The following is a 115343-nucleotide window of genomic DNA, read 5'->3' on the forward strand; positions in this document are numbered from 1 at the left end:
CAACCTTCTTTTCTTCAAGAGCGGCTGCTAACGTGATAATTTTAAATGTTGATCCAGGTTCATACGTGCTCCAGATCGACAAATTTCGGTTATAAACTTTCGGATCGACATGCTGATATTTTGTTGGATCAAATGTCGGTCTTGATGCCATGCCTAAAATTTCTCCGTTGTTCGGATTCATAGCAATGGCAATTATTCCGTCCGGATTGTATTTCGATTCGGCAATGTCCAATTCCCTTTCGATGATCGATTGAATTTTTGCATCAATCGTCAACTTTAAATTCAAGCCGTCCACAGGAGGCATATATTCCTCCACTTCATTTGGCATTCTTTTTCCTTTAGCATCAGAATAAAATTTAACATATCCTTTTTGGCCTTTCAATTGCCGATCATAATATAATTCAAGTCCGCTTAGTCCTTGGTTGTCGATCCCTGTAAAGCCTAAAACGTGCGCTAAAAGGCTGTTAAACGGATAATATCTTTTAGAATCTTCGGCAATGTAAACGCCTTTTAAATTTAAACTGCGTATTTCTTGTGCTTTTTCGTCAGATATTTTCCGCCCTTCAGGATGAACACGGACAATCATTTCTTTTTTCGTTACGTATTGATAAGCTTTTTCCGTCGGCATATTTAAGACAGAAGCAAGCTTTTGAGCCGTTTCAGCTGGATTTTCGACCTGACGGGGAATGATAAAAACGCTCGGGGCACTGACATTTGTCGAAAGCTTCTCCCCATTTCTGTCCACGATTTCTCCCCGCTTTGGTTCAAAAGGGATATTTCTGCTCCATAAATCCTTGGCAAGAGAAGTTAATTGCCCGCCTAACACAAATTGGACATATCCTAGTCTTACTTCGATCACGGCGAAAATCAAAAAACCTGCCAATAGAACGAAAACGAGCCGTTTTCTCACTGTTACATTTGAAACGCGCATATATACGATAACTCCCCTCATGTAGGTTCGCTATCAAAATATATGCCTCGTCCATTTAATATAGAACAAGCTTCAAGCGGAAGCAGGCGCCCGCTTGCCGAACCGTTTCCAGATACATTTTTTTCAAAAGCGGGCTCCTATTGTGGTACTACTTAGGCTTTTTTAATTTAATAGTCAATTGATCTCCTTTTCTAATTTCAGTGCCTGGTTTAATATTTTGTGCGTTAACATATCCGCTTCCTTCATATTTCAGCTCAAGCTCCATGATGGAACACAGCTTCATCACATCCCGCAACGACCATCCGGAAATGTTCGGCATTTTCACAGCTCCGTCCGTTAGAAGAAACACTTTTTCTCTTTGGATCACCCGTGAAGTCGCGCTTGGATATTGGGAGGTGACGGTGGCTCCGCCGCCTAGAACAATTGGTTGAATTTGCTGTTTTTCGAGCTCTTGAACGGCTTGTTGAACCTGCTGACCTTTATATTCAAGCAGTGAAACTCCGACTTCTTTTTCACTTTCAACATTTTTTTCTTCCTTCGCAGCAGCAGTCGTCGGTTCAATTTTTAAATATTCAAGACTATTTTTCATCACTGATTTAAAAATCATGGAAACAGGAGCTGAACCGGTTTCTGTCGGCTTCAACTTCGGCTGCTGAACAGCAACGTAGACAATGAGCTCTGGATTTTCTCTTGGAGCCATCCCTAAAAAGGAAAATACATAATTTTCCCGGCCCGTTAAATAACGTCCTCCTTCTCCTGCAATTTGAGCTGTCCCAGTCTTCCCGGCGATGTGATACCCCGGGATTTGAAAAGGTTTCCCTGTTCCATGTTCAGATGTCACAACAGTTTCTAAAATATCAAGCGTTTTCGCAGCAGTTTCTTTTGTGATTGGTTCGCCTTCTACCGATGGTTCCGTCTTCTTTAGCACTTGATTTGTGTCAGGGTCTACAATTTTATCGATGACATAAGGCTTCATCATCTTCCCATCGTTGGCAATAGCTGTTGCAGCTTGTACGAGCTGGATTGGTGTGAAAGCTGACGCTTGTCCAAATGCAGTCGAAATTTTATCCCTCTCCCATTTGTAATTTAATTTGCTGTTCTCTTCGTTCGGCAAATCAATACCCGTTTTCTCTAAAAACCCAAAACGATTTAAATATTGATAAAACCGATCAAGCCCAATCTTTTTATGCGCTAATATGGCAAAACCGACATTGGATGACCGCTGAACAGCTTCATCAAACGTAATGGTGCCCCATCCGACATTGTTATGATCGTATATAGGACTTGCGCCTTTTACTTTATACATCCCGGACTTATATTTTTCGTTGCCGTTATAAACCCCTTCATTAACCGCAGCAGCTAATGTAAAAATTTTCATTGTCGAACCAGGCTCAAAACGGTAAGAAACAGCGTCATTGTAAAAATTTTGAATATCCCGCTCGTTTGGATCAAAGCTTGGCCGCTGAGACATCGCTAAAATTTTCCCCGTTTTTGGGTCTGCGACAATTCCGATTATTTTCGTCGGCTGATATTGTTTTTCCGCTTCATTTAACGCATCTTCCAAAAACGTTTGAATTTTTTGGTCAATTGTTAAATAAACGTCGGCTCCGTTATTCGGCGTAACAATTTTGTCTTTGCTGTGCGGCAGCTTGTAGCCGCTTCGGTCGCTTTCATATATCACATATCCGTCTGTTTCCTGCAAATATTTATCTAAGCTTTTTTCTATCCCCAGCTGCCCGGTTGTTTTTCCCGTCTTTTCATCTCGCTTGGCGTAGCCAATCACATATGATGCAAATTTTCCGTTTGGATAAAAACGTTTTGTATCGCGAATAAAACCGATGCCGGGCAATTTAAGCTTTTCAATTTGCTGTTTTTTCGCAAAGCTGATGTTTCTTCCTTTTTCTCCGAATTCGACCTGAAATTTGTCTTTTTTCAAAATAGCTTCGATTTCTTTCTGTTTCATTCCAAGAATGGGAGCTAATTTTTCTGCCGTTTCTTCAGGATCGACAACATGATTCGGATGGTCGGGATCCGTTGTCATTTTTTCATCCAATACAGCTACTAATGTATAGGTAACAGTATCTTCAGCGAGCACGTTTCCTTTTTGATCCAATATTTGGCCGCGGCGGGCTTCAAGCATGCGCTTTTTTTCATATTTTTCTTTTGCCTTTACAGCTAGCACTTGACCATCGACAGTTCCTGTCGCTTGAATGTAGAAAAACCTCCCAAATAAGATAAAAAAGAGCAGAACAAATATTACGGATAATATTGCTGCTCCCCGATTCATATTTTTGCTTTTCTTCATCCCAATCAGTCCTGTATGCCTTTTACTTTGCTTGGATCTAATGTGAAGCCTAAGTCTTTAGCAATTTTATAAATTCTTTCAGGTCTTTTCAATTCATCGACCTGAAGGTTTAAATCACTGTTGATTTTTTCCTGATTTTCAATTTCAGCTTCGATTTTCTGCATTTCTATATTTGCTTGATACAATTTCACACTATTTGAGATAATCCAAATGGAGCATACCAGCATCAAAAATAAAAAAACAACAAATAACAGTTTCTCGCCTAATGTAATGGAGGATCTTTTTCGTTTAACAACGAGGGTTTGTTTTGCATGCTTCTTTTCTTCTTGTCGCCTTTCTTGAATTTTAACAGCTAAATTGCTCATAGAAAACCTCCTATTTTTTAATCTTTTCTGCTATACGAAGTTTAGCGGATCTCGCCCTTCGATTTTCTTCAATTTCATTTTCCGACGGCACGATCGGTTTTTTTGTTATAATTTTGATTTCTGGCAGCATTTCGTTGGGAATTATCGGTATGTTGCGCGGAATTTCTGCTTGGCTGGCAGCTTTTCTAAACGCCAGTTTGCAAATTCGATCTTCTAAAGAATGGAACGTAATAACACATATCCGCCCTTCTGGAGCTAACAGTTCAATTGCCTGACTAACCGCGCTTTCAAAAGCGGAAAGCTCGTCATTGACGGCAATTCTAATTGCTTGAAAGATGCGTTTGGCAGGATGCCCACCTTTTCTTCTAGCGGCGGAAGGAATGGCCTCTTTTATAATTTCCGTCAGCTCGCCAGTTGTTTGAATGGTCTTTTTTTTGCGGGCAAGTTCAATTTTTCGAGCTATTTGCTTTGAAAATTTTTCTTCTCCGTATTGAAAAAAAATTTTTACAAGCTTTTCATAGGGCCAGGTGTTGACAATGGTAAAAGCGGAAAGCTCTTGGTTTTGATCCATTCTCATATCAAGAGGAGCATCATATTGATAGCTGAAGCCTCGTTCCGGTGTGTCCAGCTGAGGCGAAGATACTCCCAAATCAAACAAAATCCCGTCTACTTTATGAATACCCCTAGAGAAAAGCTCTTCTTTTAAATGTTTAAAATTGCTTTTGATGATGGTTACTTTATCTTGGAAGGGCTCGAGTTTTTCCTTCGCAAAAGCAATTGCAGCTTCATCTTGGTCAAAGGCGTATAAATGTCCAGTTGTCAGCCTTTTAGCAATTTGTTCGCTATGGCCTGCCCCTCCTAATGTGCAATCAACATAAATTCCGTCCTCTTTTATTCGTAAACCTTCAATCGCTTCATCCAGCAAAACTGTCTTATGTACAAACAATATCCAGCACCTCGTTTCCAACGGAAGAAGTTTTGATCATGGATAGGATGAACATCAAATATCAAAATCAATCATGTTTTCTGCAATTTCTTCAAATGATTCTTCTTGTTCAGCCACGTATTGCTCCCAATTTTGTTTGCTCCAAATTTCTATCCGACTGGAAACGCCGATGACGACGCATTCTTTTTCCAATTTCGCGTAAGCAAGAAGTGGAGCCGCAATGTTAATCCGTCCTTGCTTGTCCATTTCACATTCAATAGCGCCGGAAAAGAAAAATCGTGTAAAAGCTCGGGCATCTTTTTTTGTTAATGGGAGAGCTTTCAGTTTCTCTTCAATCACTTTCCATTCGCTGAGGGGATATCCAAACAAGCATTGATCAAGACCTCTCGTGAGAACAAACTTCTCGCCAAGGCCTTCCCTGAATTTTGCGGGTACGATCAATCTTCCTTTTGAATCGATCGTATGTTGGTATTCTCCCATAAACATTACGATGGCCCCACTTTCATTTCTTTTCCACCACTTCCCCCCACTTTTCACCACAAATTTATTGTACTATTAATGGACATAAAAAAAAACCCTGTATGACACAGGATTTTTCAAAAAATAGTTTTATAATTTGACAATTTTATGTTTTCCATTGAAAGTATATGTCAACTGCTGCAAATCTTTTACAAAATTCGGCCCATATTTGTTTAAATAGTAATAAATATTCCATACTCTTTCTTGCCATTGATTATTCGGTTTCAGTGAATACTCAATACGCCTGAACTTTTGCAGCTCTGCTTCATATTTTGCATGTATCTTTTTTTGAACGATCCTTTCCACAAAATCTATCTGCTGTTCGATAAATTGTGCGTTTTTTCGCAATACGGGCGCTAAGCTTTGGTCGAAATCCTCTATTTTTTCTCGCAATGACCGATGAATGTCCTCAATCTCTTCTTTTGCTTTCGACACATATGCGCTGACATCAAAAGGCTCCTTTTGTTTAAACCACCTATGTTTTAACGGTTCAACCCCCTGCTTAAGAACCTCTTCTAACGGCAGGTCTAATTCTAGCAAGTCCGACTCTATGTTTCTTTCTAAAATCGTCAAATGAATTCTCGGAATAACTGGCGGCACATTCATCGAGAATAAATGAAATACCCCTTTTAATTCTGCCCAATATGCAATTTCTCCTGGTCCGGCGATAAAAGCCAAAGTCGGAAGCAAATATTCCTGCATGACCGGTCTTGTCACTACATTATTGCTGAACTTCCATGGATTCATTCTGACTTCTTCTAAAAGATCAGACAACGAAGACGTCCAATTGATTTCAGGGATCGAAAACAGATTCTTCTCTTTTTCTATGAGTAAATAGCGCTCATCTTCTATTTGATAAAACAGATTGGCGCAGTTTTCTCTCATTGTAATTGCTTGATATGGATATCCTTCTTCTTTTAAAATTTGCTGCTGCTTGACGACTTGATGATAAATGCTGTCAGTTGCCATGAGCATTTGTTCGAAATAAGATTTTTCCAATTCCCGCAATTCTTTTGATCCAGAGTTGATGAGTACAATTCCTTCATCTCCGAACATGGAGATGAGTAATCGTTCAAAAAATTCAACGTAAGTGGCAGATTGGTCAAGCTCATGATACAAAGAAGCAAGCAAATGTTTCGTATATTTCGTTTCGCCAAATGCCGCAAAAACTTCTTCCAGCCAAGTACGACAAGCGTTTTTATCAATTGATAACTCCGATATCATTGTTTTTTTTCGTTGTGTTTGCATGATCGTTTTCTTTTTCAAACGCCCTCTGTCTGCCACATAGAGATGATTAATTTCGTCAAAGTCATGATCCTCCCCCGCGATCCAAAAAACGGGAACAACAGGTATGTTCAGCTTTTTCTCTTGCTCTTTCGCCAATGCCAATATGGAAATGATTTTATGTATTGTATATAAAGGCCCTGTTAAGAGTCCAGCTTGCTGACCGCCCACAACGACGACACTATTCGGATTTTTTAATTTTAAAATATTCTCCATCATCTGTTCTGTTGCGTTCAGCCGCTTATGATATTGGATTAAAACATCCGCCAGCTCATCCCTCTTATAAGTCCTTGATAAAATATCGTCATATCTTTTTTGAAATACATCTTCTTGAAATGGATCATAATCAAAATATTTTTCAACCTCTAATCGCCGATTTATATAATTGTTCACAAAAGGATTGGATTGAGGAAGGAAGAGTTCAAACGCCTCCATATCTATTAACTTCCTTTCTTCGTTCATTATCATTACCCCGACAAGAGTATAGCATGTAATATTTTTAAACAAAAAAATTTTGCTTTTATTTATTCACATTTGATTCATTATGTACATAAACACCCCGATGATCGCCATGCTCTCAGACAGTAGAAAAAATATTAAAAAAGAACTTCTCCACATCATTTTCAATGCTTTCATCCATTTGATCTCGTCAGTTAATACGAATTGAAGTCCAGCTGTCGCCAAAAAAAGCAGCAAATATAAACAAAGCAGCCATAAAAACGATTGATGATGCCAAATAACAGAAAGCTTGATCCAAAATGAAACGGCAAAAAATACAGCAGCCACATCCACGCTCAAAAGGAAAGATTTTTTCTTACTTTTTAATAGAATACGAAAAAGAACCAAAAACAGCAGCCACGCGGCCAATGGAAACGTCACAAAAAAGGCGATAATTCCTATAACAATTCCCATCAACGTTCCTCCTGGTTTTCCAACCCTTTAATCGCATTGTACAAAAATTCCATTGTACAAGTATGAGCACCCTTTTCTTTCCCTTTTTGAATGAGATCCCCTAATATTGAATCAATTTCTGTTTTTTTATGATGTTCAATATCCGACAGCATTGATGAACGATTGTTTTTTGTCTTTATTGCAATACTTTCAATATATTCCCATAAATCATCCTTTTCATTTATTTCAAGAACATCACATACTTCGTGAAATAGCTTTTTGGCAAGCTTTGCAACATAAGGATTGCTGACGATGTGGCCATTCGGCATTCGAAATAAGGCAGTTAATGGATTAATAACTGCATTGGCGGCCAGTTTTTTCAATACAACCGGCACCCAATCCTCTTCATATTGTATCAAAAATAATGGATCAGACGTATTTAACTGATCAATAAATTCCCGCGCCCCACCGCCGTCATACGGGCTGATGCGAATTTTCCCAATACCAGTATGGTGAACGGTATTGGGGGATTTTTTTAAGGCGCCGTGCTCTACAACACCTATATACAATTCATGTTGGGCAAGCTCTTTCATTCTGCCGATATGAGTTATGCCGTTTTGAACAAATACAATCTTTTTCGGCGGCAATTGCTTTAGATTTCCAAATAATGACGGCAGACTATATTGCTTGACAGCAATAATTAATATTTCTTCTTTATATAATACATCTGCACGTGATTTTACATATGCAGTCCAAGGGTTCGGGCCTATGACATGTATCCCTTCTGTCCTTACCGAAATTGCCTGCTCTTCCGTCTTTGTATAAAGGGTAATGTCATGTTTTCGGCTAAGGTATGCCGATATTAACAAGCCTACAGCTCCTCCGCCAATTACACCGATCTTCAAGTTCTCCACCTCTCTCATATGTATCATAACAAACAAAAACTAAAAATTCTTCTTTTTCCTGAATATAATTAAAAATTTGATTATATTTGCTTTTTTATTATTTTTTCAATGTTATTTTCTCTTTATGTTTAGTATAATGTGAGTGAAAAGGCGTCTATCATTATAGCGGCAATTGGGGGAGATTCGCCATGGTAAAAGTGGAAAAATTATTAGTCAATTATAAAACTTTAGAGGAATTTAAAAAATTTAAAGAATACGGTTTACAAGAATTATCCATGCTGGAGGATTTAGAAGCAAATATTATCGAAAATAACAGCGATTCGCCCTTTTACGGGATTTACTACGGAGACAAATTAATTGCCCGGATGAGTTTATATCGGGTGGATAAAAAATATGATCAATATTTTGAGCCAAAACAGGACTATCTTGAGTTATGGAAATTGGAAGTGCTTCCTGAATACCAAAGAAAAGGGTATGGAAAAGCGCTAGTTGATTTTGCCAAATCGTTCGGCTTGCCTATAAAAACAAATCCGCGTATGAAATCGGCTGGCTTTTGGGAAAAGATGGGCTTTGTCCCTGTAAAGTATGATATGAAACGAGATCGTGGAGAAAATCCTCTCGTTTGGTATCCTAACGGTGTCACTGTCAAAGAAAAGGGCGCTCATTAAAAGGGGCTGTCCAGAAAGTCAAATCCCCATTGAAAACAAAAAATCATAAACACCGATATATCAACGTTTCTAAAACATTCATGGGGGCGTCAATAAGCCATAAAAACGACTTATTAGACACCCCCTTCAAAGTCAGAAGTCGATAGTTGATGAAACCGGCACGCTTTGTCGGTTTCATCTATTTTTAGAATCTCCCTTTTTTCATTCCTGACCGAACTGAAACGGTCTTTTTTTATGTTTCATTTTTTCTTTCTCCGCCTCTTCTTTCAATCCTGCTCGTTCCCTCACTTTTTCCATCATTTTAATAAAAGCGTAAAATTCATTTTCAATCTTCTTCAATTGTTCATGTAATTGTTCATTTTCGTTTTTAAATTCTTCTACTTTTTGTTCTAGAAAAGAGATTTTTTCACGCAAGCTTTTATTTTCTTCTTCCAACCGATTGTTCACCGGTTGGTGCTGTGTAGACTTTAAAAAAGCAATCACATCTTCGATAGTGATTTCCGATCTTCCACCTGCTTTCTCATAATGAAGCAGCTTTTTTTCGGAATTTTTCTTTTCTTTTTGCTGTCTAAATTTTTTACGTTCCTGTTTCGCAAGTTCAATGTCTGTTTCATATTTTTTTCGCAAATATGAATTCCAGCGAAAACCGCATGCAGCAGCCGTTCTTGAAAGTTTCTCCGCAACGATCTCAAAAGCCTTTAGTTGTGTTCCGCCTTCGCGAATATGCTGCAAAACAATTTCTTTCAAGAGCAGATCTTCATCCTCTGTCCATGCATCTTGCCGTGTCACCGCCATTTGTTCATCCCTCCGTTTTGATTTGACTTTTTCTTAAAAATGATTTTTTAAAAATAGAATGAGATGTAACAAATCAATTGTTGCTTCCATTCTCTTTTCTAAATTTTGTGATGCGAGCTTTTTGCCTCATCTCAACTATTTCATGCAATTTTTAATAATATATATGCCTGTAATAGAAACGATAGAAGCACAGTTTTAGTTGAAAGGAAAAAGAATGTGCTTTTTCATTGACATTTCTTCTGCTTCCTAAAAAGTTTTTTTTGAAAATCGAGGGAGAATTGAGAGATGCATTAGTAAATTTGGAAGAAGCGGTTGTTCTAATTCGGCATTCGACATTTTCTTCACATCTTTTCCCATTCCGCCAGCAGGCAGGCTGTCAAAAGAGAGGATATTTTTTAGAGTCTAGCTTGGAGGAGATTTATGCTAAAAGGACAAATCTTCTACTCATATTCGTGAAGTCGTTCGCTTAACACTAGAGGAAGGATCGTTTTCTCGGCAGCTTCATGGAACCTTAGGAATAAAGAGGATGCACAGATTTCAGAATGGATTAAGAAATTTTCAAAGATTCAAGGAAGCCTTTGTGCCAGGAGAAAAATATGTATGTATTGAAAGCTTTTTCTCGCGCTTTAATACAGAAAGCTCCAAAAACGATCAAGCCGTTCAAGCAGATCTTAAGCCGCATTTGCTTTCACAAAATGTAACGGCCTTTCCCCGACTGAATATCGAGAAAAGGCCGCAGCTAAATTGTCTACTTGACACGGTATGGTCACTTTTCATTATTTGTTTACTACTTCTCTGCCTTTGTATGTTCCGCAAGATTTGCATACGCGGTGCGCCAGCTTCATTTCTCCGCAGTTTGGACATTCTACCATACCTGGAACTTGTAATTTAAAATGTGTACGGCGCAATCTTTTTTTCGTTTTGGATGTTCTTCTAAAAGGTACTGCCATTTTTCCCACCTCCTTACAGAGCAATGCTTTAAGAATCATTTTCTTTCTTATCCAATAACTTAGCTAAGCTAGCTAATCTTGGGTCAATTTTGTTTTTTTGTTCTTCATCTTTTATTAGCTTCCAAAACTTTCCTTCTTGAGGTGCTGCTTCCTGCTTGTTTTCCTCTTCATCACTAAACACTTGAAGCGGAATTTCTAAAAGGACAAGCTCATGAATGATTGGCATTAAATCAATGACTTCTCCTTGAACAACATGTGTTTGCTCACTCGTTTCATACTCGTCGGAGCTAAACAAAAACGTTTCCGATGTGCGGATTTCAAATGGATATTTAACATCAACAAGTGTTCTTGCGCAAGGAAGCGTCATTTCGCCAGTAATTGTTAAATGAAAGATGACTTTCATAGAGCTTATATCTGCATGTCCTTGAACATGAACAGGAGTTATCTCCCGCAAATCAGGATGATTTTGGACAAGATCATATAGATCGACATCTTCATTGATTTGTAAGCCTTTTTTCTGCAGTTTATATAATTGATGAACAGACCATTTCAACATATATCACCTCAAGACAACAAAGGTTATTATAGCTTTCAAATAAGTATTTGTCAATATTTTTCCTTTACACTATAATATAGGCATTATTGCACAAATATATTGATGAATTGAAAAAGAAGGTGATGGAGTTGAAGGCGGTCGGAATTGTTGTAGAATATAACCCATTTCATAACGGTCATTTACACCATCTTGCCGAATCAAAGAAGAAAGCAAATGCTGATATTGTCATTGCAGTGATGAGCGGTCATTTCTTGCAAAGGGGAGAGCCGGCACTCGTCTCAAAATGGGCGAGAACAGAAATGGCTCTAGCAGGCGGCGCAGATCTAGTTTTTGAACTTCCGTTTGCCTTTTCATCGCAAAGCGCAGAAATTTTCGCCAGCGGCGCCGTGTCGATTTTAGATGCGCTTGGCTGTGATTCACTATGTTTCGGAAGCGAGGTCGGAAAAATTGACGCTTTTCTTGAAACATATGAACTGCTGGAGAAAAGAAGCGATGATTTCGTTCATCTTTTGAAAACAGCGCTTTCGAAAGGCAACAGTTATCCAAAGGCCGTTTCCATTGCTTTTCAAAAAATTGCTTCCGGGGAAAAAACGCTATTAGATTTAAGCAAACCCAACAATATATTAGGATTTCAATATGTCAAAGCCATTGTTCAACAAAAAAGCTCGATGAAGCCTCTTACAATCGAGAGAATTGGCGCCGGCTACCATGATGAATCATACCATCACCCGAGCATTGCCAGCGCAACAAGCATCCGAAAAAACATTGTTCATGAACAAAACTTGTCTTCCATGAAACATTATGTTCCGGAAAGTTCGTTTCGCATTTTACTGAATTATAAACAAACTTATTCAGCCTTTCACGATTGGGAGCTTTACTTTCCATTTTTAAAATATTCTATATTGTCCAAAACTTTAACAGAATTAAAAGAAATATATGAAATGGACGAAGGCTTGGAACACCGCGTTGTTCACCATATTAAAAGGGCTGCATCATTCCACCAGTTTCTATCTCTCTTGAAAACGAAAAGATACACATGGACAAGATTGCAAAGATTATGCACCTATCTTTTGACCAATACGAAAAAAGAAGAAATGGCGAGCATATTAAAAACGAAAAAAGCCCCGTATATTCGTTTGCTCGGAATGTCAGGGCGGGGGCAAAGCTATTTGCAAGCTGTTAAAAAACAGTTGGAGCTGCCGCTTATTTCTAAAGTTTCGTCCTATTCTTCAGATGTATTGGAAATGGATCTCAGAGCGACAAATGTTTATGCGCTCATCCTCAACGAACCTGCCGCAACCGAGTTTATGAAGCTCGAGTATACAATGCCTCCTATACGTTACGGGCTTCCTTAACCGGAAGTCCTCATTGTTTCTAAATAATGGACGGCATCATCAAATGTATCCACCGGTATGATTTTCATATCAGAATGAATGGAGTCTCGTGTCTTCAGCGCTTCTTCATAATCGGAGCCTCTCTTGCCGTTTTCGTTAGGGGCAAAAAATATATCAATCCCAGCACGGTCTGCTGCTATCACTTTTTGTGAAATGCCGCCGATCGGACCTATCTCCCCTTTTTCATTAATCGTTCCTGTTCCAGCAATTTCTAATCCTTTTGTTAAATCCGTTTCCGTCAGCTGATCGTAAATTTCAAGAGCCATCATCAGACCTGCTGAAGGACCGCCGATATCTTTTGTATTGATAGTAATACCTGGTGAAGTCGTCAATTTTTTATCCGTCACGACGCCAACACCGAGACCCGTTTTATTAGGATAACCAGGAATTTGGACAAGTTCTACTGATGTTTCAATTATTTTTCCATCTCTGTTTATTTTTAGTGATATATGATCGCCTTTTTTCTTCCCTTTTAAATAATCAGTGAATTGCTCTGAAGTTTTTATTTTCATTCCATCGGCTTCGACGATTCGGTCGCCAACTTTTAATTTTTCCCTTGCCGGTACTTCTTTCATAACCTCCAATACTGTAACGCCATTATTTTGAATAGTAATTTTTTTGCCGGCTTCTTTATAGGCGATGGTAATCGCAGCTTTTTGTGAAGCTTCCATTATATGTATTTGACGTTTTATATATTCCTCATCAGATTCATCTTCTTGGCGGACATGTTGAATCGGCATAATCTCATAATCATTCTGCATTTTCGCCCATAAATACGTAAATAATGTTGCTCTCCCGAAACGGACTGTTGTTAACGAAAAGCTGCCCTCTTCCTTATATCCGTTTTCAACATGAATCATATTGGATAAATCATTGACCAATCCCGGTTTTGTAATATAATAAGGGAGCTTGATGAAGGAACCGGAGAGTGCGACAATGATGCTGATGATAAGAGAAATAATAATGCGTTTACTTTTCATGATTGGTCTCCTTCCATTGGTTGATCTTATTCTTGATCTCATCAATATGTTTCGTTGCTTCCTCTTCACCAAGTTTAATAATTTCATCAATTTTCGTAAACGCTCCGCTGTGAAAATGTTCAACACGCGGGCAGATCACTACATCTGATGTTATTCGATGCTGCGCTAACTCATTTTGCATAATGTCTAAACTCCGCATAATGACATCAAAAATGGACTGAATGCGAGCTTCTTTTTTGACATGTGATACATCGACCGCTATTACGATATCAGCCCCCATTTCTTTCACCGCTGAAACGGGAACCCGTTCAATCACTCCTCCGTCAACTAATAACGAGCCGTTATAAGAAAAAGGAACAAAAATTCCCGGAATCGAAATGCTTGCCCGAACGGCATCCGCAACAGGACCTTTTCGAAAAACAACTTTTTTCCCTTCATTTAAATCGGTTGCAACGACCGCTAAAGGAATCGGCAAATCTTCTATATTTTGATTTCGGGTAAAAATTCGAATTAACTGTTTAATGCGGTCTCCTTGAATAAACCCCATTTTTGGAACGGTCACATCGATAAAATATTTTCGTTTAAATGCTGCCGCCAATTTATACATTTGTTCAACAGTTAAACCTGAGGCATAAAAGCTTCCTACAAGGGCCCCCATGCTCGAACCGGAAATCATATCAATCGGTATTTCATGCTGCTTCAACACTTTCAAAACACCCAGATGAGCAAACCCTCTAGCTCCCCCGGAACCTAACGCCACACCAATTGTTGGATGTTTCGGCATAAACGGAGCCCCCTTTCATGAATTTGTTATTCATCATATGGTCTAAAATGCCACCCTATTCACGTATATTGAATTATAGGTTGTACGAAAACCTCTTATTCATTCTATCATGTCAGCTTATACGTGTGCAGTTTTCAATAGGGGGCATAACAATTGAAAGAGGCAAAAATTAAAACTGCTTTATACGCAACCGTTATTTTCTTTATCACCTGCACGATTATTTTTTTTCCTGACGCCTCACTTGAGGCATCAAAGCGGGGATTACATATGTGGTGGAACATTGTTTTTCCTTCCTTGCTGCCTTTTTTTATTGTCTCGGAAATTCTTATATCAATCGGTGTGATCCGTTTTATCGGCGTGTTTTTAGAACCGCTTATGCGGCCCGTTTTTAAAGTTCCAGGAGCAGGGGGATTCGTTTGGGCAATGGGGATGGCTTCCGGATTTCCCGCCGGGGCAAAATTGACTGCAAGATTAAGACAAGAAAACCAGATCTCAAGACATGAAGCGGAAAGGCTTGTGTCTTTTTCCAACTCTTCAAATCCTCTATTTATTTTCGGAGCTGTGTCAATAGGTTTTTTTCAAGATAAAAATCTCGGATTGCTGCTGGCCGTTTCGCATTATTTAGGAAATGTTTTCGTCGGGCTAACGATGAGATTTTGGGGAAAAGATGAAAAAAAGCTGCAAAAGGAAACAGTACATTCGAAGCCATCATTTAAAAAAGCGTTTCAGCTTATGCACGAAATGAGAATGCAAAATGAAAAACCTCTTGGAAAAATGCTCGGGGATGCCGTTCTCAATTCTGTCCAAACGCTGCTCGTCATCGGGGGCTTTATCATTTTGTTTTCGGTATTAAATCAAATTTTAAGCATCGTTCATGTGGCGGACATAGCAGCAACTTTCATATCGTCTTTGTTTATTCTTGTTCATATACCGACTGAGCTTTCCGTTCCGTTTTTTTCCGGACTGTTTGAAATAACATTAGGCAGCCAGCTTACAAGCCAGGCACAAGCCGCCATGCTGGATAAGGTGATCATCACAAGCTTTATATTGGCATTCAGCGGCTTCTCCGTTCAAGCACAAGTGGCAAGCATTTTAGCAGAAACAGACATCCGCTTTAAGCCTTTTTTCTTTGCCCGCATTATGCAAGGTATTTTTTCAAGCCTCTCTGCTTTGATCTTATTCAAGCCTTTATATATCGATCTATTATCAAAGAATGAAGGTTATGCACCAGCATTTATATTTGAAAAAACTCCAAGCTTTCTCACGGAGTATTGGCTGCTCCTTTCCAAAGTCGGCCCCGTTATCACGATTTGCACGCTCATTGTGTATATTTTGATTTACTACTTTCGTTTAAGAAATAAAAGTGGCACATAAGAAAAGGTTCGGAAACCAAAATTTTCCGAACCTCAAAAAATTATTTTTTATACATATGCTCATATTTTTTCTTTAATGCTTCTTCCACTTCATACGGTACAAGCTCAGAAACTTTTCCGCCGTATTTAGCGACTTCTTTAACAATACTTGAACTTAAAAACGAATACTGATTGTTTGTCATCATAAAAAAAGTTTCTATATTTTCATCCAGCACTCTGTTCACTGAAGTGATTTGCATTTCATATTCAAAATCAGAAACAGCCCGAAGGCCTCTCAATATAGCATTCGCATTTTTGCTTCTCGCATAATCAACGAGCAGCCCTTGAAAGGATTCAATGTATACGTTCGGTAAGTTGCCCGTTACCTTTCTCAGCAGCTCACATCTTTCTTCTACAGTAAATAGCGGCTTTTTTGAAGAATTGTTTAAAACGCAAACATACACTTTTTCAAATACATTTGCCCCCCGCTTTATGATGTCTAAATGTCCATATGTAACGGGATCAAAGCTTCCCGGACAGACTGCAATGCTTGCCAAAATAAATACCCCCATCCGACTTCAAACATTTTGATACAAAGATACACTTGTTATACCATATCGCTCAGACTTCGTTTTTGCAAGTGATAAAACTTGGTCTGGCAATGTTACTTCATAGCTATGCTCGCACACAACGACACCATCCGTTGACAACAAAGACTGCTCATGAATTACCTTTAGAATAGATTCTAATTTTTGTTTTTTATAAGGCGGATCCAGAAATATGATCCGAAACTTCAGCCCGCGTTTGCTGACAGCTTTTAACGCTTGATCAGCGCTGGTGCGATATACTTCAGAACAGTCGTTTAACTTTAAATTTTCTAAATTCTCTCGAATCGTTTGAATCGCTTTCATATCTTTATCAATAAAAATAGAGCATTCTATCCCTCTTGATAAAGCTTCTATTCCAAGACTGCCGCTGCCGGCAAACAAATCTAAAGCAAGTCCCCCTTCAAAATATGGTCCGATCATGTTAAATATTGCTTCTTTTACTTTATCTGTCGTCGGTCTTGTCGTCTTTCCAGGAACCGATTTTAATGCTCGTCCTTTTAATGCACCGGAAACCACTCTCATACCATTCACCACAACTTGACAAAATTCCTTTTGGCTCGGAATAATATTAACATAGAAAATGTAAGATCATCAATTAAATTTGACAGCTGTTTTTTTGCAGAAGCGAGTATAATTTTTTGCCAATTGACCATAATGAAAGTGACAACATCAGTTGTGATGGTGTTGTTGCCAACCGCGGAGAAGACTTACGTTTCCCCATAAGTTCTTCCTCCGGTTTCTCCTCTCCCTTTCCCTTCTGCTTTGAAGATTTGGCTTCAAAGCTAGGAAGGATCCTGCAGATCCAATCTGCAGGCTTTTTTTTATTCTTTCAATTCTTCCATTTTCATGATACATTTATTTACGGACAAAAGCGCAATACATTTAGCTTATGAATTTAGCAACCAAATACCCATTGGAGGAAGGATAAAAATGATCCAGCGATTTATTGAACTAGGAGAAGGATATTCAGATATATACGAATTATTGGAAATCGCAAAAAGAAATCAAGACCGGATTTCGCACTTTCTAGTCCTTTATACAGTAAAAAATGGAAAAGAGGTTTGTTCGTTCGTCATTGTGTTAAAACCGACGGAGATAGGTGATTTCCAGCCTCTTTATATTTGCCGGGAAGGGATCCCAAATCCGCAGAAAAAAACGAACAAACGATTTGAACTTTTTCAACAGGCTGCCGAAACATATGGTCATGAGCTGATCGAGCTTGTTGTAAAGCCTTCAGACCAATTTTCTGATGTTGAATTGTATTACCAGCATTTAATCGGCATATTGCGGATGAACCGATACATACCTTCTTTACAATAGTAGGACAGCCTAAATTCTCGGCTGTCCTATTTATAATCCAATTTTATAATCATATTCTTTTGCTTTATCCACTTTTGATTCAAATTCAATTTTTAAAAGCGGCCTGTAAGAAGGTTCGACCCTTTTTACGAAAGAAAATGATGCAATGGTGTCCATTATTTCGTCTATTTGTTCTCTATCACAATAAAGAACAACATATTTCATTTTTTTTGAAACATAATGAATGTTTCCAAATTTCCGCAAACTTTTTACATATTTTAAAGAATGCAGCCAAACAATAATTCCTTGTCTTTTTTCAAACATCCCGATTCTCCTTTTCCTTTGCTTCTAAACCCGTTTAAGCTGAACAGCCGCATGCTCCGCCTGATGCGCATCCACAGCTAGGCATCATTTCAAAATAAGGGTTTCCAGTAGGAACTTTAATGGCTGTTGAAACAGCTCGTCCGATATACATGCTGATTTCATCGAGAAGTTTTTGAATTTCTTTTTCCGCTTTTTTAAATGCAGCGACTTTATCATTTAAATCAAGTTCTCTTTTAATTTCCCTCATTTCGCTTTTAATTCGATTATAATCAGGATGATATTTGCCAAATCTCATGACATCTTCGTATTGCTCTTTTATTTTGACAAATTTTTGAATGATTGTTTGAGCTTCTTGATCATTTTGCAAATTATATAATGAACGCCGATATTCGATCGCAAGTTCTGATTCTGTTATCATTTTTGCTAAAGCTTCCGCTTCATCTAAAAGCAGAACGCTTTCCATTGACGTAACCATTAAGATCACACCTCCAATATTGATTGTAGCACGAACATCATCTTATTTACAACGCCTGCGTTTCTCATATATTTACAATCCATTCTTTTTTCAATTGATAGCTGGTTGAATCATTATATACTAATTCCAGGTTGATTGTGTGCCGCCCTTTAGACAATCCTTTTATTATAAATGCAGCAGAATAAATATCACTTTTTTTCTTTCCATCAATATATAATACGATATGACCTTCTCCTTCTTTTTTCGTGTTCCGTTCACCGTTAAATGTAAAATCAGGCACATAGCATTCTACATAAACGTTGTTTCCTTCTACATGATGACGAACTTGAAATTTTCTTATTTGGCTGTTCATCGTTTCAACGGCATTTCTGTCGGATTCATGAATTTCTGTCGGAACGATGCTGTCTTTTTTATTTCCTTCCGGTACCGGTTTTTCTGGGGAACAAGCCGCCATAACCGTGAGAAGCGTCAGCATTGCGAGCCATTTCATTTGCATAATCATTGATGCCTCCTTTTTCATATATTTTCAACACTTTATGTAAAAACATGTGCTTAAAATAAAAAAGACGCTGACGCGTCATTCACAAATTCGGAAGCTGCTGAATGCGGAATACAAACAAAAACCCGTTTTTTTCATTCCATTAGGAAAAATGATTACTTTCGTACAAACACATTTGAACCGTTAATTTTCGCGAAATGCTTGCAGCATCGCCAGCATCATCGACATCATTTGAATAGAATTCGAAAATTTTTCTATTTTATGCGGCAGAGTTAGATAATAGTCATTTGCCATGCTAATTTCCATTTTCTCAAGAAATTCAGGATGTCTAGTCAAGGTGCGGTACCAATATGGCTTTTCGCGAATGTATTGCTTTAAAAGGGGATTTTGTTGAATATATAAATACAAGTCCTTTCTCATTGTTATTAATCCTTTCTAAACGATAAGGGATGCGAATGATTCGGATCTGATTTGCGGCTGCTCTCGATCTCTTTTAAAAGATTTTGAATGGTTGAAATCGCATCATTCATTTTATATAAATGTTCGTTTACCGTCTCCACATCTAAATGCTGAAAAGTTTGTAAAATATTTTTCAGAAAATCACCTTGTTGATGTTTACGGCTTTTCATACTGTTTGATCGGTATTTATTCCACAAAGGATCTTCCTCACCTAAAAGCTGCCAATCTTCATAAATCTCCTTCCATGTTTTCTTTTCTTTGCGGACTTCTTCTATTAATTTTGGATGTTTTTTAATAAATTGTTTAAACAATTCGAGTTTTGATAACGATTTTGTTTTCATGCGATCACCTCATAAACGTTTTTCTTATATTTAATATATCGATAACGGAAAAATTGGTGATAAAATGAAAAAGCGAGCCTCTTCATTTGGCCCGCTTTGCAATAAAATTTTGCGTATAAAATTTTTCATACACTCCTACCCCTATATGTGTGAACCGTTCATCAAGAAGCGTTTTTCGGTGTCCTTCACTATTCAGCCAGCCTTCGACCGCGTCAATTCCATCCATATATCCATGCGCAATATTTTCACCAGCCATTTCAAAATGAACCCCAGCAGATGTCAAACGATCGGAAAGAGAGCCTCTATTAGGCGAAACGTGAGAAAAATATCCTTTTTCACTCATTTCCTTGCTGTGAGAATAGGCGACTTTCGCTGTGCTTTCTTCCTGCTTAAGAGGACTTAAACCATTTATTGTTCGTATTACATTCGTTATGTCAACAATTTGTTGTTCTTCCCCGTACTCAATTTTCCGCTGCTCTTCCTCTGTTATAGGCTCTGCCGCTAAAAGCTCGCCTCTATATACAACTTCATATGGACGCTGTTTTACTAATGTTTGAACATCAAAAGCTCTAATGCTCGATAACGTTCCAGTGAATTTATCCATATACAACTGAACATAAAGATCATCATTCAAACGGACTGTCGGCCTGACATTCAGGTCATCTTCCGACAGCTCGAACCGATATGAGTTTAAACCAATATCTGCTGTGACAAATGAATTGGGAGCGACAATATGAAATACTTGGGTAGACGGCTGGCCAATTTGAAACGGATCTACATTTACTTCTTTTCCAATAGCAAAAACTGTAACGACCTTTCCGTTTAAAACACCGAATTGCTTGTATTGCTGCAAATCATCTCGGTATATCCACCATTCATAATCGTATCTTGATGGATCAATCCGATCAGGTTTGCCAAAGGTTTTTAGTACTTCTTTGGAAGATCTTCCGACAAATGAGATAACTCCTTCCCCCACTTTTATTTCTTTGTCCGTTTTCTCTTGAAAATTTTGCTGTTCCGGAGGCAGTACTGGTTCCTTTTGAAAGGTGACATATACGATATATGTTAATGTAATAATTACAAATATCAATATAATTCTTGTAACTCTTTTCAGTTCAATTCCCCTCTTCTTTCTTTGTTTCTTATATATTCTGTTTTAAGTCATTTTAATCAAAAATGGGGAAATTTTGCAAACATTTCATGAAAAATTCACTTCTCTCATTTTTAATGGTGTAGTTTTTGTCTTTTCATCATGTAAAACAACGTTCTGTTATAATGCCAACAACCTTTCCATCCTCAACAACCGGCAAATGATGAATATGATGAGCTGCAAGCATCTCAGCTGCGTCTTCTGCTGATGCATCAGGAGTGATCGTTACAACATCGCCGTTCATTACATCCGTAATTTTCGTAGAACCAGGACGTTTTTCTGCAATTCCTTTTGTCACAAGATCACGATCGGTTATGATTCCTGCTAATTGATCATTTTCAACGATTAAAACGGCATCAGCATTTGACTCTTTCATTTTCACAGCCGCTTCAAACACATTATCTAACGGTGTGCAAAAAATACAATTTGTTAACATAATTTCCTTTACCTTTTTCAATGAGGACACCTCTTATGCTTTTTGATCTATTATGGGAAATTTCGATTTTCTTTATTCGCTCTCCATTTGAATACCGAATTTTATTTGAACATTGTGTAAATGCTATATATATAACATTGCATGTTTTAATTATTCATACTATTATTAAACAGTAGAGAGAAATCAATTTTTTGTTCGAAGCGCTTAGGAGGGAAATACATATGAAATTTGAACAAATCGGCCTGGAAGGGCTGACGGTGGAATTGTCTCACCTTAAGGATGCGTTGACAGAATTAGGTTTTATCCTTGCCGGCCAATGGGATTATGACCGTGTGACGTTTGACAAAAAATTTGAGCATAAGGGCGATGTTTTCTATTTAAGAGTACAAGGATATTGTATTGAAGGCGATGTGGGAGGCCGCTACGCACTTATTAAATTGCTAACTCCAATATTAGGGAAACATTATTATCCTCATGGTGTCGAATATGGAGAGGATGAACATTTTCCAGCCGTCATCGTTGAGTCGAGCGAAAAACTGTTAAAGCGGGCAAAAGAAGCGATTGAAAGCTTAACTGTTTGAAAAACTGCAGGCAAATAACCTGCAGTTTTTTTATTTATTTGGTTCAGGAGACAAATTTTGCACATCGATGTCGTCTTTTTCTCTTTCTTTTTTCGCCCATTCAAAAAATACATGAGCTAAAAATGTTCCGTACACAAGCTCTTGGATCACTTTCATAATAATGCCGCCAAGCTGCTGATCCTCAAGCAGCGGCATTCCGCTAAACATTTGCGGGCCTGACAAAGACAACCCAGCCAACGTATCAGAAGGAACACATAAGCTTAAAGTCTTTACCCACGCCTCCGGATTCGAATATGTTTCAAACAGCGGCGCACCTGCAAAAATGATTAAACCGCAGGCTGGTGTGATTAAAACGCTGTTTCCTAAAATGTAGGCAATTTTTTTCAGACCCCCAATTGGATGACAATTTGGACTTTTTCCAATCAATGGCCAATACATAAAAAAGGCAAAAACGAAAATAAAGGTAGTCGCAGCCTCATGATAAATATAATTTGATTTTAATGTATCGAATATAAACGGCACATGATACAAGGAAAAAAATAAATTAAACAGAATCATTGCCAATATCGGTTTAGTGAAAAATTTTACAACAGGTTTTATGACCGGCTTTTCCATAACAGCCTTCCATAACCATTCAGGGACGCCGATAATCAAAAGCGGTGCTACGATTAAAAACAAAATCGCCATTGAAGCCATATGCCCTGTAAATGTAATGTGCCCCAGCAAATCAAGCGGGCTTCCTTTGCTGACATAAAGGAGAACGATTGCCAATATAAACACTAATTTTTGCTTTAAGCTGACCGGTTCAGAATTTTTAAAATAGTGACGAAGCGAATCGGTTAATAATAAGTAAAGCACAATTAAAATAACACAAAATATAAAAAACAGCGGACTCCACATAGCGCGAAAGCCAAATATATCTAAACTCAACTGAATCAATCCTTTCAATCATCGATCTAGTCGATTCCATTTCATTATACATGCTTTCCTTTTCTTTTTCCAATGAACGTTCTATGAATTTGCATTTCTTACAGCAAGCAGATTTATATTGCCTTTAATCGAGTAGGAGGGAGCGATTAACTCCCGTCCTCTCACACCACCGTACGTACGGTTCCGTATACGGCGGTTCAATTAAGATAATTGACGCAAGTTTTCATAACTTCCGTGAATAGCTGTTCTCTTTATGCCAGTGGTCACTCCACCCTCCAAGAGGTCTCCCACGGGATTCACCGCTTCCTCCCTCAAGTGAGGTACTACGTTTTCTGTGTTCATCATGACTCACTGAATGCCAAGGGCTATTCTCTCTTAATTGTTCGGTCCTTCTTAGTTGTTCTAGACCAACTAATACTATGACCTCTGCTGACTTCTGACGGTTCAGCTACTTATCACTAAGTAGGTTATGAAGCGTACTTCACATATCCACCAGACCTCCCCGGGTAAGTACATGCACTTTCACACCATCTATCCGCCTCATTTACTCGATATGACCTTCGACAGAAAGAGCTTTGTTTTGTTTTGCAAACTCACTCAATCATACCTAGCCTTATATGAGGTTCGTGTTCCTCGGACCGGTGTTTTGCCTCCAGCTTCCTTCAGATTCCGCGTCACCACGGACACCCTTGCTCTTGGCTAACCTCTACTTCTGTCTTCGGGGTTCGGGACTTACACCCTATAGTTCATATACATGCCGGGCGCACAAAAAAGAAGCAACCAGTTAAAACTGATTGCTTCCATAAAGAGTATTTTACCACCAGACAATTGTCATAAAGGCAAGAACCGTCAGAAATGTGACAAAAATACCTGACCATATGAAAAACTGTGGTCCTTCATGTCCTTTATGATTCATATGCATGAAATAATATAGCTGGAAAATGACTTGAATGCATGCAAGCAGTACAATAAATGGAACTTTCAACCATTCACCAATTCCATCATATCCTACTGTAATAAAAGCTACAATCGTTAAAAAGATCATTAACGCAAATGAAACGACTTGGTGCTTCATTTCTTCCGCATTTTTTTTACGGCGAAACGCTAAATCAACTTTTGGGTTACGAGAATTTTCACTCACCATCGTTATCCCACCATTCCCATTAAGTATACAACTGTGAATATAAATACCCAAACAACGTCGATAAAGTGCCAATAAAGGCTTGCGACGTAATATTTAGGAGCGTTGTATAAGTTTAATCCGCGTTTTGCATTTCGAATCATCAGCGTTGTGATCCAGAGAAGCCCGAAGGCAACGTGTGCACCGTGCGTTCCTACCAATGTGTAAAAGGCTGAACCAAGCGCACTGCTTGTCAACTTAAATTCATATTCATGCATATAATGGTTAAATTCATAAATTTCTAAAACTAAGAACGCAAGACCTAATAAAACGGTGACTCCAAACCAGAACTGCATTTTACCAAATTGAAAGTTTTTCATATGATAAATTGCATAGACACTTGTCAAACTGCTTGTTAATAAGAGCATTGTCGCTACAAATACTAATTTGATATCAAAGAGCTCCTGCGTTGAGGCTCCACCAGCGGTGGAATTTCTCAACGCAAGAAACGTAGCAAACAACGTGGCAAACAACACAGTTTCGCCGCCTAAGAAAACCCAAAAACCTATAAACTTATTTTTCCCTTCGAGGGTGGCCTTTTCTGGCTGCTCAGGAAACGTTTCAGCCGTTAATTTTTCTTCTACTTGCATTATGCCCGAACCCCCCCATTATCATCTTTTAAAAGATCCTCTTTATGAATATGGTATCCGTGGTCATCAATAACCGAGCGTAAAAACATCGTACCGAACGTAATAATAAAGCCGATAATCGCAACCGGCACACCCCACGAATAGTCATTGTGGTACATGAGGCCGAAAGCGGCAATGAATAAGCCTAATGAAATAAAAAACGGCAAGATTGAAGAGTTCGGCATATGAATATCACTTAGCGGTTCAGCAGGTGTTAAGCCTTTTTTACCCTCCATTTTTTCAATCCATAAAGGATCTAATCCGCGAACAAGCGGTGTTTGTTTAAAGTTGTATTCAGGAGGCGGAGATGCAACTGCCCACTCTAGTGAACGTCCATCTTCCCAAGGATCTGCACCTACTTTTTCTCCCTTCACAGAAGTAACCACAACATTGATCAAGAGAACGACTACGGCTACTCCCATCAGAACCGCACCTATTGTACTGATCAAGTTTCCAGTGTCAAAGCCTTGGCCTGATAAGAATGTGAACACGCGGCGCGGCATTCCCATTAAACCAAGGAAATGCTGGATAAAGAACGTTAAATGGAAACCGATGAAAAATAATACAAATGTTATTTTACCAAGCGTCTCATTTAACATTTTTCCAAACATTTTTGGCCACCAATAATGGGCAGCAGCCAAAATAGCAAATACGATACCACCAACGATTACGTAGTGGAAGTGTGCAACAACAAAGTAAGTATCATGGTATTGATAATCGGCTGGAGCAGCAGCGAGCATGACTCCAGTCACACCACCCATAACAAACGAAGGAATAAAGCCGACTGCATAAAGCATCGGTGTCGTAAAGCGGATGCTTCCGCCCCACATCGTAAAGAGCCAGTTAAACACTTTAATTCCTGTCGGCACACCAATTGTCATAGTTGCAACCGCAAAAATCGCATTGGCAATCGGACCAAGACCTGTTGTAAACATGTGGTGCGCCCACACCATGAATCCTAAAAATCCGATCAATACTGTTGCAAACACCATTGATGTGTACCCAAACAATCTTTTCCGAGCAAAAGTTGGAATAATTTCCGAAAAAATTCCGAATGCCGGCAAAACTAAAATGTAAACTTCAGGGTGCCCAAAAATCCAGAAAATATGTTCATAAATGATCGTATTCCCGCCTAAAGCCGGATTGAAAAAGTTCCCGCCAAATAAACGGTCAAACATTAAAAGCGCAATTCCAACAGTTAGCGGAGGGAACGCAAACAAAATGAGCGATGATGACACAAATGTAGTCCATGTAAACAATGGCATCCGCATGTATGTCATTCCGGGAGCACGCATATTAATAATCGTAACAATAAAGTTGATCCCGGCGATCAATGTTCCTATACCGGAAATTTGCAGCCCTAGTATATAAAAGTCTACTCCATGTCCAGGAGAATTCAAGGCCACTGATGCGTATGCCGTCCAGCCAGCATCAGGTGCCCCGCCTAAAAACCAGCTTAAATTTAAGAAAACACCGCCAAAGAAAAACAACCAAAAGCCTAAAGAATTCAAAAACGGAAACGCAACGTCACGAGCTCCAATTTGGAGTGGAACAACTGCGTTCATATATGCAAACAATAACGGCGTAGCTGCTAAAAATATCATCGTTGTACCGTGCATTGTCATCAATTCGTTAAACGTACCTGCACTGACAAAGTCATTTTCTGGGATGGCCAATTGAATACGCATTAAAAGCGCTTCAATTCCACCAATTACAAAAAAGAGTCCTCCAGCGATTAAATAAAGGATGGCAATCTTTTTATGGTCAACAGTTGTCAAATAGTCCCAAACCGTTGGCCAGAACCCTTTTTTCCGAGCTAACGTACTCACGATGTAACCTCCCTTTTATAATTAGTGAGCATTACTTTTCAACTGATAGGCTTTGTAAATAATCTGTTAATGCTTGAAGTTCTTCTTCAGTCAACTTACCGTATGTGCCTGTCATTGTGTTGCCAGGTTTATATTTTTCAGGATCTTTCAACCAGTTTTTAATATTTTCTTCATTGTGCTCCAAGATGCCGGCTACTCGTTCACGATCAGCAAAGTTCGCTAAGTTAGGTGCCGTGCGTGCTTGTTCAGGTCGGTTATCAGCTGGTGATACTGCATGGCAGCCGATACAGCCTTTATCTTTGAACACTTGTTCTCCCTGTTTTGCAGACGCTGTTTGAGCAACAGTTTCAGCTTTGAAATTTTTCATTTTATTAATCCAAGAATTAAATTCATCTCGGGAAACCGCCTTCACTTTAAAGTCCATCAATGCGTGAGATGGTCCGCATAATTCAGCACATTTCCCGTAAAAAATGTTTTCAGCTTCCTTCGCACGTTTTGAATCAATTTTTAACCAGAACTGGTTCTCATTATCTGTGTTTGTATCGATTTTACCACCAACTGGAGGAATCCAGAATGAGTGCTTCACATCTGATGCTTTTAAGTTAAAATAAACTTTTTCATCTGTCGGCAAGACTAAATCTTGGCTTGTAATGACTCCATAGCCAGGATATTCAAATTCCCACCAATACAAACTTGCTCTTACATTGACAACAAGAGGATCTTTTCCTCCATTTTTATCGTCTGCCAACGCTTTTTTCATTGGGTCGGTATCCGCCAAATTAAAGGTGGAAGCAACTACCGGAACTGCCAATACAATCAGCAATAATATAGGAATAACAGTCCAAATGATTTCAAGCTTATGGCTTCCTTCCACTTGTACCGGAATTTTATCGCTTCCTTTCCGGCGGAATTTCATTAAGACATAAATAAAAATAATCGTTACGACTGCAACAACAATCACCATGATTGCCGTACTCAACATCATGAGCGAAAATTGTTCATCGGCAACTTCTCCAGCTGGAATCAGCGTGGAAATAAACGGTTCGCCGCAGCCTGACAATACGAGCGTCATGACTGAAAGTAGTAACAAAAGACGCCATTTCAGCTTTTTCATCGCTAAATCAAACCCCTCTTTCTTTGTTAAATCCTGTTCATAAAGAAAAAATGAAGAATTCCTTCTATGAATAAATTCTTATCTAGAAAGAATTACTACCGAACGTTAAATTATTGAAAAGGCAACCATAGCCACAAACAAAATGGTTAAATAGTTAATTGAATAGATAAACATCCACTTAGACCATTTTAAATCATTTTTCATTTTCAGTCCAATTAATGACAAAATCAACCAAATAATGTTCAATACAGTAGCCAAAACGATGAAGCCAATGCCTAGGCTAAACAAATAAAAAGGAAGGGGCAGCAAGCAGGCAACCCAAACAATGATTTGTCTTTTCGTCACCTCAAAGCCATGAACAACTGGAAGCATCGGAATTCCAGCTTTACGGTATTCTTCCGAACGCTTCATCGCAAGTGCCAAGAAATGAGGCGGCTGCCAAATAAACATGATTAGAAATAAAATCCATGCAATGATATTTAAATCATCAACTGCAGCCCATCCAATCAGCGGCGGAACAGCTCCAGCGATGCTGCCGACTACCGTATTGATCGTATATTGGCGTTTTGTCCACATCGTGTATAGCACTATGTAGGAAAACACGCCTAACAAACCAATGACGGCTGCGGAAACAGAAACCATTAGAAGCAAAATCGTTCCAATGGAAATGAAGCCGGTCCCCAGCAGCAATACTTGAAACGAGCTTATACGGCCCGTTACGGTTGGGCGTAATCTTGTTCTTTCCATTACATGGTCAATATCTCTGTCATAAAAATTGTTGATTGCGCAAGATCCAGCAATAATAGCTGCTGTTCCAAGCAATGTAAACACAACAATATCTATATTTTCAAGAAAACTTTTACCGCTGAAATATAATGCCAACCATATTCCGGTAAAAGTGGTGATTAAATTGGAGTTGACGATTCCGATTTTAATTAATGATAAAAAATCTTTCCAAGCGGAAGTTGCCACTTCTATTTCTTGCCGATCGTTTAAAACAACTTCGCCCCTTGTATTACCCAATTGAATGACCTCCTCTGGGACGGCCTCCTATCTGAGACCATTTAGCGTTTGCCTCTATCATATAAAAAAAACACGAGACAAAAAAGCATTCATATAGTATTAAACCATAATTCGTCAATTTTTTGTGTACATTTCGCGAATAAAGTTTGTCGAAATTGTGAAGCGGTTAAAAATAAAATATTTTCCGATTATAATAATAGTTGGTCGAACGTTTCGGCAAAATGCCTTCCCCATAATATTTCTAGCAAACTCCTTTTGAATATTCAAGCTTTTTCTGATTCTACAAGAAACTATTTGTTTCGAAGTTTGATGTTTCTATACCCATTATGGAGTTTCTTTCGGCTTTTTAAACTTATTAAAGATGTTAGAAGGTGAATGAGACATGCACTATTTATTAAAATGGCTTGGCGTCGTGACAACAATCGTCATGCTATTCGTTTTAATTGGCGGAGCACTCGTAACAAAAACAGGATCATCTCAAGGATGCGGCCGGTCTTGGCCGCTTTGCCACGGAAAAGTTCTTCCAGACCCTTTGACATTAGAAACAATCATTGAACTTTCACACCGACTTGTGAGCGGAATTGCAGGAATCCTTGTTTTATGTCTTGTTATTTGGGCTTGGAAAGCGATCGGGCATAAAAAAGAAACAAAGCTGCTTTGTTTTCTGGCCATCTTTTTTATTGTTTTGCAGGCGCTAATCGGTGCTGCAGCTGTCGTATGGGGGCAATCCGATGCCGTTCTTGCACTTCATTTTGGAATTTCCCTCATTTCATTTGCAGCTGTTTTGCTGCTTACTCTGCTGATTTTTGAAGTTGATAAAAAATTTGACGCAGATAATGCTGTCATTGGGAAAAAAATGCGATTTCATATTTATGGCATTATTACTTACAGTTATATTGTCATTTACACAGGTGCATATGTTCGGCATAAAGGCGCAAGTCTAGCTTGTCCAAGCATTCCTTTTTGCAGCGAAAATCGCTTGTTCCCGCAAACCGTCCATGAATGGGTGCAAATGGGCCACCGCTTTGCAGCAGGCTTGCTGTTTATTTGGATTGCGGTTGCCACTATTCATGCGATAAAACATTATAAAGATCAAAAAGTGATGTATTGGGGTTGGATTATAGCTTTCATTCTCATTCTTCTCCAAGCGTTATCCGGCATATCCGTGATCTTGTCTGATTTAAATCTTTATCTTGCCTTGGCACATGCTTTATTTATTTCCTGCTTGTTCGGGCTGTTGTGCTATTTTGTTCTTCTTGCAGGCCGGGCAAAAGCTTCGAATGATTAAAAGGCTCTGTCTAAAGCCTTTAGAATTGATGATGGCGGAAATCGGCGAAAGAGCTGATATCCGCCATCTTTTATTTTTTTAAGAATGTGGGATGTCATTTTAAAAATCGAAACAATTTTTCCCTGATTGCTGATGGAAAGTTTTCCAAACGAATCTTTTAATCAAGACTGTAAATGTCTTTATATTTCTTTTCTAAATACTGAATAAAATATGCCGGATTCAACGATTCGCCAGTCGCATCCTTTAATATTTCCAGCGGTTTTTTCATTTTGCCATATAGATGAACATGTTTTGTCAGCCAGCTTTGAATTTGCTGAAATTCTCCGTTTTCAATAAGTTCTTCAACATTCGAAAGATCCTGCTCCATTTTTTGCATCAATTGCGTTGCATACATATATCCTAAAGCATATGAAGGGAAATAGCCAAAGCTTCCTCCCGCCCAATGAACATCTTGAAGCACCCCGTTTCCATCATGATCTGGAGCAATACCTAAATATTCGCTATATTTATCATTCCAAACTTTTGGAAGATCAGACACGTCCAACTTTCCTTCAAACAGCAATTTTTCTATTTCATAGCGTACAATGATATGAAGACAATATGTCAATTCATCTGCTTCAATACGGATCAGCGATGGTTTAACTTCATTGATCGCTCTGTAAAAATCATTTAAAGAAACCCCAGTAAATTGGTTTGGAGCATACGTTTTAAGTTGGTTGTAATATCGCTTCCAGAAATGATAGTTTCGCCCAATTAAATTTTCATAAAATAATGATTGAGATTCATGAATCCCCATTGAAGCGCCGTCAGCAAGAGGAGTTCCTTCCAGTTCTTCATTTATGTTTTGCTCATAAATCGCATGTCCGGCTTCATGAATGGTTCCGAAAACGGCCGTTCGAAAATCTGTTTCATCATACTTTGTTGTAATTCGAACATCGCCCCGGTTCATTCGAATTTCAAAAGGATGGACGGTTTCATCAAGGCGGCCGGCATCAAAATTGTAGCCTATTTCCTTTAAAATATATTCGGAAAACTTTCGCTGTTTTTCTTTCGGAAACGGTTTGTGCAAAAACGAAACGTCGATTTTTTTTGATGATTGTACAATTTGTTGTACTAATGGGACGATATGTTTTTTTAGCTCTGCAAAAACCTTGTCAAGCGTCTCCACAGTTATTCCTGGTTCATACAAATGAAGGAGCGTATTATATTTATGTCCCTTATAGCCCCAATAGGAAATAAACTTTTTATTGAATTCTATTAATTTTTCTAAATACGGAGCAAACTGATTGAAATCTGCATTTGCTTTCGCTTCTTCCCAAACTGATTCGCTTTTTGATTGGAGAATGACATATTCTTTATATTCCTCTTTCGGAATCTTAATGTTTTTTTCATACTCCTCTCTGCATTCCTGAAGAGCTTTCTTTGTCACCGAAGAGAGATTGTCATAAACATGTTTTTCTGTTAATTCATCAAGAAACTCTTTCATAGTATCTGAAACGGACATCTGGAACCACTCTTCAGAAAGAATGCCGATTGTTTCAGCTCGCCGCTCCAATCCATTTTTCGGCGCACCCGTCCGTAAATCCCAATACATTAAATTTAATGCTTCTTCATAGCTTTCCATTTTCTTTAAGTAATCGAAAAATTTTTGTTCTTTTTCTTTTAAGCCCATTTTGATCATCCCCTTCTTCCAATTGAAAATATATTTCAGCTCGGTTTGACAGGCAACGCTTTTACGACCTCCGAAACAATATTTTCTCCCTCATCTTTGCTGATAAAAATCGTTACAGTACCATGGTCATCTTTCGTGCGAAGGAGGCGTCCAATTCCTTGCTTCAGCCGCAGTATCATATACGGAAGATCCACTTCATAAAAAGGATCTGTTGCGGATTTTCGTTTCGCATCAAATACAGGATCATCCGGCGGGAATGGAAGCGACCAAATGATCACATGTTCAAGCGACGGTCCTGGAACGTCAAGCCCCTCCCATAAATGCACAGCGCACAAAACGGTTTCCGGATCTCTTTCAAAAGATGCCACTAATTCGCTGATTTCATAATCTCCTTCAAATAAACATGAATGCCAAAAGCTTGGTAAATGTTTTTTTAAGAAAAGCAGCTCCTCTTTCGTTCTGCATAAAATTAACGTGCGCCCTTTGTTTGATTTTATGACAGATTCCGTCCAGTTCAATTTTTCCTCGCTCGTACCTTTTTTTACAAACACTTTCATATTTTTTTCATAGTCAAAAGGAGAGGAAACGGAGAATGATAGATAATCTTTTATACCAAGGCTATTCGCTAAATAAGCAAACGATCCGTTTTGATCCGATAAAGTGGCTGATGAAAAGATATAAGGTATTTTATGAGAAAACACTTTTTCTTTTAAAATATCTTCTATCCTTTGCGGCATGATCACAAAAGAAGATGACGCGCCGTTTTGTTCAAGCCAGGTAATTGTGTTGTCAAATTGTAAAAACAAGCGAAAAGAAAATTCCATTTGATCAAGGTATTCTTCCACAATCTTTAAGCTATATTCATCAATGGTATATAGTTCACTTTCAAAAACTAAAGCTTCAGACAGCTGATTCAATCGTTCATACAAATTTCCGGCCGCTTCTAACAAATCGTCTGTTCTCGTGATTGTCAACCGATTGGAGCCTTCCTTTTGATGTGCACTTTTAAACAGCATATGAAAAAAATGATCGTTCGCTAAAAGCGCTTCTTCGACCATTTCTGCAAGTTGTTCACGAATGTTGTTCTTTAAAATTTTTTCTAAATATGCTGCTAGCGTTTCTTTTTTCACTTGATACGTAAGTGCCTTTTGAGCCGCAAATTCTAATAAATGGCCTTCATCAAACACGACGCAGCTGTGCTCTGGGAGAAGCGGGAGCTGTCCTTCACGTTTCCGGGATTCTTTCGTCCAAATATGCTCCATATAAAAATCATGGGAGCAAACGATTAAATCCTTCGCCTTCCGATAATAATCGCGGGAAAGAATTAAGCCGCACCGATGTCTTTTGCTGCATGACAAACAGTTTTTAAAAGGATCCCAGCTGATTTTTTCCCATTTTTCATCGGAAAAAAACGGGTATTGCTTCCGGTCTCCATAATGATAGTAAGATTGCAATCCGCTCTGATCATGCACGAATTCAGGGAGAGATTCATAAAGATCAAAAAAGTCCTCATCATCGTCCATTCCAAGCAAATCCTCAAGCTTGTCCAAACATAAATATTGGTTCATCGATTTTGCCAATCGCACATCCACTTTTAGACCTAGAGCTTCTTCAAGCTTTTTTATATCCCCTTGTTTTTTGACAAGCTGTTCAATTAGAGCTTCGTCCGCACAGGCAATGACGGCAGGTCTTCCGGTATATCGCGCATATGCAATCGCATAAAGCAAATAAACAATCGTTTTTCCTGTCCCTACTCCCGCTTCCGCAAACATAACTTTCTTTTCTTTAAAAGCTCTGTCAAGCTGGAAAGCCATAAAAATTTGTTCGTCGCGCAATTCAAAGCCTTTTTCAGGCAAAATATCATACAGAACATCACCGATCCATTTGTTTAACGCTTCATAAAAACTTTCATTTTTTGTCAGCGGGAAAGGTAAACCTTGAAACATCATGACTCCAACCTCCGTGATTATTCATAGAGTAAAATTATTTCACTTATTACGCTTAACGTCAATATCTTTTCTGGCAGCGCGCGATTCAATTAGAATCATGTCAACCTCGCTTATGCAGGAAGCGAGCGGTAAGGTTTGAAGCATAAGCGATTGACTCGGTTGAAACGAAATCATTTAAAAACAGAAAAAACTTCCCATTTTCAGGGAAGCCGTTTCTCTCGAACGGAAAGAGATCCGTGAAAAATAGCCTTTTTCAATTGCCCTTCCGCTTCAAAGATTTGACTGAGCGCTTTTTCTGTTGAACCTCTTTCTACCAACGCAGTATACGTATTCTTTAATGCGCGAGAAATAATCGCATATTCTTCCTTTGTCATAAATCAACCAACCCCGTATAAATTTTATCCATTTTAATTTATGCAGGGCTGGTATTATTTATGCTCTTTTGGGCGGTTTAGGTCCCCAATACTGATAATAGTGCGTTTCGATAAACCCGTTAAAAAGTTTCCGTTTTTTTGTCGCCTTTTTTCCGTAAAACTGTTCAAAGTTTTTATTGCTAGTCAAAATGTAAATCGACCAAGTATCTAACAGCGAGAATGTTTTCCCCATTTCCTGATATAATTGCTCCACTTCTTCTCGTTCTCCGAGTCGCTCACCATACGGTGGATTCCCGACTATTACCCCAAATTCCTTCACTGTACGTAAATCTTTAACTTGCATTTGTTTAAAAGTAATGACATCCGAAAGCCCGGCCTCCATGGCATTTTCTTTTGAAATCTCAATCATTCTATGATCAATGTCCGTCCCGATGCAGTCGAGGCGAACATCATATTTAGCTAAATCCTCTGCTTCTTCTCTTGCCCTTCTCCATACATCCTTGCCGATCCAGTCCCATTGCTCTGAAATAAAATCTCTATTGAAGCCGGGCGCGATATTTTGCCCAATTAACGCCGCTTCAATCGGAATCGTACCTGAACCACAAAATGGATCAAAGAAAGATCTGTCAGGAGTCCAATTCGTTAGCAAAATAAGTGCAGCGGCGAGCGTTTCTTTTAAAGGGGCATTTCCTTTTCGAGCGCGGTATCCTCGTTTATGGAGGCCGTCTCCGCTCGTATCAATGGTCAGTGTAGCAATGTCTTTATGTAAAGAGATCTCAATCTTGTAAACCGCCCCTGTCTCTTCTAACCAATCGCTCGTTTTTCGGTACTGCTGCTTCAATTTTTCAACTATTGCTTTTTTCACAATTTTCTGGCAGTCAGAAACACTTGCCAGTTTTGATTTCACCGATTTTCCGATGACAGGAAATTGAGCGTTTTCAGGCAAAAATTCCGCCCAATCAATGGCTTTCGTTTTTTCAAACAGTTCTTCAAATGTCGTCGCCGGAAATTCAGCCACTTTTAATTTCACTCGATCAGCCGTTCTAAGCCATAAATTCGCTCGGCAAATCGCCAGTTCATCGCCTTCAAACGTTACTTTTCCGTTTTCCACTTTGCATGTATATCCTAGATTGCGCACTTCTGATGCAACAATCGCTTCAATTCCCATTGCAGCTGTTGCAATCAATGTAAACCGTTTGCTCATTTTTTCACCTGTCTTTTTAAGAAAATAAAAGCTCTCCAAATGGAGAGCACGAAAAATTGCGGTTTATTCCATAACGTTCTGTAAGCCATGTTTTGTCCCCATGCAGCTTGTACATGGGTGGTAATCATCTATCTACAGAAGGGTTTTAGCCCTTCTGTCCTTCTCCTCGTTCATTTCCTCAGAGAAGGTGCCCCTACCATCATTTGGGTTTCTCGCTCGTGGGGTTTACCGCGTTCCACTCTTGCGATTTCTCGCAAGACTACGTCACTGTGGCACTTTCAGGGTAATAGTGCCATACTAATCAATAGCTTAGGCACGTTCCCCGCCGTCAGCCGAAAAGGCTGCCCTAGCTTATGGTTTCGCTAGGCACGAACACTACGGGCATCTCAGCACCGTGCGAGCATGGACTTTCCTCTACAACGGATGATCCGTTGCAGCGATTACCCGAACGTTATGCTAAACCGCATTATGTAGTATAGTGAAAATGAATAAAAAATTCAAGTGGCATCCATGAACATTACTCATATAATTTGCTTCCAAATACATGTTTTTCTAAATTCGATAAACGCTTCAAAATGTCAAAGTTCGTTGTATTCGCCTGCATCGTCGGTTGTTTTTTCGATGCTTCTTCGAGCTGCTTTTTCAGCCGCATATTTTCCTGCCGCAACTGTTCAATCTCCTGGTAAAACGTTTCGTAATCTTTAATGATAATATCTAAAAATTTATCAACTTCTTCTTGTTTATAACCGCGCATCGAAGTTTTAAACTCTTTTTCCAAAATTTCTTTCGCCGTTAATCTAATTTTATCTGAAATCAACTCGGTTCACCTCAATCGTCAGAAGTCCTCCTAGGCTATATTTTTTCAAACTTCCTGATTAATGTCAATTTATTCTTTATGGTAATAACATGTCTCCATCCTATTATAGGAAAAAATGAAGCCTTCAGAGGTTTAAAAATAATGATTATAAACGGAAGGAGCTGGTTACTCAGCCCCTTCTCAAAGATTATCTCGGAAACGGACCAGGTCCCATGCACTGAAAATGTTGATGTGACACGTTATTTACCGCAGATTGAGTATGCGGGAAATAATGCAAATGTTGATACATTTGATGATTAACATTTGTTGTATGAATTGGATGGATATGAGGAACGATTGTTGTTGAATGTGTATGATTGACGCAGCATTTCGTCGGATGAACAATCGGCTGAAGAACGTTCGGTCTGCATTTCATATTATATAACTCCTTCCTATTTATTATTTTTACAATACTAGCCTATGAATATAAAAGTGTACATGTACTAATTCAAATACCTATTTTCAAAAAAAAAAGCAGGCGCGATATTTATCATGTATAGGCATTTCCTTCATAACCGATTGATTAAGGCACTATAATAAAATTTTGAAAGAGAAAGACCTTCTTGTTCGATGGAAGGTCTTGCTAATCAATCTTTCTCTTTTTTTATATTTGACAGAAAAAGCATCTAATAGGCGATGCCGTTTTTACTCGTATATAATACCAAAATATGTTGCTGCCGGCATCTATTCCTTTTAACAAATCCTTATATTAGACGGTTGTGATCGAGTAATTGTTTCATCTTTCTTCCAAATCTTCCAACTTATTTTTTTTCGTTTCCAGCCTCCATTTTCTTTTCAGCAGCTCTTCTTTTTGTGTTGAATGTTTGGATACTCCCATTCTTTCCAGCTGTTTCAAAATTTGAATCGCTTCGTTTGTGTCTATATATGCAGCATCAATATTTTTTTCATAATGTTCATAAAATTTGGCCAGTTCGACTAAAGCTTTTATTTTCAAAAAGCCTTGTCCATGTTTTTTAATTTCGCTCCATAGTTTCACTGCCTCATCCAAACGTCCGTTTCGTTTTGCCAGCATTGCCATTTCAAATTTTGCCTTGAGGTGAAGGCTGCTTGACTGCTCGTTTATTTTCGCATATGAAAAATAAGCAAGCTTTTCATTTCCTTGAGCTTGAAACCATCTTGCCATTTCAAACAGTTCTTTATCATCATGGTTGTCATCGGGAAATAAAAGCTTTTTTGACAAATGAATATAAAGTGAAATTAAGGAGAGAATATCCATCTCATTATGCTGAAAAATTCCGATCACACTATCAGGATTTGGATCTTTCAAAAAATGATGGTAAAGGATCGGCGCTAAATAGCCGGGAGTATCTTCCTTTCGGTTCACTTGCAAAATATCTTTTTCAACATTTGATAATTTTACCGACTCCAATCTATTTTTCCAGAGACGTCTAGCTGCATGATATAAATCAAAATGGCCGTACTCAGGCAATTGCGGCACCATATTGCGAATGAGAGTATGCCTCGTTTTCACTTGAGGCCAATCAAATGCTTTTCCATTGTATGTGACTAATGTTTTTATATTTACTTCACTTAAAAACCGTTGATATAAAGCAACCTCATGGCCAGGAGCAGGCAAAAAAAGCTGTTTGATCACCACTTTATCGAATAATATCCGCGCAAATCCAAGTAAAAAGATCATATTGCCTGCTCCGCCCTTTAAACCAGTCGTTTCCGTATCGAAAAAGAAAAGTTCATAAGGTTTATGCCCTTTTGCTGACAGCGGATGCTCCATTTCATAGTCATTCCAGTAATCTACAACATCAATTACTTCGCTCAATTCATACAATCCATGGCGATAATTGAGCGGATATTCTACTTCACGGATGAGAATATATTGGCCATCAAAGAAAAACGGCTTGACTCCAACGCTTTCCCAGCGTTTTAAATATGGAATCTCTATATCCTGTTCCTTTTTCAATACATCTTCATGAACGATATGATTTTTTAATCTGTTTAATTTTTGTTTTATGGACATAGAATCTGTCCTTTCTTTATATATTGAAGCAGCCGAAGCACCGCTTCCTTTCTTCCGCTCGATTCTCCATCAAGACCGATGCAGGAAGGGCAGCCATCATCGCATTTGCAGTTTGTTACCATTTCTTCCGTTCTTTCAAGCAAGCATTCAAACTCATCAAATACTTTCTTCGCCAGCCCGACTCCACCTGGATATCGGTCATACAAATAGATGGTCGGTTTTCCGTTGTGAATGGATTTCACTTGAAATACAACGTCAAGATCGTTTGGATCGCACATTGCTGCAAGAGCACTCACATATTTTAAAGCATGGCTGATGCCGACTAAAGCTTTTTCCATTTGTTGTTCCGATAAAACAGAAAAAACGTCATTTTGAAAGCTAATCCAAGCACCTGTTGTATGAAGCTCTTCCTCCGGCAGATGAATAGGACCAGAACCAATGTTCTCATGTGTGCCAAATTTGATTTTTTTAAATATCGTCGGTTGGGCAAGCACCATGACATCTCCAAATCCAATCTCCATGCTTTTGCTTTCCTTTTCCTGATCCACCTCAAGCACCTTCAACTGAACAGCTAGGTTCGCATCCGTAAAATAGTCAACATTGACTTCAGAAACATATGCTTTTTTTTCTTCCCAATCGAGCTTTTCAACCTGAAATTGCCTTCCTTCATGCAAATAGATCGCTTCTTCATGAAGCATCGTCATGGCGCTGAATCGGTCCATTTCCCCGATGACATTTGCGCCATTTGTAGTGTCAATAATTACGACATTTTCTTGAGAAGCAGAACGCAAGCTGATCCCATGTGCAGGAAACGAATCGCTCATCCAATACCATCTGCCTCCGTTTTCGTAAAGAACGCCTTCCTCTTTCAAAAAATCAAGTATATCGTCAACCTCCACCCCGTCTAACGTTTCACCTGACTGAAATGGAAGCTCAAACGCCGCACATTTTATATGATCTACGAGAATAATTAAGTTATCTGGATGAATGATCGCACTTTCCGGATTTTTTTCAAACAAATATTCTGGATGCTTTAAAATATATTGATCTAATGGACTCGATCCTCCGACGAGAATAATTGCTGCCTCCTCTTCCCTTCTGCCCGCCCGGCCTGATTGCTGCCACGCGCTGGCAATCGATCCGGGGTATCCTGTCATAATGCAAACCTGCAGCTGACCGATATCAACCCCTAGCTCCAAAGCATTGGTGCTGACGACACCTTTAATTTTTCCCTCTCTAAGGCCTTTTTCAATTTCCCTTCGCTGCTTCGGCAAATAACCTCCGCGATATCCGCGTATCGTTTTCGATCCCAATTCCTTTTTCGTCATCTCTTGAAGATACGTTAAAATAATTTCAACCCTTGTCCGGCTTCTAGCAAACACAATCGTTTGAATGTCGTTTTTTAAAAATTCTTCCGCAATCTCTTTTACATCAATCATGGCGCTTCTGCGGATATTGAGAGGCTTGTTAACAACAGGCGGATTGTAAAAGATGAAATGTTTTTTGCTTCTTGGGGCTCCGTTTCGATCAATAAGAACCGCTTTCTCTCCAATCAATGTTTCAGCAAATTCCAACGGATTTGCAATCGTTGCCGACGTACATATAAATTGAACGTCGCTTCCGTAAAATCGGCAAATTCTCTTCAGCCTTCTGATTACATTCGCAACATGGCTTCCAAATACTCCGCGATATGTATGCAATTCATCGATGACGACATATTTTAAGTTTTCAAAAAGCGACACCCATTTCGTATGATGCGGTAAAATGCCTGAATGCAGCATATCAGGATTTGTCATAACAATATGACCAGCTTTTCGAATCTTTTGACGGATCGTTGGAGAAGTATCTCCATCGTATGTATAGCAATTTATCTCCGTTTTTATTCCTTCAATCCATTCATTCAGTTCGCTTTTTTGATCCTGAGCTAGCGCCTTTGTCGGAAAAAGATATAATGCTCTCGTGTTATTGTTTTTTAATATTGCGTTTAAAACAGGCAAATTGTAGCACAACGTTTTTCCCGACGCTGTCGGGGTTACAGCGACAATGTTGTGATGATTTAACGCTAATTCAAACGCTTCTTTTTGATGACTGTATAATTGTTCAATTCCTTTTTTCTTCAACATTTCCTTCAATCGGTTATCCATATCTTCTGGAAAAGGAACTGTGATTGCTTCTTTTTCAGGTATTGTGTGCCAATATACAATCTGATCCCGAAAACGCTCGTCATGTCTAAAATCATGGATGACTTTTTCAAAAGGTTTCCGCCCAAGCATAACCCATTCCTCCTCAAATTCACTACATCTATTCTAACGAATAAACGTTCGTAAATAAAGCATGTTTTCATTGGAAGCTTTCGTATAAACTTTTCGAAACTCTTTTGCATATAAATGTGAAAAAAAGAAAGGGAGTGAGAGAGCAAGATGAAAAAAGACAAAAAGGAACATGATGAATTTTTGCCCGTGTTTTCCCAACTAGATCCGCTTCCAGGCAGGTTTTCACAATTTTTCGATCCTGCCTACATTCAATCGCTATTAAAACCGTTTCATGATTTGTTTGATGCCGCAATGTCCCTTCCCTTTTTTCATTTTGACACTCATGAAACCGATCAAGAATGGGTGTTAGAGGGAAAGCTTCCAGGAGTGAAAAAAGAGCAAATACGCATCGAATCGTATGATCATGTATTAACGATTTCCATTCAGCAAGATCAACATATTGAACAAACAAATGATGAAAAACAGATGACGCAAATGTTCAAGTCTCATGGCAAATTTGCGAAATCCTTTTATTTGCCAGCCTACTTAGATGTACAACGTATTAAAGCATCGTTTCAAAATGAAAAGCTGAAAATTGTGATCCCTTCCAAAAAAACAAAAATAAATATTGACTAATATGCTTCTAATCAAAGAGGTTGTCCAAAAAGTCAGGGTAACGGACTTTTGGAGTCCCTCATTTTTCCACTTTTAAAAAAGCAAAAAAAATCGTCCTTTCTAAATAAAATGTAGTTGGGACCCAACATTACAGAAAGGACGATTTTTTATGAACCAATCAAATGATTACTACGGAAACAGCACTTTCACTAGATGTAAAAGAAGAAAATACTCCTGACAAAAGAAATTAACATTCCCTCCTACTTTCAAACTATATGACAACCGTCAAGTTCAAGTAATTTTCGATATTGAATTGCTCATACCAGAACATCACGTGGCACGTGTCATAGACAAAATGGTGGAGACGATGCAAGATGAGGTATTGTTTTCTCATTAGCTCACACTTCCTGAAATAGCCGGCATCCGCCAGCTACTTTCAGATAAAAATCGAAAAATATAAAAGCAAGTGGAGAGAAACGCGTTGTTTCTCTCTGCTTGCTTCCTTTTAGGGACTTATCTTGCAGCCCCATTTTTCCTATTGCATCCTGAAATTGTCTGTTTTGTGATCGGAACTCATCATTCCCCGGGCAATCATGTCATCAGCCTGTTGTTCCCGATTGGAAATATTCTTTTTCCAAAAATAGGTTTTTGGTATAAAAAGGATTTTTTCGTATATCCAACAAAGCATAAACAGCCTTGACTTGCGGCGAACGGCATCCCTAGCGCCTTACATCGTTTCAAAGCTCATTATTCAGCATCAAGCTTTAAAAATTTGCGTGACTCCTTTTAAAAGGGAGCTCATTTGATTCATCGTTTGAACAACTTGTCCTGCTGTATCGATCATTTTGTTAAAATCCATCTGTCCGTCCGCTTTTTTAAATGAAGAAAGCAATGAAGGATTTGACCCTTTTGGCATCATCATAGGCAGCGTGCTTGGATAAGGCTGAGGATACGGATTCATAAAAGGCTGATAATATGGAGATTGGAAATAAGGAACAACATGTTGATTCATCATGAAATATTGATCGTAAGAAACAGGTCTTAACCAATCATAAACATGATCATGATACATTTTGATCCCTCCAATAAAAACTTAACTAATCATAAAATATGTTTTTGCCTTTTAAAGGGTGAGATGTCAAATAGTGTCGGAAGTTTTTATTTTTTTTAAAATTGATAATTACAAAAGAGATGGTAACATATTAATATAAGTGTTAGGGGGGGATGTTTTATGACGGTTCAAACATTGAGGGAAAGATTTAAAATGGAGAAGCAATACGAAGCAGAATGTGCAAATGAATTGCTGGACTTTGCTCGCAGATTGTATCTTTATGAAAACATCAGCATCAAAGACTTTCGAAATATTGTCAAAACGCTAGAACAGCAAGGAGCCGTTACACCTGAATACATCCTTTAAATCAAGCAGAGGCGGGAGAATTTTCTCCGGCCTCTTTTTGCCGCTTACGAATAGTCCCGTTTACGGCAGTTCAATAGCATAGATTGACAAAAAAGAACGGATATTTTTTAGATAGAATCTTTTAACCCCAAGATTTCTTCAAACGAAGTAAGGTTTTGCGTAAATCGAAAGCCCAATAGATTGTGTCTATATATTTCACACATAATAAAGCGGAGAAACTGCTCGCTTCTCCGCTTCCCCTTTTTCATTCATTTTTTTCCATTTCACGGATCATGCTTCTTAATGTGTATTCAGCAGATTCTTTTATATTTTTAAATCTCACCTTGCTTGTATCTTGAAAAAAAGATTGGATCACAATGTTTTCAATATGCTCTTTTGCCGTATCAATTTGTTGCGAATGCAGGTATCTAGGATGGTACTTATTGATCCATTTTTTCGCAACAATTTCCCATTCATCCAATATTGGCAAAATCTTGTCAACACTCGGTTTAATTTCGGCAAAAAAATCGTATTCCAGTCCTTCCTTCTTGGTTCTCTCGAAGCGTTGAGCACTTTTTTGGATCACTTGAAGCAATTGCTCCGTGATTTTCCGGACTTGTTCTTCATCCAAGGTTCTCACCTCAGATTCATCATAGCAAATTTTTTTTGTTTTACCAAATTTTATACTACCTTTTTTCTCAAGCTCCGCACGAATTTCCTTTCTGCACACATTTTCTCAAATTTATTCATCTTTTCTTCTCCATTTTCTATAAAGTTTGAAACGGCTTGTTTTGTCCGATGAATTTCTTTATCTATATTTTGCGTCAATTGCTGCTCTAAAAGATCAATTTGTTTTTCAATTTCCTGCAATTTTTTTAATGCCTCTTGCTTTTCTATAAACGAACTCATCAGCATCCCTCTTTTCTTATTTTTGCTAAAAAATTCTTCTTCCTAAATATGAGTCCTGCCTGTTTGACAAAACTAGTTGTGATTCGGCAAAAAAAGTGTAAATTCCCTGCAGCATTCAAAAATCCGCTTCATTGTGCGCATGTATTTTTTCAGGTTAGAAAAAATAAACATGGGAGGTGTTATGATGAAAAACGATAAAAAAACCATTCAAAATGATAGTCAAAAAGAAAAAAAGCGAGGAGTTGGAGACAAAAAGCTTGAAGGTCCAAACAGACCCTCTACTTAAAAATGGTCAGGCTCATTGCCTGACCATTATTGTAAGTATTGCTTCATCATGCATAATAAATGTAGCTGGGACTGTTTTTTCTCATACCAGTTAGTTAATTCAATTCGTTTCGGAATCTCTGGATCTTTATAATACTTTCCGAGCCGCTGTCCATGAAACCATTCTCTTTCTTTTTCGTCTATTTCGTGTGAGATTATCGGAAAAGCCGTCCTTAAATATGGGGATTTTCTTTTTGTTGTTTTTTTCATATATTTTTCATAATCATACCGTGATCCTGTATGTATTACACGATTTGAAAATTTTAGAAACTGTCCATGGTAAAGAGGATGAAATAAAAGCCATGCCAGCCTTTTTCCCAATTCAATCCGTTTTTTGACATGGCTGAATTGATGGGTGGAAAATCCGTACAATTTTCCTGTTAACGTCGGAAACAGTATAACGCGAAAATGAAATAGATCTTGAAAAATAAACGGCAAGCTGTGAAAGACAAATTTTTTAAATAATGGATGATCAATAACCGGTTTTTGAATAACATGCTGCTCATTAATAATAAGGGAGGTTAAAAGCCTTTTCTCATCTTTTGTGCGGAAAAAGCGTTCCCACTCCTCCATCATAAAGGCGGATACATGAAAAGCTTCGAGCAAATAAAACATCGGTTTGTTGTAACGCTTGGAATATTCATATAGTAAAAGCTGTGGATAAGCATCAGCAAAAATGAGCCAGTTTGCGGTTTCAACTGATAAAAAGAGCCATTGCCGTTTTTCATAAGGCAAAGCCTGTTTGAGGGGAATACCTTCTAAATCTGTCATAAACCAGCCGGCGTTTCTGGAGACCATGCTTGCCAGCAACGCCCATTTTACTTCCGGATGTTTTTTATAAAACTTTGCATATCGTTCCGTCCGTGAAATATTATCAACATTTCCGTCATCTGTTTTTAATTTTGTTTGTAATATTATATCATGTAGTGACATAGTATTCCCTCTTTCAACTTAAATCATGTATAATGAAGTCATTTCATCGAAAAAAGGTTAACATTTTTTGTTAAGATATAAATAGCCGGAAAAAGGAGGAGATCGCTTGGCTATTCGTTATCCTAACGGAAAGTTGTGGAAAGCTAAACAAAATGTAGCGAATCCAGTCCCAGTTGAAATACAATATTCAAATAGAGGGATGACCCTCGAGGACGACTTAAATGAGACAAATCTTTATTACAGGGAAAATGGAATAGCTGTCATCCATAAAAAACCGACTCCGATCCAAATCGTTTCGGTTGATTATCCGAAACGGAGCGCAGCAGTCATTAAAGAAGCTTATTTTAAACAGGCTTCAACAACCGACTACAACGGAGTTTATAAAGGCAAATATATTGACTTTGAAGCAAAAGAGACAAAAAACAGCTCTTTTCCACTAAAAAATATTCATGATCATCAATTCGAGCATATGAAAGCTGTGCTCGAACAAAACGGAATATGTTTTCTAATTATACGATTCACTAAACTAAATCAAATATACTTCTTAGAGGCTGAAAAATTGATGCATTTTTGGAAAAGACAGAAAAACGGGGGAAGAAAATCGATTTCGCATCAAGAAATTGTAGAATGCGGTCACCATATCCCCCTTGGCTATTGCCCAAGAGTTGATTATATTAGTATAATAGACAAGTTATATTTTTAGCTACTGCCCTTTTCATTCTAAATGAAAGGTTGGATTTATAATGAGTCAACAATATAAATCGAGGGAAGAAAGACGAAAAGCTTTAGCAAGTAAGAAAAAAAAGCCGAAGAAAAAAGGAATCGCAAGAAAAATTGTGTTTTTCATTCTTTTGTTAGGGCTTGTAGGCATCATTGGAGGAACATCGACATTTGCTTATTTTGCAGCAACGGCACCTCCTCTAAATGATGATCTTTTAAAAGGAAATATGTCATCAAAAGTATATGACAAGGACGGAAATGAAATAGGTGAGGTCGGTTCGGAAAAACGGACATATGTGAAGATCGATGAAATTCCGCAAGTTGTAAAAGATGCGTTTATTGCTACGGAAGATGTTCGATTTTATAAACATAACGGAATCGATCCAATTCGTATTGGAGGCGCTGCAATTGCCAACTTTAAAGAAGGATTCGGTTCTGAAGGTGCAAGTACAATTACGCAGCAGCTTGTCAAGCTTTCCTTTTTATCTCTTGACAAAACATTAAAAAGAAAAGCTCAAGAAGCATGGCTTGCCTTGCAAGTGGAGCAAAAATATTCAAAAGATGAAATACTTGAAATGTATTTAAACAGAATTTATTATCCCGGCAACTATTACGGCGTCGCAAGAGCTACGGAAGCTTTCTTCGGGAAGGATCTTAAAGACATCACGCTGTCTGAAGCGGCAATGCTGGCTGGGATGATTAAAAATCCTGATCTATACAACCCTAGAAAAAATCCCGATCTGGCGGAAAAGCGCCGCAATGTTGTCTTAAATTTAATGGTTAAAAACGGATTTATCAGTGAAGAGGAAGCGGCAAAAGCTAAACAAACATCCATCACAGAATCATTAGTTGAACCAAAAAAGCAGCAAAACAAATATCATGCCTTTATTGAACATGCGATTGAAGAAGTAAGAAAAAAGCTTGGCGTTGATCCAAGCTCAGCAGGATTAAAAATCTATACAACAATCGATACAGATGCTCAAGAATATGTTGAACAATTATTGAACGGCGATGAAATCAGTTATCCGAGCAAATATTTTCAGGCTGGAATTGCTCTAATCGACACGACAACAGGTGAAATACGCGCTATCGGCGGCGGGAGAAACCAACCGATTGGCGGATTTAACTATGCTGTTGATTTAAAACGGCAGCCTGGTTCAACCATTAAGCCTATTTTAGATTACGGCCCTGCCATTGAGCATTTAAAATGGTCAACGTATCACCAAATCGTTGATGAGCCGTACACGTATTCAAACGGAAAACCAATAAACAACTATGACCGCAGCTATAAAGGGCAGATGTCAATCAGAGAAGCATTGGCTGATTCAAGAAACATCCCAGCATTAAAGGCGTTTCAAGAGGTTGGTGAATCGAGGGCAAAAGCATTTGCCGAGAAATTGGGAATTAAAATCGATAAAATTACAGAAGCATATGCAATCGGCGGATTTGAACACGGCATATCCCCTCTTCAATTGGCGGGGGCTTACAGCGCCTTTGGCAACAACGGTATATACAATGAACCATATTCCGTAACAAAGGTTGTTTTTGTTGATGGAACAAAAGCTGATTTAACACCAGATCCGGTCGAAGCAATGAGCGATTACACAGCATTTATGATCACCGATATGTTAAAAACCGTTGTAGAACGAGGAACCGGTACAAGAGCTCGGGTGCCTGGCTTGAATATTGCCGGCAAAACGGGTTCAACGAACTTTACAGAGCAAGAAAAAGCAAAATATCATCCGGAGCGCGGTGCAGCAAAAGACAATTGGTTTGTCGGCTATACACCAAAATACACAGCTGCTGTTTGGACTGGATATGAGAAAAATGAAGAGAAAATGTATATAACAAAAAGGGAACAGCAAATTGCCAGAGACATCTTTAGAAAGCTAATGCGGCATGTATCTGACGGGGATTCATCCGATTTCAAACAGCCGAAAAGCGTGGTGAAAAAGGCAATCGAAAAAGGATCTAATCCGGCGAAGCTTGCAAGCAAATATACGCCAAAAAATATGATTACGTACGAATATTTTGTAAGAGGCGAAGAGCCGACAAAAGTTTCAACGAAATATGAAAAGCTGGACAAACCGTCAGGCCTATCCATCAATTATGATCAAAAAACGAATGCAGTGAAGCTTAGCTGGAATCACAGTGAATCGGACGTTTCATTTGAAGTGAGCGCCTCGATCGATAACGCTGCTTCCAAAGTATTAACGACTACAAAAGACAAATCGTATGTCTTGTCAAATGTGAAACCTGGTTCTGTATATAAATTCAGCGTTACAGCTGTAAGGGACAGCATGCGAAGCGATCCTGCAAGCGCAATGATCGAAATACCTTCTGTGGAGGAAGAGGAGCAAGAAGAATTACCAGATGAATTAACGCCGCCGCCTGAACAGGAACAAAATGAAGGACAAGATGAAGAGGATCAATTGGAGAACGAAAATGACAATGAACAAAATAACGGGCAAAATGAAGAGGAAAATCAAAACGAGAATCCTGAACAGCCGCAGACGCCAAATGACAGTACACAAAACGGCAATCAAGGCGGCGGACCTACTCCTCCTCAAGATCCAGGCAATAACTTCAATCGTTCACAAACGGGTGGAAACGGAAATTCACAAACCGAAACGCCTGCTGTTCAGCAATGAAAATAAGGGACTGTCCGATAAGTTCCTAAATGGAGCCAGTGAAGAAAAACAGCTCGTTTTTCTCCACTGGCTTTTGTTATAAAAAAAATGAGAGGGCTTCGAAAAATTCAGTTACCCTGAATTTTTCGAAGCCCCCTTTTGTTTTGCTTTTTTGATCGCCTGATGTTTATAAAACAATTTTTCCGTTTCTGTAAATAGTTCATTTAATTGAATATATGCATGATATTGAGTAGGCTTTTTTAAAATAAACGTTAGACGATCTTCAATATTGACGGGAGCTATATCCAGCTTCTTTATTTCGTCTAATTGCAGTGAATGAACCGGCTTTTCATTGAGCCAATAAAGAAGTTGGATATAGAGGCAGATCCCTGTCATCATTTTTTGTCGATCCATTTTAAACGGTTTTGTTATCGTGCGTTGAATCTCGGTTTGAATTTCCTTCCACTGCTTAAAAAGCTTGGGCAAAAATTGCTCGCTCGCCTCCCATGGTCTCGTATCATCCATTCCAGCCAAATATTGAAGATCATAATAAAAAAAATCAGTTGGATGCAAATATACAGATTCCTCGTCAAAAAATGCAGTATTTTGAAATTGCTCAGGGAGATGAAACATCTTCCTATCGTGCATTTTTTATGCCTTTCCTTTCATTCTTTTTTCCCCTTCTCTGCACAAATAAAGAAGAGGACATTCATGACACTTTGGTGATTGGGCTTTGCAATGATACCTTCCAAAAAAAATAAGCCGATGGTGGGTGATTCCCCATTCGTCCTCAGGAACTTTTTCCATCAATGTTTTTTCCACTTCCAATACAGAATCCTTCCAACGGCAAATTCCGAGCCGCTTCGACACCCGTTCAACGTGTGTATCGACGGCGATGGCAGGTTTTCCAAACGCAACAGATAAAACAACGTTTGCCGTTTTCCTTCCTACTCCAGGAAGGCTCATTAATTCCTCTCTAGTTTCCGGCACTTTTCGGTCAAATTCTTCAATTAACATTTTGCATAATTTTTGAATATTTTTCGCTTTGTTACGGTAAAGACCGATGGAGCGAATATCTTGTTCTAATTCCTCCAACGGGACAGACAAATAATCATCAGGTGTTTTATATTTTTGAAACAAATTTTTTGTTACTTTATTGACTAACGCATCCGTGCATTGAGCAGACAAAACGACAGCAATGACCAGTTCAAAAGGATTGCTGTGTACAAGCTCGCAATGAGCATCAGGAAACATTTTCCCGATAACCTCTAAGCATTCTTTTACTTTCTTTTTTGATAGCATGTACCATCACCTTTCAATCAGCTTGAACGAGGAAAAAAATTTTAGTTTTCCAGCCAGTTGTAGAAAGGCACCTTCCTTTTATATTCTTGCTCCCCTTGAGTAGACTGCTTTTGTTTTTGATTGAATTCATGAAATTTTTGTGAATGCTTTTTAGCTTGTTCAATTGTTTTGATTCCATTCTTCTTCCATTCAAATAAAATCCGATCAATATATCGAAAATTTAATTTTCCGGAGATCACCGCTTCCCTTAATGCAGAAATGATAATATCGGGATCATGATGATCTTGGTCGATCCAAAAAGCTAACGTTTCGCACTCAATCGGGGAAAGAGGTCGTCCAAATTCTTGTTCAAAGATGGTGTATAATTGATTTTCCTTTTCTACTTTTTCTTGATCTTGGTCCATGACGACTACATCATACAACTTTTCCCATAGCTGTTTTAAAGAATATTTCTCATAAATCATCCCGTTTTGCTCAAATTCCTCTATCGTTAAAAAACCTCTCTGAACTAAACTCCGAAGCAATTTGACACATTCCGCCGTTGTGATTGTCATATGGTCGGAAAGTTCTGTAGGAGTTGGAAAAGCATTTCCTTTTTGAATGTGGGAATGTACGTGCAAAAGGAGAACAAATTCTTTTTCTGACAAACCTAAATCGGCATAATTCCGCAGCAGTATATTGGGAACGGTCAGTGATCCATCTTCCACTAATTCGGTGAACTGTTTTTTCTTCATATTTCGACACCTCAAAATAAGTATACCATGATTGCGGCCATTCATGGCTTCAGAATGCATGGCTGAAAAACGAAACCTCCTGAAGATAGGAGGCTTCATGCAGTTTACGGATATAAACGATTTAATAAACGCGGAAATGGAATCGTTTCACGAACATGTTCGACACCGCATATCCAAGCAACAGTTCGTTCAAGTCCAAGGCCGAAGCCGGAATGAGGTACGGATCCGTATTGCCGCAGCTCAAGATACCATTTATAAGCTGCTTCGTCCAGATGATGCTCTTCAAGACGTTTTTTTAATAAGTGATAATCATGGATGCGTTCAGATCCGCCGATGATTTCTCCGTACCCTTCAGGAGCGATTAAATCCGCGCACAGAACAACCTCTGGTCGATTTGGATCAGGCTGCATATAAAAAGGTTTTAAGCTTGTCGGATAATGTGTAATGAAAACTGGTTTATCAAAGCTTTCCGCGATCGCTGTTTCATGCGGCGAACCAAAATCGTCCCCCCATGCGATGTCGTTGAATCCTTTCTTATGCAGCAGCGCGATAGCGTCGTCGTATGTTATTTTCGGGAACGGAGGAACAACCTGCTCCAGCTTGGAAATGTCACGTTCTAATGTTTTCAATTCAAGTGAACAATTTTTTAATACCGATTGCACAATATGGGAAACGTACTGCTCCTGCAGCTGCAAGTTGTCTTCAAATTGATAAAACGCCATTTCCGGTTCAATCATCCAAAATTCAATTAAATGACGGCGCGTTTTCGATTTTTCAGCCCGGAATGTCGGCCCGAATGAAAATACTTTGCCTAAGGCCATAGCAGCTGCTTCCATATACAGCTGACCACTCTGCGAAAGGTAAGCATCTTCATCAAAATATTTCGTATGAAACAATTCCGTCGTTCCTTCAGGCGCACTTCCGGTCAAAATAGGGGGATCCACTTTGACAAACCCTTGATCATTAAAAAATTCATAAGTGGCACGGATGAGTTCGTTGCGCACTTTCATAATGGCGTGCTGGCGCTTTGATCGAAGCCAAAGGTGGCGATTGTCCATTAAAAATTCAGTACCGTGTTCTTTCGGCGTAATCGGATAATCGCTTGCTTCATGAATAATTTCTATATTTTCAACGCCAAGCTCATATCCAAAAGGTGAACGTTCATCCACTCTCACAACTCCTGTGACATACAAAGAGCTTTCTTGTGTGAGTTGTTTTGCTTTTTTAAATATTTCTTCATCCACCTTCGATTTTTCAACAACCCCTTGAATAAAGCCTGTTCCATCCCGAAGCTGCAAAAAAGCAATTTTTCCGCTTGATCGCTTATTCGCCAACCAGCAGCCGATTGTTACTTGTTCTCCGACATGGTTTTTAACATTTGAAATTGTTGTTTTCACAGCTTTACCCTCCATATGAAACCGCCTTTTTATTCGATGCTTTCTATTATACATATGTTATTCCTTTTTTTTCAATAAAGGAAACCAGCGAAAAAGCCGGCTGAACCACCGGCTATTGACAATCTTTACTGTTTATGATTGTTGACAAAGCGATCAATACGTTCAATCGCTTTATTTAAAAGTTCTAGCGATGTCGCATACGATAATCTTACATTATCTGGAGCACCGAAGCCGCTTCCTGGTACTAGCGCTACCTTTTCCTCTTCCAAGAGCGCCTCGACAAATTCGTCAACATTACGAAAACCTGTTATCTCTGCTGCTTCTTTTGCATTTGGAAATAAATAAAATGCTCCTTGTGGTTTAATGCACGAGAAACCAGGTATTTGCACAAGTTTTTCGTAAATGATATTTAAACGGTCTTCAAAAGCTCTTCTCATTATTTCGACCGGTTCTTGAGGTCCCTCATACGCCGCGATCGCAGCATATTGAGCAATTGAAGTCGGATTTGAAGTGCTGTGGCTCGCTAGGTTCGTCATAGCTTGAATAATGCGCTCATTGCCCGCCGCATAACCAATTCTCCATCCTGTCATTGAATGGGATTTCGATACACCATTAATAATAATTGTTTTTTCTTTTACTTCAGGAGAAATTTCAGCGATGGACACATGTTCATTTTCTCCGTATACTAATTTTTCATAAATTTCATCGGAAACGATAATAAGATCATGGCTAAGGCAAACCTCCGCCAATTCTTTCAACTCATCCCGCGTATAGATCATGCCGGTCGGGTTGCTCGGAGAATTGATAATAACCGCTTTTGTTTTGTTTGTGATCGCTTGCTGCAGCTGATCAGGCGTAATTTTAAATTGATTTTCTTCCCTTCCCTCTACAAATACTGGAGCTCCGCCTGCAAGCTTCACTTGTTCCGGATAGCTTACCCAGTATGGAGAAGGAATGATCACTTCATCACCATCGTCAAGAATAGCTTGAAACAATGTATATAAAGCGTGTTTAGCGCCTGTTGAAACAATAATTTCAGACGGTTTATATTCTAAATGCTGGTCTTTTTTAAATTTTTCTATAATTGCCTCTTTCAATGATATAAGTCCTCCAGAAGGCGTATACTTCGTATGCCCTTCTTTCATCGCTTTTTCTGCAGCGTCTAAAATATGATCAGGAGTGTTAAAATCCGGCTCACCTGCCCCAAGGCCAATCACATCATGCCCGGCTGCTTTCAATTCTTTTGCTTTTGCAGTGATCGCCAGTGTAGATGAAGGTGTTAAAGTTGATACGCGTTTAGATAAATTCACTTTTACAATGCTCCCTTCTTATTGCTTAATGCTGTACATTTTATAAACTCTGTCATCCGTAAAGCTAACAATAAAATATGTATAACGGTTTTGTTGGTCAATATATTGGACCTCCCAAACCGGTATATCCCATTTTTTCGAATCTGTATCATCATACCCAAGCATGATTTTCTTTATTTTCTTCGGCTTGCTGTTGTCAATGTTTTGAATCAATTGAAGTACGTCGTCTTTGCTCAAGCCTTCCTTCGCTTTTTTAATTAAAATTTTATCCGTGTTCCCCTTTTTCATCCAGCCGATAATTTTTTCGCCTTTTTTATTTTTCCCTTGAATGATATAGTAAACATTTCGATTATAAAATGTGTTGACTTCATCGATCGATGCAAAGCCATGCTCCTTCGCAGCTTGTATAGCTGTTTCGTGTCCTTTTGTTTTATCTTCTTTTGCACTATTATAAAGAAAAGCAAACGTCACCACTAAAAAGATAAGAGCGCATATAAAAGAAATAAAAATTTTTCCTTTCATTATGATCACCGATTATGTTCTATAAATAGTAAAAACCGCTTTATTTGGATCTTTGCTGTCAAGGGCTAATCCGAATAATAAATGTTCTCTTTTTAATGTCCGATTTAGCAAATCAACTATTTTATACAAATCGTCGGAATGCTCAACCGTAACGGAAGATATAATTTCGATTTTGCTTTCCATGTCAGCTTCCTCCTTTACAAAAACAAAATTTGTAATTCATACTTACAAAGCATCCAGGAAACAATACAGATACAACAGCAATATGTTGTTATCTGTACCCATTATAACAGCTTTACGGCTCACACTAAATAAAATTTCTCCTAGTCCACACCTAATTTTTTGAGGAGCCATCGCCGCTCCTCTTTTTTCTATATGTACAGAAAAGTTATGGCCAATTACGTCCGCAATAGAAAATAGGTCAAGCCCTATCGAAAGCTTAAGAGCCTGACCCTTGTTTATCACATAATCGTGTTCGCCGGTTCCTCTTTAATTAACTCGATGATTTCATTGTTTTCATTCATGATGGCTATCGTTGGACGGTGGTTTTTTAATTGATCTTCATGCACAAGCTTATAGGAAATGATAATGACCACATCACCGACCTGAACAAGCCGGGCAGCCGCACCGTTTAAACAAATGACACCGCTTCCTCTTTTTCCAGGAATCACATACGTTTCAAAGCGTTCGCCATTATTATTATTCACGATTTGCACTTTTTCATTCGGGACAATCCCAACGGCATCTAAAATATCCTGGTCGATCGTAACGGAACCGACATAGTTCAAATTTGCTTCCGTCACCCTTGCACGATGAATTTTTCCGTTCATTATCATACGAAACATGTATGAACCCCCCTTTAGGTCAAATCGATAATAATATTATCGATCAGCCTAGCATGCTTAAATTTTACAGCAATCGCAACGATAATTTTTCCCGTAAGTGCGTTTGGTTTTTTCAAGTCAGGATAAGTCAAAATATCTATATAATCAATTTCTCCGCTCGTCTTTTCCGTTATATACGCTCTCATTTTTTCGATGATGGCTTCTTGATCATGCACTTTGTTCTCAACCATTTCTTTTGCCATTAATAACGATTGATATAAATGAACGGCTTCTTTTCGTTCCTGTTCGTCTAATCGTACGTTTCGAGAGCTTTTGGCCAATCCGTCCTCTTCACGAACCGTTTCCACCGGAACAATTTCAATTGGGAAATTAAGATCTTTTATAAGTGCTGCAACAACGGCAACTTGCTGGGCATCCTTCAATCCGAAATAGGCTCTGTCTGGAGTTATGATGTGAAACAGCTTTGTTAAAACCGTTGCCACTCCGTCAAAATGTCCCGGTCTTGATTTTCCGCACAAAACGTCAACGCGCTTCGTCACTTTTACTGTGACAGCAGGTTCTTCCGGATACATTTCTTCTTTTGTCGGCGCGAAAAAAAGGTCAACCCCTTTTTGTCTTGCCAGCTCTTCGTCGCGTTTGATATCGCGAGGGTATGTTTGATAGTCTTCATTCGGTCCAAATTGAAGCGGATTCACAAAAACGCTCATCACCGTTACGTCGTTTTCCTGTTTGGCCCGTTCAACCAATGATAAATGACCTTCATGCAAATATCCCATCGTTGGCACGAACCCTATCGTTTTTCCTTCTTTTTTCTTGAGATCGATTTCTTTTTTTATTTCCTCTATTGTAGTGACGATTTTCATTTTCCTTTTCCTCCATATAAGCTTGCAAGTTCCTCTTCATTCATGCGGAACGAATGATCCAACGATGGAAAGTCCCGATTTTTCACTTCATCTTTATAAGCTTCAATCGCTTTTACAATGCTTTCATTTACATTTGCATATTGTTTAACAAACTTCGGCACTCTTTCCACTCCAAATCCAATCAAATCATGAAACACTAACACTTGTCCATCTGTATATTTTCCTGCGCCGATGCCGATGGTTGGAATGGACAGCTCTTTTGTTATTTTTTCCGCCAGCTGAAACGGGATGCATTCCAATACAATGGCAATCGCGCCAGCCTGTTCGCATTTTTTCGCATCTAGCAGCAGCTTTTCTGCACTTTTCGCTTCTTTTCCTTGTACTTTATATCCGCCTAATACACCTACTGACTGAGGAGTCAGTCCGAGGTGGGCAACAACAGGAATGCCGGCATTTGTTAACAGAGATATGACGTCAAAAACAGGCCCTTCCACCTTTAAGGCATCTGCCCCGCTTTGCTGCACCATTTTCTTTGCATTTTGCAGCGTGTCTTCTGTCGAAATATGATACGACATAAAGGGCATATCCGTCACAACAAATGTATTTTTTGCTCCGCGTTTTACAGCCTTCGTGTGGTGAATCATATCTTCCACCGTTACAGGTACGGTTGAATCATACCCTAAAACGACCATTCCAAGCGAATCGCCGACAAGGATCATATCAACATTTGCCTGTTCAGCAAGCTTAGCGGACGGATAATCGTACGCCGTCATCATCACGATTGGCTCTTGCTTTTGTTTCATTTGAATAAAATCCAGCTTTGTTTTCATAAAAACTCCCCCTCTTTTGTAGTTGCAGAGGGTAAGAACGAACCGATCAAAAAAACCTTCTTTCACTGAGAAAGAAGGATTTTTACCATTTCCTTATTATCGGCTTCTTCATCCCTCTGTCCCAGTCCTTTTGGATCAAGGCAGAATCAATCTTTTAATAATGACAACATGAAACTTTTTTGGTGCAGTTCCAAACAGGATACTGCCCTTTCGTTAAGTATAACAAAATTTCATTGTAAAATATATTTATTTGATATCAATATCTGCTGAATACACTTTTTCTATTTTTCCTTCAGAAGTTTCAATGAGAAGCGCCCCTTCTTCATTAATGCCAAGAGCCTTGCCGACAACTGTTCCGGATAATGTCCGGGCATGGATCGTTTTGTTTAAACTAATGGAATAGCTTTCCCATAAAAGTTTAATCGGTTTAAATCCATGCTCTAAATATGTAGTATACCATTTTTCAAAACGTTCGAGAAACTTTTGAATGATAAGGGCGCGATGAATTTTCTCTCCCTTTTCAATCGCTATGGAGGTGGCGGTATTGCGAATCGCTTCAGGAAATTCATCAATTTGCTGATTTACATTTATACCGATGCCGATGATCACCGAATGCACTTGATCAGCTTCCGCCTCAAGCTCTGTTAAAATTCCGACTGCTTTTTTTCCATTAATCAAAATGTCATTGGGCCATTTAATGGTCGGAGAAAGCCCTGTTGCCTCTTCAATCCCTTCTACGAGAGCAACGGCTGTCAATAAAGTAAGCTGAGGGGTTTTCTGTAAAGGTATGTTCGGCCGCAAAATGATGCTCATCCAAATCCCTGTACCTTTTGGCGAATACCATACTCTAGCCATTCTCCCTCTTCCGCCTGTCTGTTCATCCGCAACTACGAGCGTTCCCTCCTCAGCACCTTTCTGCGACAATTCATGGGCAATTTTTTGAGTAGAATCAACCGTATCGGAATATACAATGTTTTGTCCTATAAAATCCGTTTGCAGACCTAATTGTATTTCGTTGGCTGTAATTTTTTCCGGCGTCTTGACTATTCTGTACCCCTTTCTTCGCACCGCCTCGAGGACAAATCCTTCCTTCCTCAATTCCTCAATATGCTTCCATACTGCCGTTCTTGAACAACCGAGCAATTCGCTGATTTTTTGGCCTGAAACATAACCTCCATCAGCTTCAGAAAAAGCTGCTAACAGCTTTCGCCTAATTTCTGATTGCAATTTTTTAACCACTCCTTTATTTCGCCGCTATTATTTTCAATCAATCCATTGACAACCTGTTGTTCAACCAGCGTTAAATATTCCTCCACCCATTTGCCCGGCTTTTTCGGCACGATGTTTAAAATGTCATTCCCCGTTACGGCCAATTCTTTTCTAGAATGGATTGGAAGCTGTTCGTAAGACTTTTGCAGTTTCTGAATGGCTTCTTCGTTTTTTTCTTTTTGCAGCACCTGCCTTATTCTTTCCAGCTGAAGAGCATCCTCAAGCCCTGTCTTATATAAAAGAAAGGCTGTCCAGTCTTTCTCGAAGAGACAATTGAGCAACTCAAGATGTCTGCATACTTTTTTGATCACCCTTCTAGGAAGCTTCCAATTCCGCATAAATGATTCACCATCATCCGTTTCTAAAACGAATAACAAAACAGTCCAGTATTCTTCCCGCTTACACAAATTATGCATTGGATATCTGAGCAGCTTGTTCAACTGTTCTTTCTTTTGTTTTAATCCAGGCATATGTTGATAAACATTCGTAAGAGTTAATAGTTGTATCGCATCATTTGCGGAAGCTCCAGCCAGAAGCTTTTCAAATTCAGCAGTTATTCGCTCGATCGATATGTTCTGAAGAAGCTTATGCCAAACGGTTATGGCTTGCAAAGTTTTTTCTTCAAGCCGAAAGGACAATTGGCTGACAAATCTTAAAGCGCGCAGCATTCTTAACGCATCTTCGGAAAAGCGTTCATACGGATCTCCCACTGTACGAATCATGCGGTTTTCTAAATCTTCCATGCCATTGACATAATCTAAAATGCGCCCGTTTTTGTCCATCGCCAAAGCATTAATTGTAAAATCGCGCCGCTTTAAATCTTCTTGCAGCGAGCTGACAAAACGGACATATTTAGGTCTTCGATACTCTTCGTATTCCCCTTCCGTCCGAAAAGTCGTCACTTCATACGGCTTTCCATTATGAAGAACGATGACTGTACCATGCTGCACCCCAACATCAATTGTTTTCGGAAAAATTTTTTGAATCTCATCAGGCTTTGCTGATGTGGCAATGTCGATATCCCCGATCTTCCGATTCAGCAATAAATCACGAACAGAACCGCCGACAAAATACGCTTCATGGCCATGCTCATTTAATTGTTCTATAATCGGTATTGCCTCCACAAATTCTGCTTTCATGTTGGAACTCCTTCAGATAGTAATTCAAAATAAATTTGCTCATATGTTGACACAATTTTTTCAGAATGAAATTTTTCTCTGACAAGCAGCATCCCATTTTCTGACATTTTTTGATGAAGTGTTTGATCTTCTAATAAGCGAATCGATTTTTCGGCGGCATCCTCAATATCGCCAAGCTCAACAATATAGCCTGTTTTATGATCTTCAATTACTTCCGGTATGCCGCCGATCCTCGTTCCAATACAGGGAACTCCGCAAGCCATCGCTTCCAATAAAACTAATCCAAAGCTTTCTTTTTCTGACAGCAGCAATTTTAAATCACTGATGGAATACAATTGATCTAAGTTTTCTTGCTTCCCCAAAAACAGCACATGATCTTCCAATTGCAGCTGTTTCACTAATTTCATGACAATCGACACTTCCGGTCCGTCGCCGACCAGCAACAGCTTCGATGGGACTTCCTGTCGGATGAGGGCAAATGCTTTGACGACATCAGGAACTCGCTTCACTTGCCGAAAATTTGATACGTGTATAAGCACTTTTTCATCATCTTGAATCCCGTACTCTCTTTTTAATGAAGGCAAATGTTTTTTATGATAAATTCGTTCATCAATAAAATTGTAAACCGTTTCAATTTCTTTTTTAGGCTCCAATAAATCATATGTTTGTTCAACGAGCGCCTTTGATACGGCTGTAACGCGGTCCGAAGCTTCAATCCCAAATTTGATCGCTATGGAGAGCGTCGGATCATATCCTAGCACAGTAATATCAGTACCATGAAGAGTTGTGACGATTTTTATTTTTCCCCCAACCATTTGTTTAGCCAAAAAAGCGCAAATCGCATGAGGCACAGCATAATGAACGTGCAAAATATCTAAATTTTCCCTCTCAATGACTTCGGCAATTTTGCTGGATAAAGCGAGATCATATGGAGGATATTTAAAAACAGAGTATTGATTTACTTCCACTTCATGAAAATAAATGTTGTGATAAACCTTATTCAGCCTGAATGGCATGCTGGAGGAAATAAAGTGAATTTCATGCCCTCTTTCTGCAAGCAATTTTCCAAGCTCTGTCGCCACCACGCCTGATCCTCCAACAGACGGGTAGCAAGTAATGCCAATTTTCAATTTTTTCATTCATTATCACCAGGAAAGGATATTTTCAAAACTATGATTTCTGCTCAATTTTTCTCGTGGATGATGTTTCTCCATGTAAAATCTCCCCGTTCAAGCCCCTTTACTAATATTTCCGCAGTGCCCATATTGGTTGCCAGGGGGATTGCATACACATCGCATAGGCGGATAAGGGCAGAAACGTCCGGTTCATGAGGCTGGGCAGTCAGCGGGTCGCGAAAAAAGAAGACGGCATCCATTTCGTTTTTCGCGACTAATGCACCAATTTCTTGGTCGCCTCCAAGCGGACCGGATTGGAAGCGGTGAATTTTCAGTCCAGTTGCTTCCTGTATTCTTAAGCCTGTTGTGCCTGTTGCAAATAAATCATGCTTTTCTAATATATGTTTATAAGCAATAGTAAATTGAACCATATCGTCCTTTTTCTTATCGTGAGCAATGAGTGCAATCTTCATATATTTCCCCCTCATTCAATAATGTTTTCCAACCCGTAAACGAGCGTATCGATCTTCATCACGGTTTCAACGGAAAGCTTTACTCCTGACATAAAAGACGCACGATTATAGGAATCATGGCGAATTTTCAGCGTTTGACCGTCACCGCCAAACAAAACCTCTTGATGAGCCACTAACCCTGGAAGACGAACGCTGTGGATATGAATGCCATTCCATTCGCCGCCTCTTGCTCCTTTGATCGTTTCCTTTTCCTCCGGATGTCCTTGCTTTTTATTTCCGCGAACTTCATAAATCATTTCAGCCGTTTTGATTCCAGTTCCAGAAGGTGCATCAAGCTTTTTATCATGATGCATTTCGATGATTTCAACATCAGGGAAGTATCTGGCCGCCATTTTTGCAAATTTCATCATCAGTACAGCTCCAATCGCAAAATTTGGCGCGATAATTGCCCCGATTCCTTTTTCTTCCGCTAATTTTCTCAATTCCTGCAAGTCTTCTTCCTGAAAGCCGGTAGTTCCTACTACAGGGCGGACACCGTGCTCCAGCGCAAGCTTTGTATGTATTTTTCCAACCTCTGGTGTTGTCAAATCAATCAACACGTCTGGCGATGTTTCTGCAAAGCATTGCTCAGGGTTTGTATAGGTGCGGACTTGATCTTGAAACCATTCGCCATCATTTATTTTGTCTAGTACAGCTGAAAGTGTAAAATGCTCTGTTTCATTTACCAGTTTTACTGCCTCTTGCCCCATGCGTCCTCTTGGGCCGGCAATGACGATCTTAATTTGTTCCATTATTCCATCACCTTTCTATTTTTTTGTCCATCTGTTTCGATCTCTAGTTTGAAATTTATGCATGACGCGATCGTGCGCCTTCTCAAGATCAATGTTTAAAGAATTGGCCAAGCAAATGATGACAAACAATAAATCGCCAATTTCCTCTTCAATTTCTTTCTCTTTCTCCGTTTCTTTTTTTGGCTTTTCCCCATAGTAATGATTAATTTCTCTTGCAAGCTCACCAAGCTCTTCTGTTAATCGCGCAAGCATCGCCAGCGGGCTGAAATAGCCTTCCTTAAATTGGGATATGTAATCATCTACTTCTTTTTGCAGGTCTTTAATTGTTTTACGTTCCATTAGGCAACCACCTCATTTGTCTTCTCTTTCATGTTAGCTAATTCCTTACCATTTGACAATGAAAAGAAATGTCGATTGAATTGTAACATACAATCTGATCCATTATAATTAAAAACATCGAAAAAAATAGGAGGTGGGAGTTTGTTGCCTTTTAAATTGAAAAACCTCTTTTTTATATTGCTCGGATCCGCTATTTTCTCGTTTGGACTCGTTCATTTTAATATGCAAAACAATTTAGCTGAAGGCGGTTTTACTGGTATTACGCTCCTTTTATTTTTTTTGTTTCAAATCAACCCCTCTATTTCCAATCTTGTATTGAATGTACCCATTTTTTTTATTGGATGGAAGCTTTTAGGGAAGACGACTTTTTTGTATACATTAATTGGAACGATTTCAGTTTCGTTCTTTTTATGGATTTTTCAGCTGCATCCATTTCATATTCCTCTACATGAAGATTTAACATTGGCGGCTCTGTTTGCAGGAGTTTTCATCGGCGTTGGACTAGGGATTATTTTTCGCTATGGCGGAACAACAGGTGGAGTTGATATCATTGCTCGTCTTGTTTATAAATTTTTCGGCATCAGCATGGGAAAAACAATGTTTTTATTTGACGCGTGCGTGATCACTTTATCGTCCATTTTTTATTTATCCTATCGCGAAGCCATGTACACATTAGTGGCTGTTTTTATCGGAACAAGAGTCATTGATTTTATTCAGGAAGGTGCCTATAGAGCAAAAGCAGCGACCATCATATCGGAGAAACATGAGGAAATTGCCGAAAAAATCATGAAGGATATGGATCGCGGAGTGACCATTTTAAAAGGACAAGGTTCGTTTACAAAACAGAATCGGAATATTTTATATTGCGTCGTTGCCAAAAATGAATTTGTCAAGCTGAAACAAGTTATTACAGCTGTCGACCCTCATGCGTTTGTTGTCGTCAGCGACGTTCATGATGTACTCGGTGAGGGCTTTACCCTTGATGAAAATAAAAATCCGATTGAGCACTAACGCGTTTCTTGTCGTCAACGATGTTTGCTCAAGAAGGATTTACCCTTCATGAAAACAAAAACCTGTTTAAGCACTGACAGGGGCTGTCCAGAAAGTCAAATCCCTTTTGAAAACAAAAAATCATAAACATCGATATATCAACGTTTCTAAAAAACATAAAAGGGGGCTGTCAATAAGCCAAAAAACGACTTATTAGACAGCCCCGCACTCTAGTTCTCTTTTCTTTTATCTGTTTTTTCTCCTTTGTATTTTTTCCATCCTGTATAAGCTAGTGCAATAAAAATGACGCTGCCCGTTGAAAACATCACCCATAACAGCGATGGATCTGCTTCGTCGTTTTTGACGCGATCAAAAATGTTTTTTAAGTCTTTTTCGATTTCCATCATATGCTTCTGTCTTGTCTTTTTCGAAATTTCAAAAAACATTTTGTCGTTTACTGCTGAAATATGTGTTTCAATCTTATCAATGTTTTTGCTGTCAACATCAACGGTAAGGCTTGGATAAATAACGGAGTACAGTGACAAAAAACGATTCCACTCATGCTGAAAAGCCGCCCAATCCTCTTTTTCCATTTCCGTTTTTAATTCTGCAAATGTCGTCATGATCGGTTCTTCCATTGTGCTCCAGAGCGGCTGGTGTTCAGACAGAATTGCATCAACAACAAGCCGGAATTGAGTGACTTTGTCGATCCGATCTTCATAGCTCATTCCATCGTTCTCAACGGCATCCAACGCTTTTTCGTAAGAAGCAGAAATGACCCGAAGCTCATTTATTGATAAGCGGTTTTCAACATTATTTTCTTTAAATTCGTTTTCAAGAAATAATAACAGCTGCTTCGCTTCATCAAACTTTTTTTGCTTTGAAAGCTGCCACGCATAATTCGTCATGACATCCAATGTTTCCCAATTGTTTTTTTCTTTTGCATTGATCGGTATTTGAAGCAGGAAAAAAAGCAAGAGAACAATCAACGTACTGATCCATTTTTTCATTCTTGTCCCCCCTATAACTACTAGTAATAGTTATTCAAGAGTGGACAAGAGTAGACCATGTTTCTTACAATTCTTTCAATTCAAATTTGTATGTTTGATTTTTTATAACAAAAAAATAAGCGATCGCAATGGAAATAATACTCAGCCAAAACGTAAAGTAACCGATTAGCGCAGAATATTGATTTAAAACGCTATATTGAGGCATCATATCAAAAACGTAATCAATAATTTCATTGTGAAGCGTCCATATGGAGGCCAGCATCAAGTGCTTCATTTCAAACCGATAATACGGTGCATACAACAGCCCTTCTATTGCCATTCCTAAATGGGACAAAATGAGCATCATTCCGTAAATGGATAAAACACCCGTTTCCAAATATACAAACAGGTTCATGGCAACCGCCCAAATTCCATATTTAAATAGCGTAATCATCGCTAGTGCTTCAAACAATTTAAAATGCTTTCCAACAAGAAACCCAATCAAAACGAAAACAAAGAACAAACTAGCGGTTGGACTGTCAGGAACAAACGCAATAAACTGTGGCGGTGTTTCGGAAAGCTGCTGTTTATACCAAATATAACCATAAATTGTTCCTGCTGTATTGATTAAAAGCATCAAATATAAAAATGATCGCTGCCTTAATACAAAAAATAACCAACCCATCCAAGTTCACTCCTTGGTTTTATTGAATTCGAGGGCATGGATCATGAGACACCCTGTACTATGTATGCCAAGAAAACACTCTTTTTTCATTGCAGAAATGTTCCTTATATTTTGAAGAACTAAATGTAGGAAGGCATTTTAAAAATAAGTTTATCGCCTTCCACAGCAACAATATTCATCCTGATTATCAAGAGTAACATTCTCTGTAAATAAGGAAAGCGCTCCTCATCTTTGGTAGAATTTTGTTTGATAAGAACATGACCTACCAAAAAAGGAGCACCTTTAAGGTGAAGTCTACCACACCTATCCACAAAATCAAGACCGAATGTACATCGCAAAATGCAAACAACTTCGGCAAATTCAAATATTCCTCAAGCACCTCGAAAAATCAAGCCTGAGAAAGCTCTACAGGACTTGCCAGCATCAACGAAACGTCTCGCTGCGGAAGATGCCGCCTGTCGTTACTGGTAATGGTACGTCGATGATGAAGAAGGCATGACGGTCACCTACCAAGCGATCTTCTGGAAGAACCCTCATCGTGTTGAGATCATAATGACAAACACAGGTGGTGGATGACGGCCAGATGCTCTAAATCTAATCTTTGATACGGATTTCGATACACACCAATCGTCACCAACCTCGAGTAGGAAGCGCTCAATTTGTGGCGTTTTTACAACAAACGATGTTCCATGGGAAATTACATAAAAATAAGCTAAGCAGGTTTGCCATGGACTGGATTGCGACTTTCGATTTTGAGGCGAATGAACTTGACTTTCTCATCAAACTGTTTTCCAACAACCGCTATGAGCGGTTTAAACAAGATTACTGTGAACCCGTTCATCGAGCATACAGCACTGCTCGGTTTCACTTAGAATTCTTCCGTTGTGCAGCGATGTACGGTACAGCTGTCGAGGAATTCTCAGGTTGATAAAAGATTTTGCCAATCAACAGACCTGGAGGTGAATCGAAACAAAGATCGTCCGGCTAGAATGAGTTTACCACAATTTCGCATAGGAATACCGAAGCTCTTAACAGTCGGGAGAGGGAAGACTAAAGAGTCATGTGATATGATTCAGCGATGCTAACAAATGTACTGTTTGCATACTCTGATATTTCGTCATCTATCATTGTCTACGATGCTGAAAAACACTGAATGATTATTACTATCTAATCCCAATGTTATATTAAGATCATTTCCTTTGATAAACTGATCATAACACAAGTGAAAAGAAAGGGCGATTCATCACACAGCCTATAAAGGTGAGCGACTTCTCGCCAATTTACGTTAAAAAAGGGGCTTATTGTTGGTACGCAATCTTTAGGATCTTTCTTCATTTTCATGTTTATACCCGTCTGCCCAAAATTCGGCATTTTTTACACCCTGTTTTGTAGAATCATAAGTCGGATCAACACCTTGTTTTTTCTGATTTTCATAGTCTTTTAACGCCCTGATGGCCGGTTTATATAATAATACGAGACCGATTAAGTTCACCCATACCATCAATCCTAGTCCGACATCTCCCAAAGTCCATGCGATATCAGATGTCCGAACCGTTCCGTAAAAGACGGCAGCCAAAAAAATTAACTTTAAGACAAGAATCGGTATATTCTTACTTTTTTTCTTAAACAAATATATAATATTTACCTCGGCAATATAATAGTATGCCATTATTGTGGTAAATGCAAAGAAGAATAATGCCACTGCTACAAAGGGGGATCCAAATCCAGGTAGTTGGGAATCAACTGCAATTTGAGTATAAGCAGTACCCACTTCGACAGTTTCTCCAATATTGTTTACAAGCAATGATTTTTGATCAGGCTCATACACATTGTAGGAATTTGTAAACAAAATCATAAAAGCTGTTGCTGAACAGACAAGCAATGTATCAATGTAAATAGAAAATGACTGTACGAGCCCCTGTTTGGCCGGGTGGGAAACTTCGGCAGCACTAGCAGCATGCGGCCCCGTTCCTTGACCAGCTTCATTTGAATAAATCCCACGCTTTACACCCCAAGAAATCGCACTTCCTAAAATCCCTCCGAATAATTGATTAGCACCAAACGCACTAGAGAAAATTAGTTTAAATACACCAGGAACTGCTTCAATATTCATGATAATAATGATAAGTGAAATAAGTATATATCCGATTGCCATAAAAGGCACTACTAATTGAGCGACGTTGGCGATTCTTTTTACTCCGCCAAGAATAATCACTCCCAATAGTACAACTAAGATGATTCCTGTTACGGTCGGATCAACGGAGAATGCTTTTTTAAATCCAGAAGAAATGGCATTTGATTGAACACCCGGCATTAAAACACTCATTGCTACAATCGCAGCCACAGCAAAAACCATTCCGGCCCAACGTCGATTTAACCCTTTTTCAATATAATAAGCCGGTCCTCCGCAGTATAGCCCATCCACTTTTTCTTTATAAATTTGGCCAAGTGTCGATTCCACATATGCCGTAGCAGCACCAAAAAAAGCAATTAGCCACATCCAAAATACTGAACCGGGACCACCGTATGCGATCGCAGTAGCAACACCAGCAATATTCCCGGTTCCGACCCGTCCCGATAATGCGATCGACAATGCTTGAAAAGAAGAAATTCCCGACTTGGAACTTTTTCCTTTAAACATTTGCTGAACCATATCTTTGATCAATCGTATTTGAGCAAATTTTGTCATAAATGAAAAAAACACTCCGATTCCAATACAAAATACGATCATCGGCGTACTCCAAAGCCACCCACTCAATGTTTCAATAAAACCATCCAAAAAAAATTCCCCCTTATTTTAATGTTATGAGTAATTATAGCTCAGCATTTATATTTATAATAGATTCTTCATTAATTTTTGTGAAATAACACAAAAAAGAAAATATTTTTGAATTATTTGAAATGAATGTTAGTGCTATGCAACCAATTGTCAGGAGGTTGAACATATTTTCTGTGTGACTAGAATTTCCAGAATTTTAAGTCGTTACTTAACATATGTTTGAAACACATTATAATGTTTAAATAGAGAAAAGGTTTTAGCAAGAACGCTGTCCTTTTACGGCTTTTTTCACCACAAATGTTCAGAAAATCTGTGAATTACCCTTATGAAATAAACCGTTGTTTTGAATTGTTTATGTGAAACGATATCGTTGTGTCGATGATCGTGAAATATATAATTGGAGCAGTTCAAAATTCAATTATCAAATACCCCAATCATGGAATACTTTCAGACACTCCATACCTACACATGAGCAGAGGGCACAAATCATAAAATCAAAACAGTAAACGCCTTAGCATACTGGCTATAGAAACCAATACCGATTTAGAACACGTGGCTTGTTTAGAGTGTACAGGAGAAACGTATAATAAGCAGGTGTCCTAGCCCTCCTTCTTTATCATTTTGTCAAAAAATAGTAAATGGATAGAAAGCCGTCAACAAAGGCGATTGACCTCCTCTATTTTTTCATTTACCAGTCTACAAAAAGAAAATACAATCGCATCAATCTTGCTGACTTAATTGTTAGAGTTGTTTCACAGTCAATGGAGATAAGACAATAAAAAAGCTTGTAGAGAAAAAATCTTCCTTTCTCTACAAGCTATACAGACAAACGCGATGTCAGCTCTTTTTATTTCGATGTAACACTAGAAACAAACTCTGCTAATACTTTCAACTCTTCATCCGTACCTTTAAAGATTCCAGGAGGCATGCTTCCTACGCCTTCTTTAGCAATTTTCGCAACTTCTTCCGGAGACAATCCGTTATCAACTAAAGAAGGTCCAGCCGCTCCGCCTTGCAGGTTATCACCGTGGCAGGAGACGCAGCCTTGTTCCTGAAATATTTTGTATCCTTCCGAATTTGTATCAATTTTAGCTTCCGCTTTAATTTTCCCTTGTTCCTCTTTTAATTCCCAGTCCGTATGCTCAACCGACTCCCATGTTAAATAAACGATGGAAGCTACAGCTAGCAGCATCATTCCTACAGCAACCGGACGCTTATGCGGACGGCGTTCTGGCCCGCGATCCAAAAATGGAGCAAGAAGTAGCGCAGAAAATGCCAGTCCAGGTATTACGATTGCACCGATAACGGTATAAGGACCTGATGCATAAGAATATTTTAAAAGCTGGTATAAAAATAAGAAGTACCAGTCAGGAAGCGGTATGTAACCAGTATCCGTAGGATCTGCAACCCGCTCAAGCGGTGACGGATGGGCAACGGTTAAACATAAAAAGCCAATTAAAAAGACCGCGCCAACTAACCATTCTTTTAAAAGAAAGTTGGGCCAAAAAGCTTCAGTTTTCCCTGGGTATTCGGAGTAATCTTTCGGTATGTTCGGCTTTCTTTCAGCCGACACACGAGAATCTCCAACGAACTTCATACCTTTTCCGCGATGCATTGTTTCCCCTCCTTTGTTAAGCGGTTCGCCACGAACAACTTACTAAAAAAGAATAAGCCGGATTTTATAGCGGACCTGAAATCCCTTGTTTGCGAATCATTAAGAAGTGCGCTGCCATTAATCCGAATAATGCAGCAGGCAAGAAAAATACATGAATCGCAAAGAAGCGAGTCAATGTTTGCGCACCGACAATTTCGGAATGCCCTGCAAGCAAAATTTTGACGTACTCACCAATAAGCGGTGTCGATTCAGCAATCTGCAAGGTAACTTTTGTCGCAAATAACGCTTTCATGTCCCAAGGCAATAAATAGCCTGTCAAACCTAAACCTAGCATAACGAAGAAAATGAGTACACCGACAATCCAGTTAAGCTCGCGTGGCTTTTTGTATGCTCCTTGGAAAAATACACGTAAAGTATGTAAAAACATCATGACGATGACTAAGCTTGCTCCCCAATGGTGCATACCGCGAACAATTTGCCCGAACGCCACTTCATTTTGCAAATAATAGACAGACTCCCATGCATTTTTAATATCCGGCACGTAATACATCGTTAAAAACATGCCAGACAGCACTTGAATCACTGTAACAAAAAACGTCAAACCCCCAAAGCAGTATACAAATGCTGAGAAGTGATGGGCTGGGTTAACATGTTCGGGAACTTCATGGTCTGCGATATCGCGCCATAAAGGGGTGATATCTAACCGTTCATCAACCCAATCATACAATTTGTTGAGCACTTATTACGCCCCCCCTCTTGGTTTAGCTTTTCCTAAATATAAAAATCCATCTTGAATTTTGTACTCATATTCATCCAGCGGAGCAGAAGGCGGTGTTCCAGGGACATTGTCGCCGTTTTTCTCATACAATCCTCCGTGGCAAGGACAGAAGAACATGTTAGGGTTTGATTTATCCCCGTTCCAGTTTACTGTGCAGCCAAGGTGTTTACAAATTGGAGAAAGGGCAACAATTTCTCCTTTTTCATTTTTATAAACCCACGCGGATTTTGGCTCTTCAGCTTCATGCCACGCGTCCTTCTGTTTAATGGTAAAGTCAACGCGTGTCGGTTCTTCTTTAATGTCTGATTCCTTTACATTTGTATTAACAAATTCTCCAGCTGCTTTCGGCTGCAATACAGGATCTACAGCGAAACGAACCATCGGCATGAGCATGCCCGCAGCCATAAAGCCGCCTACACCCGTTAGCGTATAGTTTAAAAATTGACGTCTTGAAACACGGTGTTTATTCTCGCTCATCTTTTTCCCCCCTCTATCTCAAGCTAGTCCATAATGGACATATACAGAAACATATAAAACTAGGACATACTCATGATATATCAATCTTTGTAGAAGGTCAATATAATCATATCGTTAGAAACAAGGGATTGAAAGGGTTTTTAGGTTCGATTCCAATATTGTAATAAAATGTTCATAATTTGTTCGATTTGGTCCTGAACAACCTTTCGCTTTACATCCTGATCCATATGTTCTATTGGGATTGACGGAATCCATATAAATTCATCACCTTCTTTGCGCCATCTTTCTTCACATGTTAAAAAAATGACATGCTGAAAATGTTGTTTAATCGTATCTTTCCACTTTTTTAACAGTTTATCCAAATCAATGTCGTCATTTTTTAAAGAAACAAACGGAGGCAACAGCATGATCCGCCCCTTTAACTGCCGTTCAAGCTCTTGTGAAACAATCTTAATAAAATCTGCTTTTGACGCATTTCTTTTCAGTTCCTCATCAAATGATACCGATAGGAGAGGAACAACTGCAGTATCAACGTACTCCCTTGATTGAAGAAAAGAATCGATATCAACCATTTGCCATTTCACTGATTTCAGCCCCTATTTTTTATTTTTCCTTACTCATTATAAAACTGATAAGCAAAATAAAAAAGCAATGCTGTGCACATTGCCTAACATCCTAAATTGTTCAATTGTTTTACAAGCTTTCGAAACGCCTCTTCATCGTGAGCATCCAACGCTTCATCAATTAAGCGGAGGAGTTTTTCTTTTTGAAATTTTTTAATTGACTCCTCCAAAATTTTTTCCGCAAGCAATCGGTCTTTCTCATTTCTTTGCATATCTTTAGGCAAATATGGATTTTCAACTAAAACGGCAGCATATTCCGGGGAACGGTATTGAGCGCGAAAGTTTAACTGGATATACAAGTCTTCATCTTTATTCAAGCGAATATCGTGAAAAGACTTTTCTGCATCTGTTGTCATCACATTTTCTTTATAAAATCTAAACGGAACATCATCCACACAGTGGGTGGACATGACCATTCCCCTCGGACAAAATTTGGCATGCTCTACAAAGTGGACGTTTTCCATTAATGAATCATGGCTCATTAAATAATTTAATATCCATACGCATTCCCGTCTTTTCAACTGATAATGATTTAAAAACCAGCGAATAAATTCTTTCTTCTCGTTAACAGAAACAGGGGCTTTCATCTTTAACCCTCCTCTGCTTTCCATCTAATTCAAAAATTCAACATAGTTGCGTTGAATTCCTTCCAATTCCGCCTAAAAATTGTCCTCCAATTCGAGCAGCATATTTTCATATTCAATGTTGCCTGGATCAAGCTCCAGCGCTTTTTCAAAAAGCTTCCTAGCCTTTGCCCGCTCCCCTTCTTCAAGCAGAAAATAAGCGTAATTCTCCAAAAATTCCGGGTCTGTTTTAAAATTATTATATGCACTTTCATAATGCTTTAATGCCTTTTCGTACTGTTCGGTGCGATGATAAGCGATCGCTAAATTGAAGTCAAAATGAGGATCATATTCTTCATGTCTTTCTACGATTTCCGTCAACATCTCGATCGTTTCCATATATTTGCCTTGGTTTAACAACACTCCTGAAAGTGTTATGATTGCTTCTATATAACCCGGATCAAGCTCCAGCGCTTTTTTTAACAATTTTACTGCATTGTCTACATCTTTGAGCTTTAAGGCAATTTTCCCGCCGAATAAATAAAGCTCTTTATTAAATGGATCCTCCTGCAAACCTTCTTGAACAATTTGAAAACTTTTTTCCACCATCCCTTCCTGTTCATAGCTTTTGGCCAAATATAAATATAGTGAGTGGTAGGTAGGGTCCAATTCCTTTATTCGTTCAAATTGTGCAATCGCTGTTTTTGTCTGGCCTGCATTTAAAGCTGTCATCCCATAAGCGAAATATGTGTCCAAATCCTCTTCTTCCACCGCTTTCTCAAAATAAGCAAGGGCTTCTTCAAAATCACCGCAAGCAGATAAAGACTCGCCTATTCGTTTATGAATATTTACATTCATTATATTTTCAAATTCCTCTAGGACTACTCTATAAAAGTCGATTGCTTGACGATATTTTCCGAGATGAAAATAATGCTCGGCTAATGCGAAATCAATTACTTTCTCTTCAGGCAATCTTCTCTTGGCTTCCTTCAACTTTTGTTCACTGACTTCATATAAGCCTTGCAATTGATACAAATCAGCCATAAGAAGAAGGGCTTGCGGATATGATTCATCTTCTTGATCAATTTCATTCAGCAGATCAATCGCTTTTTCTTCATCGTCAAGCTCAATGTATATTTCCGCCAAAAAAAGAGTGATAGCAGATTCATCAGGGTATAGCTGCGACAGCTCCTCAGCTATTTTTAACGCTTCATCTGTCCTGCCCCATTGAAAATATTTTTCCGCAAGCTCAAACTTTTCTTCATCATTTAACTCTTTTTCAATGGATGAAAGTTTTTTCAATCCTTTTTCCACTTGGCCGCTTTCAACTAATTGAACGGCTTCGCTCATTTTTTTATTCAACCTAAAACTCCCCTTCTAAATTCAGTACTTGTTTATTGGCTGCGAATACATATTGAAGCGTCCTGGTGCATTCAGCTGCACTTCTTTTCCGAACCCTGGTTTATAAAATATTTGTTCTCCTGCTTTCAAAACGCTTCCGTTGTGAACGATCACTTCTGGGTTATGATTATAATAATCTAGATAATTATTTTCTTCAACTAAATCGATCATCCGAAATAAATTATAATCAACATTGCTTCCGCTTAAAATTTCGCCGCGAATCGGATAAAGACCGATTTTCATTAATGCTTCTTTCGTAAGTGGGACACCGTTTTCAGGACATTCTTCCAATGATGGCAATTTATATTTTTTTACAATTTGCCGCCATTTGCTTTTCAACTGATGGAAGATGGATTGATCTTCTGAAGAAAAATGGGGAAAAATTGGAGTTTGCTTTGGATATAAAGTCTCACGAATCCATTCCCATGGAACATCATCAAGCTCAGCAATCTGCTTAATTTCCACGATAATCACAGTAATTTTTTCTCTTTTTAGCATTCTGATGATTGAAGGGGTCAGCCGTTCGATTGGGATTTTTGCAGCGATCGCATAATCGATCGGCGAATTCATCATCACTTTGCGAATATGTTTTTTCTTTTCATCCCATTGTCTTTCAAACGGCAAATCAACAGCAGCAATTAAAAAAGTGCAGCCTTTTTGGATCAAATTCTTCACATATAATTTGAATGAATGGCTTTGGTCTAGATATTGAATGTTTTGGTCAAGCATGACAAAGCCCGGTGTCATGAAATAGGGCGATCCATCCATTTTCATAAATCGAAACTGATCTAATTGCTTTTCTTTAAAACGAAACTCATTTCCGTCAACAAGTATTGAGCGCGTCACAATTTGATTGTCTTCCATTAAACGAATTTGATCAATAATATATGCCATTTTCCCACCTCAATAGCTTTTTTAGACAAGCTATGAAAAGGTTGATAAAAATATGACAAAAACCATCTGACAAACTCAGATGGTTTTGGAAAGCAAATTCAAATGGTCAAAAAAAGCAGGATAGGATACACTGACTGCCTCGTGCTGCATTAATGCCACAGGTTCTTCACAAATAGTGCTGGCAATCGCGAGCATCATGCCGATGCGGTGATCTCCATGGCTGGAAACATTCGTTCCTCCTTTCAGCTTTGTTTTTCCGCGAATGATCATTCCATCGTTTGTAGCTTCAATATCCGCTCCAAGCTTTTTCAGCTCGCCGACAACTGTATCAATTCTATTTGTTTCTTTTACCTTTAATTCTTCGGCGTCTTTAATAACTGTCGTTCCTTCAGCCTGTGTCGCAAGAAGGGCAATGATCGGAATTTCATCAATCAGTCTCGGAATCAGCTCTCCTGAAATTTCGGTTCCTTTTAACTCAGATGTCCTGATCGATATATCAGCCATCGGTTCGGCAGAATCTAATGTAGGTATAATCTCGATCTCTGCACCCATATTTTCTAAAACATCTAAAATCCCTGTTCTTGTTGGGTTAATGCCGACATTTTTCAGCTTGATTGAACTGTCCGGAACAATGGCTCCCGCAACAAGGAAAAAAGCAGCGGAAGAAATGTCACCAGGCACATAAATATTGGCGCCTTTTAATGTTTGTCCTCCCTCTACCGAAACGGTCAAATTTTGTTTTTTCACATGGACGCCAAAGGCTGACAAAAGACGTTCCGTATGATCTCTTGATTGATACGGCTCCTCAACTGTTGTGGTTCCATCTGCTTGAAGACCTGCAAGCAAAATCGATGACTTCACTTGAGCACTCGCTACTGGGGATTTGTAATAAATGCTTTTTAAATTCCCGCCGCGCAAAGACAGCGGGGTAAAAGATCCGTTATTCCGTCCATCAATATGAGCTCCCATTTGTCTTAAAGGAGCTGTTACACGATCCATCGGTCTTTTCGCAATTGACTCATCCCCAATAATGCATGCATGAAAAGGACGTCCCGCTAAAATGCCCAGCATTAATCTTGTCGTGGTGCCTGAGTTCCCAACATTTAAAATGTTGACAGGTTCTTTCAGTCCGGAAAATCCTTTCCCTTCAATTGTTACATTCGTTCCTTCCTGTTTGATCGAAACCCCCATCTCTTTAAAGCATGAAATGGTGCTTAAACAATCCTCTCCAGTTAAAAAGTTTTGAATAGTTGTTTTTCCTTCCGCAATTGCCCCAAACATAACCGCCCTATGGGAGATCGATTTGTCGCCGGGAACTTCAATAGTTCCATTCAGCGAATGTTTTTTTGTCAAAACAAGCCCTTGATTCATATCTGTATCACCCCAACTACAGTATATATGTTTCATAATTCGTGTAGCGATCAATGCATTGTTTCGCCTTCATCCGTTCTTCATCCGACTGAAAGCTGATGCGCAAAACACCAAAAATTTCTTCACGCGTTTCTAAAATTCGAATATTTGTTATGCTAATTTCCTCTTTTGCTAAATAACCGGTAATTTCAGAAATAACCCCCGGATAATCCGGAACATCGACATAAAGGTCATAAAAGGACGGAATAGCTCCTTTTTGCCTTTCAGGCAATCCGTCTCGATATGTCTTCGCTTTTTCAAAATATGTATAAAGCTGTTCTTTATCGAGCTTCTCAATGAATTGTTTAATTTGCTTCATTTCTTGAATCCATTCATCAAACAACTCGATTAATACATCATGGTTGTGAACAATAATATCGCGCCACATAACCGGGTTGCTTGACGCAATTCGGGTAATGTCGCGAAATCCTCCGGCCGCAAGCCGCTTAATAATTGGAAACATTTCTTCTTTCTTTTCTGCCTGATGGACGAGGCTTGCCGCGATTAAATGCGGAAAATGGCTAATGACCCCGGTAATGGAATCGTGTTCTTCAGGTGTCATGACAATAAATTGCGCTTTTGTTCCCTTTAAAAGCTTTTTTAATTGTTCTATTTTTTCCGGACGTTCGTTGCTGCCAGGCGTTAAAATATAAAACGCATTTTCAAATAGATGAGTTTTCGCTGCCGCAACGCCTGATTTATGTGAGCCCGCCATTGGGTGACCGCCAATAAATGTTACTGTTTTCGGCAAAGAAACGCTCGCATGATCGACAATTTTTTTCTTTGTGCTGCCGACATCTGTGATAATGACTCCTTCTTTCAAGCTTAGTTCTCCCAAAAACGTTAAAACGTTCAATGTTTGTTCAACGGGAGTTGAAATAATAATAACGTCCGCTGATTCAGCGCCTTCCTTAATAGATTCTGCTGATTGATCAATGATTCCCAATTTTTTTGCCATTTGCACTTGATCGTTATTTATATCATATCCGACCAATTGAACCGATGGATGCTCTTTCTTAATTGCACGTGAAATCGATCCGCCGATTAAACCAAGACCAATGATAAAAACTTTTTCCACAAAAAACCACCTGTTTCTGCTTTTTGGTAAAAAAAGAGGTGAGCATTCACCTCTTTTAGGAAAGTAGTTCCTTTAAAGTTTGAATCAGTGCTTCATTTTCCTCTTCTGTTCCGACAGTAATTCTCAGCGATGTCGGAAATCCGAGAGCTTTTCCTGAACGGACGATGAATCCTTTTTCAAGGAGCTGTTGAAAAAGCTCATCCGCATCCTTTTGAAAATCTATTAAAATAAAGTTCGTTTGCGAAGGGAAGTACTCAAGACCAAATTGTTCACAAAAATCATAGTATTGTTTGAGCCCTTCCCGGTTCAATTTTTTGCAGGTTTCGATAAAAGTTTGATCGTTTAGCGCTGCAATAGCAGCCTTTTGTCCAAGACGATTTGTATTAAAAGGTTCCCTTGCCGGCTCAATTAAGCGGATGAGTTCTTCATTTCCAATTCCATATCCTACTCGGAGTGCAGCTAGGCCGTATGCTTTTGAGAACGTCCGTAAAATTAATAGATTTGGAAATTGATCCAATAAGGCGACTGAATTTGGATAATCTTCCGCCGTCACATATTCGTAATACGCTTCATCAGATACGACAAGGACATCCTTCGGCACTTTGTTTAAAAAATTAATAAGCTCTTCTTCTCTTATGTAAACTCCTGTAGGGTTATTCGGATTGCATAACCATACAATTTTTGTTTTGGAATCAATAGAGTCTGCCATTTTATCCAAATTGTGCCGCCCATCTACAAGTTCAATTTCACGAATTTCGGCATTTTCGATCACCGCATTATGCCGGTATTGGGAAAATGACGGTGACGCCATTACGGTATTGAAGCCTTCGCTCAAAAGTGAACGTGACAGAATTTGTATAATATTATCTGATCCGTTTCCGAAAATGAGCTGATTTTCTTTTACGCCTACATGCTTTGCCACCTGTTTTCGCAGCTCTGCACTACAGCCGTCAGGATAGATCGCAAGAGATTCAAGCTCCTCTTGTATCGCTTGTTTCACTTTATCAGAACAACCGTACGGGTTTTCGTTTGATGCAAGCTTGATCACCTTTGTTAGACCAAACTGTTCTTTTACTTGTTCAATTGGTTTTCCAGGTTCGTATGGTTTCAGCGACTTTAACTGTTCTTTTACCTCCAACCTTAACACCTCTTTCATCCCCTAATGGAGCAAACCGTGAATAAACCTTTCAAATTCCTGTAACCCGCTCTGTTTTGTATTCGCATTTGTGAGAAGCGGAATAAGCTTTTCAATTTGTTTAACAATCGCACTGCCCACAACGACGCCGTCACTTATTTTGAAAAATTTTTTTACATGCTCATTCGACGAAATGCCAAACCCGACAGCCACCGGAACTTCCGCATACTTCTTTACATGAGAGATAAAATCAGAAACGCGCTCATCAAATGATTGGCGCTCACCCGTCACCCCGAGAGATGAAACACAATATAAAAATCCTGCGGCGTTTTCAGCAATTTTTTTTATTCGATTGTAGGAAGTGGGAGCAACCATAGAGATAAAATAAATCCCATGCTCGTCACATTTTTTTCGCATCCATCCGCTTTCTTCGAACGGGAGATCAGGAATGAGAAGTCCTTCTAATCGATTTTTCTCCATTAAAGTAAAAAAGTATTTTTCTCCTAATTGTAGCACAGGATTGAAATAAGTAAAGAGAATGATCGGAATTTTTAAACCTCTTTCTTTCATTTTATATGCTAATTCCATCGCCTTTTCAATATTCATTCCATTTCTTCTTGCCCGGATGGATGCCTGTTGAATAACGGGGCCGTCAGCAAGCGGGTCCGAATAGGGAACGCCAAGCTCAATGGCTGACGCCCCGCATTTTTCTAAAATAAGGGCGAGATCAATGGTCAACTCTTCATTCGGATCTCCAGCTGTAATAAAAGGAATAAAAAGCTTGTCAAACTGTTGAAACATGCTTTTGTTAGAAACCATTTTCAACTCCCCCTTTCGTTTTCATCAAAGTGTGAACATCTTTATCGCCCCGTCCGGACAAACAAATTAAAATTGACTGTTCATTTGATAAAGTTTTTGCTATTTCAATTCCTTTTGCAACGGCATGAGCAGATTCAATTGCGGCTAATATTCCTTCTGTTTTCGCCAATGTTTCGAGTGCTAGAATCGCCTCTTCATCTGTAACAGATTCATAAACGACACGCCCTATTTTTGCTAAATAAGCATGCTCCGGACCGACACCCGGATAATCGAGGCCGGCAGAAATCGAATAAGGCTCAATAATTTCACCGTATTGATTTTGCAATAAGTACGTCATCGAACCGTGAATAACGCCTTTCGTCCCCTTGGTAATTGTTGCCGCATGTTCACCCGTTTCCACTCCTTTTCCTCCTGCTTCCACTCCAATAAGCTTTACATCTTCTTCTAAAAACGGTGTAAACATCCCGATCGCATTGCTTCCTCCGCCCACACAAGCTATGACAACATCCGGCAGCTTGCCAAACTCGTTGAAAAACTGCTCTTTCGCTTCATCTCCAATGATCCGCTGGAATTCTCTTACCATCATCGGATATGGATGCGGACCGACAGCTGAGCCCATTAAATAAAAATGGTCTTCACAATGCTGAACCCAATATCGGATCGCCTCATTCACAGCGTCTTTTAATGTTTTATTTCCGCTTGTAACAGGCACTACTTCAGCACCTAGCAGCTGCATCCGAAAAACGTTGAGGCGCTGTCTATCGATGTCTTCTTCTCCCATAAATACTTTGCAGTCCATGCCAAATTTCGCAGCGACAGTTGCTGATGCTACACCGTGCTGTCCGGCACCTGTTTCAGCAATAAGCTTCTTTTTTCCCATTCTTTTCGCCAGAAGCGCTTGACCAATGGCATTATTGATCTTATGGGCACCAGTATGGTTGAGATCCTCCCGTTTTAAAAAAATGTTTGCTCCCCCGACATGTTTTGTTAATTGGTCTGCAAATGTTAAAGCGGTCGGTCTGCCGGAATATTTTTGCAGCATTTGATGATATTGCTGTTGAAAAGAAGAATCACTTAATGCATCCTTTAATGCTTCTTCTAATTCATACAACGGCTTCATTAACGTTTCTGGTACATATTTTCCTCCAAATTCTCCAAACCTGCCATATTCATCAGGATATTTCATCAGCCTTTCACCTTCTCTATTAATTTTGCTATTTTTTCGACATCTTTTTTTTCATTTGTTTCAACACCGCTTGCAACATCAATGTTTTCAGCGCCTTTTTCAAGCAGCTCTGTTATGTTTTCAGGTGTAATGCCGCCCGCAATAAAACAAAGCTTCCGGTGATTTTTCGCCCATATTGTATAATCGGACACATTTGACCAGTCAAAAGCAACGCCTGTTCCGCCCCACATTCCTTTCACACGGCTGTCAATCACATATCCATCCACCCAACGCGAAAATTTTTCCATTTCCTCTATCACATGTTCATGATGAGGAAGAGCTTTCCAAACAGAAAGACCGAACTTTTCCTTTACCTGTTTTACAAATTCTTCATCTTCATCGCCATGCAGCTGTATGCAGTCTAATTCGACCGCTGCTAGCACATCCTTTAAAAATTGAATCGTCGGATGAACAAATACGCCTACTAGTTTTGGACGCATTTCTTTTGGAAAAGCTTCCATCCACCTGCCGACATCATTTGCCTTCACCTGCCGTCTGCTTTCAGAGGAAAAGATAAAGCCGATATAATCGGCTCCTTGATTGATGGAAACGGCTGTATCTTCAAATGTGCGGTTGCCGCAAATTTTGACGAGTCTCACTTTACACTCTCCTTAAACAGCTCATAAATTCCTTGTTCCGGATCTTTTTTCCGCATGAGCGCCTCCCCGACAAGCACGCCTTTTGCTCCATATTCATACACCGTTTGCAAATCTGCCATCGTGCTTATGCCGCTTTCACTGATCAATAAAATATCTTTCGGCACATATTTTTGAATCGTTTCCAGATGATGAATATCCGTATGAAAGGTTGTTAAATCCCTGTTGTTCACCCCTAATATATTCGGCACAAATATGTCTAGTATTCTTTCAAGAGTCTCGACAGAATGGACCTCCACCAGCACATCCAGCTCTAAGCTGACCGCTTCATCCCAAAGCTCCTTTAATTTTTTTGGCGGAAGAGCCTCCCCGATTAACAAAATGGCATCCGCTCCGATCCATTTCGATTCATACACTTGCTTTTTATCGATAATAAAATCTTTGCGCAAAACAGGAAGTTTCACCTTTTCTTTAATTTCAGACAAAAATGCGGTTGACCCTTGAAAAAACTTTTGATCGGTTAAAACAGATAAGCAGTCTGCCTTCCCTCTCTCATATTTTTTTGCAATATCGACAGGATCGAAATCTTCACGAATGACACCTTTGGACGGCGATGCCTTCTTCACTTCCGCAATGAGCCCAAGAAAACGGTTCGGGTTTTGAAGAGCATCGAAAAATGATCTTTTTTCGAATGCTTTTTTGTCTAATTGCGTCAAATCAAGTTCTTTCACTTCTTGTTCTTTAACTCTTATGATCGTATCAAGCATAGCTCTCTTCCTTTCGGATGGCCAATCTCCTCAATTGCTGATAGGCGGTCCCGTCTTTTATGGCTGTTAAAGCCATCTGTACCCCATCAGAAATGTTTTTTGCTTTTCCTGCTACGTAAAGAGCTGCAGCCGAATTTAATGCTACAATGTTCTTCACGCTTTCATTTCCTTTATTTTTCAGTACTTCCTCTATCATTTTAGCACTTTCTTTCGCATCTGAGACTTGTATTTCTTCAAGCTTCCCTCGATTCATTCCAAATTGTTCCGGAGAAATCGTATATTTTGTTATGTTCCCATCTTTTAGTTCTACGACATCCGTTTCATCACTGATCGAAATTTCATCTAATCCGTCCCTTCCTGATACTAACAGCACATGCTCTGAACGGAAATGTTTTAATGTTTCAGCCATTTTCTCCGCATGCTCCAATGATGAAACGCCAAGCACTTGTCGTTTTGTATTGGCCGGATTAGCCAGCGGCCCGAGCAAATTAAAAATCGTTCGGAATCCCACTTCTTTTCTTGCTTTGGCAACATGCTTCATCGATGAATGATAGAGAGGAGCAAACAAGAAGCTCATATTCGTTTCTTCCAGGCTTCTTCTTGCTTCTTCAGGCGTTGTTTGGATTGGGATGTTTAAACATTCGAGCACATCAGCGCTGCCGCTTCTTGAAGAAACAGCGCGGTTTCCGTGTTTTGCGACTTTCACTCCCAACGATGAAGCAACAATGGCAGATGCGGTTGAAATGTTAAAAGTTGATGCTCCATCTCCGCCCGTTCCGCAAGTATCAACTGCATTTTCAAATCCTTCAAGCTGAGTCATATTTTCCTTCATCGCTTTCACAAATCCCGTCATCTCTTCGACCGTTTCGCCGCGAAATCGTAAAATAGTGATGAGACTGGCAATTTGACTGTCCGGAACCTTTCCTTCCATGATTTTTTTCATAATATCTTCTGCTTCAGATGCTGAAAGAGTCTCACCATTAATGCACTTCTCCAATATATGCTTCATGCCCTCTTCCTCCCTTTTTCTAAAAACAATTGTTCTGCTAATTCGATCGTTTGAATGAGCGCACTCGCTTTGTTTCTTGTTTCTTCCCATTCTTTTAAAGGAACAGAATCGGCAACGATCCCAGCCCCCGCCTGGACATATGCCTTCTGATTGCTCAGCGTGATCGTCCGAATTGTGATGCATGAATCAATGCTTCCATCGAAGCTGATGTATGCAACAGTCCCCGCATAGCTCCCCCTGGCAGTCGGCTCCAGCTCATGAATAATTTCCATCGCGCGTATTTTTGGGGCGCCTGAAACGGTTCCGGCAGGAAAAGCCGAAATTAACGCATCAATCGGATGAATGCTTTTTCTCAATTTTCCTCTCACTTTTGAAATGAGATGGATAACATGTGAAAAATAAGCTGCATCCAGAAGTACAGGTGTTTTGACCGTCCCGTATTCAGCAACTCGGCCGATATCATTTCTTGCTAAATCAACAAGCATATAATGCTCCGCTAGTTCTTTTTCATCCTGCAGCAATTGGCGAACGAGTCTTCTATCTTCTTCCTTTGTTTTGCCCCGCTTTCTCGTGCCGGCAATAGGATGAATTTCAACATAATCGTCGCGAACATGAATCAATCTTTCCGGTGAACTGCCGATAAGCTCTTGGTTTGATAGTTTTATATAAAATAAATAAGGGGAAGGATTGATAATTCTTAAAATTCGATATAATTGCAGACCGGTTACCGATACTTGTTTTTCAAAGCGCTGCGAAAGAACTCCTTGAAATATATCGCCAGAACGAATATATTCCTTCATTTTTTCAACATGATGCAAAAATTGTTCTTTTGTATAATTCGATTCAAATCCGGCGAAAGAAACCGGTTCTTTGTTTGACGGGATGAAAATATTTCCTTCCGGCTTGACGTTTTTTAATTCATTGCGATATTGAAAAATGCGTTCCTTTCCCGCCTCAAATATTTGCTTCAGCTCTTGCTCGCTTTCGTTTCCTTCTAGCTCTCTATAATGAATAAATGTCAGCAGTTTTTCCTTGTGGCTATATGCAATGACCGTTTGGCAAATGACCAGTTCACATACAGAATGGGTTCTGTCAGCATGACGATGAGCTGGAATCTTTTCAAATAGGCTGACCGCATCATAATCGATTTTTCCGACAGCTCCGCCTGAAAACGGCACATCGATCGCCACTTTTTTTACATTGAAGCTTACCGTCATTCTATGAAACAATGCTGATAACGAAACATCTTTGTCCATGACCATCTGTTTTCGATTTTGCAGCTGGAACGTTCCATTTTCTTCCTTGATCAAATACATCGGATCAAGACCGATAAACGAGTAGTTGGACCAGTTCGACTCGCTGTCATTGCTTTCTAAAATATAACAAGCATCGGTTTGCAGCGTTTGAAATATTTGGATAGGTGTCAGCATATCGACATGATATTGCTCGATAATGGGAACCGTCTTATATTTGCGGCAATCCTGCAAAAAATCTTGAAAGGTTGTTGCCATTGAAGTACTCACTCCTCCAAAGTATTTGGAGAATGAGTCATAGAGGATCGTTTTTGAGGGATGAAATTGATAATAAAAATGCCCAAAAACATTACGTTTTTGGGCAGTCGATCAATCTATCTTCCTAAACCACTCATCTATTACTTCCTCGACTCATTCTCAACTACCCTTAACTAAACTCAGCTCATTTCAGGTCATATAAAAACTTTCTTATTCGCCATATTATCGGATACAGCATTATTTGTCAACAAGATCCGGTCGTAAAATTTTTGCCTTCTCTAAATAAACATGGCAAATATCGTTTTGGGCGGCTTCTGTATTAATATGCATCATCACCCTTACGCATTTCTCAAGGGCGCCTTCAACGGCTATTTCCTGCATGCATGTCACAGGAACATATTTCCAGCCTTCAATATTTCTTAATGCTTTTGCAGGGAAGCAGGCATTTAAATCATTTGTCGCCGAAATAAACACGGAAGCTACTTGTTCAGGGTCAATGTTGTTTAATCGAATCATCTCCCTTAAGAGCCTCTCCGTGCTTTCTACAATCTGTTCTTCATTATTTTCCGAAACGGTGATGGCCCCTCTAACACCTCTTATCAAACGCATCCCTCCGTTCTCCACTCATTAAGAAATGAATATAATGTATGCGTGTCAAACGTCTTAAGTACCGGATTGCCGATATCCTCGAGAAGCACAAAACGAATCTGGCTATGTACCGTTTTTTTGTCTTTTTTCATTCGTTCGAGAAGCGATTCGGTTTGAATGGTTTCATCGATTTTGACAGGAAAGCCGATTTCGTTAAACCAATTTTTGATCGATTTATATTGAAAATCTTTGCGGAATATCTTTTCACTCAGCCATAGAGCAAACAGCATGCCGCATGCAACGGCATCTCCGTGGGAAATCTTCCCGTAACCTAACTCCGCTTCGAGCGCATGGCCGAGAGTATGACCGAAGTTTAAAAACGCCCTTTTTCCTGTTTCTCTTTCATCTTCAGCGACAATTTCTGCTTTCACTTCAATTCCCTTTCGTATAAACCATTGCAGCTGTTCGCTTGTTACATGATTCAACGAATGGATCGTTTTCATTAAATTTTCAACAAATGAACGATCATTGATGAAGCCGTGCTTCACCACTTCCGCAAATCCTGAGCGGATTTCTAGAAGAGGCAGTGTTTTTAAAAACTGTGTATCATAAATAATGGCATGAGGCTGATGAAAAGCCCCGATCATATTTTTTCCGAGCGGATGGTTAATGGCCACCTTTCCCCCGACAGCACTGTCATGAGCCAAAAGGGTCGTCGGCACTTGAATGAACGGAATTCCTCTCATAAATGTTGCAGCTACAAAGCCTGCTAAATCACCCACTACTCCGCCGCCAAAAGCAATGATTACGGATTCTCTGTCCAGATTGTTTTCTAAAGCAAAGGTCAAGCATTTATAGTACGTTTCAAATGATTTAGACTGTTCGCCGCTCGGAACAACACATGTCAATACGTCCAAATCAAATGCTTTTAATACCGACTCTAATTTTCCGCCATACAGATCCTTGACTGTTTGATCAGTAATGATCAAAATTTTCGAAGGATTATTGCAAACAGACAGAAGCCATTCTCCGACATTATCGATAATTCCGTCTCCTAAAAAAACTGGATACGGGCGACTTTTCGTTTGAATCATCATCTGTTCCATTAAAATTCCCTCGCATATTGTTTCATACGTTCGATATTTTCCCGAATTAGGTCAATGCGATCAAGACCAAACTGTTCAACGATCGCTTTGGCTACTTCCCATGCAACAACTGCCTCCGCCACAACACTTGCAGCCGGGACTGCGCAGCTGTCCGATCGTTCAATGCTCGCCAAAAAAGGCTCTTTCGTATCAATGTCAACGCTTTGCAAAGGTTTGTACAGTGTTGGAATTGGCTTCATGACTCCTCTGACGACGATGGGCATGCCGGTCGTCATGCCGCCCTCAAAGCCTCCCAGATTGTTTGTTTTGCGATAGTATCCTTTCTCTTCGCTCCAAAGGATTTCATCATGAACTTCGCTGCCAAAACTCCGTCCCGCTTCAAATCCCAAGCCGAACTCAACCCCTTTAAACGCGTTGATGCTTACGATCGCTTGCGCTATTTTGGCATCCAGCTTTTTGTCCCAATGAACATAGCTGCCGACACCAGGCGGCATTCCTTCAACAATCACCTCAACGATGCCGCCGATGGAATCACCCTTTTCTTTTGCTTCGTCGATCGCCTTCATCATTTGCTGAGCCGCATTTTCATCTAAACAACGCACAGGTGAGTTCTCTGTCTTTTCCTTCAACTCAGCAAGCGTCGAATAGTCCAATTTTTGCGCACGGACACCGCCAATTTCAATGACATGTCCTGCCACTTGAATGCCGAGTTCAGACAAAATTTTCTTCGCAACAGCTCCTGCTGCCACCCTGACAGTTGTTTCCCGGGCAGAAGAGCGTTCAAGCACGTTGCGCATATCACGATGTCCGTATTTGATCGCCCCGACTAAGTCGGCATGGCCTGGGCGAGGTCTCGTAATTTTTCGTTTCATTTCCGCTTTCTCCGATTCGGAAATCGGCTCTGCCCCCATAATTTTCGTCCAATGGGCAAAGTCTTTATTTTCTACAACTAGCGCTATTGGTGATCCTAGCGTTTCGCCATGGCGCACTCCGCCTAGTATTTGCACCTGGTCTTTTTCGATTTGCATTCTTCGACCGCGGCCATAGCCTTTCTGTCTTCTTGCAAGCTCAATATTGATGTCTTCTTTCGTTAGAGGAAGCCCTGCCGGAACTCCTTCTATAATCGTCGTTAATTGCGGGCCGTGAGATTCCCCTGCTGTCAAATATCTCATACTAGCAAACTCCTTCCCATAACACTTTAACGCTTTTATGCTTTTATGCTTTTACGTAACTATACCATAAGATTTTTTGTTTGAATAGAAAGATCTTTGCTATTGCTACAATCGTGTATAAAAAAACGTTTCGATCGTTTTTAATCCATATTTTTCCGGAGTGAAAATTTGCTCTGTGCTGCCAACAAATAAAATCCCGTTTCGTCTAAGCGAGTTGCTGAATTTTTCATAAAGCTCTTTTTTCGCAGACTCAGTAAAATAAATGAGGACGTTTCGGCATACGATCAAATCAAAATCTGTTTCAAAGCGGTCTGACAGCAAATTATGCTTTCTAAAAGTAACCGAGCGTTTAATGTCTTCTTTTACATGATAGAAAGAGCCTTCTTGCTGAAAATAATTAGTTTTATATTCAAGAGGTACTTCTTTTAGCGATCTTTCCGGATAAATTCCAATTTGTGCTGTTTTAATCGCTTGTTCATCTATATCTGTGGCTAATATATATGAGTCTTTCAATAGCGAATTTTGTGCTAAAATCATCGCAATTGTGTAAGGTTCTTCTCCCGTTGAGCAGGCAGCGCTCCAAACCTTTATATGTTTTTTACCATTCAGCAAACGCGGAAGCAATTTTTTTTCAAGGATGTTCCAGCGCTGATAGTTGCGAAAAAATTCAGAAACATTAATCGTCATCCGATCTAAAAACAGATTGTATAAACATTTATCCTTTTCCATCGCTAAAAAAAACTCGTGAAAGGATTGAAAGCCTTTTTTTTCATACAATGATTTTAATCTTCTTTTCATTTGAGTCTCTTTATATAACGACAGGTCAATCCCACTTTTTCTTTTTATCTTTTCGATAAATGCAACATAGTCCTTATCTGTCACTTTCCGATCTTCCCCCGAATGTAATGTAGAAAACCCTAATCAAACCATTGTTTGATTAGGGTCAGATGTTAATAGATCCATGCATCAATTTCACGGTCATATTCTACAAGCTCTTCAGCTTTAAAAAACAATTGAATTTCCCGCTCAGCGCTTTCAGGTGAATCAGAACCGTGAATTACATTCTTCCCTACTGTTAAACCAAAATCGCCGCGAATTGTTCCAGAAAGGGCATCCTTTGGATTGGTTTTTCCCATCATTTGACGGGCAATTTCGATTGCATTTTCGCCTTCCCAAACCATTGCAAAAACCGGTCCTGAAGTGATGAATTGAACGAGTTCATTGAAAAAAGGCTTTTCTTTATGTTCTCCATAATGCTGCTGGGCCAATTCTTCAGAGATTTTCATTAATTTTGCACCGATAAGCTTCAGCCCTTTTTGCTCAAATCTTGAAACGATTTGTCCAATCAGCTGCCGTTGTACACCATCAGGCTTTACCATTAAAAACGTCTTTTCCATCAACACATCCACCTCGAAAATTTCTTTATGTATAAGTACAAAATCCACAAGAAAATAGTATCATTATTAAAGCGGTTACGCAAACTAAAATTTCCTTTTTCCAATATATTTGGCAATATTGTATAGCGAAGTTCGCGCTTTCCCGTGCTTGAGGCCTTCCAATTGATGAAAGCTCTTCTGCAAATAGCGGTTACTAATATTCATCGACTGTTCGATTGCTCTTGATTTTTTAATTTCATAAATAATCGGCTTGATTTCTTCAGCAGTTGTTTGATTATTGATTTTGACAATTTTTTTTCTTAATTCTTCATTTTGCATGGCAAACAAAACAGGAAGGGTAATGTTTCCTTGAAGTAAATCGCTCCCAACTGGTTTTCCAAGCTCTTCTTCCGTAGAGGTAAAATCTAAAAGATCGTCAATAATTTGATACGAAATTCCAACATAATAACCGTACAAATACAGCTTTTTACAAACGGATTCTGGAGCGCCGGAGGCAAGAGCGCCCAATTGGCAGCTGACAGCAATTAATAAAGCTGTTTTTCTTTTAATTCGTTTGACATACGTCCGATAAGACTGATCAAAATTGTATTTATCGTTGATTTGTTCGATTTCTCCTAAACAGAGTTCAACAAGAGCTTTCGAAAGAACTCGGTGAATAAGCGGCTCGTCCAGCTCTGTTATGATTTCAAGAGCCCGTGCGAATAAGTAATCTCCAACATACATGGCAATGCGATTGTCCCATTTTGCATTAACTGTTGGTTTTCCTCTTCGCAGCTCAGCATTGTCGATGACGTCATCGTGTACCAATGAGGCGCTGTGAATCAGCTCTAAAGCGACGGCAACCGGTTTCATACGGTCAATGTTATAATCTCCGAACATTCCTGACAACAATACAAAAACAGGGCGAATCCGTTTTCCCCCTGCTTGAAGAAGATGAATCCCGGCTTCACGTATTAACGGATCTTTTGTTTGTACGGAAGACAGCAATTCATTTTCAATCACTTCAAGGTCTTTTGTTAAAAAGGAATAGAATGATTTTAACTTCATTTATTTCACCTTTGTTTCCAATTTCGGTTTATAACCTAAGTGCATTGCTGCAACACCGCCTGTAAATGGCTTCACTTCTACATTTATAAAACCAGTTTGCTCGAACATTTTTTTCAGCTCTTTCATGCCAGGAAATTGACGCGCGGACTCCTGCAGCCAAGAATATTCTTCATAGCTTTTAGCAAATATCTTGCCGAATAAAGGCATGATAAAGCGAAAATAAAAATAGTAAAGCTGTTTGAAGCCAATCAAGGTCGGCTGTGATGTCTCCAAACAAACTACCATTCCTCCGGGTTTCAATACGCGGTACATTTCCGATAGAACCTGCATATAATCAGGAACATTTCTGAGGCCAAACCCGATGGTCACATAATCAAACTCGTTTTCAGGAAACGGCAAATCCATCGCATTGCCGTGAATAAATGAAATATTGGAAAATTGTCTTTCCTTTGCCTTTTCCTCACCGATGCTTAACATATTTTGGCTAAAATCAAGTCCTATGACCTTTCCGTTTTGCCCGACTGCTTCCCCGAGCGCAAGCGTCCAGTCCCCCGTTCCGCAGCAAACATCGAGTGCGTAGGAACCTTTTTTCACATTCATTCTCCGCATCGTTTCTTTTCGCCATGCAATATGACGATTAAAGCTGATCACAGAATTCATCCGGTCATAATTTTTATAAATTTTTTCAAATACGCGGTGCACACGTTCTTCTTTCGATTGCTGCATTTTTTAACCTTCCTCCACTATCATATGCGAAAACCGTAATACATGAATTCGGTTCATAATAAATTGTTTTACGGCAGGCGAATATTTCAGACTTTTTTCCAACAGTTTATTAATTTCCCAGAAATAATGATTGCAGCATTCTATGAAAGTTCCAACTAAATCAATCGGGCTTTTAGATTTCTTTTGAAATTGTGTTAAAACGGACTGGCTATTTTTATCGTATTTATGTTTTTCTTCACATAAACGTTTATATGTTAAATATGTTTTGGAAATTTCCGGCCACGTCTCAATTTGAAAATGCTCTCCGATCCGTTGAAATAACGCGGTTTCCACAATGACGATGCTTTCGACTATTGCTTCAATCGACTGGCAGCTTCGGTCGTAAAGACGAATTTTATGCTCATTAATTTCTTTAATCGCGGTTGCAAGCGCACGAACCATTTTCAAGTCTTGAATTTCAGAAAGAATAAAATAATATAGTCCGCTGAAATAATCACCTGCAATGACATTTAATTGTCTTTCAACAAAAAGCTTCTTATTTTCACATTCCGTTGTCGTTACTAAATCATGGGTATCAAGGGCTGATTGAACAAGCATGGCGGTCACAACATATTTTTCCTTCTTTTCATCTGCTATTTCCGCTTCTTCAAAAAGCGCGTAAAACAATAGCAGCTTGTCTTCATCAATTACAGGCTTTTGAATATATTGTTTAAACACAGGATGTGAAAAATATTGGTCTAGCGAACGTTTTATTTGCTCCAGCTTTTGATAGATTTCCATCATTATCACCCTTGTCCCCCATATATCTCTATACTAACATTTACAAATTTTATTATATCATAACCACATTTTTTCATTAGGCTTTGTCGAAAAAGTAAAAGCAGAAATCCTGCTTATTTTCTCTCGCCGCTCTCAATCTCTCCATAGCTTGTTTGAATAAGCGCCTTGCCGCGAATTTTAATGGCAGAAGTGTGTTCCGTAAATTGAGCAATCATTACTTCTCCTTTATCAAGCTTTTCGGAATGGTGGAACCTAGTATCGGAACCTCTTGTCAAACCAATCACATTGACGCCATCTTCAATTGCTTTAATAACCACATAATCATTTTGATTCGGATTCATCTATCAACACCTACCGTTTATTTTTTTATTAATGACAGCACTTCGCTTCTTGCCGCAGCATCATTCAAAAAACATCCTCTGACTGCTGACGTTACAGTGATTGATCCAGGCTTTTTCACTCCGCGCATTGTCATGCACATATGCTCCGCTTCAACAACAACCATCACACCGTGAGGATCCAATGATTCGACTATGCTGTCGGCAATCGTTGATGTAATCCGTTCTTGCAGCTGTGGTTTTTTTACAACCGCTTCAACAGCGCGGGCTAGTTTGCTTAGTCCAGTCACTTTGCCGCCTTTTGGTATGTATGCAATATGTACTTTACCGAAAAAAGGAACTAGATGGTGTTCGCACATTGAAAAAAATTGAATATCCTTTACTAAAACAAGCTCTTCATGATCCTCTTCAAATACGGTTTGAAAATATTCTTTAGGATCCTGATTTATACCTGAAAAAATTTCCTCATACATATTGGCAACCCGCTTAGGTGTATCAGCCAATCCTTCCCTATTAGGATCCTCCCCTATAGCTTCTATAATTAAACGTACTGCCTGTTCTATTTGCTCTTTATTAATTTTTGGCATACTCGGCTCCTCCTATTGTCATTCATTCATACCGATTCTAGCACAATTAATGAAAAAAAAGCAAAATGAAGCTTCCTTTCCCGCAAATAGAACAGAAATCTTTTCAATAAAACCTTTGAACAATCTCGCCTAAATAGGAAAAGCCCCAAAAAGGGGCTTATTCTGTGAAGAAATGCAGCGAGCATATGTAGTCGCTACTCATTTCTTAATTGTGTGCGTTCATTTCATTACTTGCCAGCAACTGCATCTTTAAGAGCTTTGCCTGGTTTAAACGCAGGCACTTTGCTTGCCGGAATTTCAATTTCTTCACCAGTTTGAGGATTGCGACCTTTGCGCGCTGAACGCTCACGCACTTCAAAGTTTCCAAAACCGATGAGTTGAACTTTGTCACCTTTTTTCAAAGATTCTAAAATTGTATCGAAAACAGCATCTACAGCTTTCGTTGCATCTTTTTTGGATAATTCGCTAGCTTCTGCTACAGCGTTGATTAATTCTGTTTTGTTCATTTAATGTTTCACCTCCTCCCAAAAAAGTTTCATGAAAATCCAGCTATTATACATTTCTTCACAGCTTTTAAGAATTCTATACATGCAACAACAAGAAGTTGGTGACTAGCTTATCATAAATGAAACAATATTTCATTTCAACAGTTTTTCATTTTCAAATTGGTTGCAAAGGATGATTCATCCTTATGAGAGAAGAATTTCTGTAAAAAGATTATCATAACAATAATGGCAGAATCAAGCACATTTCTATTAATTTCAGTCATTTTTCAGTTGCTTTGGCAAAAAGTTCGCCAAAACAATAGAGGGAGACTGCATAAGCAGTCAACCCTTCCATCATTTAAAAACGCAGCTCCCACATATTTCCGTTTTCAAAGCGCCGAATTTTTTTTCTTTTCGTATGTTTAAAATCCCGGCTGCCGCATGTTTTTTTACGATCGCTGCGATGGCTTCTTCTCCGGCTGCTGCATGTTTTTTTATGGCCCCTGCGATGGCTTCTTCTCCGGCTGCCGCATGTTTTTTTATGGCCCCTGCGATGGCTTCTTTTCCGGCTGCCGCATGTTTTTTTATAGCCGCTGTGATGGCTTCTTCTCCGGCTGCCGCATGTTTTTTTATGGCCCCTGCGATGGCTTCTTCTCCGGCTGTCGCATGTTTTTTTATGGTCGCTGCGATGGCTTCTTCTCCGGCTGTCGCATGTTTTTTTATGGTCGCTGCGATGGCTTCTTTTCCGGCTGCCGCATGTTTTTTTATGGTCGCTGCGATGGCTTCTTCTCCGGCTGCCGCATGTTTTTTTATGGTCGCTGCGATGGCTTCTTCTCCGGCTGCCGCATGTTTTATCCGATCTTCTTCTTCCTTCAGGTTCTTGGAAATAAAAATGTTTCAACCCTTTTTCTTCCCCACTATGAAATGCTTCTTTAATGACTTTTTCGGAAATCACTATTCTGCCTCCCTTTTTATTTTGTATAGCATATGAATCTTCACACTAACTCGTTTGGACTTTTAAATCGTTTAAAAAAATGTGCGTTTGCCATCAGTGGCAAGTTTTATCCACATTCATACTATTTAAATGAAAAACAGTGAAAAGAGGGATCAAATGGAAAAACACTTGGAGAAAATTTCCTTATACATTCATCCGAAAGATTTGCTTTTTTTACAAAAAAATAAATGGGATGAAGACGGAGTTCCCGGCATGGTTTATTTAGGGAAGAAAAAAATCGATGCGGATATAATGTATCGTGGCTCTCATACTAGGAAAGCGAAAAAAAAATCTTTTTTTATAAAATATTACCGTCCTTCAAAATACAATAACGAAAAGGAATTTCATTTAAATGCGGAATATTTTGATCCTTCATTGATTCGCAATAAGCTTTCTTTTTATTTTTTTGACCGCATAGGAGTATTCGTTCCCGAAACAAAATTCGTCCTTTTATCGATCAATGGAATCCATCAAGGTATTTATTTACGCCTTGAATCCGTCAATGAAGATTTTTTAGCAAAAAGAAAACTGCCTAAAGGTCCAATTTTTTATGCAATAGATGGTGATGCGAATTTTTCATTATACAGCGATTTAGACCAAAAGGTAAAAAAAAGCTTATCACAAGGATATGAGTTAAAATACGGGGAAAATGATGATTTTAGTAAGCTCGAACAATTTATTTATTTTGTTAATACAAGCACTTCGTCCCAATTTTCTGAAGAAATCGAACAATATTTAAACGTGGAGCAATATTTAAAATGGCTGACAGGTGTCATTTGCACACAAAATTACGATGGTTTTGTTCACAATTACGCACTTTACTTACATGGAGAAACAAGCCGTTTTCATATTATTCCCTGGGATTACGACGCGACATGGGGAATTGATGTCAACGGAGAAAAAATGCGACATGACTATGTTCGGGTAGAAGGATTTAACACTTTAACGGCAAGGCTGCTAGACGTCCAAAAGTATAAAAAACTTTACCAACAACTTTTATATGACACTATACAACATCAATTTACGGTAAAAAATTTGAAAGATGCTGTATACGGTTATTATGAACAAGTGAAAAAGTTTATTAGCAAAGATCCTTTTTTCCAATATACCCTTGACGAATTTGATCAACAGCCTTCACAAATTCTCGATTTTATCTCAAAAAGAAATCAATTTATCGCTTCACATTTAATGTTTTAGCAAGTTGAAGAACGCAAATAGGCGATCGCTTATTTTTCATGAATTGGGTAAATGTTCTGTTGCTTTCTCCCATTTTGAACGTATAAATACATTATAAATGACCTGTATGGTTGAATGCCAAGGGAGGTTAATGAAAATGACTGCAACTGGAGAAAAATTTTATCAATATGTAAAGTCGCTTGTTGGAAAAATGATTAAGGTGAATAGAGGCGGTCCTGAAAGCAAAAGCGGTTTACTGCTTGAAGTAAAAACTGATTATTTGGCCCTCTATTTATTCGAATCAAACAATGTTGTTTACTACCAATTGAAACACATTAAAAGCATTACGGAAAATTCTAAGACAAATTCCAAACCTTTTCGACTGGAAAATGTTGAACAAAACGCTTCGAAAAGCGATAGCTTCCGCCGCCTAATGAAATTATTTCAATACGAATACCTTCAAATTAACCAAGGCGGCCCTGAAGCAATGAGCGGGAAGTTATTAGATGTAACAAATCATTATGCCGTTCTCTACAAAGATGATCGGGTGATCTATGTCAATTTTGAGCATATTAAAAGCTTCTCATTAAACAAAAGCGAAAACGCTGAAGAAAAGGAAACCGTCCGCTATTTGAAAGTAAAAACATTTGATGAAATACTCAATTATTTTATTCATAAATGGGTTTCCATCAATTGGGGAGGACCGGAAGCGCTCGAAGGTGTTCTGTCATACAACGGAAATGGGACATTCATTTTAATTAACAAAGAAGAAGTCATTCGAATTCAGCCGTTCCACGTTCGAAGCATTTTTGAAGGTTCCCGCGATCAGAAAAAAAATGAGAACAAACAAACTGAAAAAAAAGATCGATCCGATCGTGATAAAAGAACTTCTATGGAAAGAGATTCTAAAAGCGGGCAAAGCACGTCCGAGATTGAGCACAAAAACACTTACTCACACTCAGAACGTCATGAAAGAACAGATGATCTTGATAGAAGGACTGAAAAAAAATACCGGTCAACGCCAAATGAAAGCAGAAGAGCTTCGAATGCCTATATAGAAAGAGCAGAGATACAGTTGCGATCAATGCCGCATCTTGAAAAAGTAGTCAAAACTGTCCACTATCGTTGGAAAGGCTAGCTAGCGTCTCTGCCATCAAATTCCCCCTCTGTTTTTGTTTCTGTTGTTTCAAAGAAAGGAGGCATTGAAGTTTTGAGATTTTCCGAACTTATTGACGAACAAGTAAAAGCAGAAATAAGCGGCAAAAACGAAGTTATCGGAATTTTAGTTGACGAAGGATTAGATGTGATCGTACTTTATATTGGTTATAAATATATATATATTCCTCTTCTACATTTACACAGTTTGGAAAAATATGATGACGAAAATCCGATTAAATACGATCAAAAAACGATTAAACCAATGATTATTGAGGATGATTCCATTTCATACCGAAAAATATTAATAAATGCTAAAGGAATGTTTGTTGAAACATATGTAACTGGAAATAAAGCTTTACACGGTTATATTACATCTGTCTTAACTGACTATTTTGTTTTTTATTCCCCCGTGTTTAAATATGTTTTAGTGTCTTTTCACCATTTAAAATGGCTCATTCCATATCCAAACACAACAACGCCTTACTCGTTAAACGAACATGAATTGCCAGTGGTGCCCGCCATGATCACCGTTAACCGCACCTTTGAAGAACAATTAAAAAAATTCATCAACAAACTAGTAGTATTTGATCTTGGGGAAAAACAAGAAAAAATCGGAGTGTTAAAGTCTGTTCAGCAAAACTTCGTCGAATTGGTAACAGCTGAAGGCCACACGGTGTTTTTAAAAATTTCCCATATTAAAACAGTGCACGTTCCGTAAACGTTTCCGCCTGCTTAATTACGTTTCGCCTAAACCATTGCTTCAATTTATAAAAAAAATGGGGTGAATCGCACCCCATTTTTTAACATTATACAAACAAAAGCTTGATCCAATAGTATAAACAGAACATCGTAAATATTAATGTTGGCGGAATGACAACAAATGTTACTTTCACATATTTTGCCCAGCCGATTTTCATTCCGTTCTCTTTTAAAATGTGCATCCATAAGAGCGTCGCCAACGTACCGATCGGAAGCAGCAATGAGCCGATATCACTGCCGATGATGCTTGCTAAATAAGCTGTTTTTAACGTGATTTCGTCCAATCCGAAATTTGTAAGCACCATTGAACCGATCATTAATGCCGGGTGATTATTAAAGATATTGGATAAAACAGTGATCAGCCCGCCCATCCAAAAAATTCCGCTTGCTACATCTGTCATCAACGGCTTTAACAGCTGAAGGAAAAAAGTAACTAACCCGATATTTTTCAAGCCATAAACGATGATGTACATGGAAAAAGCAAACAGAAATACTGACCATGGTGCTTTCATTAAAACATCGATTGGACTTAAACGAAGCTTATACCACCGTACCGTTAATAAAACGATTGAACCAAACAGAGCCACAAGCCCTATCGAGATTTCGAAAAAGGAAGCGACAAACAGACTGATTCGAACAACGATCACAAACATCAACATTTTCATCATCATACTTGTCTTCTCTTTAAAAACTTTTGGCAACAATTTAGGCTTCAAAGGATGATACGATTGGATGAAAAAGTTCTCATCTTTTGGCACGTTTATCACCCTTTTTGGAATGTCTTTATAAAAAACGAAAAAGAGCAAACTGACCATTAACAACAACCCGGTTACAGTAGGTGCGAAAATCATTGCCGTATGCATGTATAAATCCATTCCTACAATCTTTAATGCGATCAGATTTACAATGTTGCTGACACCAATTGGCGCGCTTGAAGCGGTGGCAACCAGCGCTCCACTTAGAAGGTACGGAATTTTTTCGTGATGTTTTAAACGAAGGTGATGAAGAAGTAGCAGTAAAATAGGAGTCGTAATTAAAATGCTTCCGTCATTATTAAATATGACAGTCATGAAAAAACATAGAAGATTCGTATACCAAAACAATCGGATTCCAGATCCGTTAGCTTTAAATGCCAAATGATGAGCACACCATTCGAAAAAACGAAAGCTTTCCAAAACGATTGCCATGACAATCGTTGCGATAATCGTAACAGAAGCTTCTGTTACATTTAAAGCAATTTCCGACAATTCTTGAAAGCTAATTCCCCCAACGAATAATATGATAAGTGCCCCAATTGTTGCTGGAAATGCTTCATTTACTCCGCGGGGGCGCCAAAAAATCAAGATCATCGTTATGAAAAACACGAATAAAATCACTAAATCGCGGTCAACTAGCAAACTATTTCCCTTCTTCCTTACCGTCAGATTCTTTTTAAATATCCACCATGGTTTCTATCACTCCTCATCACCTGTACTATATAAATATGTGTCTAACAATATCTCTGCTATCTATCAACAACCCATTTTCTATTAAATCCGCAAAAAACTATCAACTATTATCTCGGCAAGATTGTTGTCATATCATGATTTTAGTCGAAAAAAAGACGGAATCATTTACGCTAATGCAATATGTTTTCTATACAATTTAACTGCACAGAAGACAAATCAATTCACTTGTCGGTTTTTTTGCTAAGTTGTTTAACCTTTTTAAAAAAATGATGTGTCTTTTCAAAGGCCGGAAAACGCAGGGCAGAACTTCTTGTCAAAAAAAAAAAAAAAAAAAAAAAAAAACAGGGCTCACTCGTTTGCCCCTTGTGAAAAAAACAACGGCCAAAAAACCGTTGTTTTTGACCTTTTGATCTTTTATAATATGATTGCTATGAGCCCGCCTGACCCCTCGTTGATGATTCTTTCCAATGTTTCTTTTAATTTGTAGCGCGCATTTTCAGGCATCAACGACAATTTTGCCTGTATTCCTTCTCTGACGATCGAGCTTAAGCTTCTTCCGAATATATCGGAATTCCATATGGACAAAGGATTTTCTTCAAAATCTTGCATTAAATAACGCACAAGCTCTTCACTTTGTTTTTCTGTGCCAATGATCGGTGCAAATTCAGATTCAACATCTACTTTAATCATATGAATGGAAGGTGCGACTGCTTTGAGCCGGACGCCGAATCTCGATCCTTGGCGGATAATTTCCGGTTCATCCAGACTCATATCTGATAAAGCCGGTGCTGCTATGCCGTAACCTGTCTGTTTTACCATTTTTAAAGCATCGGCTACTTGATCGTATTCCGCCTTAGCGTGTGCAAAATTTTGCATGAGCTCAAGCAGATGATCCTTCCCGCGTATTTCAACACCGACAACTTCTTTTAAAATTTGATCGTACAGCTCATCCGGCGCAAACAAATCGATCTCCGCAATCCCTTGGCCCATTTGAATACCAGCTAGTCCAGCCCGCTCAATAAAATCATACTCACTGAACTGCTGGACAACTTGATTGACATCACGCAGACGTTTGATATCTTTTACTGTTTCCTTCACCGTTTCTTGATAGCTCGTGCGAAGCCAATGATCTTCTCTCAGCACCATCACCCAGCTGGGCAAATTCACATTGACTTCCAAGACAGGAAATTCGAAAAGCGCTTCTCTCAATACATTCGTTACATCAATTTCCCTCATGCTTTCCACGCTCATAGCAAGAACTGGAATATCATATTTTTCATTTAATTCTTTTCTTAAAGCCTCCGTATCCGGATGATGAGGATGCACAGAATTAATAATCATAATAAATGGTTTTCCGACTTCTTTTAACTCTTCAATTACTCGTTCTTCCGCTTCTACGTAATCTTTTCTAGGAATTTCGCCGATTGAACCGTCTGTTGTGACGACTACACCGATTGTTGAGTGGTCTTGAATAACCTTGCGGGTGCCAATTTCCGCTGCTTCATGAAACGGGATCGGCTCCTCATACCATGGAGTGTTGATCATTCTCGGCCCATTTTCATCTTCGTATCCCTTTGCACCAGGCACTGTATATCCTACGCAATCTACTAATCTTATATTGACATCAAGGCCTTCATCAACATGGACGGTGACCGCTTGATTCGGGACAAACTTTGGCTCCGTTGTCATAATGGTTTTGCCTGCTGCGCTCTGAGGGAGCTCATCTTGAGCACGTGCTTTATCCGCTTCATTTTCAATATTGGGAAGAACAACTAATTCCATAAACTTTTTTATGAATGTTGATTTACCGGTTCTAACTGCACCAACGACCCCTAGATAAATATCGCCGCCAGTTCGCTCTGCAATGTCTTTGAAAATATCTACCTTTTCCAAGTGATTCCCTCCCGACTTTCAAGTCTTATAACATCCATACATTTACAATTCTTTAGTCATTACATATTTATGATGTTGTCCTATCTAGTTATGACTGTAAAAAAAGAATTTCTTCCAAAAAGAAAAGAACCTTTCTCTTAAATTGTATTCTTAAGAAAAAGGTTCATGACTTATTTTATTAAAAATACCGGTTCATTTTTTTCATTCACAGTATATGGAAGGGAAAATGCAGGGACGAACGGGGAGTTTTCTACTAGCAAATGACGGATATCTTCCCCCTCTTTGAATGATCTTTTTGATTCCTTTATGGCACGGTATAAATCTAAGCTGTAATCAACATAAACTTCTCGATTGTTGTCGATCACAAGCGGAAGATTTTCCCCTGAGTACGGACTCTTCACATGAGGAGGCTCTTTTAATCCTAGCTTTTTATAGTTCAGTGTAAATACATTTTTCGCTATTTGCTTTTCATAAGGAGGATATTCATGAGCATTGATCCTCATCTTTAGTTCACGGATCGCCTCTGCTATTCGTAAATCGATCAGCTTTACGGTTGGATTTTTTTCCACATCGACTAAAACATATAAGTAAATGCCTCCATTTTCAAACGCGGCGCCAGGGGGCTCAGGCAAATATTCAGGAATCAACAGATTGAAATCAATAGGGTATTTTTCATAAATAGGCGTTGATTTGTCTCTCGTTTTAATCGGCAAAAGCCCTTCCGTATCAGCCTTATATTGTTCTACTGCTTTTTGCACGGATTGTATTTGCGCTTCATAAGGTATTTCATTTTTATGTAATCGTTCTTCTGGGTATAAACATCCAGATAAAAGCAAAACAAACATGATAGAGATGAAAGATTTCATTATGCTTTTCTTGTTCATCCTCGTCTTCCTCACTTTGCCTACTCGCTTGTCGGTCCGGAAAAGACTACGAAAAAAATGATAATTCCTGCTAAAATCATAAAAAAATAAGCAATCACTGCTGTGATAGATTTCAAAAATCCTTTTAGTTTAAAACGGCTCAAGTATATGGAAAAGACCGCGATAAACATAAAGGCCATCGCTGTGAGGGCAATCCACATTTTCATTAGACCTTCTGACATTGTGATCCACTCCTTCTATTCCTACCAATCATTTTAACATATGCTCTTTTTCACGCAATTGTTTTCCATATAAGAATCGAATTCAAAAAAAAACTGAAGCAGCTGGGAAATGTGCTACAGTTCTTCATTTCGATTTTCTAATATGTTCACAAGATCTTCCATTTCATGCGTTTTAACTCTCGCCATAAGCGCTTCGACTGCTTCTTTCGGATCTTTTTCGTGAAACAGCACTTCATAAAGGACATTGGCAATCGGCATTTTTACTGAATATTTTTCAGAAAGCTGTTTAGCTGCTTTTGTTGTTCTTACTCCTTCGACAACCATTCCCATGCTTTCTAAAACTTCATCTAGTTTTTTGCCCTTTCCTAGCAAATGGCCGGCACGCCAATTGCGGGAATGCACACTTGTGCAAGTGACAATTAAGTCGCCGATTCCGGCAAGACCAGAAAACGTTAATGGATTGGCACCCATTTTACAGCCTAATCTTGAAATTTCCGCCAATCCTCTAGTTATTAAAGCAGCCTTCGCATTGTCCCCGTATCCAAGGCCGTCGCTGATTCCGGCAGCTAAAGCAATAATGTTTTTCAGCGCTCCTCCAATTTCAACCCCGATTATATCCGGATTCGTATACACACGAAAATAGCGGTTAATAAATAAATCTTGAACAAATTTTGCTGCTTGAATATTTTTGCTCGCAGAAGTCACTGTTGTCGGCTGTCTCAAAGACACTTCTTCCGCATGGCTTGGACCTGATAATACAACTACGTCCTTCAAAAGGTGAGGAGGCATTTCTTCTTCAATAATTTCGGAAATTCTTTTTAATGAACCCGGCTCAATCCCTTTTGAAACATGGACAATTAAAACCGGCCGATCAATGGCTTCTCTTAATTGACTCAGCACTTCTCTTATCGCTTTTGTCGGGACTGCCAAGACAATCGTTTCCACATTTTCAACCGCATCCTTTAAGGAATAAAATCCGGTTAAATTGTCCGGCAATGGGACATTTGGCAAATATTTCTCATTTTTTTTTGTACGATTGATCGCTTCTATATGTTCTTTCCGATGTCCCCAAAGATGCACTTCATGACCATTGTCGCAAAGAACAATTGCAAGCGCTGTTCCCCAGCTTCCAGCTCCCAATATTGCCACCTTCGCCAAATTACTCACTTCCTTTTATTTATCTTCTTTTTCTCGCAATGATTTTAATAGGGGTTCCTTCAAACCCGAATGCATCGCGAATACGATTTTCCAAAAAACGTTCATATGAAAAATGAAGAAGCTCCGGATCATTTACAAATATGACAAATGTAGGCGGTTTAACAGAAACTTGTGTTGCATAATAGATTTTTAATCTCGTACCGTGGTCCGTTGGAGTCGGATTCATAGCAACGGCATCCATGATCACATCATTCAATACGTTTGTTTGGACACGCATCGCATGATTCTCGCTGGCAAGAATAATTTGAGGCATTAATGTGTGCAATCTTTTCTTCGTTTTTGCAGACAAAAAGACGATTGGCGCATAGTCTAAAAATAAAAATTGATCGCGAATATCTTTTTCAAACTCTCTCATCGTTCTTTCATCTTTTTCCACTGCATCCCATTTGTTTACTACAATGACAACGGCTTTCCCGGCTTCATGGGCGTAGCCAGCAATTCGCTTGTCTTGTTCAATAATTCCTTCCTCTGCATTTAAAACAACTAACACTACGTCAGAGCGTTCAATCGCTTTAAGCGCCCGCAAAACACTGTATTTTTCTGTTGTCTCATAAATTTTTCCTTTTTTTCTCATGCCAGCTGTATCAATGATGACAAACTCCTGCTTGTTATACGTAAACTTAGTGTCAATAGCGTCTCGTGTTGTTCCAGCAATTTCGCTGACAATCACTCTTTCTTCTCCTAAAATAGCATTTACTAAGGAAGATTTGCCGACATTTGGTCGGCCAATCAAAGAAAATTTAATGATGCCTTCATCATCATTTTCTGATTGGAGTTTTGGAAAATGTTTGCATACTGCATCCAAAAGATCTCCCAGTCCGAGCCCATGCGCTCCTGATATCGGGTACGGTTCTCCAAAGCCAAGAGAATAAAATTCATATATATTTTCCCTCATATCCGGGTTGTCCATTTTATTGACGGCAAGGACAACGGGTTTGTTTGAGCGGTACAATATTTTTGCAACTTCTTCATCAGCGGGAGTTACGCCTTCTCGACCGTTAGTAATGAAAATAATTACATCCGCTTCTTCAATCGCAATCTCCGCCTGATGGCGAATTTGTGCTAGAAACGGTTCATCCCCAATTTCAATTCCACCTGTATCGATCAAGTTAAATTGGAAATTCAGCCATTCACAAGGTGCATAAATACGGTCACGGGTAACACCAGGTATATCTTCTACAATTGAAATACGTTCACCGACAATTCGATTAAAAATCGTCGATTTGCCGACATTTGGTCGACCGACAATAGCCACAACAGGTTTCGGCATACTAAAACTTCCTTCCTAATTTAAAACTCATCACATTTTTCACTATGTATAATGTTAAAGGGGCTACGCCTTCAAGAAATCGCAGCATGTTTTCGCGCCTAACTCCTTTTTCGGCATGCCCCGGAAGTTTTTTACCAAGCTTTTTTCCAACTACCCTATTATATAGCAGTTTATGAAATTGAACAACTGCCTTAAAAATGTTTCACAATGATATATATTTCCTCGCTTATGGCATGAGCAATTCCATCTAGAATCGCTTCTAAATTTTTTGCAATCGAATCCATTTCGTTTTGGTTATCACAAATAAAAACAGGTGCACCGCCTTTTATTTTTTTCTCATTTGTCGTAACGACCGCTAAAACCGCTTTCTCTAAAACCATCGTTTTTTCTCACCTTTCCTATTTGCCTTCGACTCCGTCGGCATGCGAATGGCATTTTCAAGCGTTGGCACGTTGCTGATCACTCGAATGGCGATATCCAAATCATGTTTTTGAGGAAGCACAAACACGCCGACTCTTCCATCCTCAAGATCTCGTTTTGCCAATGGGACTAAAGATGGTTCACCCGCATCGCGGTTTACGCCCAGCGCAGTTGAGACATCATGGAGAATCGCCTGACGTTGTCCGATGTTGGCAATCGTTGTTCTCGCATCAAATGATTTTGGTGTCAAAATAAACCCCATGCCATATTTTAAAACTAGTTCACGTTTTTCCGGGATGCCGATATTCATAATATAAATGTCATCGACATACAAGCCTGCACCGTCAAAATGCGGCTTTACATATTGAATGTCAACAATATCTTTCAATGTGCCTCCAGACATTAACACTTTAGAAATGATAAAGCAAACGACCGTCATCACAAGAGCCATCCAAAAGCCAAAGATTAAATAAGCAAGCGTAACAAATAAAGATGTGAAAATCACTAAATAATTTCTGCTTTCAAAGGCGATTGCAATTCCTTCAATATATGTACTTCCCCGAGGAACAAGCTCATATTGATCGAGCTCTGACAGTGTATTTCTTTCCATGTTGCGGACTTCGCGAAACTGCGATGCAGCCAACGTTAAAAAAGTAATGGCAGTAAACTCCTTTTCCATTATGGCCGGAACAGCAATCGTGCCGAGTCCCGCCGCTATAAATCCAAGTGCGATATGAATAATTTTTCCGTGCAAATATGTTGGATATTGGCGATAATCGGTTTTTAGCATAAAAAGACGGGCTAACACACCTACGAAGACACCATAAAAAATAGGAAGCGTGTATTCATTCATGACCCTTGCCTCTCCCTTGCATGTTTTTTGAATATATGTTCTAAAGAAGCAGCGAATGTTTTGAATGACGCCCATATGAGCAATGAAAAGATTCCGATTGACAGCATATCAAGAAAAGGAAAGTCGCCTATTACAATCGGCCGATAATAAGAATAAACTGCAGACGAAAAAAGAGCTTCTCCGTAACAAGATCCCAATATAAAAAATGCCATTCCTTCAAAAAAATCTTTGCTCAGCATATTGGATAAAATGACTCCTAATATAGATAAATACATCTGAACGTCAAGTAAAAACCAGACAGGATCAAATAAATAAAACAGCTTGACTCCTGCATAGGCAACCGTAATGATCAAAACGGAAAATAATGAATAAAATAAACGCTTAGTTCTATACAAGATGAAAAAACTAAGCAAAGCAAATAAGATATACGAAAAACCAACATGTATTTGTGTAAAGTGTATAAACGTTGCACTTCCTAAAATATTTAACAATATAAAAAAGGAGAGCCAAAAACGAGCATCCGTTTTTGGAAGCCAAAATGTTACAATTACCCAAATTATCCACATGAACCAATAATAATATATTCCTTCCATCTCCAACCTCCTACTATTTCCATTATGTGAAAAATTTATGGATGCTAACCGTACAAATTTTAAAATCAAAGCTAAAAGCGTATAAAAAGCAGTTAAAAGGCTGTGGGAGAATTGATTGCTGATGGATTGCTGTGAGAGGAAAATGTAAACATTTCACTGCCCGTCAAGAAAGGAATTTTCGCTATTTTTTTAGAACTCATAAGCCGATCTGTTTAATGGCAGAATGTCCGTATAATTTCTTTTCATAAAAAAAGGCTTCTAAATCATTATTTGTTTTTTAGGAGGGAGTTTTTCTGCAAAAAAATTGTGGGCTAATGAATTCAGGCTGGATGTATCACTTGTTTATCTGCACAAGTTTTGATTTTTAATGGAGATACGAACGCAAAACGGACGTATCGCTTGCTTATTAAAAGCAGCGAAGAATTTTGTTCGCACATATAATCACGATATAGAGCAGCTTAGCAAAAATAGAACCGATACTGCAGAACTCAAAATACAGCTTATTGAAGTGATATGGAAGCTATATACTAGGCGAGGCTTCGAACAATAACAGCTTATTACAGCGAGGATGGATCGTATCATTCTCAAGGATTTATGAAAAGAACAGCAGTGGAGAAGATGATAAAACAGCTCGTTATATGCTGGGCGGTGCTTATGGAGTCTTTATGGAGAACGCTCAAATGCGAAACGTAGATTTCGTTTGAGGACTGGCAATCGATACAAATTACCCTCATAAAACGACTAAACGGCCTCAGCCCTATGGAATATAGAGATAAAGCCGCTTAGATCATTTTTTATTCCGCTGTCACCTTGACAAGGGGCAGCTCGTGATAATCGCCTTTGTCTTTATTTTAATTTATTTAATTGCTCTCCGATCATTTCGCTTAGTTGAAATCCTGTCGATTCCTCTTTCGGACGATATTTGCGAAAATCTTCTTCACTACCGGGCCCATCATCTTCCAATTCCTTTATGCTTAAGGAAATCCGTTTCTCTTCTTCGTTTACATCAAGCACTTTTACTTTTACCTTTTGGCCTTCTTCTAATACTTCTTGAGGAGTGCCTATATGTTTTTTAGAAATTTGCGATATATGGACAAGACCTTCTACTCCAGGTAAAACTTCTACAAAAGCTCCGAATGAGACGAGGCGTTGTACAGTTCCTTCGACAACATCACCGGATTTGATTTTTTCAGAAATGTTTTCCCATGGACCAGGCAATGTTTCTTTAATCGATAGTGAAACCCGTCCATTATCCCGATCGACAGACAAAACTTTCACTTTTACCTTTTCGCCTTCTTGAAGCACATCTGACGGTTTATCTACATGAGCATGAGAGATCTGAGAAATATGTACAAGACCGTCAATCCCGCCGATGTCAACAAAGGCTCCGAAATCGGCTAAACGTTGGACTGTTCCTTCCAATACATCACCAGGCTGAATCGACTGAAGCACTTGCTGTTTTTTCTCTTCCTGCTCCTTTTCCACTACAGCACGATGAGACAAAATCACTCGATTTTTTTCACGGTTTAGCTCCACAACCATCAATGTCAATGTTTTTCCTTTATAATCTGAAAAATCCTCAACATAGTGAGGTTCAACCAATGAAGCAGGAATAAATCCGCGGACGCCCAGGTCTACCACTAAACCGCCTTTTACGACATCCTTCACTTCTGCCTCAAATACTTCTTTATTTTCAAATTTTCTCTCTAATTCCACCCAAGCTTTATCCGCAGCCACTTTGCTTTTCGATAAAATGACGGCTTCTTCCTCAACTTTAATGACCGCTAGTTCAAGCTTGTCATTTTCCTTTACAACATCTGAAGCTTTTTCAATATGCAAACTAGACAGTTCACTAATCGGAATGATGCCCATTTGTTTGCAATTTTTAATATCAACAATCACCTGCTTATCTTCCACTTTTGTTACAGTTCCCTCTACAACGTCTCCCACTTCAGGCACAAAAACTTCACCTTGATTGATGTCCTCTACCATACCATTTACCTCCTTGGTCAAGCCATAGCAACTCAACAAAATATGTACCATTCTATTTAGTATGTCACAAGCTACTCTAAATAGAATGAAAAATACCTCTTTTCTATAAGTTCTAACAAAAAATTCCGTTTGTCAAGTTAAATCCATTGATTACCTATATTTTTCGAGCAAATTTCTAATTTCTGTCATGATTTTATCGGTCGCTTCTTCAGCTGAAATTTTTTTGTTTCGATAAGATGTAAAATCAATGGCTGGGCCGAAAATGACTTTCGTTTTCCGAAACGGTTTGTAAGAACTGACGACGGCGCATGGCAAGACGACACAATCTGATCTTAAGGCAAAAAAACCTGCACCAGCCAAACCTTTTCCGAGTTCACCTGTTTTGCTTCTCGTTCCTTCCGGAAAAATGGCTAAAACTTCTCTTTCTTTTAATATTTTCAAGCCTGTTCTTAACGCCTCTCGATCGGAAAAGCCCCTTTTGACCGGAAACGCCCCCAATGCCCGGACGATCAGGCTGAAAACCGGAATTTTAAACAGCTCCTCTTTTGCCATAAAACGGAGCTGCCTTGGTGAAACGATACCAATCGTCGGAGGGTCCAAATTATTAATATGATTGGAACAAAGCAGCACGGCACCATCCATTGGAAAATGTTCCTTTCCGATCACTTCGACCCGAAAGAGCGGTTTAATAAAGCAGTAAACAATTGCCTTTGCAAATTGATAAAATTTACCCATTTCTTACAGCCTTTCTTTTACCAATTCTTTAATTAATTCCGCCACCTCTTCAATCGTCAATGAAGTTGTATCGATTTCGACGGCATCCGGCGCTTTTTTTAATGGGGCAGTTGCCCTCGTGGAATCAAGCTTATCTCTTTCTTCAATTTCTTTCTTTAATTGTGTTAAATCGGATGTAAAACCTTTTCTTAAATTTTCCTCATACCTTCTTTTTGCTCTTTCCTCTACAGAAGCTTTTAAAAATATTTTCAACTCCGCATTCGGCAGCACATGAGTGCCGATATCCCTGCCATCCATGACAACGCCGCCGTTTCCTGCAAGCTGTTTTTGCCTTTTCACCATTTCCTCCCGCACATTAGGATGTTTGGAAACAGTGGAAACATGCTTTGTTACTTCATTGGAACGGATAATCGCCGTTACGTCTTCACCGTTTACTAGCACTTGCTGACCTTCTTTTATCGGCTTCAGTTCAATCGTCATTTCATTCAAAAGCTTGGTTAGCGCTTTTTCATCCTCCAAAGAAATGCCATTCTGTAAAGCTTTCAAAGTGAGAGCTCTGTACATCGCACCCGTATCAATGTATGTATAGCCTAAATCTTTTGCGATTTTTTTGGCAACTGTGCTTTTCCCGGCAGCTGCCGGACCGTCGATTGCAATGGAAATTTTTTTACTCATAATACCTCCTAGCTAGTTTCAAAAAATATGTATCTATTTTTTTGGAATACAGAAAGAAAAGCAGGGGTTTCCTGCTCTTTTAGCGGCTGATAGTTTCCACCCATTCGGAGATGGACATGTTTCCAACACCTTCATATTGCACGGCTTTTGATAAATATGGCTTCAATTCAGAATGGCGCAAAAAAAGCTGAGCGGCAATTAACATAATGAATTGTATAATGATCAATTTGATCAATATTTGTTCAAAGCGCTTCACAAAAAACATCCTTTTGCCATTTTTTATAAATAGTATGGACAGCCTTGCCGGTATTATTCATTCAAAATTCCTTTCTTTTTCATTTGCAGCTGCTGTTCAAAGCAAAAGCGAATCAATTTTTGCTGTGTCTTTTCATCAATATTGATAAATGCTATGGAAGCGAGCTTATGATGTTCCGCTTCCACAACTCTGAGCGCCTTCCCTGTTACCTTATAATATTCAATCGTTCCGTCCATAAACGTGAGCACCATATAAATATGTATATTTTCATTTAGCGGTACGTCCACACCGTTTGGAATAATGATTGAAATGCCGCCAGCACTTATGTCGTTTGTAACTGTTGTAAATGGGGCGAATTCCTGATTAATGGCGTGTATGGCTACATCAACGGCTGTCTCGATTCTGACAAATTGCCGCCTTTGGATCTCCTCCATATACTCAGGTGCCTGAAGCATGATCATCGGGAGGTTATCTTTTTTCTTGCCAAGAACTTTAGTACGAAATTTATACGGTTTTTTTTCGCTGTTCACAAATGTTGCAACGAGCTCGGTGCCGTCTGGTAAGAAAACAGTTTTTCCTGTCTTGCTATTTATAGGAAAATCAATATAAAGAATGTTTTCTTCTTGGTCCACAAGTTTGCATTTTAGTATTTGATCTTGGCCAGAAAGTTCCAATGTGATCATCGTACCAATTTTTATCAACGTTACCACTCTTTCAATGTAATAAGCGCTCTACATTTATTAAAGCATGAAATGAAAAAAAGGGAAAGCCTAAAAATCGACTCCCCTTTTTGTGATTAAATTTCTCTGAATAACGGTTCAGCACTTTGCAATTTTTCCACTTTTTCTTCCGTTCCGTCCATTGCGTTGATGAAAATGCGGTACGTGTCTTGGTCAATCGTTCCTAAAAATTCATAGCACAGCACTTCTTCGCCTGCATCATTTGTCACAACAGCTAATCGATCCTCCTGAATTTCAACGTTAGAATGGACTGATTTTTTCGCTTCTTCTTTTGTAATAGCAGGTTTCGGCAAATTTCTTTTTTTGTGCGCTGCTAAATAATCACGTCCAGAATAACCTATAATTTCTCCGTTGTCCAACGCTACCTTTAAACGAACTGCATCAGGATATAGACGTACACCTTTGTAATTAGAAACAAATGTGAAAACACCAATGTTGTCATATTGTGCACTCTCATAAAGCTCTAAATCCTTAAATTTTAGCTTTTTCAAAAATTCCGTTGCTCGGTTGGATGCTTCATTTAAGCTGATTTTTTGTTGTTTAATATCTCTGTTGTGCAATAAATAAATTAAATGACCGCCTTTTTTCGTGATATCCATATAAACATCATGTTTATTTCCTTTATCATGCATAGTAATGCTGTAAAACTGAATATTTGATCCTTTACCATTTGTTGTTACATCTACTCGTTCTACATTTTTAGGGGCAAATCGTTTTGCGATTTGTTTTGCTTCTTGCTCTGATATTTCCTTTCCAGTTAATTGTTCAAATCCTTTTTTAGGCTTTTGCAGCGCTGTTGCCGTTGGACCGAAATTAGTTTCGGAATAGCCTTCAACATTTTTTTCTACCGTTTTAAATCCATCAATGATCGTATTGTCCATTTGTTTTTGCCCTGATGCTAGTGCGAGTTCAACATCCATCCAGCGCAGATTGTTTTTTAAGATTAAATGCTGGACGTTTCTCAATTCGTCTTGTATGTCTTTTGCATTTTTATACAATTTTTTTAACGTTTCATATTCTTGATCCGTTAACGGATCTTTGTTTAAATCTCTCACTGCTGTTTGATAACTAAATTTACCAATATTCGACAAAAATTCCTCTGTTTTATTGAAAGGTAAAAGAGTTAACGGAAGCTGGCCGACATCATTGTGCGCTTCCGATGTAATTCTCCAAACTTCCGCCAGCGCCGGTGACAATGATTTTCTTGAATTCATGGCGAGTGTCTCGCCAATTTTGTCATGAAGCTGATCCACTTGATAGGTTAGATCGTGAAAAGCCCGCTGGTAATTGTTTTCTGCATGAATTAATACGGCGTTTTTTTCCTGATGCTCTTTATATCCCCAGTAGCCTGTTCCGATTAAGGCCACTGTAAGCAGCCCGATTAATAATCCTCGAAGCATATTGAATCACCTCACTATTCACAGAATATGTGTTTTCCGATTTTCTTGATTTGCGGCCGCGTCCATATCCATGGGCTTGTTGCTGTATCAGGATTGAAATAATAGAGAGCTTCTTCTGTCGGATCCCACCCGTTAATGGCGTCCATCACCGCTTTTCTCGCTGTTTCATTTGGTGTCAAATATATTTGTCCATCGCTGACAGCTGTAAAAGCACCCGGTTCAAAAATAACACCAGCAACCGTATTTGGAAATGTCGGGCTGTTCAGTCGGTTTAAAATAACTGCCGCAATTGCTACTTGACCAATATAAGGCTCGCCGCGGGCTTCTCCGTAAACGGCATTGGCTAAAAGATTTAAGTCATTTTGTGAAAAGCCTCCAGGCATATTCACCGCCATCGGCTGTACCGATTTCCCTGTTTGTTGTTTATTTTGGGCTGCTTGCTGTTTAGGAGCAGCCTGCTTTTGCCCTTGTCCAGCCTGACCAGCTTGTTGTTTTTTTGGCGGTACATTTTTTGCGAGATTTTTTTCGGTTTGCTTCCGCCATTTTGCGCGCAGCTCCTCAGAAGGCGCTGTTTGGATTTTTAGCGGCACTCCGCCATAATGGGTAAAGTCTCTGCCTTTTCGAATTTGTTCGTGGACAAAAGACTTATAATATTTTGTCGTATTGATAAGCTTTTGTTTTGTTTCAGGACCAACTAAACCATCTACTTCTTTAAGTCCGAAATTATTTTGAAATTTTCTAACTGCCCAATAAGTATTCCATCCATATACCCCATCAATTTTCCCATGATAATATCCGTTATATTGAAGTCTTGCCTGCAGTTCAATGACATCATCACCTGTCGCACCTCTCTGAATCACTTGTTCGCTAAAAGCATGAACATGCAGCTGATTGTTAGAAAGAATAAGAAAAACGATTAAAACAAAAGCGTTTGCGAGCAGATATTTCATGTTTTTTCCCATCATCATGCCTCCTCACTTTATATCGTTACATGTATTTTCTGTAGTAGATGTCATTTTATACAACAAAAAAACCGGCTCATGCCGGTTCAAAAATTTTTTTATCCTGATATTGTTTCGATATTTTGCTTGTATACCATGCGCGCTTTTTTTGCTTTATGAAGCCCAAACCACCATAAAAACACCATAAACGGAGTGACCCAAAACTTCCAGTCTTCATTGGAAAGCAAGATATAATTGTACGTTCCGTGCAAAAGAAACGGAATAACTAGAGAATAAAAGAGCCATCTTTTTTTAAGCCTATCATTCGAAAATTTGCTTTTTCCTAAATAATACCCCATGATGACACCGAACAATGCATGGCTTGGGACTGGAAAAATTGCGCGCCCGAATGCAAACTCCACACCGTTCGCAATTAAATATAAAATATTTTCCAATGTCGCAAAGCCGAGAGAGATGGACACACCATAAACGATTCCATCGTAATGTTCATCAAAATGAAAATGGGAGTAAATTGTAAAATAAAAAATAAACCATTTAAAAAACTCTTCCAATAAACTCGAAGCAAAGAAAGCTTGTAAAAAAGAAGAGGGAAATACATTTTCTGTTTCCAGAACGTATTCAATAAACATAATTGGAAAAACAAGCAGCGCACCGAAAATAAACGTCCGAACAACCATGTAAAGGGGTTCCATTTCATATTGATCCTTCAAATAAAAATATGAAAGTATTGCCAGCCCTGGTGCAATGCCTGCTGTAATAATCGCAATCATAATGACAGCCTCTTTTCTTCTAGTATCTCCTTATTTATGTATAGATTTATTAGAATGTTCCTTTTAAAATAAAACAAAATAAAAGAATGAGAAATGATGATTCATGTAGAGCAGCAGTAAGTTGTTAAAAACATCCTTTTGATAAAATGGTAACATGTATATGACAAAATGAAAATCAAAAATAAGCATGAAAAAATGAAACTTTAATGAAAGGGATAAAAAGATGAAGAAAGTATTGATTTTACATACAGGCGGTACAATTTCAATGCTGGAAGATGAGCAAAGCGGTGCAGTGAGACCAGAAGGGTCCAATCCTCTAACAAATTTTTCATTGAATGCAAACAATGTACAAACAATCGTAAAAGAGCTTTTTAACTTGCCTTCCCCGCATATAACTCCTAAGGAAATGCTGGAAATTAAAAAAGAAATCGAACATCATGCCAAAAATGGAAGCATCGACGGTGTCGTCGTCACTCATGGAACGGATACTTTAGAAGAAACAGCTTATTTTTTAGATTTGACTCTTGACCTTCCCATCCCGGTTGTTGTAACAGGTGCGATGAGGTCAAATAATGAACTCGGATCAGACGGATTATATAATTTATTGATGTCCATAAAAGTTGCTGCTTCCGACGAAGCGAAAAACCTTGGTGTGTTAGTTGTCATGAATGACGAGATTCATACAGCAAAAAACGTCACAAAAACGCATACAAGCAATATCGCTACATTCCAAAGTCCGCAATACGGACCGATCGGTATTGTGAACAAAAAAATTCTGGCATTTCATCACTATCCGTTAAGAAAAGAAACATATAGTATAACGAAAATCACTAAACATGTGCTCCTTTTAAAGGCGTATGCAGGCATGGATGAAAAAATAATGGAAGCAGTTGAAGGACTGAATCCGGATGGAATCGTCATTGAAGCTTTAGGGCAAGGAAATTTGCCGCCGGCTTTAGTACCCGGCATGAAACGGCTTATTGAGAAGAAAGTGCCGATCGTCATTGTCTCACGATGTTTTAACGGCATTGTGCAGGATGTCTATGATTATCAGGGCGGAGGAAAACATTTAAAACAGCTTGGCGTTATATTTTCGAACGGATTAAACGGGCAAAAAGCTAGAATAAAGCTTTGTGTGGCTTTAGAAAAAACGAGCGATTTAACTGAAATAGAAGAAATGTTTTCGAAATAATAAGCTGTTGTGATGATCAACACAAATTTTACTAAAAAATGTTACAAGAAGGGGGTGTCTAATAAGTCGTTTTTACAGCTTATTGACGCCCCCATTAATGTGTTAGAAACGTTGATATATCGGTGTTTATGATTTTTTGTTTTCAATGGCGATTTGATTTCTGGACGGCCCCACAACTTATGAAAGCAACAAAATCAAGTAGAGAAAAACGGATTGTTTTTCTCTACTTGATTATTTTCGGGACATCCCCTATACTCTTTTGATAATTTCTTCTGCGATCAATTCCCCGTGAAATCTGCCGTTTTCGATAAAAATTTCATTCGCATCATTTCCAGCTGCGATGACACCGGCTATAAAAATCCCGTTTACATTCGTTTCCATTGTATCGGGATTGTAGTAAGGTCTGCCTGTCTGCTCATCAATAAGTACACCCATTTTTTTCAAAAAGTTATGATCTGGATGATAGCCAGTCATGGCAAAGACAAAATCACAAGGAATAGTTTTTTCTTCTGTTCCGTTCACAATATAACTAATAGAGTCATTTTTAATTTCTTTTACATCTGCCCGAAATTCCATTTTTATATAGCCTTTTTTGATAAGAGAATCAAATTCCGGCAATATCCAAGGCTTAATGCTTGAAGAATACCCGCTTCCTCGGTACAATACAGTTACTCTAGCCCCGGCTTTATAAAGCTCAAGCGCGGCATCAACACTTGAGTTTTTCCCGCCGATCACAACGACATCTTTATCAAAATATGGGTGAGCTTCTTTAAAATAATGGAAAACGTGGGGCAGATTTTCGCCTGGAACATTCATGTAATTTGGATTATCATAATAACCTGTAGCAATCACAACAAATGACGCACGATATTTTCCTTTTTCCGTCGTTACCATGAACGTTCCGTCCTGCTGCTTTTCTACCTTCTCTACTTTTTCATATGTATGAATGCGCAAATTTTTTCGCTTCACAACTTCCCGGTAGTAAGCAAGCGCTTGATTGCGGACAGGCTTTCGGTTTTCTGTGATAAATGGGACTCCGCCAATTTCAAGCCTGTCTGCTGTGCTGAAAAAGGTTTGATGTGTTGGAAAGCGATAAATGGAATCAACAATATTTCCTTTTTCAATAACTAAAGGATTTATTCCTTTTTCCTTCAATTCGATCGCAGCCGATAGTCCACATGGACCTCCGCCGACAATGATCACTTTTTCTTCTTGCATCATGATCACTCCTATAGCATTAAGCGGCTGGTGACAAAAGAAAAACTTCCCCTACATTATCATAGGGGAAACTGCAAAACGATGCAAATATTATACCCATCCGCGATATCTGCATGCTTCTGCCATTTTTCTTACGCCTACCATATATGCAGCAAGCCGCATATCTACTCTTCTGTTTTGCGCCGTTTCATATACAGTGTTAAATGCTTTCACCATCATTTTTTCCAATTTTTCTTCCACTTCTTCTTCAGACCAATAGTAGCCCTGATTATTTTGAACCCATTCGAAATAAGAAACCGTTACTCCTCCCGCGCTTGCCAATACGTCAGGCACGAGTAAAATTCCCCGGTCCGTTAAAATTTGAGTGGCTTCAACAGTTGTCGGACCGTTGGCTGCTTCTACGACAATTTGAGCCCGAATATTATGGGCATTTTCTTCTGTAATTTGGTTTTCAATCGCCGCAGGAACTAAAATTTCGCAATCAAGTTCTAACAATTCTTTATTAGTGATCGTATCATTAAACAATTTCGTAACAGTTCCGAAGCTGTCGCGCCGGTCTAATAAATAATCGATGTCTAGTCCGTCTGGATCGTACAGACCGCCGTATGCATCGGAAATACCTACAACTTTTGCTCCGGCATCATGCATAAATTTTGCTAAATAACCGCCTGCATTTCCAAATCCTTGGACAACGACCCTAGCCCCTTGTAAAGAAATTCCACGCTTCTTCGCTGCTTCGCGAATGCAAATGGTCACGCCTTTTGCCGTTGCCGATTCACGGCCATGTGAACCGCCGAGAACGAGAGGCTTGCCGGTAATAAATCCTGGCGAATTAAATTCATCAATCCGGCTGTATTCATCCATCATCCAAGCCATGATTTGCGAGTTCGTAAATACATCAGGTGCAGGTATATCTTTTGTAGGGCCAACAATTTGACTAATTGCCCGAACATATCCTCTGCTTAATCTTTCTAATTCCCTGAACGACATATCTCTTGGATCACAAACAATTCCACCTTTTCCACCACCGTAAGGCAAATCAATAATTCCGCATTTTAGACTCATCCAAATTGAAAGCGCTTTTACCTCGTTTTCAGTTACATTTGGATGGAAGCGAACGCCTCCTTTTGTAGGTCCTACAGAATCATTATGCTGCGCCCGGTAGCCAGTAAATATTTTAACAGAACCGTCATCCATGCGAACAGGTATTTTCACTGTCAGCATGCGAATCGGCTCTTTTAATAATTCATACACCTCTTCTGGATAACCTAGTTTTCCTAACGCTTTATGTATTACCTTTTGCGTAGCTTTTAGCACATCATGCTTGTCATTGCCTTCGGCTACCATAATAAGTAAACCTCCTATATGTTCTTTAATAATGAAAAGGAAAAGTCCACCTTTCATGACTTAGTATACACCTTCTATAAATTAATTCAATCATTAATTCATAGAAAATAAAGGGATACTGAATTTCTTGTTAAAAAAAGAAAGCGGCAAACCGCTTTGTTTTTTATCAAATAAAATACTAAATCTACGCAAAAAAAGCTGATAAAACATCGCTGAAAGGCGATGTTTTGTCAGCCTCAGGAAAAATAGTCATTCAAAAGACGAACAGCGTGATCCTTTATCAATAATTTTCCATATTCATGCAGTCTATGAGTTGTCATATGTGTCGGCGTTCCATATTCCGCTAAAATTGCAACAAGATGCTCCGTTTCAATCTTAGAGATGTCATCAAACAGCAGGTAGTATCGTCCCTGATATGAATATAGCGCGCCTTCTGTTATTTCGAAACGTTGAAGAACTTTTGCAAGATCGAGGACATCTTCGAAATTCAAAAACTCATACAATATATCTTGATGTTCATCCACTTTTACTTGCATTTCAATATAATCATCTAAAAATTCATCTTCAAGTTCTTCATCATTATTTTTGGAAACAATGATCACCATTCCCTGTGCTTTTAGTGAATAAACCTCGACCGCAATCGAACCGTTTGCATGAAAATCGAGTTCTTCACTTGCCTCATTGATCATTTCCCGGAAAAGCTGATGAACTTTTAAAGAGTTGTTCCATAGATCTTCTTTTGTTAAGCCGCGATCCGACAAATCATCTAGAGTCAGGAAAATTTTAATTTTATTATGATTAAGACGCTCGAGCCGCATCTTCTTCCCTCCTGCCGTCAATACATCATACGATATTGTATGTTGATTCTAAAAGATGGTTCTTTAGTTAGTAAACAGTTTACAATTACGAGGGGGTGAAGACAAGCATTTTTACTCACAAATCACATTTTTATTTCGTTTTATAATAGAGATTAATATCAAATTCTTTTTTCATAACAGAAAAAACCTTGTCGCGATTCATCCACTCTTCTTCGCTTTTCCAAAAATCAGT

124 protein-coding genes, 1 other RNA gene and 1 pseudogene (2 of these 126 only partly in view) are annotated in these 115343 nt (G+C 38.9%); 17 read left to right on the top strand and 109 right to left on the bottom strand.

Annotated features, from left to right (window positions below; translation table 11 throughout):
* The 8 genes from NSQ41_RS11520 to NSQ41_RS11555 all read right to left on the bottom strand — a co-directional run.
* On the bottom strand, positions 1–931 hold the 5' portion of the coding sequence (locus NSQ41_RS11520; protein WP_339209978.1) for a stage V sporulation protein D. The gene continues 1007 nt to the left of window position 1, outside the view; 931 of the gene's 1938 nt are visible here — the first part of the coding sequence; its start codon is at positions 929–931; its stop codon lies beyond the left edge, outside the window.
* Positions 932–1079: 148 nt separating this feature from the next.
* Positions 1080–3236 (bottom strand): penicillin-binding protein, encoded by a 2157-nt coding sequence (locus NSQ41_RS11525; protein ID WP_339209981.1) that lies wholly within the window; start codon positions 3234–3236, stop codon positions 1080–1082.
* Between the two features lie 5 nt (positions 3237–3241).
* Positions 3242–3601, bottom strand: a complete 360-nt coding sequence (gene ftsL / locus NSQ41_RS11530; RefSeq protein WP_063388501.1) for a cell division protein FtsL — start codon at positions 3599–3601, stop codon at positions 3242–3244.
* A gap of 10 nt (positions 3602–3611) precedes the next feature.
* Positions 3612–4547: a 16S rRNA (cytosine(1402)-N(4))-methyltransferase RsmH gene (gene rsmH, locus NSQ41_RS11535; protein WP_063388502.1), complete on the bottom strand. Its 936-nt coding sequence runs from the start codon at positions 4545–4547 to the stop codon at positions 3612–3614.
* Between the two features lie 54 nt (positions 4548–4601).
* Entirely contained in the window at positions 4602–5033 is a 432-nt protein-coding gene (mraZ, locus tag NSQ41_RS11540) for a division/cell wall cluster transcriptional repressor MraZ (RefSeq protein WP_063388503.1), read from the bottom strand.
* 123 nt (positions 5034–5156) lie between these two features.
* Positions 5157–6812, bottom strand: coding sequence for a bacillithiol biosynthesis cysteine-adding enzyme BshC (bshC, locus tag NSQ41_RS11545; protein WP_339209982.1), 1656 nt, complete (start codon positions 6810–6812; stop codon positions 5157–5159).
* Positions 6813–6878: 66 nt separating this feature from the next.
* Positions 6879–7262 (bottom strand): DUF3397 family protein, encoded by a 384-nt coding sequence (locus tag NSQ41_RS11550; RefSeq protein WP_339209983.1) that lies wholly within the window; start codon positions 7260–7262, stop codon positions 6879–6881.
* The gene (locus NSQ41_RS11555) at positions 7262–8146 is read right to left on the bottom strand and encodes a 2-dehydropantoate 2-reductase (protein ID WP_339196661.1); all 885 of its coding nucleotides are present in this window, start codon (positions 8144–8146) and stop codon (positions 7262–7264) included. Before NSQ41_RS11555 ends, NSQ41_RS11550 begins: the two co-directional genes overlap by 1 nt.
* Before the next feature lie 188 nt (positions 8147–8334).
* Between NSQ41_RS11555 and NSQ41_RS11560 the strand changes: the two genes are divergently transcribed.
* Positions 8335–8814 (top strand): N-acetyltransferase, encoded by a 480-nt coding sequence (locus tag NSQ41_RS11560; RefSeq protein WP_063388507.1) that lies wholly within the window; start codon positions 8335–8337, stop codon positions 8812–8814.
* A gap of 201 nt (positions 8815–9015) precedes the next feature.
* On the opposite strand, the gene NSQ41_RS11565 is transcribed toward NSQ41_RS11560, so the two are convergent.
* From NSQ41_RS11565 to NSQ41_RS11575, 3 genes are all read right to left on the bottom strand, one after another.
* On the bottom strand, positions 9016–9609 hold the full coding sequence (locus tag NSQ41_RS11565; protein WP_339196664.1) for an RsfA family transcriptional regulator: 594 nt from the start codon (positions 9607–9609) through the stop codon (positions 9016–9018).
* A gap of 776 nt (positions 9610–10385) precedes the next feature.
* Positions 10386–10559, bottom strand: a complete 174-nt coding sequence (rpmF, locus tag NSQ41_RS11570) for a 50S ribosomal protein L32 (protein WP_063388509.1) — start codon at positions 10557–10559, stop codon at positions 10386–10388.
* Between the two features lie 28 nt (positions 10560–10587).
* Positions 10588–11112 (bottom strand): YceD family protein, encoded by a 525-nt coding sequence (locus NSQ41_RS11575; RefSeq protein WP_339209984.1) that lies wholly within the window; start codon positions 11110–11112, stop codon positions 10588–10590.
* Between the two features lie 131 nt (positions 11113–11243).
* Here NSQ41_RS11575 and NSQ41_RS11580 point away from each other — a divergent pair, with 131 nt between their 5' ends.
* Entirely contained in the window at positions 11244–12470 is a 1227-nt protein-coding gene (locus NSQ41_RS11580) for a nucleotidyltransferase (protein ID WP_339209985.1), read from the top strand.
* Here the strand turns inward: NSQ41_RS11580 and NSQ41_RS11585 are convergent.
* Together NSQ41_RS11585 and NSQ41_RS11590 are read right to left on the bottom strand one after the other, a co-directional pair.
* Entirely contained in the window at positions 12467–13489 is a 1023-nt protein-coding gene (locus tag NSQ41_RS11585; RefSeq protein ID WP_339209987.1) for a SepM family pheromone-processing serine protease, read from the bottom strand. The genes NSQ41_RS11580 and NSQ41_RS11585 overlap by 4 nt on opposite strands.
* On the bottom strand, positions 13479–14273 hold the full coding sequence (locus NSQ41_RS11590) for a patatin-like phospholipase family protein (protein ID WP_063388513.1): 795 nt from the start codon (positions 14271–14273) through the stop codon (positions 13479–13481). Before NSQ41_RS11590 ends, NSQ41_RS11585 begins: the two co-directional genes overlap by 11 nt.
* A 153-nt stretch (positions 14274–14426) precedes the next feature.
* Here NSQ41_RS11590 and ylbJ point away from each other — a divergent pair, with 153 nt between their 5' ends.
* Complete coding sequence (gene ylbJ, locus NSQ41_RS11595; RefSeq protein WP_339209989.1) at positions 14427–15647, top strand: sporulation integral membrane protein YlbJ; 1221 nt, start codon at positions 14427–14429, stop codon at positions 15645–15647.
* A gap of 40 nt (positions 15648–15687) precedes the next feature.
* On the opposite strand, the gene coaD is transcribed toward ylbJ, so the two are convergent.
* Together coaD and rsmD are read right to left on the bottom strand one after the other, a co-directional pair.
* Positions 15688–16182 carry a pantetheine-phosphate adenylyltransferase gene (gene coaD, locus NSQ41_RS11600; protein ID WP_063388514.1) on the bottom strand — a complete coding sequence of 165 codons (495 nt, stop codon included), beginning with the start codon at positions 16180–16182 and terminating at the stop codon, positions 15688–15690.
* 21 nt (positions 16183–16203) lie between these two features.
* On the bottom strand, positions 16204–16755 hold the full coding sequence (gene rsmD / locus NSQ41_RS11605; RefSeq protein ID WP_066251986.1) for a 16S rRNA (guanine(966)-N(2))-methyltransferase RsmD: 552 nt from the start codon (positions 16753–16755) through the stop codon (positions 16204–16206).
* A gap of 408 nt (positions 16756–17163) precedes the next feature.
* On the opposite strand from rsmD, the gene NSQ41_RS11610 reads away from it, so the two are divergent.
* Entirely contained in the window at positions 17164–17553 is a 390-nt protein-coding gene (locus NSQ41_RS11610; RefSeq protein WP_130156241.1) for a methylthioribose kinase, read from the top strand.
* 30 nt (positions 17554–17583) lie between these two features.
* Here NSQ41_RS11610 and NSQ41_RS11615 read toward each other — a convergent pair whose 3' ends face one another.
* The 7 genes from NSQ41_RS11615 to NSQ41_RS11645 all read right to left on the bottom strand — a co-directional run bounded on the left by NSQ41_RS11615 (position 17584) and on the right by NSQ41_RS11645 (position 21237).
* Complete coding sequence (locus NSQ41_RS11615) at positions 17584–17856, bottom strand: YlbG family protein (RefSeq protein ID WP_063388517.1); 273 nt, start codon at positions 17854–17856, stop codon at positions 17584–17586.
* A gap of 34 nt (positions 17857–17890) precedes the next feature.
* Positions 17891–18331 (bottom strand): YlbF family regulator, encoded by a 441-nt coding sequence (locus NSQ41_RS11620; protein WP_063388518.1) that lies wholly within the window; start codon positions 18329–18331, stop codon positions 17891–17893.
* A 64-nt stretch (positions 18332–18395) separates the two neighbouring features.
* A complete protein-coding gene (locus NSQ41_RS11625) occupies positions 18396–18833 on the bottom strand; it encodes a hypothetical protein (protein ID WP_339196671.1) in 438 nt (145 codons plus the stop codon).
* 180 nt (positions 18834–19013) lie between these two features.
* Positions 19014–19250 carry a YlbE-like family protein gene (locus NSQ41_RS11630; protein WP_063388520.1) on the bottom strand — a complete coding sequence of 79 codons (237 nt, stop codon included), beginning with the start codon at positions 19248–19250 and terminating at the stop codon, positions 19014–19016.
* A 5-nt stretch (positions 19251–19255) separates the two neighbouring features.
* Complete coding sequence (gene ylbD / locus NSQ41_RS11635; protein WP_063388521.1) at positions 19256–19630, bottom strand: spore coat protein YlbD; 375 nt, start codon at positions 19628–19630, stop codon at positions 19256–19258.
* Between the two features lie 82 nt (positions 19631–19712).
* Positions 19713–20744 carry a CAP-associated domain-containing protein gene (locus NSQ41_RS11640; RefSeq protein WP_339211620.1) on the bottom strand — a complete coding sequence of 344 codons (1032 nt, stop codon included), beginning with the start codon at positions 20742–20744 and terminating at the stop codon, positions 19713–19715.
* A gap of 136 nt (positions 20745–20880) precedes the next feature.
* Positions 20881–21237, bottom strand: coding sequence for a CBS domain-containing protein (locus NSQ41_RS11645; protein WP_339209991.1), 357 nt, complete (start codon positions 21235–21237; stop codon positions 20881–20883).
* 200 nt (positions 21238–21437) lie between these two features.
* Here NSQ41_RS11645 and NSQ41_RS11650 point away from each other — a divergent pair, with 200 nt between their 5' ends.
* Positions 21438–21797, top strand: a complete 360-nt coding sequence (locus NSQ41_RS11650) for a YugN family protein (protein ID WP_144597729.1) — start codon at positions 21438–21440, stop codon at positions 21795–21797.
* 30 nt (positions 21798–21827) lie between these two features.
* On the opposite strand, the gene ctaG is transcribed toward NSQ41_RS11650, so the two are convergent.
* From ctaG to cyoE, 6 genes are all read right to left on the bottom strand, one after another.
* Positions 21828–22733 carry a cytochrome c oxidase assembly factor CtaG gene (ctaG, locus tag NSQ41_RS11655; RefSeq protein ID WP_339211621.1) on the bottom strand — a complete coding sequence of 302 codons (906 nt, stop codon included), beginning with the start codon at positions 22731–22733 and terminating at the stop codon, positions 21828–21830.
* An 808-nt stretch (positions 22734–23541) separates the two neighbouring features.
* Positions 23542–23871 carry a cytochrome c oxidase subunit IVB gene (gene ctaF, locus NSQ41_RS11660; RefSeq protein WP_339209992.1) on the bottom strand — a complete coding sequence of 110 codons (330 nt, stop codon included), beginning with the start codon at positions 23869–23871 and terminating at the stop codon, positions 23542–23544.
* Positions 23872–23873: 2 nt separating this feature from the next.
* On the bottom strand, positions 23874–24497 hold the full coding sequence (ctaE, locus tag NSQ41_RS11665; RefSeq protein ID WP_339209993.1) for a cytochrome c oxidase subunit III: 624 nt from the start codon (positions 24495–24497) through the stop codon (positions 23874–23876).
* Complete coding sequence (gene ctaD / locus NSQ41_RS11670) at positions 24497–26365, bottom strand: cytochrome c oxidase subunit I (protein WP_327856253.1); 1869 nt, start codon at positions 26363–26365, stop codon at positions 24497–24499. The genes ctaE and ctaD overlap by 1 nt, the downstream gene beginning before the upstream one ends.
* Before the next feature lie 31 nt (positions 26366–26396).
* The gene (gene coxB, locus NSQ41_RS11675; RefSeq protein ID WP_063388529.1) at positions 26397–27479 is read right to left on the bottom strand and encodes a cytochrome c oxidase subunit II; all 1083 of its coding nucleotides are present in this window, start codon (positions 27477–27479) and stop codon (positions 26397–26399) included.
* 105 nt (positions 27480–27584) lie between these two features.
* Entirely contained in the window at positions 27585–28457 is an 873-nt protein-coding gene (gene cyoE / locus NSQ41_RS11680) for a heme o synthase (protein ID WP_339195788.1), read from the bottom strand.
* Positions 28458–28884: 427 nt separating this feature from the next.
* Between cyoE and NSQ41_RS11685 the strand changes: the two genes are divergently transcribed.
* Complete coding sequence (locus NSQ41_RS11685) at positions 28885–29790, top strand: heme A synthase (protein WP_063388531.1); 906 nt, start codon at positions 28885–28887, stop codon at positions 29788–29790.
* A 157-nt stretch (positions 29791–29947) separates the two neighbouring features.
* On the opposite strand, the gene NSQ41_RS11690 is transcribed toward NSQ41_RS11685, so the two are convergent.
* From NSQ41_RS11690 to NSQ41_RS11730, 9 genes are all read right to left on the bottom strand, one after another.
* A complete protein-coding gene (locus tag NSQ41_RS11690) occupies positions 29948–31471 on the bottom strand; it encodes a carboxypeptidase M32 (protein ID WP_339209994.1) in 1524 nt (507 codons plus the stop codon).
* A 26-nt stretch (positions 31472–31497) separates the two neighbouring features.
* Entirely contained in the window at positions 31498–33408 is a 1911-nt protein-coding gene (locus NSQ41_RS11695) for an ATP-dependent DNA helicase (RefSeq protein WP_339211623.1), read from the bottom strand.
* Positions 33409–33611: 203 nt separating this feature from the next.
* Positions 33612–33785: a hypothetical protein gene (locus NSQ41_RS11700; protein WP_157728005.1), complete on the bottom strand. Its 174-nt coding sequence runs from the start codon at positions 33783–33785 to the stop codon at positions 33612–33614.
* 58 nt (positions 33786–33843) lie between these two features.
* Positions 33844–34989, bottom strand: coding sequence for a class I SAM-dependent RNA methyltransferase (locus NSQ41_RS11705; RefSeq protein WP_339209996.1), 1146 nt, complete (start codon positions 34987–34989; stop codon positions 33844–33846).
* A 76-nt stretch (positions 34990–35065) separates the two neighbouring features.
* Positions 35066–35441: RNase P RNA component class B (rnpB, locus tag NSQ41_RS11710), an RNA gene on the bottom strand.
* 65 nt (positions 35442–35506) lie between these two features.
* On the bottom strand, positions 35507–35806 hold the full coding sequence (gpsB, locus tag NSQ41_RS11715) for a cell division regulator GpsB (RefSeq protein WP_063388535.1): 300 nt from the start codon (positions 35804–35806) through the stop codon (positions 35507–35509).
* Between the two features lie 187 nt (positions 35807–35993).
* Positions 35994–36221: a CotD family spore coat protein gene (locus NSQ41_RS11720; protein WP_063388536.1), complete on the bottom strand. Its 228-nt coding sequence runs from the start codon at positions 36219–36221 to the stop codon at positions 35994–35996.
* Between the two features lie 360 nt (positions 36222–36581).
* Positions 36582–37841, bottom strand: coding sequence for a ribonuclease H-like domain-containing protein (locus NSQ41_RS11725; protein WP_339209999.1), 1260 nt, complete (start codon positions 37839–37841; stop codon positions 36582–36584).
* Positions 37832–40114 (bottom strand): DEAD/DEAH box helicase, encoded by a 2283-nt coding sequence (locus NSQ41_RS11730; protein WP_339210001.1) that lies wholly within the window; start codon positions 40112–40114, stop codon positions 37832–37834. The genes NSQ41_RS11725 and NSQ41_RS11730 overlap by 10 nt, the downstream gene beginning before the upstream one ends.
* 147 nt (positions 40115–40261) lie before the next feature.
* On the opposite strand from NSQ41_RS11730, the gene NSQ41_RS11735 reads away from it, so the two are divergent.
* Positions 40262–40729, top strand: a complete 468-nt coding sequence (locus NSQ41_RS11735) for an Hsp20 family protein (protein ID WP_066251868.1) — start codon at positions 40262–40264, stop codon at positions 40727–40729.
* Between the two features lie 736 nt (positions 40730–41465).
* Here NSQ41_RS11735 and NSQ41_RS11740 read toward each other — a convergent pair.
* Positions 41466–41780 carry a YppG family protein gene (locus NSQ41_RS11740; RefSeq protein ID WP_063388540.1) on the bottom strand — a complete coding sequence of 105 codons (315 nt, stop codon included), beginning with the start codon at positions 41778–41780 and terminating at the stop codon, positions 41466–41468.
* Between the two features lie 159 nt (positions 41781–41939).
* Between NSQ41_RS11740 and yppF the strand changes: the two genes are divergently transcribed.
* Positions 41940–42125: a YppF family protein gene (yppF, locus tag NSQ41_RS11745; protein ID WP_063388541.1), complete on the top strand. Its 186-nt coding sequence runs from the start codon at positions 41940–41942 to the stop codon at positions 42123–42125.
* Positions 42126–42369: 244 nt separating this feature from the next.
* On the opposite strand, the gene NSQ41_RS11750 is transcribed toward yppF, so the two are convergent.
* The 3 genes from NSQ41_RS11750 to NSQ41_RS11760 all read right to left on the bottom strand — a co-directional run bounded on the left by NSQ41_RS11750 (position 42370) and on the right by NSQ41_RS11760 (position 44270).
* Positions 42370–42735: a YppE family protein gene (locus NSQ41_RS11750; RefSeq protein ID WP_063388542.1), complete on the bottom strand. Its 366-nt coding sequence runs from the start codon at positions 42733–42735 to the stop codon at positions 42370–42372.
* A gap of 50 nt (positions 42736–42785) precedes the next feature.
* Positions 42786–43013, bottom strand: a complete 228-nt coding sequence (locus NSQ41_RS11755) for a hypothetical protein (protein ID WP_066251875.1) — start codon at positions 43011–43013, stop codon at positions 42786–42788.
* A gap of 312 nt (positions 43014–43325) precedes the next feature.
* A complete protein-coding gene (locus NSQ41_RS11760) occupies positions 43326–44270 on the bottom strand; it encodes a DUF2515 family protein (RefSeq protein WP_063388544.1) in 945 nt (314 codons plus the stop codon).
* Between the two features lie 106 nt (positions 44271–44376).
* Here NSQ41_RS11760 and recU point away from each other — a divergent pair, with 106 nt between their 5' ends.
* On the top strand, positions 44377–44973 hold the full coding sequence (gene recU / locus NSQ41_RS11765) for a Holliday junction resolvase RecU (protein ID WP_327863925.1): 597 nt from the start codon (positions 44377–44379) through the stop codon (positions 44971–44973).
* 40 nt (positions 44974–45013) lie between these two features.
* On the top strand, positions 45014–47641 hold the full coding sequence (locus tag NSQ41_RS11770) for a PBP1A family penicillin-binding protein (RefSeq protein ID WP_339210003.1): 2628 nt from the start codon (positions 45014–45016) through the stop codon (positions 47639–47641).
* Between the two features lie 111 nt (positions 47642–47752).
* On the opposite strand, the gene NSQ41_RS11775 is transcribed toward NSQ41_RS11770, so the two are convergent.
* The 16 genes from NSQ41_RS11775 to NSQ41_RS11850 form a co-directional block, all read right to left on the bottom strand.
* The gene (locus tag NSQ41_RS11775; RefSeq protein ID WP_133309192.1) at positions 47753–48268 is read right to left on the bottom strand and encodes a YpoC family protein; all 516 of its coding nucleotides are present in this window, start codon (positions 48266–48268) and stop codon (positions 47753–47755) included.
* Positions 48269–48271: 3 nt separating this feature from the next.
* A complete protein-coding gene (gene nth / locus NSQ41_RS11780; protein ID WP_063388548.1) occupies positions 48272–48922 on the bottom strand; it encodes an endonuclease III in 651 nt (216 codons plus the stop codon).
* A 41-nt stretch (positions 48923–48963) separates the two neighbouring features.
* The gene (locus tag NSQ41_RS11785) at positions 48964–49656 is read right to left on the bottom strand and encodes a DnaD domain-containing protein (protein WP_063388653.1); all 693 of its coding nucleotides are present in this window, start codon (positions 49654–49656) and stop codon (positions 48964–48966) included.
* 104 nt (positions 49657–49760) lie between these two features.
* Positions 49761–51053 carry an asparagine--tRNA ligase gene (asnS, locus tag NSQ41_RS11790; protein WP_130156204.1) on the bottom strand — a complete coding sequence of 431 codons (1293 nt, stop codon included), beginning with the start codon at positions 51051–51053 and terminating at the stop codon, positions 49761–49763.
* 125 nt (positions 51054–51178) lie between these two features.
* Positions 51179–52363: a pyridoxal phosphate-dependent aminotransferase gene (locus tag NSQ41_RS11795; protein WP_066251883.1), complete on the bottom strand. Its 1185-nt coding sequence runs from the start codon at positions 52361–52363 to the stop codon at positions 51179–51181.
* An 18-nt stretch (positions 52364–52381) separates the two neighbouring features.
* A complete protein-coding gene (locus NSQ41_RS11800) occupies positions 52382–52885 on the bottom strand; it encodes a DUF5590 domain-containing protein (protein ID WP_063388550.1) in 504 nt (167 codons plus the stop codon).
* Positions 52886–52897: 12 nt separating this feature from the next.
* Positions 52898–53068, bottom strand: coding sequence for a YpmA family protein (locus tag NSQ41_RS11805; protein WP_065095534.1), 171 nt, complete (start codon positions 53066–53068; stop codon positions 52898–52900).
* Between the two features lie 278 nt (positions 53069–53346).
* Positions 53347–53730 carry an aspartate 1-decarboxylase gene (gene panD, locus NSQ41_RS11810; RefSeq protein ID WP_339210006.1) on the bottom strand — a complete coding sequence of 128 codons (384 nt, stop codon included), beginning with the start codon at positions 53728–53730 and terminating at the stop codon, positions 53347–53349.
* A gap of 14 nt (positions 53731–53744) precedes the next feature.
* Positions 53745–54593 (bottom strand): pantoate--beta-alanine ligase, encoded by an 849-nt coding sequence (panC, locus tag NSQ41_RS11815; protein ID WP_066251888.1) that lies wholly within the window; start codon positions 54591–54593, stop codon positions 53745–53747.
* The gene (gene panB / locus NSQ41_RS11820) at positions 54590–55423 is read right to left on the bottom strand and encodes a 3-methyl-2-oxobutanoate hydroxymethyltransferase (protein ID WP_063388554.1); all 834 of its coding nucleotides are present in this window, start codon (positions 55421–55423) and stop codon (positions 54590–54592) included. Before panB ends, panC begins: the two co-directional genes overlap by 4 nt.
* A gap of 246 nt (positions 55424–55669) precedes the next feature.
* Positions 55670–56650 (bottom strand): biotin--[acetyl-CoA-carboxylase] ligase, encoded by a 981-nt coding sequence (locus NSQ41_RS11825; protein WP_339210008.1) that lies wholly within the window; start codon positions 56648–56650, stop codon positions 55670–55672.
* Positions 56620–57831 carry a CCA tRNA nucleotidyltransferase gene (locus NSQ41_RS11830; protein WP_130156202.1) on the bottom strand — a complete coding sequence of 404 codons (1212 nt, stop codon included), beginning with the start codon at positions 57829–57831 and terminating at the stop codon, positions 56620–56622. The genes NSQ41_RS11825 and NSQ41_RS11830 overlap by 31 nt, the downstream gene beginning before the upstream one ends.
* The gene (gene bshA / locus NSQ41_RS11835; RefSeq protein WP_117016806.1) at positions 57828–58970 is read right to left on the bottom strand and encodes an N-acetyl-alpha-D-glucosaminyl L-malate synthase BshA; all 1143 of its coding nucleotides are present in this window, start codon (positions 58968–58970) and stop codon (positions 57828–57830) included. Before bshA ends, NSQ41_RS11830 begins: the two co-directional genes overlap by 4 nt.
* A 44-nt stretch (positions 58971–59014) precedes the next feature.
* On the bottom strand, positions 59015–59419 hold the full coding sequence (mgsA, locus tag NSQ41_RS11840) for a methylglyoxal synthase (RefSeq protein WP_063388558.1): 405 nt from the start codon (positions 59417–59419) through the stop codon (positions 59015–59017).
* A gap of 11 nt (positions 59420–59430) precedes the next feature.
* The gene (dapB, locus tag NSQ41_RS11845) at positions 59431–60210 is read right to left on the bottom strand and encodes a 4-hydroxy-tetrahydrodipicolinate reductase (protein WP_063388559.1); all 780 of its coding nucleotides are present in this window, start codon (positions 60208–60210) and stop codon (positions 59431–59433) included.
* Between the two features lie 15 nt (positions 60211–60225).
* A complete protein-coding gene (locus tag NSQ41_RS11850; RefSeq protein ID WP_063388560.1) occupies positions 60226–60549 on the bottom strand; it encodes a nucleotide pyrophosphohydrolase in 324 nt (107 codons plus the stop codon).
* A gap of 141 nt (positions 60550–60690) precedes the next feature.
* Here NSQ41_RS11850 and NSQ41_RS11855 point away from each other — a divergent pair, with 141 nt between their 5' ends.
* Complete coding sequence (locus tag NSQ41_RS11855) at positions 60691–61560, top strand: YitT family protein (RefSeq protein ID WP_094246122.1); 870 nt, start codon at positions 60691–60693, stop codon at positions 61558–61560.
* A gap of 209 nt (positions 61561–61769) precedes the next feature.
* Here the strand turns inward: NSQ41_RS11855 and ypjB are convergent, their stop codons facing one another.
* Positions 61770–62549 (bottom strand): sporulation protein YpjB, encoded by a 780-nt coding sequence (gene ypjB / locus NSQ41_RS11860; protein ID WP_063388562.1) that lies wholly within the window; start codon positions 62547–62549, stop codon positions 61770–61772.
* Between the two features lie 64 nt (positions 62550–62613).
* Entirely contained in the window at positions 62614–63213 is a 600-nt protein-coding gene (locus NSQ41_RS11865; protein ID WP_066251898.1) for a DUF1405 domain-containing protein, read from the bottom strand.
* 661 nt (positions 63214–63874) lie between these two features.
* Here NSQ41_RS11865 and NSQ41_RS11870 point away from each other — a divergent pair.
* Entirely contained in the window at positions 63875–64141 is a 267-nt protein-coding gene (locus NSQ41_RS11870; protein WP_339210012.1) for a hypothetical protein, read from the top strand.
* A 125-nt stretch (positions 64142–64266) separates the two neighbouring features.
* Here NSQ41_RS11870 and NSQ41_RS11875 read toward each other — a convergent pair.
* From NSQ41_RS11875 to hbs, 29 genes and pseudogenes are all read right to left on the bottom strand, one after another.
* A pseudogene (locus NSQ41_RS11875) lies at positions 64267–64390 on the bottom strand (IS200/IS605 family transposase); the annotation flags it as partial.
* Positions 64391–64531: 141 nt separating this feature from the next.
* On the bottom strand, positions 64532–65992 hold the full coding sequence (locus NSQ41_RS11880) for an alanine/glycine:cation symporter family protein (protein ID WP_339210013.1): 1461 nt from the start codon (positions 65990–65992) through the stop codon (positions 64532–64534).
* An 847-nt stretch (positions 65993–66839) separates the two neighbouring features.
* Positions 66840–67607: a menaquinol-cytochrome c reductase cytochrome b/c subunit gene (locus tag NSQ41_RS11885; protein ID WP_063388567.1), complete on the bottom strand. Its 768-nt coding sequence runs from the start codon at positions 67605–67607 to the stop codon at positions 66840–66842.
* A gap of 64 nt (positions 67608–67671) precedes the next feature.
* Complete coding sequence (locus NSQ41_RS11890) at positions 67672–68346, bottom strand: cytochrome b6 (protein ID WP_063388568.1); 675 nt, start codon at positions 68344–68346, stop codon at positions 67672–67674.
* A 3-nt stretch (positions 68347–68349) separates the two neighbouring features.
* Positions 68350–68862: a ubiquinol-cytochrome c reductase iron-sulfur subunit gene (locus NSQ41_RS11895; RefSeq protein WP_063388569.1), complete on the bottom strand. Its 513-nt coding sequence runs from the start codon at positions 68860–68862 to the stop codon at positions 68350–68352.
* A 140-nt stretch (positions 68863–69002) separates the two neighbouring features.
* Positions 69003–69446: a YpiF family protein gene (locus NSQ41_RS11900; protein ID WP_144598144.1), complete on the bottom strand. Its 444-nt coding sequence runs from the start codon at positions 69444–69446 to the stop codon at positions 69003–69005.
* 83 nt (positions 69447–69529) lie between these two features.
* On the bottom strand, positions 69530–70072 hold the full coding sequence (locus NSQ41_RS11905) for a ReoY family proteolytic degradation factor (protein WP_066251907.1): 543 nt from the start codon (positions 70070–70072) through the stop codon (positions 69530–69532).
* Between the two features lie 72 nt (positions 70073–70144).
* A complete protein-coding gene (locus NSQ41_RS11910) occupies positions 70145–71410 on the bottom strand; it encodes a tetratricopeptide repeat protein (RefSeq protein WP_144598143.1) in 1266 nt (421 codons plus the stop codon).
* A gap of 21 nt (positions 71411–71431) precedes the next feature.
* Positions 71432–72343 (bottom strand): hypothetical protein, encoded by a 912-nt coding sequence (locus NSQ41_RS11915; protein ID WP_339210014.1) that lies wholly within the window; start codon positions 72341–72343, stop codon positions 71432–71434.
* Between the two features lie 75 nt (positions 72344–72418).
* A complete protein-coding gene (gene aroA, locus NSQ41_RS11920) occupies positions 72419–73714 on the bottom strand; it encodes a 3-phosphoshikimate 1-carboxyvinyltransferase (protein WP_339210016.1) in 1296 nt (431 codons plus the stop codon).
* 16 nt (positions 73715–73730) lie between these two features.
* Positions 73731–74831 carry a prephenate dehydrogenase gene (locus NSQ41_RS11925; protein WP_339210017.1) on the bottom strand — a complete coding sequence of 367 codons (1101 nt, stop codon included), beginning with the start codon at positions 74829–74831 and terminating at the stop codon, positions 73731–73733.
* A 55-nt stretch (positions 74832–74886) separates the two neighbouring features.
* Positions 74887–75969, bottom strand: a complete 1083-nt coding sequence (gene hisC / locus NSQ41_RS11930; RefSeq protein WP_339211624.1) for a histidinol-phosphate transaminase — start codon at positions 75967–75969, stop codon at positions 74887–74889.
* A 21-nt stretch (positions 75970–75990) separates the two neighbouring features.
* Entirely contained in the window at positions 75991–76767 is a 777-nt protein-coding gene (gene trpA, locus NSQ41_RS11935; protein WP_066251991.1) for a tryptophan synthase subunit alpha, read from the bottom strand.
* Positions 76768–76774: 7 nt separating this feature from the next.
* A complete protein-coding gene (trpB, locus tag NSQ41_RS11940; protein WP_339211626.1) occupies positions 76775–77974 on the bottom strand; it encodes a tryptophan synthase subunit beta in 1200 nt (399 codons plus the stop codon).
* Positions 77971–78609 (bottom strand): phosphoribosylanthranilate isomerase, encoded by a 639-nt coding sequence (locus NSQ41_RS11945; protein WP_339210018.1) that lies wholly within the window; start codon positions 78607–78609, stop codon positions 77971–77973. The genes trpB and NSQ41_RS11945 overlap by 4 nt, the downstream gene beginning before the upstream one ends.
* Positions 78606–79373, bottom strand: coding sequence for an indole-3-glycerol phosphate synthase TrpC (trpC, locus tag NSQ41_RS11950; protein ID WP_339196711.1), 768 nt, complete (start codon positions 79371–79373; stop codon positions 78606–78608). The genes NSQ41_RS11945 and trpC overlap by 4 nt, the downstream gene beginning before the upstream one ends.
* Positions 79366–80382 (bottom strand): anthranilate phosphoribosyltransferase, encoded by a 1017-nt coding sequence (gene trpD / locus NSQ41_RS11955; protein ID WP_144598138.1) that lies wholly within the window; start codon positions 80380–80382, stop codon positions 79366–79368. The genes trpC and trpD overlap by 8 nt, the downstream gene beginning before the upstream one ends.
* Positions 80379–81893, bottom strand: coding sequence for an anthranilate synthase component I (gene trpE, locus NSQ41_RS11960; protein ID WP_339210019.1), 1515 nt, complete (start codon positions 81891–81893; stop codon positions 80379–80381). Before trpE ends, trpD begins: the two co-directional genes overlap by 4 nt.
* 237 nt (positions 81894–82130) lie before the next feature.
* On the bottom strand, positions 82131–82496 hold the full coding sequence (aroH, locus tag NSQ41_RS11965) for a chorismate mutase (protein ID WP_339211628.1): 366 nt from the start codon (positions 82494–82496) through the stop codon (positions 82131–82133).
* Positions 82493–83587 (bottom strand): 3-dehydroquinate synthase, encoded by a 1095-nt coding sequence (aroB, locus tag NSQ41_RS11970; RefSeq protein WP_063388582.1) that lies wholly within the window; start codon positions 83585–83587, stop codon positions 82493–82495. Before aroB ends, aroH begins: the two co-directional genes overlap by 4 nt.
* Positions 83587–84759 carry a chorismate synthase gene (gene aroC / locus NSQ41_RS11975; RefSeq protein WP_063388583.1) on the bottom strand — a complete coding sequence of 391 codons (1173 nt, stop codon included), beginning with the start codon at positions 84757–84759 and terminating at the stop codon, positions 83587–83589. The genes aroB and aroC overlap by 1 nt, the downstream gene beginning before the upstream one ends.
* Before the next feature lie 105 nt (positions 84760–84864).
* Positions 84865–85641 carry a protein-glutamate O-methyltransferase CheR gene (locus tag NSQ41_RS11980; protein WP_063388584.1) on the bottom strand — a complete coding sequence of 259 codons (777 nt, stop codon included), beginning with the start codon at positions 85639–85641 and terminating at the stop codon, positions 84865–84867.
* 68 nt (positions 85642–85709) lie between these two features.
* Positions 85710–86156, bottom strand: coding sequence for a nucleoside-diphosphate kinase (ndk, locus tag NSQ41_RS11985; protein WP_063388585.1), 447 nt, complete (start codon positions 86154–86156; stop codon positions 85710–85712).
* 84 nt (positions 86157–86240) lie between these two features.
* Positions 86241–87203 (bottom strand): heptaprenyl diphosphate synthase component II, encoded by a 963-nt coding sequence (hepT, locus tag NSQ41_RS11990; protein WP_117016818.1) that lies wholly within the window; start codon positions 87201–87203, stop codon positions 86241–86243.
* A complete protein-coding gene (locus tag NSQ41_RS11995; RefSeq protein ID WP_063388587.1) occupies positions 87204–87929 on the bottom strand; it encodes a demethylmenaquinone methyltransferase in 726 nt (241 codons plus the stop codon).
* Between the two features lie 3 nt (positions 87930–87932).
* On the bottom strand, positions 87933–88709 hold the full coding sequence (locus tag NSQ41_RS12000; RefSeq protein WP_235600459.1) for a heptaprenyl diphosphate synthase component 1: 777 nt from the start codon (positions 88707–88709) through the stop codon (positions 87933–87935).
* A 113-nt stretch (positions 88710–88822) separates the two neighbouring features.
* The gene (gene mtrB / locus NSQ41_RS12005) at positions 88823–89050 is read right to left on the bottom strand and encodes a trp RNA-binding attenuation protein MtrB (RefSeq protein WP_063388589.1); all 228 of its coding nucleotides are present in this window, start codon (positions 89048–89050) and stop codon (positions 88823–88825) included.
* 17 nt (positions 89051–89067) lie between these two features.
* Positions 89068–89634 carry a GTP cyclohydrolase I FolE gene (folE, locus tag NSQ41_RS12010; RefSeq protein WP_066251953.1) on the bottom strand — a complete coding sequence of 189 codons (567 nt, stop codon included), beginning with the start codon at positions 89632–89634 and terminating at the stop codon, positions 89068–89070.
* 227 nt (positions 89635–89861) lie between these two features.
* A complete protein-coding gene (hbs, locus tag NSQ41_RS12015) occupies positions 89862–90140 on the bottom strand; it encodes a non-specific DNA-binding protein Hbs (protein WP_063388591.1) in 279 nt (92 codons plus the stop codon).
* Positions 90141–90560: 420 nt separating this feature from the next.
* Here hbs and NSQ41_RS12020 point away from each other — a divergent pair, with 420 nt between their 5' ends.
* The 4 genes from NSQ41_RS12020 (at position 90561) to NSQ41_RS12035 (ending at position 94165) form a co-directional block, all read left to right on the top strand.
* Positions 90561–91055 carry a hypothetical protein gene (locus NSQ41_RS12020; RefSeq protein ID WP_339210020.1) on the top strand — a complete coding sequence of 165 codons (495 nt, stop codon included), beginning with the start codon at positions 90561–90563 and terminating at the stop codon, positions 91053–91055.
* 175 nt (positions 91056–91230) lie between these two features.
* Complete coding sequence (locus NSQ41_RS12025) at positions 91231–92310, top strand: CotH kinase family protein (RefSeq protein WP_339196730.1); 1080 nt, start codon at positions 91231–91233, stop codon at positions 92308–92310.
* A 136-nt stretch (positions 92311–92446) separates the two neighbouring features.
* The gene (locus NSQ41_RS12030) at positions 92447–93427 is read left to right on the top strand and encodes a hypothetical protein (protein WP_339210021.1); all 981 of its coding nucleotides are present in this window, start codon (positions 92447–92449) and stop codon (positions 93425–93427) included.
* Between the two features lie 63 nt (positions 93428–93490).
* On the top strand, positions 93491–94165 hold the full coding sequence (locus tag NSQ41_RS12035; protein ID WP_339211630.1) for a DUF2642 domain-containing protein: 675 nt from the start codon (positions 93491–93493) through the stop codon (positions 94163–94165).
* Between the two features lie 88 nt (positions 94166–94253).
* Here the strand turns inward: NSQ41_RS12035 and NSQ41_RS12040 are convergent, their stop codons facing one another.
* The 17 genes from NSQ41_RS12040 to prsW form a co-directional block, all read right to left on the bottom strand.
* On the bottom strand, positions 94254–95555 hold the full coding sequence (locus tag NSQ41_RS12040; protein WP_339200025.1) for an arsenic transporter: 1302 nt from the start codon (positions 95553–95555) through the stop codon (positions 94254–94256).
* 513 nt (positions 95556–96068) lie between these two features.
* A complete protein-coding gene (spoIVA, locus tag NSQ41_RS12045; protein WP_063388595.1) occupies positions 96069–97547 on the bottom strand; it encodes a stage IV sporulation protein A in 1479 nt (492 codons plus the stop codon).
* A 170-nt stretch (positions 97548–97717) separates the two neighbouring features.
* Positions 97718–98431, bottom strand: coding sequence for a hypothetical protein (locus tag NSQ41_RS12050; RefSeq protein ID WP_339193002.1), 714 nt, complete (start codon positions 98429–98431; stop codon positions 97718–97720).
* 20 nt (positions 98432–98451) lie between these two features.
* The gene (locus NSQ41_RS12055) at positions 98452–98652 is read right to left on the bottom strand and encodes a DUF2768 domain-containing protein (protein ID WP_063388596.1); all 201 of its coding nucleotides are present in this window, start codon (positions 98650–98652) and stop codon (positions 98452–98454) included.
* A gap of 114 nt (positions 98653–98766) precedes the next feature.
* The gene (locus NSQ41_RS12060) at positions 98767–99810 is read right to left on the bottom strand and encodes an NAD(P)H-dependent glycerol-3-phosphate dehydrogenase (protein ID WP_339193003.1); all 1044 of its coding nucleotides are present in this window, start codon (positions 99808–99810) and stop codon (positions 98767–98769) included.
* A 19-nt stretch (positions 99811–99829) separates the two neighbouring features.
* A complete protein-coding gene (der, locus tag NSQ41_RS12065; RefSeq protein ID WP_339193004.1) occupies positions 99830–101140 on the bottom strand; it encodes a ribosome biogenesis GTPase Der in 1311 nt (436 codons plus the stop codon).
* Between the two features lie 191 nt (positions 101141–101331).
* On the bottom strand, positions 101332–101520 hold the full coding sequence (locus NSQ41_RS12070; protein WP_327856234.1) for a hypothetical protein: 189 nt from the start codon (positions 101518–101520) through the stop codon (positions 101332–101334).
* Entirely contained in the window at positions 101511–102413 is a 903-nt protein-coding gene (locus NSQ41_RS12075) for a YIEGIA family protein (protein ID WP_063388600.1), read from the bottom strand. Before NSQ41_RS12075 ends, NSQ41_RS12070 begins: the two co-directional genes overlap by 10 nt.
* Positions 102410–103006, bottom strand: coding sequence for a hypothetical protein (locus tag NSQ41_RS12080; protein WP_339193005.1), 597 nt, complete (start codon positions 103004–103006; stop codon positions 102410–102412). Before NSQ41_RS12080 ends, NSQ41_RS12075 begins: the two co-directional genes overlap by 4 nt.
* Before the next feature lie 846 nt (positions 103007–103852).
* Positions 103853–104998 (bottom strand): 30S ribosomal protein S1, encoded by a 1146-nt coding sequence (rpsA, locus tag NSQ41_RS12085; RefSeq protein WP_339210023.1) that lies wholly within the window; start codon positions 104996–104998, stop codon positions 103853–103855.
* A gap of 150 nt (positions 104999–105148) precedes the next feature.
* Positions 105149–105733, bottom strand: coding sequence for a lysophospholipid acyltransferase family protein (locus NSQ41_RS12090; protein WP_066251969.1), 585 nt, complete (start codon positions 105731–105733; stop codon positions 105149–105151).
* Between the two features lie 3 nt (positions 105734–105736).
* Complete coding sequence (gene cmk, locus NSQ41_RS12095) at positions 105737–106408, bottom strand: (d)CMP kinase (RefSeq protein WP_339193008.1); 672 nt, start codon at positions 106406–106408, stop codon at positions 105737–105739.
* Between the two features lie 79 nt (positions 106409–106487).
* Entirely contained in the window at positions 106488–106673 is a 186-nt protein-coding gene (locus NSQ41_RS12100) for a DUF5359 family protein (RefSeq protein ID WP_232515564.1), read from the bottom strand.
* 44 nt (positions 106674–106717) lie between these two features.
* Positions 106718–107365, bottom strand: coding sequence for a flagellar brake domain-containing protein (locus tag NSQ41_RS12105; RefSeq protein ID WP_130156168.1), 648 nt, complete (start codon positions 107363–107365; stop codon positions 106718–106720).
* 95 nt (positions 107366–107460) lie between these two features.
* A complete protein-coding gene (gene ypeB / locus NSQ41_RS12110) occupies positions 107461–108804 on the bottom strand; it encodes a germination protein YpeB (protein WP_066251975.1) in 1344 nt (447 codons plus the stop codon).
* 14 nt (positions 108805–108818) lie between these two features.
* Complete coding sequence (gene sleB, locus NSQ41_RS12115) at positions 108819–109772, bottom strand: spore cortex-lytic enzyme (protein ID WP_094246145.1); 954 nt, start codon at positions 109770–109772, stop codon at positions 108819–108821.
* Positions 109773–109864: 92 nt separating this feature from the next.
* Positions 109865–110536 (bottom strand): glutamic-type intramembrane protease PrsW, encoded by a 672-nt coding sequence (gene prsW, locus NSQ41_RS12120; RefSeq protein ID WP_066251976.1) that lies wholly within the window; start codon positions 110534–110536, stop codon positions 109865–109867.
* A 223-nt stretch (positions 110537–110759) separates the two neighbouring features.
* Between prsW and NSQ41_RS12125 the strand changes: the two genes are divergently transcribed.
* Entirely contained in the window at positions 110760–111728 is a 969-nt protein-coding gene (locus NSQ41_RS12125; RefSeq protein ID WP_339210024.1) for an asparaginase, read from the top strand.
* Positions 111729–111977: 249 nt separating this feature from the next.
* On the opposite strand, the gene NSQ41_RS12130 is transcribed toward NSQ41_RS12125, so the two are convergent.
* The 4 genes from NSQ41_RS12130 to NSQ41_RS12145 all read right to left on the bottom strand — a co-directional run.
* The gene (locus NSQ41_RS12130) at positions 111978–112946 is read right to left on the bottom strand and encodes a YpdA family putative bacillithiol disulfide reductase (protein WP_066247690.1); all 969 of its coding nucleotides are present in this window, start codon (positions 112944–112946) and stop codon (positions 111978–111980) included.
* Between the two features lie 90 nt (positions 112947–113036).
* On the bottom strand, positions 113037–114293 hold the full coding sequence (locus NSQ41_RS12135) for a Glu/Leu/Phe/Val dehydrogenase (RefSeq protein WP_063388611.1): 1257 nt from the start codon (positions 114291–114293) through the stop codon (positions 113037–113039).
* A gap of 236 nt (positions 114294–114529) precedes the next feature.
* Entirely contained in the window at positions 114530–115111 is a 582-nt protein-coding gene (locus NSQ41_RS12140; protein ID WP_063388612.1) for a genetic competence negative regulator, read from the bottom strand.
* 130 nt (positions 115112–115241) lie between these two features.
* On the bottom strand, positions 115242–115343 hold the end of the coding sequence (locus NSQ41_RS12145; protein ID WP_063388613.1) for a DUF2663 family protein. Its footprint extends 351 nt past the window's final position; 102 of the gene's 453 nt are visible here — the last part of the coding sequence; its start codon lies off the right edge, out of view; it ends in the stop codon at positions 115242–115244.

This window comes from Aeribacillus sp. FSL K6-8210 (assembly GCF_037963925.1).
In the GTDB taxonomy this organism is placed as follows: Bacteria; Bacillota; Bacilli; order Bacillales; family Aeribacillaceae; genus Aeribacillus; species Aeribacillus composti.

Excerpts from the sequence above, each read along its gene's own strand:
- mtrB (WP_063388589.1), bottom strand. The coding sequence starts at position 89,050 with ATGAATCCGAATCAAAATGATTATGTGGTTATTAAAGCAATTGAAGAT.
- hbs (WP_063388591.1), bottom strand. The coding sequence starts at position 90,140 with ATGAACAAAACAGAATTAATCAACGCTGTAGCAGAAGCTAGCGAATTA.
- rsmD (WP_066251986.1), bottom strand. The coding sequence starts at position 16,755 with ATGAGAGTGGTTTCCGGTGCATTAAAAGGACGAGCATTAAAATCGGTT.
- NSQ41_RS11760 (WP_063388544.1), bottom strand. The coding sequence starts at position 44,270 with ATGTCACTACATGATATAATATTACAAACAAAATTAAAAACAGATGAC.
- trpE (WP_339210019.1), bottom strand. The coding sequence starts at position 81,893 with ATGGCAACAACCTTTCAAGATTTTTTGCAGGATTGCCGCAAATATAAG.
- NSQ41_RS11690 (WP_339209994.1), bottom strand. The coding sequence starts at position 31,471 with ATGATCAAAATGGGCTTAAAAGAAAAAGAACAAAAATTTTTCGATTAC.
- prsW (WP_066251976.1), bottom strand. The coding sequence starts at position 110,536 with ATGATTGCGATTATTACAGCAGGCATTGCACCAGGGCTGGCAATACTT.
- NSQ41_RS11775 (WP_133309192.1), bottom strand. The coding sequence starts at position 48,268 with ATGCACGATAGGAAGATGTTTCATCTCCCTGAGCAATTTCAAAATACT.
- NSQ41_RS11725 (WP_339209999.1), bottom strand. The coding sequence starts at position 37,841 with ATGTCCATAAAACAAAAATTAAACAGATTAAAAAATCATATCGTTCAT.
- NSQ41_RS12130 (WP_066247690.1), bottom strand. The coding sequence starts at position 112,946 with ATGCAAGAAGAAAAAGTGATCATTGTCGGCGGAGGTCCATGTGGACTA.
- ypjB (WP_063388562.1), bottom strand. The coding sequence starts at position 62,549 with ATGAAAAAATGGATCAGTACGTTGATTGTTCTCTTGCTTTTTTTCCTG.
- NSQ41_RS11865 (WP_066251898.1), bottom strand. The coding sequence starts at position 63,213 with ATGGGTTGGTTATTTTTTGTATTAAGGCAGCGATCATTTTTATATTTG.
- NSQ41_RS11705 (WP_339209996.1), bottom strand. The coding sequence starts at position 34,989 with ATGAGCAAACGGTTTACATTGATTGCAACAGCTGCAATGGGAATTGAA.
- NSQ41_RS12075 (WP_063388600.1), bottom strand. The coding sequence starts at position 102,413 with ATGAATGAATACACGCTTCCTATTTTTTATGGTGTCTTCGTAGGTGTG.
- NSQ41_RS11610 (WP_130156241.1), top strand. The coding sequence starts at position 17,164 with ATGATCCAGCGATTTATTGAACTAGGAGAAGGATATTCAGATATATAC.
- ypeB (WP_066251975.1), bottom strand. The coding sequence starts at position 108,804 with ATGCTTCGAGGATTATTAATCGGGCTGCTTACAGTGGCCTTAATCGGA.
- aroB (WP_063388582.1), bottom strand. The coding sequence starts at position 83,587 with ATGGAACAGATGATGATTCAAACGAAAAGTCGCCCGTATCCAGTTTTT.
- NSQ41_RS11560 (WP_063388507.1), top strand. The coding sequence starts at position 8,335 with ATGGTAAAAGTGGAAAAATTATTAGTCAATTATAAAACTTTAGAGGAA.
- NSQ41_RS12020 (WP_339210020.1), top strand. The coding sequence starts at position 90,561 with ATGTTTTTTTACGATCGCTGCGATGGCTTCTTCTCCGGCTGCTGCATG.
- mgsA (WP_063388558.1), bottom strand. The coding sequence starts at position 59,419 with ATGAAGATTGCACTCATTGCTCACGATAAGAAAAAGGACGATATGGTT.
- NSQ41_RS11995 (WP_063388587.1), bottom strand. The coding sequence starts at position 87,929 with ATGCAGCAATCGAAAGAAGAACGTGTGCACCGCGTATTTGAAAAAATT.
- NSQ41_RS12000 (WP_235600459.1), bottom strand. The coding sequence starts at position 88,709 with ATGGAAATCTATCAAAAGCTGGAGCAAATAAAACGTTCGCTAGACCAA.
- NSQ41_RS11720 (WP_063388536.1), bottom strand. The coding sequence starts at position 36,221 with ATGAAATGCAGACCGAACGTTCTTCAGCCGATTGTTCATCCGACGAAA.
- NSQ41_RS11755 (WP_066251875.1), bottom strand. The coding sequence starts at position 43,013 with ATGAGTTCGTTTATAGAAAAGCAAGAGGCATTAAAAAAATTGCAGGAA.
- trpC (WP_339196711.1), bottom strand. The coding sequence starts at position 79,373 with ATGCTTGATACGATCATAAGAGTTAAAGAACAAGAAGTGAAAGAACTT.
- NSQ41_RS11625 (WP_339196671.1), bottom strand. The coding sequence starts at position 18,833 with ATGATTATGCAAATGAAATGGCTCGCAATGCTGACGCTTCTCACGGTT.
- NSQ41_RS11895 (WP_063388569.1), bottom strand. The coding sequence starts at position 68,862 with ATGAGCGAGAATAAACACCGTGTTTCAAGACGTCAATTTTTAAACTAT.
- NSQ41_RS12040 (WP_339200025.1), bottom strand. The coding sequence starts at position 95,555 with ATGATCTTGATTTTTTGGCGCCCCCGCGGAGTAAATGAAGCATTTCCA.
- ndk (WP_063388585.1), bottom strand. The coding sequence starts at position 86,156 with ATGGAAAAGACGTTTTTAATGGTAAAGCCTGATGGTGTACAACGGCAG.
- NSQ41_RS11730 (WP_339210001.1), bottom strand. The coding sequence starts at position 40,114 with ATGCTTGGGCGGAAACCTTTTGAAAAAGTCATCCATGATTTTAGACAT.
- NSQ41_RS11550 (WP_339209983.1), bottom strand. The coding sequence starts at position 7,262 with ATGGGAATTGTTATAGGAATTATCGCCTTTTTTGTGACGTTTCCATTG.
- panB (WP_063388554.1), bottom strand. The coding sequence starts at position 55,423 with ATGAAAACAAAGCTGGATTTTATTCAAATGAAACAAAAGCAAGAGCCA.
- sleB (WP_094246145.1), bottom strand. The coding sequence starts at position 109,772 with ATGATGATGGGAAAAAACATGAAATATCTGCTCGCAAACGCTTTTGTT.
- NSQ41_RS11620 (WP_063388518.1), bottom strand. The coding sequence starts at position 18,331 with ATGGTTACGTCAATGGAAAGCGTTCTGCTTTTAGATGAAGCGGAAGCT.
- NSQ41_RS12050 (WP_339193002.1), bottom strand. The coding sequence starts at position 98,431 with ATGAACAAGAAAAGCATAATGAAATCTTTCATCTCTATCATGTTTGTT.
- NSQ41_RS11650 (WP_144597729.1), top strand. The coding sequence starts at position 21,438 with ATGAAATTTGAACAAATCGGCCTGGAAGGGCTGACGGTGGAATTGTCT.
- NSQ41_RS11695 (WP_339211623.1), bottom strand. The coding sequence starts at position 33,408 with ATGTTTCAAGGTTTACCTTTCCCGCTGACAAAAAATGAAAGTTTTTAT.
- nth (WP_063388548.1), bottom strand. The coding sequence starts at position 48,922 with ATGCTATCAAAAAAGAAAGTAAAAGAATGCTTAGAGGTTATCGGGAAA.
- NSQ41_RS12125 (WP_339210024.1), top strand. The coding sequence starts at position 110,760 with ATGAAGAAAGTATTGATTTTACATACAGGCGGTACAATTTCAATGCTG.
- NSQ41_RS11685 (WP_063388531.1), top strand. The coding sequence starts at position 28,885 with ATGCACTATTTATTAAAATGGCTTGGCGTCGTGACAACAATCGTCATG.
- bshC (WP_339209982.1), bottom strand. The coding sequence starts at position 6,812 with ATGAACGAAGAAAGGAAGTTAATAGATATGGAGGCGTTTGAACTCTTC.
- NSQ41_RS11905 (WP_066251907.1), bottom strand. The coding sequence starts at position 70,072 with ATGAAAGCCCCTGTTTCTGTTAACGAGAAGAAAGAATTTATTCGCTGG.
- rpsA (WP_339210023.1), bottom strand. The coding sequence starts at position 104,998 with ATGGTAGAGGACATCAATCAAGGTGAAGTTTTTGTGCCTGAAGTGGGA.
- folE (WP_066251953.1), bottom strand. The coding sequence starts at position 89,634 with ATGCCAAAAATTAATAAAGAGCAAATAGAACAGGCAGTACGTTTAATT.
- NSQ41_RS11885 (WP_063388567.1), bottom strand. The coding sequence starts at position 67,607 with ATGCATCGCGGAAAAGGTATGAAGTTCGTTGGAGATTCTCGTGTGTCG.
- NSQ41_RS11770 (WP_339210003.1), top strand. The coding sequence starts at position 45,014 with ATGAGTCAACAATATAAATCGAGGGAAGAAAGACGAAAAGCTTTAGCA.
- NSQ41_RS12080 (WP_339193005.1), bottom strand. The coding sequence starts at position 103,006 with ATGGAAGGAATATATTATTATTGGTTCATGTGGATAATTTGGGTAATT.
- trpA (WP_066251991.1), bottom strand. The coding sequence starts at position 76,767 with ATGTTTCAACAGTTTGACAAGCTTTTTATTCCTTTTATTACAGCTGGA.
- NSQ41_RS12070 (WP_327856234.1), bottom strand. The coding sequence starts at position 101,520 with ATGGTTTTAGAGAAAGCGGTTTTAGCGGTCGTTACGACAAATGAGAAA.
- NSQ41_RS11585 (WP_339209987.1), bottom strand. The coding sequence starts at position 13,489 with ATGAAAAGTAAACGCATTATTATTTCTCTTATCATCAGCATCATTGTC.
- trpD (WP_144598138.1), bottom strand. The coding sequence starts at position 80,382 with ATGAAGCATATATTGGAGAAGTGCATTAATGGTGAGACTCTTTCAGCA.
- NSQ41_RS11525 (WP_339209981.1), bottom strand. The coding sequence starts at position 3,236 with ATGAAGAAAAGCAAAAATATGAATCGGGGAGCAGCAATATTATCCGTA.
- NSQ41_RS11700 (WP_157728005.1), bottom strand. The coding sequence starts at position 33,785 with ATGACAAAGGAAGAATATGCGATTATTTCTCGCGCATTAAAGAATACG.
- NSQ41_RS11915 (WP_339210014.1), bottom strand. The coding sequence starts at position 72,343 with ATGGCATATATTATTGATCAAATTCGTTTAATGGAAGACAATCAAATT.
- NSQ41_RS11630 (WP_063388520.1), bottom strand. The coding sequence starts at position 19,250 with ATGAGAAAGGACTTGTATTTATATATTCAACAAAATCCCCTTTTAAAG.
- NSQ41_RS12140 (WP_063388612.1), bottom strand. The coding sequence starts at position 115,111 with ATGCGGCTCGAGCGTCTTAATCATAATAAAATTAAAATTTTCCTGACT.
- aroC (WP_063388583.1), bottom strand. The coding sequence starts at position 84,759 with ATGAGATATTTGACAGCAGGGGAATCTCACGGCCCGCAATTAACGACG.
- NSQ41_RS12135 (WP_063388611.1), bottom strand. The coding sequence starts at position 114,293 with ATGGTAGCCGAAGGCAATGACAAGCATGATGTGCTAAAAGCTACGCAA.
- ctaF (WP_339209992.1), bottom strand. The coding sequence starts at position 23,871 with ATGGTGAGTGAAAATTCTCGTAACCCAAAAGTTGATTTAGCGTTTCGC.
- NSQ41_RS11740 (WP_063388540.1), bottom strand. The coding sequence starts at position 41,780 with ATGTATCATGATCATGTTTATGATTGGTTAAGACCTGTTTCTTACGAT.
- rpmF (WP_063388509.1), bottom strand. The coding sequence starts at position 10,559 with ATGGCAGTACCTTTTAGAAGAACATCCAAAACGAAAAAAAGATTGCGC.
- panC (WP_066251888.1), bottom strand. The coding sequence starts at position 54,593 with ATGAAAATCGTCACTACAATAGAGGAAATAAAAAAAGAAATCGATCTC.
- NSQ41_RS11590 (WP_063388513.1), bottom strand. The coding sequence starts at position 14,273 with ATGCCGAAACATCCAACAATTGGTGTGGCGTTAGGTTCCGGGGGAGCT.
- dapB (WP_063388559.1), bottom strand. The coding sequence starts at position 60,210 with ATGGAACAAATTAAGATCGTCATTGCCGGCCCAAGAGGACGCATGGGG.
- NSQ41_RS12030 (WP_339210021.1), top strand. The coding sequence starts at position 92,447 with ATGACTGCAACTGGAGAAAAATTTTATCAATATGTAAAGTCGCTTGTT.
- NSQ41_RS12055 (WP_063388596.1), bottom strand. The coding sequence starts at position 98,652 with ATGTCAGAAGGTCTAATGAAAATGTGGATTGCCCTCACAGCGATGGCC.
- coxB (WP_063388529.1), bottom strand. The coding sequence starts at position 27,479 with ATGAAAAAGCTGAAATGGCGTCTTTTGTTACTACTTTCAGTCATGACG.
- NSQ41_RS11830 (WP_130156202.1), bottom strand. The coding sequence starts at position 57,831 with ATGAAAGCAGAATTTGTGGAGGCAATACCGATTATAGAACAATTAAAT.
- NSQ41_RS11615 (WP_063388517.1), bottom strand. The coding sequence starts at position 17,856 with ATGTTTGAAAAAAGACAAGGAATTATTGTTTGGCTGCATTCTTTAAAA.
- bshA (WP_117016806.1), bottom strand. The coding sequence starts at position 58,970 with ATGAAAAAATTGAAAATTGGCATTACTTGCTACCCGTCTGTTGGAGGA.
- NSQ41_RS11785 (WP_063388653.1), bottom strand. The coding sequence starts at position 49,656 with ATGAAGAAAAAACAGTTCACCGAATTAGTGGAAGATGGATCACTGACC.
- NSQ41_RS11850 (WP_063388560.1), bottom strand. The coding sequence starts at position 60,549 with ATGGAACGTAAAACAATTAAAGACCTGCAAAAAGAAGTAGATGATTAC.
- ctaE (WP_339209993.1), bottom strand. The coding sequence starts at position 24,497 with ATGCAAGTAGAAGAAAAATTAACGGCTGAAACGTTTCCTGAGCAGCCA.
- NSQ41_RS11565 (WP_339196664.1), bottom strand. The coding sequence starts at position 9,609 with ATGGCGGTGACACGGCAAGATGCATGGACAGAGGATGAAGATCTGCTC.
- mraZ (WP_063388503.1), bottom strand. The coding sequence starts at position 5,033 with ATGTTTATGGGAGAATACCAACATACGATCGATTCAAAAGGAAGATTG.
- ftsL (WP_063388501.1), bottom strand. The coding sequence starts at position 3,601 with ATGAGCAATTTAGCTGTTAAAATTCAAGAAAGGCGACAAGAAGAAAAG.
- NSQ41_RS11800 (WP_063388550.1), bottom strand. The coding sequence starts at position 52,885 with ATGAAAGGAAAAATTTTTATTTCTTTTATATGCGCTCTTATCTTTTTA.
- der (WP_339193004.1), bottom strand. The coding sequence starts at position 101,140 with ATGCCGAAACCTGTTGTGGCTATTGTCGGTCGACCAAATGTCGGCAAA.
- NSQ41_RS11805 (WP_065095534.1), bottom strand. The coding sequence starts at position 53,068 with ATGGAAAGCAAAATCGAAATTATATCTTCCGTTACGGTTGAGCATTCC.
- panD (WP_339210006.1), bottom strand. The coding sequence starts at position 53,730 with ATGTTTCGTATGATAATGAACGGAAAAATTCATCGTGCAAGGGTGACG.
- NSQ41_RS12025 (WP_339196730.1), top strand. The coding sequence starts at position 91,231 with ATGGAAAAACACTTGGAGAAAATTTCCTTATACATTCATCCGAAAGAT.
- cmk (WP_339193008.1), bottom strand. The coding sequence starts at position 106,408 with ATGAGTAAAAAAATTTCCATTGCAATCGACGGTCCGGCAGCTGCCGGG.
- NSQ41_RS11735 (WP_066251868.1), top strand. The coding sequence starts at position 40,262 with ATGAAAAAAGACAAAAAGGAACATGATGAATTTTTGCCCGTGTTTTCC.
- hepT (WP_117016818.1), bottom strand. The coding sequence starts at position 87,203 with ATGAAGTTAAAATCATTCTATTCCTTTTTAACAAAAGACCTTGAAGTG.
- NSQ41_RS12100 (WP_232515564.1), bottom strand. The coding sequence starts at position 106,673 with ATGTTTTTTGTGAAGCGCTTTGAACAAATATTGATCAAATTGATCATT.
- NSQ41_RS12090 (WP_066251969.1), bottom strand. The coding sequence starts at position 105,733 with ATGGGTAAATTTTATCAATTTGCAAAGGCAATTGTTTACTGCTTTATT.
- yppF (WP_063388541.1), top strand. The coding sequence starts at position 41,940 with ATGACGGTTCAAACATTGAGGGAAAGATTTAAAATGGAGAAGCAATAC.
- aroA (WP_339210016.1), bottom strand. The coding sequence starts at position 73,714 with ATGAATCAAGGGCTTGTTTTGACAAAAAAACATTCGCTGAATGGAACT.
- ylbD (WP_063388521.1), bottom strand. The coding sequence starts at position 19,630 with ATGAAAACAAAATCGTTATCAAAACTCGAATTGTTTAAACAATTTATT.